118 protein-coding genes and 5 pseudogenes (2 of these 123 cut by a window edge) are annotated in these 115343 nt (G+C 43.4%); 31 read left to right on the top strand and 92 right to left on the bottom strand.

Features of this window, described 5'->3' with window-relative positions; translation table 11 throughout:
* The 11 genes from ABLT31_RS05550 to ABLT31_RS05500 form a co-directional block, all read right to left on the bottom strand.
* On the bottom strand, positions 1-572 hold the beginning of the coding sequence (locus ABLT31_RS05550; RefSeq protein ID WP_367749550.1) for a pectate lyase family protein. The gene continues 760 nt to the left of window position 1, outside the view; only the first 572 of its 1332 coding nucleotides appear in the window; it begins with the start codon at positions 570-572; its stop codon lies beyond the left edge, outside the window.
* A 99-nt stretch (positions 573-671) separates the two neighbouring features.
* Positions 672-1451: a carbohydrate ABC transporter permease gene (locus tag ABLT31_RS05545; RefSeq protein ID WP_367750227.1), complete on the bottom strand. Its 780-nt coding sequence runs from the start codon at positions 1449-1451 to the stop codon at positions 672-674.
* 61 nt (positions 1452-1512) lie between these two features.
* Complete coding sequence (locus ABLT31_RS05540; protein ID WP_367749548.1) at positions 1513-2469, bottom strand: carbohydrate ABC transporter permease; 957 nt, start codon at positions 2467-2469, stop codon at positions 1513-1515.
* Between the two features lie 85 nt (positions 2470-2554).
* Positions 2555-3904, bottom strand: a complete 1350-nt coding sequence (locus tag ABLT31_RS05535) for an ABC transporter substrate-binding protein (RefSeq protein WP_367749546.1) — start codon at positions 3902-3904, stop codon at positions 2555-2557.
* 486 nt (positions 3905-4390) lie between these two features.
* On the bottom strand, positions 4391-5464 hold the full coding sequence (locus ABLT31_RS05530; protein ID WP_367749543.1) for a Gfo/Idh/MocA family protein: 1074 nt from the start codon (positions 5462-5464) through the stop codon (positions 4391-4393).
* A gap of 16 nt (positions 5465-5480) precedes the next feature.
* A complete protein-coding gene (locus tag ABLT31_RS05525; protein WP_367749542.1) occupies positions 5481-6554 on the bottom strand; it encodes a Gfo/Idh/MocA family protein in 1074 nt (357 codons plus the stop codon).
* A gap of 72 nt (positions 6555-6626) precedes the next feature.
* Positions 6627-7700: a M24 family metallopeptidase gene (locus ABLT31_RS05520; protein WP_367749540.1), complete on the bottom strand. Its 1074-nt coding sequence runs from the start codon at positions 7698-7700 to the stop codon at positions 6627-6629.
* An 80-nt stretch (positions 7701-7780) separates the two neighbouring features.
* Positions 7781-8581: a 5-deoxy-glucuronate isomerase gene (gene iolB / locus ABLT31_RS05515; protein WP_367749538.1), complete on the bottom strand. Its 801-nt coding sequence runs from the start codon at positions 8579-8581 to the stop codon at positions 7781-7783.
* 124 nt (positions 8582-8705) lie between these two features.
* The gene (locus tag ABLT31_RS05510; RefSeq protein WP_367749536.1) at positions 8706-9464 is read right to left on the bottom strand and encodes an SDR family NAD(P)-dependent oxidoreductase; all 759 of its coding nucleotides are present in this window, start codon (positions 9462-9464) and stop codon (positions 8706-8708) included.
* Between the two features lie 141 nt (positions 9465-9605).
* Entirely contained in the window at positions 9606-10280 is a 675-nt protein-coding gene (locus tag ABLT31_RS05505; protein ID WP_367749534.1) for a YesL family protein, read from the bottom strand.
* Positions 10270-10677, bottom strand: a complete 408-nt coding sequence (locus ABLT31_RS05500) for a VOC family protein (protein ID WP_367749532.1) — start codon at positions 10675-10677, stop codon at positions 10270-10272. Before ABLT31_RS05500 ends, ABLT31_RS05505 begins: the two co-directional genes overlap by 11 nt.
* Before the next feature lie 197 nt (positions 10678-10874).
* Here ABLT31_RS05500 and ABLT31_RS05495 point away from each other — a divergent pair, with 197 nt between their 5' ends.
* A complete protein-coding gene (locus ABLT31_RS05495) occupies positions 10875-11873 on the top strand; it encodes a LacI family DNA-binding transcriptional regulator (protein ID WP_367749530.1) in 999 nt (332 codons plus the stop codon).
* Positions 11874-12193: 320 nt separating this feature from the next.
* Positions 12194-13318, top strand: coding sequence for a glycoside hydrolase family 88/105 protein (locus tag ABLT31_RS05490; protein WP_367749528.1), 1125 nt, complete (start codon positions 12194-12196; stop codon positions 13316-13318).
* Positions 13319-13368: 50 nt separating this feature from the next.
* Here ABLT31_RS05490 and ABLT31_RS05485 read toward each other — a convergent pair whose 3' ends face one another.
* The 5 genes from ABLT31_RS05485 to ABLT31_RS05465 all read right to left on the bottom strand — a co-directional run bounded on the left by ABLT31_RS05485 (position 13369) and on the right by ABLT31_RS05465 (position 18566).
* Positions 13369-13572 (bottom strand): alpha/beta hydrolase, encoded by a 204-nt coding sequence (locus tag ABLT31_RS05485; RefSeq protein ID WP_367750225.1) that lies wholly within the window; start codon positions 13570-13572, stop codon positions 13369-13371.
* A gap of 112 nt (positions 13573-13684) precedes the next feature.
* Positions 13685-14581, bottom strand: a complete 897-nt coding sequence (locus tag ABLT31_RS05480; protein ID WP_367749526.1) for an alpha/beta hydrolase — start codon at positions 14579-14581, stop codon at positions 13685-13687.
* A 23-nt stretch (positions 14582-14604) separates the two neighbouring features.
* Entirely contained in the window at positions 14605-15426 is an 822-nt protein-coding gene (locus ABLT31_RS05475; RefSeq protein WP_367749524.1) for a sugar phosphate isomerase/epimerase family protein, read from the bottom strand.
* A 538-nt stretch (positions 15427-15964) separates the two neighbouring features.
* Positions 15965-16666: an ABC transporter ATP-binding protein gene (locus ABLT31_RS05470; RefSeq protein ID WP_367750222.1), complete on the bottom strand. Its 702-nt coding sequence runs from the start codon at positions 16664-16666 to the stop codon at positions 15965-15967.
* A 262-nt stretch (positions 16667-16928) separates the two neighbouring features.
* Positions 16929-18566 (bottom strand): alkaline phosphatase D family protein, encoded by a 1638-nt coding sequence (locus ABLT31_RS05465; protein ID WP_462976465.1) that lies wholly within the window; start codon positions 18564-18566, stop codon positions 16929-16931.
* Between the two features lie 426 nt (positions 18567-18992).
* Between ABLT31_RS05465 and ABLT31_RS05460 the strand changes: the two genes are divergently transcribed.
* Entirely contained in the window at positions 18993-20417 is a 1425-nt protein-coding gene (locus ABLT31_RS05460; protein WP_367749522.1) for an amidase, read from the top strand.
* Positions 20418-20444: 27 nt separating this feature from the next.
* On the opposite strand, the gene ABLT31_RS05455 is transcribed toward ABLT31_RS05460, so the two are convergent.
* The 9 genes and pseudogenes from ABLT31_RS05455 to ABLT31_RS05415 form a co-directional block, all read right to left on the bottom strand.
* Positions 20445-21281: an alpha/beta fold hydrolase gene (locus ABLT31_RS05455; RefSeq protein ID WP_367749520.1), complete on the bottom strand. Its 837-nt coding sequence runs from the start codon at positions 21279-21281 to the stop codon at positions 20445-20447.
* Between the two features lie 292 nt (positions 21282-21573).
* Complete coding sequence (locus tag ABLT31_RS05450) at positions 21574-21765, bottom strand: hypothetical protein (RefSeq protein ID WP_367749518.1); 192 nt, start codon at positions 21763-21765, stop codon at positions 21574-21576.
* A gap of 124 nt (positions 21766-21889) precedes the next feature.
* The gene (locus tag ABLT31_RS05445) at positions 21890-22183 is read right to left on the bottom strand and encodes a hypothetical protein (RefSeq protein WP_367749516.1); all 294 of its coding nucleotides are present in this window, start codon (positions 22181-22183) and stop codon (positions 21890-21892) included.
* 222 nt (positions 22184-22405) lie between these two features.
* Positions 22406-22609, bottom strand: a pseudogene (locus ABLT31_RS05440) (ATP-binding protein); the annotation flags it as partial.
* Positions 22599-22883, bottom strand: coding sequence for a PAS domain S-box protein (locus ABLT31_RS05435; RefSeq protein WP_367749514.1), 285 nt, complete (start codon positions 22881-22883; stop codon positions 22599-22601). The pseudogene ABLT31_RS05440 and the gene ABLT31_RS05435, both read right to left, overlap by 11 nt.
* 68 nt (positions 22884-22951) lie before the next feature.
* Positions 22952-23137, bottom strand: a complete 186-nt coding sequence (locus ABLT31_RS05430) for a hypothetical protein (protein WP_367749512.1) — start codon at positions 23135-23137, stop codon at positions 22952-22954.
* Positions 23138-23276: 139 nt separating this feature from the next.
* Positions 23277-23999 carry an SAM-dependent methyltransferase gene (locus ABLT31_RS05425; protein WP_367749510.1) on the bottom strand — a complete coding sequence of 241 codons (723 nt, stop codon included), beginning with the start codon at positions 23997-23999 and terminating at the stop codon, positions 23277-23279.
* Between the two features lie 300 nt (positions 24000-24299).
* Positions 24300-26228, bottom strand: a complete 1929-nt coding sequence (locus tag ABLT31_RS05420) for a primary-amine oxidase (protein ID WP_367749508.1) — start codon at positions 26226-26228, stop codon at positions 24300-24302.
* A 137-nt stretch (positions 26229-26365) separates the two neighbouring features.
* Positions 26366-26587, bottom strand: coding sequence for a YdbC family protein (locus ABLT31_RS05415; protein WP_367749506.1), 222 nt, complete (start codon positions 26585-26587; stop codon positions 26366-26368).
* A 189-nt stretch (positions 26588-26776) separates the two neighbouring features.
* On the opposite strand from ABLT31_RS05415, the gene ABLT31_RS05410 reads away from it, so the two are divergent.
* Complete coding sequence (locus ABLT31_RS05410) at positions 26777-27505, top strand: ZIP family metal transporter (RefSeq protein ID WP_367749505.1); 729 nt, start codon at positions 26777-26779, stop codon at positions 27503-27505.
* A 93-nt stretch (positions 27506-27598) separates the two neighbouring features.
* Here ABLT31_RS05410 and ABLT31_RS05405 read toward each other — a convergent pair whose 3' ends face one another.
* Together ABLT31_RS05405 and ABLT31_RS05400 are read right to left on the bottom strand one after the other, a co-directional pair.
* Positions 27599-28309, bottom strand: coding sequence for a phosphoadenylyl-sulfate reductase (locus ABLT31_RS05405; RefSeq protein WP_367749503.1), 711 nt, complete (start codon positions 28307-28309; stop codon positions 27599-27601).
* The gene (locus ABLT31_RS05400; RefSeq protein WP_367749501.1) at positions 28296-29513 is read right to left on the bottom strand and encodes a threonine synthase; all 1218 of its coding nucleotides are present in this window, start codon (positions 29511-29513) and stop codon (positions 28296-28298) included. Before ABLT31_RS05400 ends, ABLT31_RS05405 begins: the two co-directional genes overlap by 14 nt.
* Between ABLT31_RS05400 and ABLT31_RS05395 the strand changes: the two genes are divergently transcribed.
* Positions 29461-30444 (top strand): YheC/YheD family protein, encoded by a 984-nt coding sequence (locus ABLT31_RS05395; RefSeq protein WP_367749499.1) that lies wholly within the window; start codon positions 29461-29463, stop codon positions 30442-30444. The genes ABLT31_RS05400 and ABLT31_RS05395 overlap by 53 nt on opposite strands.
* A gap of 184 nt (positions 30445-30628) precedes the next feature.
* Here the strand turns inward: ABLT31_RS05395 and ABLT31_RS05390 are convergent, their stop codons facing one another.
* Positions 30629-30832 (bottom strand): hypothetical protein, encoded by a 204-nt coding sequence (locus ABLT31_RS05390; RefSeq protein WP_367749497.1) that lies wholly within the window; start codon positions 30830-30832, stop codon positions 30629-30631.
* On the opposite strand from ABLT31_RS05390, the gene ABLT31_RS05385 reads away from it, so the two are divergent.
* Positions 30756-31070 (top strand): DUF3147 family protein, encoded by a 315-nt coding sequence (locus tag ABLT31_RS05385; protein ID WP_367750218.1) that lies wholly within the window; start codon positions 30756-30758, stop codon positions 31068-31070. The genes ABLT31_RS05390 and ABLT31_RS05385 overlap by 77 nt on opposite strands.
* A gap of 96 nt (positions 31071-31166) precedes the next feature.
* Here ABLT31_RS05385 and ABLT31_RS05380 read toward each other — a convergent pair whose 3' ends face one another.
* From ABLT31_RS05380 to ABLT31_RS05330, 11 genes and pseudogenes are all read right to left on the bottom strand, one after another.
* On the bottom strand, positions 31167-32213 hold the full coding sequence (locus tag ABLT31_RS05380) for a glycoside hydrolase family 15 protein (RefSeq protein ID WP_367749496.1): 1047 nt from the start codon (positions 32211-32213) through the stop codon (positions 31167-31169).
* A gap of 127 nt (positions 32214-32340) precedes the next feature.
* Positions 32341-33462 carry a sugar phosphate nucleotidyltransferase gene (locus tag ABLT31_RS05375; protein ID WP_367749494.1) on the bottom strand — a complete coding sequence of 374 codons (1122 nt, stop codon included), beginning with the start codon at positions 33460-33462 and terminating at the stop codon, positions 32341-32343.
* 30 nt (positions 33463-33492) lie between these two features.
* Complete coding sequence (locus tag ABLT31_RS05370; protein ID WP_367749492.1) at positions 33493-36333, bottom strand: 1,4-alpha-glucan branching protein domain-containing protein; 2841 nt, start codon at positions 36331-36333, stop codon at positions 33493-33495.
* Between the two features lie 63 nt (positions 36334-36396).
* Positions 36397-37059, bottom strand: a complete 663-nt coding sequence (locus ABLT31_RS05365) for a DUF4912 domain-containing protein (protein WP_367749490.1) — start codon at positions 37057-37059, stop codon at positions 36397-36399.
* Positions 37060-37386: 327 nt separating this feature from the next.
* Positions 37387-38277 carry a DMT family transporter gene (locus ABLT31_RS05360; protein ID WP_367749488.1) on the bottom strand — a complete coding sequence of 297 codons (891 nt, stop codon included), beginning with the start codon at positions 38275-38277 and terminating at the stop codon, positions 37387-37389.
* 191 nt (positions 38278-38468) lie between these two features.
* Positions 38469-38606, bottom strand: coding sequence for a hypothetical protein (locus ABLT31_RS05355; protein ID WP_367749486.1), 138 nt, complete (start codon positions 38604-38606; stop codon positions 38469-38471).
* A 311-nt stretch (positions 38607-38917) separates the two neighbouring features.
* Positions 38918-39199, bottom strand: coding sequence for a DUF421 domain-containing protein (locus ABLT31_RS05350; RefSeq protein ID WP_367749484.1), 282 nt, complete (start codon positions 39197-39199; stop codon positions 38918-38920).
* A 70-nt stretch (positions 39200-39269) separates the two neighbouring features.
* A complete protein-coding gene (locus tag ABLT31_RS05345; protein WP_367749482.1) occupies positions 39270-39695 on the bottom strand; it encodes a hypothetical protein in 426 nt (141 codons plus the stop codon).
* 148 nt (positions 39696-39843) lie between these two features.
* Entirely contained in the window at positions 39844-41271 is a 1428-nt protein-coding gene (locus ABLT31_RS05340; RefSeq protein ID WP_367749480.1) for a PAS domain S-box protein, read from the bottom strand.
* 60 nt (positions 41272-41331) lie between these two features.
* Positions 41332-41574: pseudogene (locus ABLT31_RS05335) on the bottom strand (PAS domain S-box protein); the annotation flags it as partial.
* The gene (locus ABLT31_RS05330) at positions 41565-42029 is read right to left on the bottom strand and encodes a PAS domain S-box protein (protein WP_367749478.1); all 465 of its coding nucleotides are present in this window, start codon (positions 42027-42029) and stop codon (positions 41565-41567) included. The gene ABLT31_RS05330 and the pseudogene ABLT31_RS05335, both read right to left, overlap by 10 nt.
* A gap of 606 nt (positions 42030-42635) precedes the next feature.
* On the opposite strand from ABLT31_RS05330, the gene ABLT31_RS05325 reads away from it, so the two are divergent.
* Positions 42636-42854: a hypothetical protein gene (locus ABLT31_RS05325; RefSeq protein WP_367749476.1), complete on the top strand. Its 219-nt coding sequence runs from the start codon at positions 42636-42638 to the stop codon at positions 42852-42854.
* Positions 42855-43060: 206 nt separating this feature from the next.
* Here the strand turns inward: ABLT31_RS05325 and ABLT31_RS05320 are convergent, their stop codons facing one another.
* Together ABLT31_RS05320 and ABLT31_RS05315 are read right to left on the bottom strand one after the other, a co-directional pair.
* Complete coding sequence (locus ABLT31_RS05320; RefSeq protein WP_367749475.1) at positions 43061-43441, bottom strand: hypothetical protein; 381 nt, start codon at positions 43439-43441, stop codon at positions 43061-43063.
* Positions 43442-43584: 143 nt separating this feature from the next.
* Positions 43585-43872, bottom strand: coding sequence for a hypothetical protein (locus ABLT31_RS05315; protein WP_367749474.1), 288 nt, complete (start codon positions 43870-43872; stop codon positions 43585-43587).
* Positions 43873-44000: 128 nt separating this feature from the next.
* Here ABLT31_RS05315 and ABLT31_RS05310 point away from each other — a divergent pair, with 128 nt between their 5' ends.
* Both ABLT31_RS05310 and ABLT31_RS05305 read left to right on the top strand, forming a co-directional pair.
* Entirely contained in the window at positions 44001-44333 is a 333-nt protein-coding gene (locus tag ABLT31_RS05310) for a DUF3889 domain-containing protein (protein ID WP_367749473.1), read from the top strand.
* A gap of 193 nt (positions 44334-44526) precedes the next feature.
* Positions 44527-45213: a C40 family peptidase gene (locus tag ABLT31_RS05305; protein ID WP_367749472.1), complete on the top strand. Its 687-nt coding sequence runs from the start codon at positions 44527-44529 to the stop codon at positions 45211-45213.
* Positions 45214-45271: 58 nt separating this feature from the next.
* On the opposite strand, the gene ABLT31_RS05300 is transcribed toward ABLT31_RS05305, so the two are convergent.
* The 3 genes from ABLT31_RS05300 to ABLT31_RS05290 form a co-directional block, all read right to left on the bottom strand.
* Entirely contained in the window at positions 45272-45823 is a 552-nt protein-coding gene (locus ABLT31_RS05300) for a hypothetical protein (RefSeq protein WP_367749471.1), read from the bottom strand.
* Positions 45824-46039: 216 nt separating this feature from the next.
* Positions 46040-47014 (bottom strand): C40 family peptidase, encoded by a 975-nt coding sequence (locus ABLT31_RS05295; protein WP_367749470.1) that lies wholly within the window; start codon positions 47012-47014, stop codon positions 46040-46042.
* A gap of 153 nt (positions 47015-47167) precedes the next feature.
* The gene (locus tag ABLT31_RS05290; protein WP_367749469.1) at positions 47168-47692 is read right to left on the bottom strand and encodes a CBO0543 family protein; all 525 of its coding nucleotides are present in this window, start codon (positions 47690-47692) and stop codon (positions 47168-47170) included.
* Positions 47693-47735: 43 nt separating this feature from the next.
* Between ABLT31_RS05290 and ABLT31_RS05285 the strand changes: the two genes are divergently transcribed.
* Together ABLT31_RS05285 and abc-f are read left to right on the top strand one after the other, a co-directional pair.
* Complete coding sequence (locus ABLT31_RS05285; protein WP_367749468.1) at positions 47736-47912, top strand: hypothetical protein; 177 nt, start codon at positions 47736-47738, stop codon at positions 47910-47912.
* Positions 47913-48218: 306 nt separating this feature from the next.
* Positions 48219-49928, top strand: coding sequence for a ribosomal protection-like ABC-F family protein (abc-f, locus tag ABLT31_RS05280; RefSeq protein WP_367749467.1), 1710 nt, complete (start codon positions 48219-48221; stop codon positions 49926-49928).
* A gap of 61 nt (positions 49929-49989) precedes the next feature.
* On the opposite strand, the gene ABLT31_RS05275 is transcribed toward abc-f, so the two are convergent.
* Entirely contained in the window at positions 49990-50697 is a 708-nt protein-coding gene (locus ABLT31_RS05275; RefSeq protein WP_367749466.1) for a YetF domain-containing protein, read from the bottom strand.
* A gap of 168 nt (positions 50698-50865) precedes the next feature.
* Between ABLT31_RS05275 and ABLT31_RS05270 the strand changes: the two genes are divergently transcribed.
* A complete protein-coding gene (locus ABLT31_RS05270) occupies positions 50866-51255 on the top strand; it encodes a hypothetical protein (protein ID WP_367749465.1) in 390 nt (129 codons plus the stop codon).
* A 72-nt stretch (positions 51256-51327) separates the two neighbouring features.
* Here ABLT31_RS05270 and ABLT31_RS05265 read toward each other — a convergent pair whose 3' ends face one another.
* The 5 genes and pseudogenes from ABLT31_RS05265 to ABLT31_RS05245 all read right to left on the bottom strand — a co-directional run bounded on the left by ABLT31_RS05265 (position 51328) and on the right by ABLT31_RS05245 (position 53267).
* Positions 51328-51642, bottom strand: coding sequence for a hypothetical protein (locus ABLT31_RS05265; protein ID WP_367749464.1), 315 nt, complete (start codon positions 51640-51642; stop codon positions 51328-51330).
* Between the two features lie 330 nt (positions 51643-51972).
* Positions 51973-52209: pseudogene (locus ABLT31_RS05260) on the bottom strand (P-type ATPase actuator domain-containing protein); the annotation flags it as partial.
* Between the two features lie 97 nt (positions 52210-52306).
* Complete coding sequence (locus tag ABLT31_RS05255) at positions 52307-52492, bottom strand: hypothetical protein (protein WP_367749463.1); 186 nt, start codon at positions 52490-52492, stop codon at positions 52307-52309.
* Between the two features lie 77 nt (positions 52493-52569).
* On the bottom strand, positions 52570-52836 hold the full coding sequence (locus tag ABLT31_RS05250) for a LysE family translocator (protein ID WP_367749462.1): 267 nt from the start codon (positions 52834-52836) through the stop codon (positions 52570-52572).
* A gap of 200 nt (positions 52837-53036) precedes the next feature.
* Positions 53037-53267: a ferredoxin gene (locus tag ABLT31_RS05245; protein WP_367749461.1), complete on the bottom strand. Its 231-nt coding sequence runs from the start codon at positions 53265-53267 to the stop codon at positions 53037-53039.
* 223 nt (positions 53268-53490) lie between these two features.
* Between ABLT31_RS05245 and ABLT31_RS05240 the strand changes: the two are divergent.
* Positions 53491-53645 (top strand): annotated as a pseudogene (locus ABLT31_RS05240) (DUF1540 domain-containing protein).
* Between the two features lie 252 nt (positions 53646-53897).
* Here ABLT31_RS05240 and ABLT31_RS05235 read toward each other — a convergent pair.
* Both ABLT31_RS05235 and ABLT31_RS05230 read right to left on the bottom strand, forming a co-directional pair.
* Positions 53898-54416, bottom strand: coding sequence for a hypothetical protein (locus ABLT31_RS05235; RefSeq protein ID WP_367749460.1), 519 nt, complete (start codon positions 54414-54416; stop codon positions 53898-53900).
* A gap of 253 nt (positions 54417-54669) precedes the next feature.
* Entirely contained in the window at positions 54670-58596 is a 3927-nt protein-coding gene (locus tag ABLT31_RS05230) for a 5'-nucleotidase C-terminal domain-containing protein (protein ID WP_367749459.1), read from the bottom strand.
* A gap of 288 nt (positions 58597-58884) precedes the next feature.
* Between ABLT31_RS05230 and ABLT31_RS05225 the strand changes: the two genes are divergently transcribed.
* A complete protein-coding gene (locus ABLT31_RS05225) occupies positions 58885-59139 on the top strand; it encodes a glycerophosphodiester phosphodiesterase family protein (protein ID WP_367749458.1) in 255 nt (84 codons plus the stop codon).
* A 169-nt stretch (positions 59140-59308) separates the two neighbouring features.
* Here the strand turns inward: ABLT31_RS05225 and ABLT31_RS05220 are convergent, their stop codons facing one another.
* Positions 59309-59998 (bottom strand): DNA-3-methyladenine glycosylase family protein, encoded by a 690-nt coding sequence (locus ABLT31_RS05220; RefSeq protein WP_367749457.1) that lies wholly within the window; start codon positions 59996-59998, stop codon positions 59309-59311.
* Positions 59999-60227: 229 nt separating this feature from the next.
* Here ABLT31_RS05220 and ABLT31_RS05215 point away from each other — a divergent pair, with 229 nt between their 5' ends.
* Entirely contained in the window at positions 60228-60866 is a 639-nt protein-coding gene (locus ABLT31_RS05215) for a cation:proton antiporter (RefSeq protein ID WP_367749456.1), read from the top strand.
* A 48-nt stretch (positions 60867-60914) separates the two neighbouring features.
* The gene (locus tag ABLT31_RS05210) at positions 60915-61178 is read left to right on the top strand and encodes an ATP-binding protein (protein WP_367749455.1); all 264 of its coding nucleotides are present in this window, start codon (positions 60915-60917) and stop codon (positions 61176-61178) included.
* Positions 61179-61293: 115 nt separating this feature from the next.
* Here the strand turns inward: ABLT31_RS05210 and ABLT31_RS05205 are convergent, their stop codons facing one another.
* Entirely contained in the window at positions 61294-61830 is a 537-nt protein-coding gene (locus ABLT31_RS05205) for a DinB family protein (RefSeq protein ID WP_367750216.1), read from the bottom strand.
* Between the two features lie 323 nt (positions 61831-62153).
* Here ABLT31_RS05205 and ABLT31_RS05200 point away from each other — a divergent pair, with 323 nt between their 5' ends.
* Positions 62154-63125, top strand: coding sequence for a D-2-hydroxyacid dehydrogenase (locus ABLT31_RS05200; protein WP_367749454.1), 972 nt, complete (start codon positions 62154-62156; stop codon positions 63123-63125).
* Positions 63126-63385: 260 nt separating this feature from the next.
* Positions 63386-63637 (top strand): hypothetical protein, encoded by a 252-nt coding sequence (locus ABLT31_RS05195; RefSeq protein WP_367749453.1) that lies wholly within the window; start codon positions 63386-63388, stop codon positions 63635-63637.
* Positions 63638-64002: 365 nt separating this feature from the next.
* On the opposite strand, the gene ABLT31_RS05190 is transcribed toward ABLT31_RS05195, so the two are convergent.
* The 7 genes from ABLT31_RS05190 to ABLT31_RS05160 all read right to left on the bottom strand — a co-directional run bounded on the left by ABLT31_RS05190 (position 64003) and on the right by ABLT31_RS05160 (position 72369).
* Positions 64003-64938, bottom strand: a complete 936-nt coding sequence (locus tag ABLT31_RS05190) for a stalk domain-containing protein (RefSeq protein WP_367749452.1) — start codon at positions 64936-64938, stop codon at positions 64003-64005.
* 432 nt (positions 64939-65370) lie between these two features.
* On the bottom strand, positions 65371-66666 hold the full coding sequence (locus ABLT31_RS05185; protein WP_367749451.1) for an ATP-binding protein: 1296 nt from the start codon (positions 66664-66666) through the stop codon (positions 65371-65373).
* Between the two features lie 262 nt (positions 66667-66928).
* On the bottom strand, positions 66929-67591 hold the full coding sequence (locus ABLT31_RS05180; protein WP_367749450.1) for a YwaF family protein: 663 nt from the start codon (positions 67589-67591) through the stop codon (positions 66929-66931).
* Positions 67592-67748: 157 nt separating this feature from the next.
* Positions 67749-68825, bottom strand: a complete 1077-nt coding sequence (locus ABLT31_RS05175) for an NAD/NADP octopine/nopaline dehydrogenase family protein (RefSeq protein ID WP_367749449.1) — start codon at positions 68823-68825, stop codon at positions 67749-67751.
* A gap of 11 nt (positions 68826-68836) precedes the next feature.
* Positions 68837-70804, bottom strand: a complete 1968-nt coding sequence (locus ABLT31_RS05170) for a TRAP transporter permease (RefSeq protein WP_367749448.1) — start codon at positions 70802-70804, stop codon at positions 68837-68839.
* A 41-nt stretch (positions 70805-70845) separates the two neighbouring features.
* Positions 70846-71898: a TAXI family TRAP transporter solute-binding subunit gene (locus ABLT31_RS05165; RefSeq protein WP_367749447.1), complete on the bottom strand. Its 1053-nt coding sequence runs from the start codon at positions 71896-71898 to the stop codon at positions 70846-70848.
* A 24-nt stretch (positions 71899-71922) separates the two neighbouring features.
* Positions 71923-72369 carry a GntR family transcriptional regulator gene (locus ABLT31_RS05160; protein WP_367749446.1) on the bottom strand — a complete coding sequence of 149 codons (447 nt, stop codon included), beginning with the start codon at positions 72367-72369 and terminating at the stop codon, positions 71923-71925.
* 309 nt (positions 72370-72678) lie between these two features.
* Between ABLT31_RS05160 and ABLT31_RS05155 the strand changes: the two genes are divergently transcribed.
* The 3 genes from ABLT31_RS05155 to ABLT31_RS05145 all read left to right on the top strand — a co-directional run bounded on the left by ABLT31_RS05155 (position 72679) and on the right by ABLT31_RS05145 (position 76057).
* A complete protein-coding gene (locus ABLT31_RS05155) occupies positions 72679-73776 on the top strand; it encodes a glycosyltransferase family 4 protein (RefSeq protein ID WP_367749445.1) in 1098 nt (365 codons plus the stop codon).
* An 81-nt stretch (positions 73777-73857) separates the two neighbouring features.
* The gene (locus ABLT31_RS05150) at positions 73858-74610 is read left to right on the top strand and encodes a glycosyltransferase family 2 protein (protein WP_367749444.1); all 753 of its coding nucleotides are present in this window, start codon (positions 73858-73860) and stop codon (positions 74608-74610) included.
* Positions 74611-74770: 160 nt separating this feature from the next.
* Positions 74771-76057: a purple acid phosphatase family protein gene (locus tag ABLT31_RS05145; RefSeq protein ID WP_367749443.1), complete on the top strand. Its 1287-nt coding sequence runs from the start codon at positions 74771-74773 to the stop codon at positions 76055-76057.
* 48 nt (positions 76058-76105) lie between these two features.
* Here the strand turns inward: ABLT31_RS05145 and ABLT31_RS05140 are convergent, their stop codons facing one another.
* Entirely contained in the window at positions 76106-76813 is a 708-nt protein-coding gene (locus ABLT31_RS05140) for a glycosyltransferase (RefSeq protein WP_367749442.1), read from the bottom strand.
* Positions 76814-76976: 163 nt separating this feature from the next.
* Here ABLT31_RS05140 and ABLT31_RS05135 point away from each other — a divergent pair, with 163 nt between their 5' ends.
* Entirely contained in the window at positions 76977-77897 is a 921-nt protein-coding gene (locus ABLT31_RS05135) for a reverse transcriptase domain-containing protein (RefSeq protein ID WP_367749441.1), read from the top strand.
* A gap of 47 nt (positions 77898-77944) precedes the next feature.
* Here ABLT31_RS05135 and ABLT31_RS05130 read toward each other — a convergent pair whose 3' ends face one another.
* From ABLT31_RS05130 to ABLT31_RS05105, 6 genes are all read right to left on the bottom strand, one after another.
* On the bottom strand, positions 77945-79729 hold the full coding sequence (locus ABLT31_RS05130) for a bifunctional metallophosphatase/5'-nucleotidase (RefSeq protein ID WP_367749440.1): 1785 nt from the start codon (positions 79727-79729) through the stop codon (positions 77945-77947).
* A 125-nt stretch (positions 79730-79854) separates the two neighbouring features.
* Positions 79855-80586 (bottom strand): exonuclease domain-containing protein, encoded by a 732-nt coding sequence (locus ABLT31_RS05125; protein ID WP_367749439.1) that lies wholly within the window; start codon positions 80584-80586, stop codon positions 79855-79857.
* A 3-nt stretch (positions 80587-80589) separates the two neighbouring features.
* Positions 80590-81567 carry a DUF294 nucleotidyltransferase-like domain-containing protein gene (locus tag ABLT31_RS05120; protein WP_367749438.1) on the bottom strand — a complete coding sequence of 326 codons (978 nt, stop codon included), beginning with the start codon at positions 81565-81567 and terminating at the stop codon, positions 80590-80592.
* 35 nt (positions 81568-81602) lie between these two features.
* Positions 81603-82874, bottom strand: a complete 1272-nt coding sequence (locus tag ABLT31_RS05115) for an ammonium transporter (RefSeq protein WP_367749437.1) — start codon at positions 82872-82874, stop codon at positions 81603-81605.
* A gap of 142 nt (positions 82875-83016) precedes the next feature.
* Positions 83017-83187, bottom strand: a complete 171-nt coding sequence (locus ABLT31_RS05110; protein WP_367749436.1) for a hypothetical protein — start codon at positions 83185-83187, stop codon at positions 83017-83019.
* 13 nt (positions 83188-83200) lie between these two features.
* On the bottom strand, positions 83201-83335 hold the full coding sequence (locus ABLT31_RS05105; protein WP_367749435.1) for a hypothetical protein: 135 nt from the start codon (positions 83333-83335) through the stop codon (positions 83201-83203).
* A 78-nt stretch (positions 83336-83413) separates the two neighbouring features.
* On the opposite strand from ABLT31_RS05105, the gene ABLT31_RS05100 reads away from it, so the two are divergent.
* The 3 genes from ABLT31_RS05100 (at position 83414) to ABLT31_RS05090 (ending at position 84434) form a co-directional block, all read left to right on the top strand.
* On the top strand, positions 83414-83971 hold the full coding sequence (locus ABLT31_RS05100; protein WP_367749434.1) for a YhcN/YlaJ family sporulation lipoprotein: 558 nt from the start codon (positions 83414-83416) through the stop codon (positions 83969-83971).
* Positions 83972-84088: 117 nt separating this feature from the next.
* Complete coding sequence (locus ABLT31_RS05095; RefSeq protein WP_367749433.1) at positions 84089-84274, top strand: hypothetical protein; 186 nt, start codon at positions 84089-84091, stop codon at positions 84272-84274.
* On the top strand, positions 84243-84434 hold the full coding sequence (locus tag ABLT31_RS05090) for a hypothetical protein (RefSeq protein ID WP_367749432.1): 192 nt from the start codon (positions 84243-84245) through the stop codon (positions 84432-84434). The genes ABLT31_RS05095 and ABLT31_RS05090 overlap by 32 nt, the downstream gene beginning before the upstream one ends.
* A gap of 442 nt (positions 84435-84876) precedes the next feature.
* Here the strand turns inward: ABLT31_RS05090 and ABLT31_RS05085 are convergent, their stop codons facing one another.
* Together ABLT31_RS05085 and ABLT31_RS05080 are read right to left on the bottom strand one after the other, a co-directional pair.
* Positions 84877-86757, bottom strand: coding sequence for a sigma-54-dependent Fis family transcriptional regulator (locus tag ABLT31_RS05085; RefSeq protein WP_462976464.1), 1881 nt, complete (start codon positions 86755-86757; stop codon positions 84877-84879).
* 192 nt (positions 86758-86949) lie between these two features.
* Positions 86950-87162 carry an HPr family phosphocarrier protein gene (locus ABLT31_RS05080; protein WP_367749431.1) on the bottom strand — a complete coding sequence of 71 codons (213 nt, stop codon included), beginning with the start codon at positions 87160-87162 and terminating at the stop codon, positions 86950-86952.
* A gap of 146 nt (positions 87163-87308) precedes the next feature.
* Between ABLT31_RS05080 and ABLT31_RS05075 the strand changes: the two genes are divergently transcribed.
* Complete coding sequence (locus ABLT31_RS05075; protein ID WP_367749430.1) at positions 87309-87509, top strand: hypothetical protein; 201 nt, start codon at positions 87309-87311, stop codon at positions 87507-87509.
* Between the two features lie 160 nt (positions 87510-87669).
* Here ABLT31_RS05075 and ABLT31_RS05070 read toward each other — a convergent pair whose 3' ends face one another.
* The 12 genes from ABLT31_RS05070 to ABLT31_RS05015 all read right to left on the bottom strand — a co-directional run bounded on the left by ABLT31_RS05070 (position 87670) and on the right by ABLT31_RS05015 (position 102779).
* Positions 87670-88317, bottom strand: a complete 648-nt coding sequence (locus tag ABLT31_RS05070; protein ID WP_367749429.1) for a nitroreductase family protein — start codon at positions 88315-88317, stop codon at positions 87670-87672.
* 765 nt (positions 88318-89082) lie between these two features.
* A complete protein-coding gene (locus ABLT31_RS05065; RefSeq protein ID WP_367749428.1) occupies positions 89083-89322 on the bottom strand; it encodes a hypothetical protein in 240 nt (79 codons plus the stop codon).
* 524 nt (positions 89323-89846) lie between these two features.
* The gene (locus ABLT31_RS05060; protein ID WP_367749427.1) at positions 89847-90581 is read right to left on the bottom strand and encodes a methyl-accepting chemotaxis protein; all 735 of its coding nucleotides are present in this window, start codon (positions 90579-90581) and stop codon (positions 89847-89849) included.
* Between the two features lie 66 nt (positions 90582-90647).
* Positions 90648-91802 (bottom strand): EAL domain-containing protein, encoded by a 1155-nt coding sequence (locus ABLT31_RS05055; RefSeq protein WP_367749426.1) that lies wholly within the window; start codon positions 91800-91802, stop codon positions 90648-90650.
* A 185-nt stretch (positions 91803-91987) separates the two neighbouring features.
* The gene (locus ABLT31_RS05050) at positions 91988-93436 is read right to left on the bottom strand and encodes a glycoside hydrolase family 32 protein (RefSeq protein WP_367749425.1); all 1449 of its coding nucleotides are present in this window, start codon (positions 93434-93436) and stop codon (positions 91988-91990) included.
* Between the two features lie 24 nt (positions 93437-93460).
* On the bottom strand, positions 93461-94408 hold the full coding sequence (locus tag ABLT31_RS05045; RefSeq protein ID WP_367749424.1) for an aminoimidazole riboside kinase: 948 nt from the start codon (positions 94406-94408) through the stop codon (positions 93461-93463).
* A 63-nt stretch (positions 94409-94471) separates the two neighbouring features.
* Entirely contained in the window at positions 94472-95854 is a 1383-nt protein-coding gene (locus ABLT31_RS05040) for a sucrose-specific PTS transporter subunit IIBC (RefSeq protein WP_367749423.1), read from the bottom strand.
* 175 nt (positions 95855-96029) lie between these two features.
* Positions 96030-96884: a PRD domain-containing protein gene (locus ABLT31_RS05035; protein WP_367750212.1), complete on the bottom strand. Its 855-nt coding sequence runs from the start codon at positions 96882-96884 to the stop codon at positions 96030-96032.
* 108 nt (positions 96885-96992) lie between these two features.
* Positions 96993-97490 carry a PTS sugar transporter subunit IIA gene (locus tag ABLT31_RS05030; protein ID WP_462976463.1) on the bottom strand — a complete coding sequence of 166 codons (498 nt, stop codon included), beginning with the start codon at positions 97488-97490 and terminating at the stop codon, positions 96993-96995.
* Positions 97491-97784: 294 nt separating this feature from the next.
* Positions 97785-98015: a hypothetical protein gene (locus ABLT31_RS05025; RefSeq protein ID WP_367749422.1), complete on the bottom strand. Its 231-nt coding sequence runs from the start codon at positions 98013-98015 to the stop codon at positions 97785-97787.
* Between the two features lie 12 nt (positions 98016-98027).
* Positions 98028-98276, bottom strand: coding sequence for a DUF5132 domain-containing protein (locus ABLT31_RS05020; RefSeq protein WP_367749421.1), 249 nt, complete (start codon positions 98274-98276; stop codon positions 98028-98030).
* Between the two features lie 15 nt (positions 98277-98291).
* A complete protein-coding gene (locus ABLT31_RS05015; protein ID WP_367749420.1) occupies positions 98292-102779 on the bottom strand; it encodes an HAD-IC family P-type ATPase in 4488 nt (1495 codons plus the stop codon).
* 191 nt (positions 102780-102970) lie between these two features.
* Here ABLT31_RS05015 and ABLT31_RS05010 point away from each other — a divergent pair, with 191 nt between their 5' ends.
* The gene (locus ABLT31_RS05010) at positions 102971-103333 is read left to right on the top strand and encodes a hypothetical protein (protein ID WP_367749419.1); all 363 of its coding nucleotides are present in this window, start codon (positions 102971-102973) and stop codon (positions 103331-103333) included.
* Here the strand turns inward: ABLT31_RS05010 and ABLT31_RS05005 are convergent.
* Together ABLT31_RS05005 and ABLT31_RS05000 are read right to left on the bottom strand one after the other, a co-directional pair.
* Positions 103317-103913: an ABC transporter substrate-binding protein gene (locus ABLT31_RS05005; RefSeq protein ID WP_367749418.1), complete on the bottom strand. Its 597-nt coding sequence runs from the start codon at positions 103911-103913 to the stop codon at positions 103317-103319. The genes ABLT31_RS05010 and ABLT31_RS05005 overlap by 17 nt on opposite strands.
* Positions 103895-104710 carry an ABC transporter ATP-binding protein gene (locus ABLT31_RS05000; RefSeq protein WP_367749417.1) on the bottom strand — a complete coding sequence of 272 codons (816 nt, stop codon included), beginning with the start codon at positions 104708-104710 and terminating at the stop codon, positions 103895-103897. The genes ABLT31_RS05005 and ABLT31_RS05000 overlap by 19 nt, the downstream gene beginning before the upstream one ends.
* 280 nt (positions 104711-104990) lie before the next feature.
* Between ABLT31_RS05000 and ABLT31_RS04995 the strand changes: the two genes are divergently transcribed.
* The 3 genes from ABLT31_RS04995 to ABLT31_RS04985 are packed head-to-tail and all read left to right on the top strand — an operon-like array spanning position 104991 to position 108416.
* On the top strand, positions 104991-106133 hold the full coding sequence (locus ABLT31_RS04995) for a glycosyltransferase family 4 protein (protein ID WP_367749416.1): 1143 nt from the start codon (positions 104991-104993) through the stop codon (positions 106131-106133).
* 22 nt (positions 106134-106155) lie between these two features.
* The gene (gene galU / locus ABLT31_RS04990; RefSeq protein ID WP_367749415.1) at positions 106156-107073 is read left to right on the top strand and encodes a UTP--glucose-1-phosphate uridylyltransferase GalU; all 918 of its coding nucleotides are present in this window, start codon (positions 106156-106158) and stop codon (positions 107071-107073) included.
* On the top strand, positions 107070-108416 hold the full coding sequence (locus tag ABLT31_RS04985) for a UDP-glucose dehydrogenase family protein (protein ID WP_367749414.1): 1347 nt from the start codon (positions 107070-107072) through the stop codon (positions 108414-108416). Before galU ends, ABLT31_RS04985 begins: the two co-directional genes overlap by 4 nt.
* 57 nt (positions 108417-108473) lie before the next feature.
* On the opposite strand, the gene ABLT31_RS04980 is transcribed toward ABLT31_RS04985, so the two are convergent.
* Both ABLT31_RS04980 and ABLT31_RS04975 read right to left on the bottom strand, forming a co-directional pair.
* Positions 108474-109439 carry a metal-dependent hydrolase gene (locus tag ABLT31_RS04980; protein ID WP_367749413.1) on the bottom strand — a complete coding sequence of 322 codons (966 nt, stop codon included), beginning with the start codon at positions 109437-109439 and terminating at the stop codon, positions 108474-108476.
* 35 nt (positions 109440-109474) lie between these two features.
* Positions 109475-109990 carry a phosphatase PAP2 family protein gene (locus tag ABLT31_RS04975; RefSeq protein WP_367749412.1) on the bottom strand — a complete coding sequence of 172 codons (516 nt, stop codon included), beginning with the start codon at positions 109988-109990 and terminating at the stop codon, positions 109475-109477.
* 335 nt (positions 109991-110325) lie between these two features.
* On the opposite strand from ABLT31_RS04975, the gene ABLT31_RS04970 reads away from it, so the two are divergent.
* Positions 110326-110571: a hypothetical protein gene (locus ABLT31_RS04970; protein WP_367749411.1), complete on the top strand. Its 246-nt coding sequence runs from the start codon at positions 110326-110328 to the stop codon at positions 110569-110571.
* Between the two features lie 277 nt (positions 110572-110848).
* On the opposite strand, the gene ABLT31_RS04965 is transcribed toward ABLT31_RS04970, so the two are convergent.
* The 6 genes and pseudogenes from ABLT31_RS04965 to ABLT31_RS04930 all read right to left on the bottom strand — a co-directional run.
* A complete protein-coding gene (locus tag ABLT31_RS04965; RefSeq protein ID WP_367749410.1) occupies positions 110849-111199 on the bottom strand; it encodes a hypothetical protein in 351 nt (116 codons plus the stop codon).
* A 99-nt stretch (positions 111200-111298) separates the two neighbouring features.
* Complete coding sequence (locus ABLT31_RS04960; RefSeq protein WP_367750210.1) at positions 111299-111955, bottom strand: site-2 protease family protein; 657 nt, start codon at positions 111953-111955, stop codon at positions 111299-111301.
* Between the two features lie 313 nt (positions 111956-112268).
* Complete coding sequence (locus ABLT31_RS04955) at positions 112269-113006, bottom strand: MerR family transcriptional regulator (RefSeq protein WP_367749409.1); 738 nt, start codon at positions 113004-113006, stop codon at positions 112269-112271.
* A 65-nt stretch (positions 113007-113071) separates the two neighbouring features.
* On the bottom strand, positions 113072-113575 hold the full coding sequence (locus tag ABLT31_RS04950; RefSeq protein WP_367749408.1) for a hypothetical protein: 504 nt from the start codon (positions 113573-113575) through the stop codon (positions 113072-113074).
* Positions 113572-114955 (bottom strand): annotated as a pseudogene (locus ABLT31_RS38985) (DJ-1/PfpI family protein). Before ABLT31_RS38985 ends, ABLT31_RS04950 begins: the two are co-directional and overlap by 4 nt.
* A 143-nt stretch (positions 114956-115098) precedes the next feature.
* Positions 115099-115343, bottom strand: the 3' portion of a protein-coding gene (locus ABLT31_RS04930) for a hypothetical protein (protein WP_367749404.1). Its footprint extends 70 nt past the window's final position; the window shows 245 of its 315 coding nt (coding positions 71-315); its start codon lies off the right edge, out of view — the gene reads right to left on this strand; its stop codon occupies positions 115099-115101.

The following is a 115343-nucleotide window of genomic DNA, read 5'->3' as shown; positions in this document are numbered from 1 at the left end:
TTTCGTATAATGACATTTTTCACCCCGTCCATGACTAAGCCGCCACCCACGATTTTTGCGTCATTTCCTACGCCTATGATCGTGGTGTTCGATCCGACATTAATCAGTATTCTTTTACCTTGATTCTGTTGAGCTTTCTTCCTTTCCTTATCTAATTCATGATCTGAAACCTTCTTGTCTATTGGCCAAATTTCAGGAGAAAATGTTTCCAGATACTGATCAAAATCATACGCCGTGCCATCACTATAGAAACTATCATCTTCTATTGGCTGATTATTGTCATCCACATTCAAATTGATAGTGCCTTTGATATAAATAATTTTTGGGGTGCTAATGGTTTTATTTTTCGTGTTATCGCCACCTAAAGCCTGAATTAGTTCAGTTCGATTGGTGACCGTAAAAATATGGTCTGCATCGGCTGCAGCTCCTCCAGTCGTTCCGTTTGCATAAGCCGCCCAACCGTCGTTCGGACCTAAGACCTCATGTCCTAAATCCTTTGCACTTACTGGAACCGCTGAAAGAGATAGTGCTAATAATGAAGCCCCTAAACATGCTTTTAATAATTTTTTCATATAAAGATTCTCTCCCTACATATTTTTATAAATAAATTCCAATCAAAATAACAACGTTTTCAAATATAAACCTGCCTTAACACATCATTTATGAAAGAATCATCCCTTTAACCCCGTTGTAGAAATCCCCTCAACTAAATATTTTTGGAAAAAGAGGAAGACGAGTAATTGCGGAAGCAAGGAAAGGGCCGACATGGCAAATAATGGTCCCCAAGCAGATACGGAAGATGGGTCAGCAAACATTTTCAAACCGAGAGATAAGGTATAGAGATTGATGTCATTCAAGTAAATGAGCGGTGTCAGGAAATCATCCCATGTCCACATAAAGGCAAAAATGGCTACGGTGACTAGGGCCGGCATACACAGCGGAAGGATAATCCTCCAAAAGATACCGAATTTGCTGCAGCCGTCGATCACCGCCGCTTCATCTAATTCACGCGGGATACCGCGGATAAATTGAATCAGAAGAAAGATGAAGAATGGGGTTCCTCCTAAAAAGGCCGGAACGATCAGCGGCAAGAAGGTGTTTACCCACCCCAGTTTATCAAAAAGGATATATTGCGGGATTAAGGTCACTTGAGACGGCAGCATGATCGTTGCCATTAAGCAGGCAAACATCAGCTTTTTAAATCTGAACTGCACTCGGGCAAACCCGAAAGCAACGACAGTAGAAGAAAGGATTGAACCAATCACAACCATGATGGTAATGATAGCGGAATTCTTAAAGAACACATCAAATCCAACGGATCCGAAGCCCTTCCACCCGGCAGCATAATTCTCCCAGATAAATTCGGAAGGAATCAAGGAGGAAGCTTTGCGGAAAATCTCCGCCTCCGGCTTGACCGAGCTTACAATCGTCCATACGATAGGGTAGATCATAAGCAGCGCAACAGCAGCGATGAAAAAATGAAAAGTAAATCTCCTAATTGTTGGACTCACTTTATTTTCCTCCCTCCGACTCATAATAGACCCAAGCAGAAGATGATTTGAAGATCAGGGCTGTGAATGCGCCGACAATGATAAGAAGGATCCAGGCCATGGCAGAAGCGTAGCCCATTTTGAAGTTACCAAAAGCTTGTTCATACAGGTACACGGCATAGAACAAGGTACGATCAAGCGGACCTCCTCCAGTGACCATGAAGCTTTGGGTAAATGTCATAAAACCATTGATCATTTGCATGACCAGATTAAAGAAAATAACTGGCGTTAGCATCGGTATCGTAATCTTGAAAAATTGATGAACACGGTTGGCTCCGTCAACAGATGCCGCTTCGTATAATTCCCTAGGGATTTGCTTTAATCCGGCCAAAAAAATGAGCATTGGCGATCCGAATTGCCAAACGACCAAGATGACTAGCGTAGAAAGCGCGGTGTCCGGATTGGCTATCCAATTGGAACCTTGAATTCCAAATAGGCCAAGCAGCCCATTAATCGGTCCGTTTTGCCCAAAGAGCTCTCTCCACATGACCGCCACGGCAACGCTTCCGCCAATAATAGAGGGAATATAGTATAATGTCCGGTAAACCCCAACACTACGGAAATTCCGATTAAACAGCATGGCGACAAATAGGGCGAAAGCCAATTTCATGGGTACGGAGACAAAAACGAAAGTAAATGTCACTTTTAAAGCTGTCCAAAAACGTTCATCCGAGGTAAACAAATTGATATAATTATCGAACCCAATCCAAGTAGGGCTCGACAATAAATCGTAATTCGTAAAAGAGAGGTAGAGAGAAGCGATCATCGGACCAATGATATATCCTAAAAACCCGATGAGCCACGGGGAAATGAAGGCAAATCCGACCAAGTCATTCTTCAAATCGCTCTGCCAAGCCCTTGTCTTGCCCTGTTGCTGGACTGATGCCCTGCCTGAAATCACTGGGCTTTCTCCATTCATACTGAACACCTCCTATTGTTAATCACGAGGGTGTCTCAAAAGTGCCTGGCACTCTTTGAGACACCCTCGTCCTCTTGTTTGTAAATTATTTAGCGTTGGCTTCCTTCAGGATTTTAGTAGCCTCATCACGGAATTTCTTTGCGGCAGCTTCAGGAGTGGATTGCTTGTAATGGACCTCCTGATTGATTCTTTTGAAAAGGTTCTCAATTTCGCTTGCGCCTTTTGGATCTGGAGGATCAATTTCGCGGGAATGCTGGGCCGCTACTTCGAGATAGTCGAACATAATCTTACCCGACTCATCCATTTGTGGCTTCAAGTGATCACGAACCTTCTTGGAAATCGGAACACCACGCTCTGCCGCAAGAATTTCATTCGCCTCTAGATCATTGGTGAAGAAGTTAATGAATTTGGCTGCTTCTTCCGGGTGTTTGGTTGTAGCCGCAATGGAGAAGAATTGAGACGGCTTTAAGAATTGGGCCTTTTGATCTCCAGGTCCGGCCGGATAAGTCGTCACGCCCATTGTCCGTCCCGCACCCTTCATGAGACCTTTAATTTGGTTGCTGTGTACGCTTCCAGATGCCGCTTTTTGATGCACCATCATTCGGTTCTCAAGCTGATTGGCTGTTTGCACCCAATCTTCGATCGGAGCAGCCGCACCCTCATCGACTAAACCTCTCCAGAAGGAGAAATAATCGACCAAATATTTGTCATCATCATAACCAAGGCCATCGCCTGTTTTGCTGTAAACATTTAAACCGTGGGAACGAAGATGCTGTTGGAATCCTTTCATATCTTCAAAAGGCTCAACACCGTAAATCCCTAATTTCTCCTTAATCTGGCGAGATACCTTGGCTAAGTCATCCCAGGTGTAACCCGGTGGGAGTTCGACGCCGGCTTTTTCAAACAATTCCGGATCATAACCAAGCGAAGTCGTATTGGAACCTAAATTCAGTGCGTATAATTTTCCGTCTACTTTTCCCCCGTCCACGGCATTGGCATCCGAATCACTGAGATCGATGAGTCCTTTTTCCACCAACGGGTTCATATCAAGCAGGGTGCCGCGGGAAACATAGTCATTCAGGAATTTATAGTCCATTTGCACAACGTCAGGCATTTTTTTGCCCGCAACCTGTGTAGTCAGCTTTTCCCAATATCCGTCGAAGCTCAGAAACTCCGGCTTGATCGTGACATGAGGATTTTCTTGCTGATACATTTCAATTACTTTCAGCGTTCGGTCATGCCGATCCTGGGAACCCCACCACATCAGACGGAGTTCAACGGGTTCCTTGCCCTTATCTTCCGCCTTTCCGGCCGTTTCACCGCCTTGAGCTGGAGCTGGCTGGCTTGTTTCAGTCGAGCCGCCGCAACCGGTCGCTATGCTGACAAGAATCGCTGCTGAAGTCAGTACGGATAACCACTTTTTGCTTTTTATCATCTACTTGCCCCCCAATTCGTAAATTTAAGAATGATCACACAGCCTATCTGTTAACGCTTTCAATTAACTCATGTTGTCGGAGACTTGAACAACAATTCTTCTATAGTCACCGCCTTCCATATGGTATTTATCAAACGTTTGTTTTGCTTTGTTTATGTAAAAGTCATGAACAGAATCTCTGATCTGACGATTACGCTATTATTAGGAACCGCTTTCATTCACACAAACCGGTTTGACTCGTACCCTAACTTTTGGCTAGTTGTCACTTCCTTTTCAATTTAAATTCAATCTCAAATATTTATAACAACGTTGTTATATTTATATTATATTGTAGATTGCGAATCTTTTCAATACACTTTTACCAAATTTTTAAAACATTTTAAAATGATTGCAATATCGGTTATTTCGGTTTGTGTTGTTCCATTCTCCACAAAAGCTCCCCTTGTGGTTAGAACTTTTAATAACGTTTGAAAGATGACAACCATTCTATTTCGTAAGAAAAACAGGGTGGCCTGTTTCTGCCGATTTATAAATCGCTAAGACAATCTCCAACGGCTTCAAGCCTTTTTCACCATTGATAAAAGGTTCACGATCCTCATGGATGGCGTTGATCATATCCAAAATCTGCATGCGGTGAGAGAATCCGCTGATCGCTGCCGGTTCTGATGACGCTCCTGCGCTTTCCGATGCACTTGAAATGTCCGCCAGGTTTTCCGCGGGTCCCCTTCCATACATAGCCCCCTGTTCCCCTTCTTTCCGAATGTACAAGTGCGTTAGTATATCATTATTGATGATGGCCGAACCGTTTGTCCCGAACAACTCGAGGCGTGCCGAAAATCCAGGGAAAGCACTTGTGGTGCCTACGATCGTTCCTAATGCCCCATTTTGGAACTTGAGGGTGGCAACGGCAACATCTTCCACTTCAATCCGTTCGTGCGCAAGCGTAGCGGTGTGAGCATGGACACTTTCTACTGGGCCCATTAAATGCTGGAGAATATCAATGGTATGTATCCCTTGATTCATTAAGACGCCTCCTCCATCAAGCTTCCACGTACCTCTCCAATCCCCGCTGTCATAATACTCCTGTGAGCGATACCAATGGATGGCTGCTTGGCCCAAAACCATATTTCCTAAGCTTCCTTGTTCGATTTCTTCTTTTACGCGAATCGTAGAACGGTCAAAAAGGTGCTGCGAAATAATCGACAATTTCACTCCTGCATCACGGCAGGCCTGTACCATGGCCTTTGCCTTATCGAGATGAATATCCATCGGCTTCTCGACAACGACGTGCTTGCCGGCTCGGGCAGCATCGATAGCCATTTCTGCATGCATGCCGCTTGGAGTCAATATATTTACCACATCGACATCATCCCGTTTCAGCATTTCCTGGTAATCCACATACCAATCCACACTGAAGCGGGCAGACAAGGCCTTCGCCTTATCCCTGTCCACATCGGCAACAGCAACTAATTCCGCTCCTTCAATAGCTGCAATTTCTTCCGCATGTCTAGTGCTGATAACGCCACAGCCGATTAACGCAAATCCGATGTTCCTGGACATTCGCCTTCCTCCTTATTCACTCTATTCGAATCGCCTGTTTTTGGGTAAGCAAGGCTAATTCAGCCGCCTTGAAGGCATGTTTCTGGGTCATGGCATTCTCCGTGCGGTTTATGCAATCCAGGATAAGCAGTCCAAAGTATGGATAGCCCACTTGACCATTCAGGTTGAAATGATATTCACCTTCATGATTCACCAGATACAGTTGATTGCCTAGGCGTTCACGGGCAATATCCACATATTTACGGATTTCAATGGTTCCTTCCGTGCCAAGAATAAACATCCGGCCATCCCCCCAAGTACTGAGACCATCAGGAGTGAACCAGTCTACACGGAAATAACCGCTTGCCCCATTGTCTGTGATAAGCGCCGCGTCACCAAAATCCTCCAATTCCGGATAGTTCTTATGGTTATAGTTGGCCACCTTGCTGTGCAAAACGGTTGCATTCTCAGTGCCCGAGTAATAGAGGAACTGCTCAACCTGATGGCTGCCGATATCACATAGAATTCCGCCGTAGTTTTCCTTTTTGAAAAACCATTCCGGTCGGCTTGATGCCCTCAGCCGATGCGGACCCATCCCCAGTACCTGAAGAACGCGTCCGATGGCTCCATCTTTGATTAATTGGCCGGCAAAAACAGCGCTTTCCACATGCAATCTTTCGCTGTAGTAAACAGCATATTTACGCCCTGTTTCCTCTGTTTTGGCTCTAGCCCTGTCTAACTGTTCCAAGCTAATCAAAGGGGCCTTATCGGTAAAATAATCCTTTCCATGCTCCATGATCCGTATGCCCAAATCACACCGTTCGGATGGAATGGCGGCTGCGGCAATTAATCGAATCTCCGGATCCTGAAGAATCTCCTCCTTAGATCTGGCCGCTTTCACATGCGGAAAGGCTTTACAAAAGGCATCTACTTTTGCCGGATCCGGATCATATACCCACTTCAAATCCGCTCCCGCCTCGGTCAATCCATGGCACATGCCGTAGATATGTCCGTGATCCAGAGCCATGGCGGCAAAAGGAAACTCCCCTTTTGATACAACTGGACTCGACTTCCCCTTTGGCGCATAATTCATTCCGTCTCGAATTTGCATGAAGCTCTCCTTTCTTCTAGCTCACTGTTTTTTTGGTATACTTCGTTTCTTGTCCGACGTCATTCGCCATCCCTAACGGATGAGAATGCCTGGCCGTTCGATTCTTTGGCCATTCCATTCCACCTCAACCATCGGATATTGCCCTGTAAAGGTCAAGACCTCAGTCCCCTGTTCCGTAATCATGATCGTATCTTCCGATTTAACCCCAGCAATGCTTGGATTCCAAGCATACACTTGATCCCGCTGAACCTGTTGGGAGATATCCGGAAGCAGAAGCTGTTCCCTGGACAAGTAGCCGCTTAGGCCCCCTTGATGATGATATTTCCATTCATCAGCAAACCCGACTGCTTGATACGCTTCTTTCATGTGGACGAACAAATCGGAAAAATGTGTACCGGGCACGGTATGGGAAATCATGGCCGCATCCACCGTAGCCACCGCTTTCTGTCGATATAGAAGGTCATCAGACGGTCGGCCGAAATGAACCAATCGGGAGGCCGAAACGATCTGTCCCTGACGGCGCCCGCCTATCACGAGCATGGCGTAATTATCTAGCGGCTTAGAGGTAGGCAGCGGATGTCTTCTGCTAAATACGCGCAAATCAGCGGCAACCAGGTTAACGATCGGTTCAATTCCTCTTTTGATGCAATGAGCAGCCAGGCGGGAAGCGATTTGAAATTCCGTTTCCCCTGTCTGAATGTCAAAAGCGGTTTGTTCCAATGCTTGGGCTGTATCCTGAGCCAAGCGGCGGATACGCTCTTTCTCCCGGCTCGTTAGCACCGATCGCAGGGCTATGAAATCCGTCTCTAGCTCGGTATCCCATGCAACTCTTTCATCCCCAACTAAACGGGAAATGATTTCATTCAATCGGGTTGGTTCATGCCAAGCAAAGACTTCCACTTGGTCAAATTCAGCCTGGACTTCTTCTTCCATAAGCCGGACAGCTTCAATGTTATTTGCGATTAAACATGTCGAGTCGAGAGTGACCAAAATGGTTCCCACAGCTCTTTCCGTCGCTTGGTTGACGAACCCTCTTCCCGAAGTGAGCCAAGAAAAATTCTTTTGCTGGGAAATGAGCAACCCATATATTTGCCTTTTCTTCATTAGTACCCGAATATGTTCCAGTTTCCTTTGGAATTCTTGCATTCTTTCACCGCCTTATCCGCCATGTATAAAAAGATAGACATAGCTGGAACAATAAAAGGCTATGTCTACCCACTATTTAATTAGTTGTTGTTAAGCCATCTGTGATCCGGATCTTCGTAGGGTTTTAATGTTCTGCCGGTATCCCCCGCCATGAACCATAAATAATAGACTTGATAGCCTCCACCTGCCACAACCGGATGGTATCCCTTATCGATAGCAAAGCTGTCTCCATGTCTGATGATATGCGCATCATCAATGGATAAATCTTTCGTATAGTGCAGTTGGACACCAAAACCTTGCTCCGGGTTCACTTGGTAATAATAGATTTCTTCTAAATTTGGTTCTTCCGGCGCGAATTCCCCATCATGCTTATGAGGCGGATAGCCGGACCATTGTCCGGGGTCGCTGAAGGTTTCTCCTAATACTGTGCGCTGTACGCGGTTGTCTGCATTGTCTGCAATAATGTCATGAACTTGGCGACTCCATTGGGCTTTCCCGCGATAATGAACGGTTACTTCTTCTGGGGTGATGACGAAAGGAGCAAATTTCTCTTCTGCTTTTACCTTGCATACGGCGATTTCCACATCTGTCGCGGCAATGATCTGATAAGCGGACTGGCAAGGAACAAAAACAGTGGTCGCCCTTCCTTCAAATACGCTGCTTCTGCCGCCCAAGTTATCCCACTTCTGACCTTCGGCAGCTATCGTCGCTTTACCGGTTAAGATGACCAAAGACGTTTCATATCCATTGGTTTGGGATTCATAAGTTTGACCCTGTTTGAGGGATAGTTTGCCGAAAGCGAGGTACTTCAACACTTGGTCCTCTTCGCGAATGATTTCTTGATAGCCTTCTGCCTGTTGTGCTTTATAGTATCGTTGCATAATGAACACCCTTTCAAATGAATAGTATATAGCTAATAATATAACAACGTTGTTATTTATTCTTAAAAAATGTATGACTTTCTGTAAAAAGCTTATCTCCCCCTATCTGATTATTCATGGGCGTTTAGTCCATTAATTGCCCGCCATTCACTTCAATAATTTCACCTGTTAGAAAATTAGCATAGCTTGATGCCAGGAACAGGGCCGCCCCAATCGTTTCTTCAGGTGTACCTTCACGTCCCATAGGAATCGTTGCGGCTACACGCTTTCTCAAATCAGGCGTTGAAAAACGATCATGGAAGGGAGTGCTGATGGTTCCCGGAGAAAGGCCGTTAACCAAAATGTTGTATTCTACTAAATCTTTCGCCATTCCCCGAGTCAATGTGCTTACCGCTCCTTTAGCCGCGGCATAGGCCATCGACCCCATCCCTCCCCCGTTGCGGGCAGCAATCGAGGTCACATTTATGATCCTTCCTTTCCCTTGCTTCTTCATGAGAGGAAGTACGGCCTTACTCACCAAGTAAACCGATTTTAAATTCACATTTATCACTTGATCCCATAACTCCTCATCCAGCTCTTCCAATCTTGCTCTTTTAATCAAAGAGCCAGCATTGTTCATGAGGACATCCACTCTTCCGAAAACGCTCTCAATTCGATCTGCCATTTGAAGAACTTGCTTGCTGTCCGAAACATCTCCTTGGAGCAACAAACTTCTTCTTCCTAGTCTTTCGATTTCGGCAACCACTTCATCTGCTTCCTTGCGGCTATTTTGGTAGTGAACGATCACATCTGCTCCATGTTCGGCAAATCCGATTGCAGCTGCCCGGCCAATCCCCGTACTGCTTCCGGTAACCCAAACTACCTGTCCTTCAAATTGGTACATCATATCTTCCTTTCTGTTATCACGTTGAAGTGATTTGCAATTATTTTTACAACGTTGTTATTTTTATTATAAATACAACTTACACTATTTTCAATATATTATCAATAATTTTATGCAATATTTTTTATTGTCGCAAATCTCTTAATTAGGAAGTACCGTGCGCTGTTCTAACCTCTTTTCCAAGTCCCTTTCTGGCTTAGACTTCAGCTGTTCCACTCTTTCAAAAGAAAGATAAGCCGACTTCATGATGAGCAGACTAAGAAGGCTTCCGCTAAAAAAAAGAAGGAGTTTTGGAAAATAGAGAATGGTAAAGATCAAACCTAGGCATCCCACCCCCATCGCTATGGTTCGGGCGGGCAGGGCGACTGCGATTAAAATGGAATTTTTAATATGTTGCAGCATCTTCGCTTCGTAATGAACAAAAACAGGAAAAATATAAAGCGCAGAGACCATATACCCAGCAGAGAGAGTCAGTATGGCAATGGTAATCGCCTGATAGATAAGTCCTTGTTGCGAAGAAAAATATTTAAGATCCAAAAGCAGGATTATCCCTAGAATGAAATAAATGAAGCCTATCATATTGGACTTCATAAATTCCTTTTTGAATGTCGTCCAAAACACTCCAAAAACAGCAACATCCGGTTCCCCTGCTACCCATTTTCGCGTGACGGAAAACATACCCGCGGTTGAAGGAAATAAACCGAAAATCACAAATCCGGCTAACGAAAATCCTATCCACAATATGTTCAAGTAGGCCAATCGCGTGATCCATAGGCAGAGCCAATAGAACCCTCCTGTCAAACCTCTAGCTTCCATTGCTTTCCCCCTCAATCAAATGATCGACATTGAATTCGATGACATTTCCATCCGGGTCACAGCAATAGATTTGTGAGAAACCGGCGGTACTGTTGGGCTTTAGAACCATCTCGACCGCCATATTTTTAAGCCATTCTACTGTTCGATGATAATCCTTCACTCGCAAGGCGAAATGGCCATCCTTCGTATCGATTCCTCCCTTCGTTCTCAGCGTTTGTGCCGCCGGATGAACAATCAGGTGCAGCTGTTGGCTGCCTATCTGATACCAAGCCCCTGGAAAGTTGAAGTCGGGACGCGGGATTTCCTGCAAGGCTAGCACCTGGCTGTAAAAAGCTTTTGCCTTCTCCAAATCCGTTACTATCAAACTTACATGATGAATGTTTTCATACTGTATCACATCGTTCCCCTCCTTTATCTAATTTTGATTACAACGTTGTTAATTTGTGATAAGATAAACTATATATGATTAATTTCCAATTTTCAATATAATTTAGCTGGAAAGCTTTTAATTCAACCAAATTTATACTTTTTTATTCTAATCACAAATGAAATCGTTTAAACTATTAGATAATAACCGTTATCGGAGGATCACCCATGAGTGTTACCATCAAAGACATTGCTCGTGTAGCTAACGTAAGCTACTCTACTGTATCAAAAGCTTTAAATGATAGTCCCTTAGTTAAGAAAAAAACTAAGGATAAAATTCTTGAAGTAGCCAAACAACTGGGATACCAACCCAACATGGTTGCCAAAAGCCTCGTTTCGAAGAAAAGCCATGTTATTGGCATCGTTTGGCCGACAGTGGAACGCCCTGCCTGGTCTACGTTGGTTACCAAGATCAACGATATATTGGAAAATTATGATTACCATACACTTTTATCTATCAACCCCTTTGATTCGGCGGTTACCCTTTTCAATCTGTTTCAAGTGGACGCCATCCTTATTTTTAAAGAGGAAAACCAAATGCAGAAAAAGTCCGATTTGCTTTCTTCCAACGTTCCCATCCTCTGTTACGGCAAACCGGGAGCATCACCTTTTCCTGCAATAGATGTCAATCGAAGAAAAGCGATCTTTGAGGCTGTTCGATACCTATCCGAAAAGAAGCACCAAAAGATTTCCTATATCGGTGATTTATCCCAACAAGAAATGACGCAGCAGGAAAAGTTCTTAGGTTTTTCTGAAGGGATTATCCATTTCGGGTTGCCTACACACCCAGAAATGACCGTCAATACAGGCGGGAATAGTTCGGAGGGGGGATACAGATCCACCAAACAACTTCTCAAGTCCAATTTTAAACCAACAGCTATCATCAGCGGAAGCTACGACATCACGGTCGGAATTATGAGGGCATTAAAGGAAGAAGGAATCAAGGTCCCGCAAGATCTCTCGATTCTAAGCTATGACAACATCCCACAAATGGATAATTTCGAAATCCCGATAACGGCAGTGGGAGCACCTATCGATTCCATTGCAGAAAACATTGCCCGATCCCTCTTAACCATCACGAAAGGAACAGATCAACTCCCCTTCTTTACCGAAATTGATGTGGAACTCGCAGAGAGAAAGTCATGCCAGGAACCTCAAACTGAATAATCGATGCTCTGCTCTTTGTAAAAAAAGAATAAGAGGCTACCCCCTAAGATCCGATAAATCGAACCTTTTGGGATTAGCCTCTTTTTATGTAATTCTGAAATGCAAATTATTTAAATAAAAAGATTTATTTCTATACAAAACAGCTCTCTTTTTGTATAATAATCCTTGTAATGAAAACGTTGTTAAAAATTAGTTTTATGGTTTTGACTAGACAATTCAATTTAACGAACTGCTTTACTTCATGCTAGCGATGGATGAAAACATATTAAATTTTAAACGTTTTCATCTTATTAATTTTACTATTTTGGAGGTGTATTGTTTTGGCATATGAACTAGTTGATAAGTTAAGAGAACAGTATATGGTGGGCGATAAGTGGTATTCAGCAAGATGGCACTATATTGAAAGCTGTATTCTTAAATCTTATTTGGACAGCTATGAACAAACCGAAAAAAATGAATATTACTCTTTTGTGAAGGATTTTATTGACAATCTCTATGATAATGAAGGCAATATTCCTGAGATTGATCTCAATTACTATAGCATTGATCAGATCAGAATGGCATCCATCCTCTTCACCCTTTACAAAAAAGAGGAAGATCTAAAATACAAAAAAGTTCTTGATCAGATATACGGGCAGCTTAAGTCCACCTATCCACGAACACAATCAGGGAGCTTTTGGCACAAGGAAAACTATCCGAACCAAATTTGGCTCGATGGGCTTTATATGGGCCAACCCTTCTATGTACAATATGTTAAAGAATTTGAAGAGAATAAGAACTACGATGATACATTGAACCAATTTAGAAATGTACGAAAATTCATTTACAATCAAGAAAAGAATTTGTATCATCACGCCTATGACGAGAGTCGTGAAATGTTCTGGTGTGACAAGGAAACGGGTCTTTCCCCTCATGTGTGGGGCCGCGCTATTGGCTGGTTTGCTATGGCACTAGTGGATGTCCTTGAATTACTAGAGGGCCAAGAGGTTGATTCGGGAGATTTACAGGTGCTCTTAAAGGAAACGGTGAATGACATGATAGCTTATCAGCATAGTACAGGTATGTGGTATCAGGTGGTAGATATGGGCAGCCATCCAGAAAATTACTTGGAATCTAGTGGAACGCTGATGCTCGCTTATGCCATTTTAAAAGGCGTGCGACTCGGGTATCTGCCTAAAGAATATGCAGAGACCGGCAAAAAAGCATTTGATGGCACATTACAGCAGTATCTCCGAGAAGTAAACGGGGAAGTTCTGCTCGGTGGCATTTGTAAGAGTGCAGGGCTCGGTACCCATCCTGAAACGGGCGTTGTACGCGATGGAAGCTTTGACTATTATATCCACGGTGAAGCTGTTGTGGACAACAACGGACACGGTGTGGCCCCCCTTCTCATGGCCTACAATGAGATCAAGCTTTTTGAGCGAACGATGCAGCAAGTAGAATAATTAAGACGACCAAATCACTCAGGAAAAGAGGGAGTCCCCAAAGATAGGCTTTAGGGACTCCCTCTCCATTTTACTCTATTGAATAAGTGGAGAATTCTCACCTCATTGAGCGCTGCCGGAAACGGATGTTCTGGGGCCAGACGATAATCTAGGGAAATTACCTTGTACCCTGACTCCATAGCCAAAGGACGGACCTTTTCATCATGCCCCTCCACGCTTCCCATGATAAAACCTCCCCCATGAAAGAAAACCAGCAGTGGGAATGCTGTTATATGTCAAGTTGAGCGTTTCAGATACTTTCAGAGGAAAAAGGCTGGCCCTAAAAATGCCGGTTCTTTTAGCTCTTTTTAGGGACAGCCTCTTCAGTTAGTTTATAAAACCCATCTCTGTTAACCAATCCTCGGCGAGTTGCGTCCATCGAGCAACAGATCCTTCAGCGAGTCGAATGGCAAATCCATGACCGCCTTTGCGAAATATGTGCATTTCTGTATCCACTTTGGACTCTCTTAATGCTTCATAAAACAAGATGCTATTTTTGCTTGTCACGCTTGTATCGTCATTAGCATGAACGACAAAGGTAGGAGGAGTATTTGCATCAACATGCTGATGATTGGAGAACATCCGGATCATATCCTGACTTGGGTTGTTTCCAAGTAAATTCATTCGTGATCCTGGATGTGTGATTCCTTCATCCATGGAAATAACAGGGTAGTTGAGAAGCATGAAATCGGGCTTCGCACTCAGAAGATCGACGTCCTGGAAGGCTTCATATGCCTCGGCTGCATATTTGGTGCCGAGGGTAGATGCCAAATGTCCGCCTGCAGATAAGCCTAAAACTCCTACTCGATTGACATCGATCCCCCAGTTGTCGGCATTCTGCCTAATTAATCTCATGGCCCGCTGGGCATCCTGCAGAGGAACTAGATGTCGATGTCGATGCCCTTCTCCTGGTAAGCGGTATTTTAATATAAAAGCCGTCACTCCCTTGGAATTTAACCATTCGGCTAGATCATATCCTTCTTTGTCAACGACCAGCCGTTCATATCCGCCACCTGGCATGATGAGTAGAGCAGCTCCGTTCTCCTTCTCTTTAATTGGGAAGAATGGAATGATACTGGGTTTCGTAATGCCGATAATCGCTCGGTCCATCACATTGGGATCACTACTTCTTTCGATGATTTGCTCCGGAATGTTTACTTTCTCTGAACCGGGAGCCGATCCTGGCCATAGAAATATTTCATTATCAGAAATCTGTAATGCCATTTCTCCTAAAGTCCCTTTCTCCGCTATGTATTTAACAATTCTTCAATATACTTTCTTCTGTCTGAAAGTTGATGTATCTTTACCCATTCTAGAATAATGGGTGCTTTCGGTTGGTATTGTTTCAGGAGATTTATAAATAGCGGATAGTTCATTTGCCCCTCTCCTGGTGCCACACTTTGGAGTTCACCATTCGGCAGAGCCAATCGATCTTTTGCATGACAGGCTAGGATCCGATCTCCTAACAAAACGAAAGCTTCTTTTAGAACATGATCATGGTTGGCAATATTATCACGGGTTAATAGATTTCCGGGATCCAGCAAGACACCGAGATGGTCTGATGGGATTTCTTCTAGCCATTGCCGCATCACTTGCGGCGTATCAATGAGATGTTCATGAGCAGGCTCAATGGCAATGAACACTCCCCGCTTTTCCGCTTCTTCAAGCAGCTCCTCTATTGTCCCCCTTAAATTTGCCCAATCCAAATTATTGAATGGTCCCCATAGGTTTTTCCCGGTTTCAGCTGCAACCATGGATGCACCAAATGAACGAGCATATCGGAGCAGTTCTTTGAAACGCTCGACATTTTCGCGCCTTTGCTCTTCATTACGATCAAATAAATGCAAGTAACAACCAAGGATGGGAATTGAGACTCCATGCTTATTGAACTCTTCCGCTATAGACTCCGCCAATCCTGCGCTCAATCTGCCGGGCTTAGTGAAATCCTGATCGCTGAAAGCTTTCCATAAAGCCAATTGTACTTGACGAAATCCGAGCGCACCAATTTTCTCAGCCGACTCCTTATATGGAAGAGTCCCTGCTAAATGAGCCAACATACCAACGGGCATTTCATTGCCTCCTTTATTTCTGTCTAACGGGCCTTATCCGGCCTCTAGTCAGCCTTCTTTAATTACGCAGCATCGCAGTCAAAATAACGCCAGCGATCATGGATAAAAAACAGGAATACCTCAAGGAGGTAATTCTCCACCCCCTGCCCAGGCTGACGCTCGTAACGGCAAAACCACTGATTCTGGTGCGTATCGATAACGAATGCATGATTTCCAGTTTGGTTTAGAACGATTTGTTGAATATAATTCAGTATCTTGTCCTCCCTCCACACCCTATTGAAAGCGCTTCTTAGAAAGTATGGGTGAATGCTTCCCTTTCTCCGATAAGGTTTATATGAATCTATGTATAGGATAAAATATAACTTTTCAATATTGAATTAAAAATCTTTAGAAAAATGTTTGATATTAATAAAAAAAGCTTCATTAAGCTGTTTATGCGTTTAAGAAAGTTTGTTCACTTAAGCGCTTTAGTGAACTCGAACTTTCTTAAACAGTAAAAAAGTGCTTCTGCCATCCCATGGTCAAAAGCACTTTTGTCTCAGTTCATTAACTCTAAAAATACTTCTTCTCCCATCCGAAAGGGTTTATGGGCTGAACCATGAACCTCCAATTGTTGTGAACGGGTGTCTACCGTATAATACACTTCTTTCCCTTGGTACTGCAGGTTGGTTATTACTCCTTGAATACCCTGTCCCTCTCGATTCATTGAAAATTGTTCAGGTCGTACAGGATACAGCTGCTGCTCACGAAACGCATCAGGAATACCTGGATGCACCCATTCGACTCCGCCATTTGATCTTTCTGGGCGAAAGCGGATCCCTGCCCATTGGCCTGCAATGAGATTGGCTTTGCCAACAAAGGTTGATACAAAGAGCGTTTGAGGATTCTCATAAATTTCTTGCGGCGTACCGACCTGCTCTACGCTCCCATCCTTCATTACAACGATCCGATCGGCCATAGCCAACGCTTCTCCTTGGTCATGGGTAACATAGATAATACCCGCTTTGGTCAAACGATGCAGCTCTTGGATTTCCCTCCTCATCTCCAGTCGCAGCTCCACATCCAGACTGCTCAATGGCTCATCCATTAACAACATGGAAGGCTTAGCTGAAATCGCTCTGGCAAGAGAAACCCGCTGTTTCTGCCTTCCGGAAAGCTCGCTTGGCATGCGGTTTGCCAGATGGTTCAATCCGACCATTTCGAGTACTTCCGCTACCCGTTCTTCCTTGCGGGCCTTCAGCTCTTGCGGGACATCCTTATGATGAAGCAGAGGAAATTCTACTTGCTCCTTCTAAAATCCATAATTTAGAGGGCTATGAATGGCTTGAAACTAGATTGATAGTAGGATTCATAGATAAAGGAGGAGCATAGGGCCGAATGGGAAATATGAATGGGGTGTAAACTTTTAACATTCTGTTTACAATTTTTTCATTTCAAAATGCCTATTCCCTCATATGAAAAAGAAGTAGACGAGTGGTCTACTTCTTTTTAGAATGCCGTTACTAGGCAGTAACTAGGGCATCATAGGTCTTCTGCAATTCTTGTTTTCCGCTTTCTACTACAAAAGTTGCCCGCGTTGCGATTGGTGCATCAGGACGACTGACGTACGGAACCACCCGGTAATCGGCAGTCCAGTTATCAGGAGTTACCGTACAGCGTACATAACCGCGCTGGTTGTTAAAAAACTTAATATGAGAGTTTTCGGCAAGGATGGAAGGAGCGGCATTGTTGCTATCGGCACCGTCTCCACCGGATGAGATCGACGTTCCCACAAACTCAACCCCGATATTTGCCGAGGAAGGATCCTGAAAATCCGCTTTAATTTCATTGGCCCAGCTTTGGTGTACATCACCTGTTAGCACAACAAAATTGGAAATCCCCTTCTCTTTAATGAAATTCAGAATGCGCTCCCGGTTAGCGGGATATCCGTCCCAAGCATCCATGCTGAATTCCTCGCCGAGTCCGGACTTGAAATCCCGATGGGCAAAGAATACCTGTTGGGCAAGAACATTCCATTTCGCTTTGGAATTTCCGAGACCATCAAGGATCCACCGCTCCTGATCGGCCCCCGTAAGAGATCGGTTCGGATCCTTCGATTCGGTACTAGGCGCCTTTCGGCCGTCCCCATTCGCTTGGTCATCTCTATATTGACGGGTATCAAGAACATGGAAATCTATTAAATTACCGAAAGAAAGCCGTCTGTACAATTGCATGCTGGCCCCATGCGGCAAGGAAGACCGTCTTAAAGGCATATGTTCATAATAGGCTTGATAAGCTGCTGCACGACGCTGGATAAACGGTTCCACTGGTTGCCCTTTTTCCGGAATCAAGCCAGCAAAGTTGTTTTCCACTTCATGGTCATCCATGGTAACCATCCACGGAAATGCCGCATGGGCTGCCTGCAGATTTTCGTCACTGCGGTAGAGGGAGTGGCGGTTGCGGTAATCTTCCAATGTCATGATCTCGTCGCTGTTATGAGGACGAACAGCTGTGGCACTGATCCCGCCTTCATAGATATAGTCTCCCAGATGGAATACCAAATCTAAATCTTCCTTGGCCATATGCTTATAGGCGGTATAGTATCCAACCTGCCAATTCTGACAGGAAGCGAAGGCAAAAGACATGCTAGCCACTTGACTTCCAAAGGCAGGCAAAGTCTTCGTCCGACCTACAGGGCTGGTTTCATTCCCTACTTTAAATTGATAGTAGTAAACCTGATTCGGGTGTAATCCATCTACCTCAACATGGACCGAGTGTGCAAGTTGATGTCTCGCAAATTCAACCCCATGGCGTACCACGTTGCTGAATGCCTTATCTGTAGCGACTTCCCATCTTACGGGCACATCATAGCTAGGCATTCCCCCACCATTCAACGGATCAGGTGCCAATCGCGTCCATAACACAACGCCATCCGGCAGAGGATCTCCTGATGCCACCCCAAGTGAAAACGGATAAGTTTCAAAAAAAGGCTCAGCCCCTATTACTCTCGGTCCCTGCAATGTACCGGCAAGGGTTAATCCTAACGAAAGGGCAGCAAATTTGCCTGTCGCACGAAGAAAGCCTCGGCGATCCATATCTCCTGATTTCCAGTCATTCAGGTTCATCATATTCTGTAAAAGATTCAGTTTTTCTTGATCCATGTTCGTTTGCTCTCCTTTTCCAATGATTTCTTGTACTCTATTACTATTACCTCCTAAAATATTAAAGATGAAATGTTAAATGAGAATAAAATCTTTTTATTTATTTTGTAATCGCTAGAGATCAGTCCTTAAGATTCAGAAAAAATTACGGAATATATGATTATTGGATTATAAATACATGCAAAGGATGATTTTCACAGCCCTTTATTCCTGGAAAGCAGTGGAATCCGGTTCGTTTTTTTCATTTAAAAGAGAAACAAGTCCTAGGCTGAATATAAAATTTTTGTAAATATATCTAACGATGGATTAACTTTTCAGATGTGGATGGGCTGAACATCCAGCTGTTCGACATATATTGGTGAAGGGTAAAAATGAAAAGATTTATAACAAGTATTTTTTGGCTATAACATAAAGTGAGGTGATCCAATGAATTCAGCGGTGCTTGACTGGGATGCAACAGAATTATCCGCCAAAATCATGTCAGGTGAAGTTTCTTCGCTAGAGGCAACGGAGACCTACATTCAGCATTTAAAGCATATCAATCCCCAGCTAAATGGCCTGGTTGAAGACCGTTTTGAGGCAGCAAGGCAAGAAGCGATGCTGTGCGACAGCTTGTACAAAGAGGGAAAAGCGAAAGGAAAGCTTTTTGGAGTGCCGATTAGTGTGAAAGAATCCTTCCATATAAAAGGGATGAAAACGACAGGGGGATTAATCCACCGAATCCATCAGATTGAACAGATAGATGCCTATATTGTACGAAGACTAAAGGAAGAAGGAGCAATCATTTTAGGCAAAAGCAATACGCCAACCCTATGCTTTTGCCAAGAATCGGAAAACAAGCTATACGGAAGAACGAATAATCCTTGGGATTTGTCCCGTACGGCTGGAGGTTCAAGCGGTGGGGAAGCGGCTTTGATTGGGGCCGGGGGAGCGGCCGTCGGAGTGGGGTCAGACATCGGAGGTTCGATTCGTTTTCCCTCCCATTTTAATGGCGTCATTGGTTTTAAATCTGGAAATTCACAGGTATCCCAGGAAGGGCATTTTCCCTTTGTTACTCATCCGCTTCAGGAATCCATGCTGGGGATAGGAGCCATCGCCAAATCCGTGCAGGACGCCAAGTTAATCAATGATATCATCACCTATCATCCTTTACCTGATTGTCATTTGACCCATTTCGAGATTTGTATTCCAGATATTCCATCTATTCCTTTAGGTGAGGATACCCAACATCTCTTGCAAAGGATTTCGATAGATTTGCAGAAAGATTTTTCAGTCAAAAAATCCTTTCCCTTTGACCTAAAGCAAATCATGTCCATCGATGCAGGAAAAGGGATTGCCGATCTTGCCTTTGAAAAGGATGGGAGCAGATTTGTTCGGGAATATGTAAAGGAAGTCCTGTTTGGCTCCTCCGCTTACCATCGTTACTTAACATGGGCGTTAATTGGCGCTAGCTTGTTTAAGCCTTCCAAAAAGCAAGGTGAAAAAGTCACTGCTGCCGTGTTGGAAATGCATAAGCGCAGCGAGGAAGAGCTGAAAAATCAAATTGTTGTCCTGCCTGTCTATCACCGGGGGGCCCCGCATCATGGCAAACTATACAAGGAGATTTTTTCCATACAAAAAAGCTTCTTAAAATATATGCCCTATACAGCCTTTGCCAATGTATTAGGCCTCCCCTCATTAACTATCCCTGTAGGGGAAGATCGGTTTCACATGCCGATTGGCGTTCAGCTGATTAGCAAGGTGGGGAATGAAAAGGCATTGTTCGATCTTGGCAGGATAATCGAAAGGAAGTACAGGGGCTATATCCGATGCGCCACTTACGATTGTAAGAACGGAGGCTCCCAAAACTAGAGAAACTTGGAAGCCCCCCTTTCCAGCTTAACCGTCCGTTTGGAGTACCCGGTCCAAATGCTGATCTACCAGCTGCTGTACTTGCACAGGTATCTCCAGCTGGATGAAATGGCCTGCATTGGGTATAACATGGACTTTGGCATGAGGAATATGTTCATCGCGAAGCTTTATGGCATGTTGGACTGAGATATAGGGATCCTTCTCTCCCCAAACGATTGTCACCGGACCACTGAAATTCAACAATTTGCCAGAATAAGCCCGCAATTTTTCCGTATCTCCTGATCGGTACAGCTGGAGTGCTGTTTGATGATCTTCCTCCGAGGAGAATACACGATAAAAATCATTCATTATCCTTTCATCCGCATTCGGAAGCAAAGAGCCGAAACGCTTTTTCCAAACCTTGGGATGGGACATGGCACGCAGAACTCTTTCACCTACTTCATCCGTCTGAAAATTTTTCGCTAATTCATGCCAGGAGTAGTCAGGCGAAATGGTCGAATTGCTAACCAAGATTGATGAAACACGATGAAGCTGCTCCATTCCCCACCTGAGGCCTATTAATCCTCCCCAGTCATGTACAAAAAGATGAACCTTATTTATTTGTAAAGCCTCAAGAAAATCAGAGATAAATTCCACGTACCGTTCCCAAACCGCAGGTTCCTGAAACCGTTCACTTTGTCCGAATCCTGGAAGATCTGGTGCTATGGCTCGAAAGCCTTTCCTGCTTACGGTACTGATCACATCCTGCCAAATTAAGCTTGATTCCGGAAAACCATGGATCATCAGCACGCACGGATCCGACGTCTTCCCTTCATCCATATATTTAATATGTATATTTTGGATGACGATTTCTTTTTTCTCCAAGGAAACACTACCTTTCACATGAATCGTTTATACTTTATTTTACATTTTGTCAGGTTGCGAAGGAAGTCATATTTAATAATCACCAGGCAAACAAGAAAGCGGTGGACAGGAAATTCCCTGCCCTCCGCCTTTTGGGAGTTCACTTCACCGGTTCCTCCCACCAGCCGAAGGCAATTCGGCCTGATGCTTGCATCCGCAATCCATTGATATCGATTTTTAGGCCTCGCGACATTTCGGTAGATTATAATCGTTCTGACTTTTCCCGTTTGCATGAGATGTACGAGGATAAATACTATTCCATTTTTCTACTTGTAATGGCGATTATTTCTGTCAAATCAAGATGAAGCGGGACAGGGTAATCATCTGGTATATTCTCCCAGGCCAAATCTGTTACTTGACCAAAATGATTACGTTTGATTGTAAGTTTATCAGTCACCGTTTCGATCATGTTTCCGTTTCTTAAATAAATTTTAATTTGGTTCATAGATTATCCCTCCATTTGTAATAACTTATTTAATCAAAAAAAGGGCCATAGAAAGGTGCTTTCGCAACCTTATTATGGTCCTTTTTGCTTTCCTTTTAATATTATTTAACCTTATAACTTTCCTCTATTGAAGATGTCCGGATTCATAGGATTCCCTTAGTTGATCGATTGCGCTCAATCCGTTCTCAATGCAAGTTAGTTTTGCTTCCTTATCGACATTGCTCAGAGGATCAGTAACCCACCGTACATGTCCTTTAAATATTTCGTCTAGTTTGAAGATGAATAGACGGTCATCGTTCTGATAAACACGATATAAAGCCTGCTCGAAACGCTCTTTGCACCATTCAACGGAGTATAGTTCTTCTCGCTGGTTGTCTTGGCTCACACTAAAGATTGAGATTACCTTTTCTTCCGGCAATTTGAATCCCTCCTATTGTCTTGCATTTTCTTGGTTACATAAATTTTACCATTCAATTGGAATTCAACCAAACCTCAGTATCCCTGTCCTCCAGGGATACTGCTTCATATACCTAGAATATTCTGGTTTAGCCTAGTCTTAATTCCATTACCACCGAATAAGAGCAGGATGCTCCGGATAAAGTCATTTTGGGGTGAAAGCGTTAGTTCCGTCCACAAGTAATTAAGAACCGATTGGTAGAATGACTTCTACCATTGTACCTTTACCCTCTTCACTTTCAATTCGCAGTATTCCTTGATGGTTTTGGATAATCCGATGTGAAACCATTAATCCTAGCCCCGTTCCTGTATCTTTTGTCGTGTAGAAGGGGTTTCCGATCATTGCCAATTGATCTTGCGGAATGCCACAGCCTTGATCAAGCAATTCCTGCAGCCAATTCGCCAACCATGGAAAGCTTCTCTGATTTTTTTAACAGCTCTTCCGTTTGTTTTTGTTCGGTCATATCCTGACAGATGATATACACACCCACGATTTTGTCATTAAGAATGATCGATGAACTCCAAGCAATAGTAATAATTTTGGAGCCGTCCTTTTTGCGAATTGGAATGCCTTCAAAAAAATAATCTCTTTGCAAGGAAGAACTGAAATGCTCTTCCACTTGATTAACATATTCAGGGGAGATTAACTCTCTAAAAATCATCGAAAATAAGGCTTGAGATTACATAGAGAAAGACTGCAATCCAAGGGACTGCAGTCTGATGAGTAAACCTATTCTGCATAATAGCGTTTCCCGCGTCCGGGAATATCAAATGGAATTCCATTAGCATGCTTATTGTCGTGTACGCAAGATGAACAGACGATGTTTCCGCAATTGGCACACCATATTAACCACTCCCATTTGGTTTCAGTGCATGTTGGACAGATTTCTGTCGTATAAAGGCAAGTATTTTTCATAGGATGCTCCTTGATGTATATTATTTCAAATGTCAATTTCAGAAAACTATACTATAAATTGACTATTATTTCAATTTAATTAATTTTTTTATGAACAGAAAAAAAAAACTCCCACTACAAAGGGGTTTTCACTTAGACCCTATGCTTCTTTTGAGACAATGACGGCGTACCGGAACAGAGGTCTCCAGTAATAGCTTAAGGTTTCTAACCCAGGGGTTTGCTTTAACTGTTCCCAGTCCTCATCGCGGAATCCTTTCGCTATAGACAAGGGACCATCATTCTGAATATATCGATTCCGTGAGATCAGCCGGGTTACGATCCAAACCGCTGTCCAAGCCACCCAGTGGCGATGAATATCATTGATGACCATGCCCATTCGAGAAGCCTTCAGCATACAACTTGTCACCTGAGACAACTCCTCATTCGTAAAATGATGGAGAAATTGCGTGGATGTAACGATATCGGCAGATGCTTCCGGCAATTGGAATACATCCTTCTGAAGCACTTGAATACGGGGTTCATTCAGAAAAATGTGCTTAGCTTCTTTACAGGCCTCCTCGGTGATATCGACGAGTGTCACGGTGAGATCTATCTGCTCCTGATCCGCCCAGCGAAGAAGGCGTTGGTTAACATCACCCGAGCCGGCTCCGACATCCAAAATGGACAGCTGTTTGGGCTTATCCATTTGTTCCCACAAGCGTCGTACTCCGTACAGTGTAGGACCGGACGCTCCGAAAATCCGATTGATGAGCCGCAAGTGGCGCAAGGCTTCCGTCAGCTCAGCTCCTCCGATTGAAAAATCATCCATAAGCTCAAGCTTCGTCGTCCGCTGTCTGAGCCAGTTGAAATTCGTCTCAAGCATTACTTTGATATACTCACTTTAGTATTAGAATATTTCATTTTCCGTTCCCCGTTTCCCTTTTCTGTTACTAAATTGTATTTCTCTTTGATGACGACTATTACAGGGTGTTAAAGCTAGTGTATGTCGTCTAAACTTTATACGTCAATAGATATCCTATTTCCAGCCTGACTAGGGAGAAGGCGTTTGAGAGATTTATACCGCGTTTCGAAAGATACGTTAGATGAAAAAACAAAGAAAAGGGCTTCTAAAAAGTTGAGAAACTTTTTAGAAGCCCTTTTCATCCAAATTGGACCAAATGCCTTACGGGCAACAGTCTGTATGCTTAGGTTTAGACGGTGGAACATCAAGGGCAGGATTGCGGTCGAAAAATCCGACGGGTTTCATGCAAAAACCGGCATAGGCAGCTGGCATGACCGGCCAATCTTCCGGGCGGACCACATGATGACTGCCGATGGTGTACCAGACGACGATATTCGTATTCTCGATGGAGCGATTGGATGCCGTCCACTTCGGCAGGCCGTCCCTTCCTGGATGTTGATTGGGGTAATCTCCGGCCGCATATTTTTCCTTTTCATCATAAGGGGTTACCCACAGCTGTTTGTCGAGGAATCCCGCGCGTTTCATCAAGCTTGACTCCTTATGGGCAAATGGAGGCACGGTTTCTCCTTGAACAATCTTATACCCTACAGGCTCTCCGACTGCATTCAAGACAGACGGATTGACTATTTTCCAAAAGCGGGCTGTAAAAGGATCAATATTTTGCTGCGCTTCTGCTTCTGTTTTCAAAAGGGTTGATTTCGCAAAAAAAGCATTTCCCAACGGATTCTGCGGGCCTAAAGGTTCAGCTTCCGTGTGTACCTCATAGATCGAGTTATTGGTCCCGTCTATCATCATATCCAAGCGAAGATTAAAAAAATGCTGATGAATCGGCCCATAGAGCTGTGGAGCGACCAGGGTTCCATACTTGGGCTTCTGCCCAGGAGGAAGGGCGCCCGTACTGATGATCCCCGTGAGCTTGGCTTCAAACTCGATATTTCCATCCTGATAAAAATACCAAAAGAATCCATACTCATAATTTTCAACAGTACAGATAAAAGACAGCACCAAGCGTCTGGAACGCCTCACTTCCACATGGCCGGTCCGCCAATCGGTATGCTTCCAGAGAATGCCGTAATCTTCTTCATGGAGGCAAACCGCATTGGGAATCACCGCTACATTTCCCCTACTATCTGTCATCACCGCATCAAAGTACCGGATTTCCCCTAAACAATCGCATCCGAGACGCAGCGAGTTCGCCAGAATCCCAATTCCGTATTCACCCGAATCGAAAGCATTTTTCCGGTTATGCATGGGACTCGGATCCCCATAGGGTACAACCATTTCTGACACAGAAGCCCGGTAGAGAACCGGTCGAAGACGGCCTTGATCCTCATAATGAACCGTATGCAAAACCAACCCTTCTCTAGGGGTAAAACCAAACCGAATATGCCACTTCTGCCACATGATTTTATGCCCTTCGATGACAAAGCTGGGACCCTCGGGCTGGTTGATTTCCAGCGGCTTTAAGTCACTCCTCAATCTTCCTACTTCATCGGGGGTATAATTACCCGGCAAAGGCGGCAGGGGCACTGCACCGTGATCCTCGATTCGAATGACCTCTTTTCGGCTGGCGTCTACCACTGCGATGAGTCCTTCAATGGGACGGGCATAACCATTGTCTAAAGGGCTCGTCCGATAAAAGCACAGCCCGCGGATAATCCTTTGGCCTTCCTCTTCTGAACCATAGAAGCCAGCTGACCAAGGATCCACCATTACCCCGTCAACATCCGTTATCCCACGCTTTTTTAATGCCACCTGAAATTCCGGATGGCTTCTCACTGCCTCCTCGCATTCCGCAAACTCGTCCGGCATAATAGCGGGCTGAACACCCGGTATGTGGTTCCAGGAAACGACTTTTTCTTCCGTTAGAGAAACGATCGCTTCATAGGTTATCCCCTCTGCATTGTCCAGCAGGACAAAAAAGGCTTCCCGTTGTATGCTGTCCCCCTCTTTAAAGCTTAGCACGGTTTCCTTTGAAGGCTCATGGAGACTGGATGAAACAAATCGAAATGATTCCCCTAATTCACGCTCAGAACGCAAAATGCTGACCGCTTGGGCCATTTCCGCAACTGTTAGCGGCTCGAGTGGGTGTTGGATCGTTGGATTAGTCTGAGTTCTTTGCTTTGACATGATAGGCCTCCCATGGAATGGACTACCTCAATTAAGGGTTATTCATAAATATTCATTGGAAGAAACTTTCATGTCATGATTTTATAACAGCAAAAAGGAGCCTCACCTGAATCGGTTAGCGCTCCCTTTTTTGACACTTAGTCATTTATGCCCTTAAGTATTTCCTTTAGCTGAGTTAGCTCTTCCTTACTTAATGTAACCCCTTTGCCCATTTTAGTATGATCTTCTGACCAATCCCGAATATCGTACTTGGGTTCTCGCCCATTCCAGCTAATGAGATTGAGTTCCTTTTTCCAGCCCTTTGCCGATTCGGAAAGAGTGCCGATCGTTTGGATGATTTCGTATTTGATGTCTGCCATATTTTCTCCCTATTGGTCAATTTTTTAATGTTGCCGGTCAGCTATATTATAAACAAAAATAGACTCCCTCTCGAGAGGATCATAGCCGAAATGCGCTAATAAAAAATTTGTAATCAAACCAATTATATAGGTAACTGCATTTAAGCATAATAGCTTTAGATAACCATATGCGGAGGTTGAGTTGAAAAAGTGTGGTATGCTGCTTTATGGGGTGGTATTGCTGGGTCAGCCGTGTTTATGGGTGCATTAGCGGGAATTTTATTTCAGATCAAAAAGAAATGGATCGGCACGATCATGGCATTTGGTACGGGGGTCCTAATCGGAGCAGCTTCCTTTGAGCTTCTTAGCGATTCGATTGAAGAAAGTGGTATTATGGCTACATCACTCGGGTTTCTTGGCGGAGCAGCATTATTTACGTTTGTCGAGTATATGATCTCACGAAAAGGCGGGCATGAGCGAAAACGCTCAAGAGCAAATCCCCAAGGATCATCAGGTTTAGCCATTTTTATAGGAACTCTAATTGATGCAATTCCCGAATCCGTCATCGTTGGGGTAAGTTTACTCGAAAATGGTAAGGTAAGCTCGCTTTTAGTCATTGCCATATTCATCAGTAATTTTCCTGAGGGCCTATCAAGCAGTGTCGGATTAAAAAAAGACGGATATTCCAATACCAAGATTCTTTGTTTATGGTTATTTGTGCTTATTCTTTCAGCGTTAGGTTCCCTAATAGGATTTGTTTTTTTAGAGAATACAACCCCCACTTTAATAGGGGTTATCGGGGCATTTGCTGCAGGAGGGGTGGTATCTATGGTGGCTGCAGCTATGATGCCTGAAGCTTATGAAGAGGGAGGAGCCATCGTAGGTCTCATTACTTCCTTAGGGTTATTATGTTCATTGCTTCTCACTCAATTTGATTAATCGTATGGCATAGCACTTTCAAGCTTTGTTCTACTGGGGGATTGTCTCCCCGGGAGTGAAAGCGCGAAAGTCCTTTATTTTTATTGTTATTTTTCAGTCGCGACTTTCTTTATGAGGATGCAGCCCACATTCTGTCTTTTCTGCACCTGCCCATCTTCCTGACCTCGGATCCTGTCCGGGTTTTACCGGATTAGTGCAATAGGAGCAGCCGATACTGGGATAATCCTGATCATGCAAAGGATTATAGATCACATTATTCCTGCGAATATATTGCCATACATCATTTGTTTTCCAATCAGCCAATGGATTCAATTTGATTAGTCCGAATTTATGATCATACTCTACTTTCTTCGCATTCGCTCTGGTAGTTGCTTGGTCTCTTCTAATCCCTGTAATCCATGCATCATATTTTTGCAGTATTTCACCCAGAGGATCTACTTTGCGCAACTCGCAGCATAGGTCAGGATTTCTTTTCCATAAGGCGTCTCCATACTGGGAAGCTTGCTGTGCTGGCGTTAGTTTCGGTCGGACTTGGATGAACTTTTTTCCATAACGTTCACTTAACCGATCCCGGGTTTGATAGGTCTCTTTAAAATGAAAATCCGTATCCAAATAGAAGATATCTGTGCTCCGATCGAATTGCTGCAGCATATCTACAAGAACTACATCCTCAGCACCAAAGCTGCAGGCAAAGCAAAGCTGAGGAAATTGGGTTTGTGCCCATTCCAATAGCTTCATCGCCGATTGGTTTTCAAACTCAACACTTTTCACTTTCGCCAGCTCTATCTTTTCAGATAAATTCATTGCGGCATTTCACCCATTCCTGATAGGTTTTCACCACAGGGGTTGTATGAGGATGCTCCCAAGGCAAATATTTCATGGCATGAGAGGTATTGAACAACACCACTTCCTCTTCCGGCCGAATCCAGCCTTGGTCCAACAGCTGCATCAATCCTGCCCAGGTTGCCGCCCCTTCCGGCGATGAAGAAATTCCCTGTTTGCCTAATGATTGCTGTGCCTGTTTAATTTCATCTTTAGAAACAGCAACTGCCGTCCCCCCTGATTCACGCAACACAGATAAAATCAACTCGCCATCCGGCGGGTTGGGTACTCTCATGCCGGTTGGGGCTGAGATGACTTTTTCAGTTTGTGACTTGAATTTCGCATGGCTCATGATAGCATCGACGATCGGCTGACAGCCCATTTCTTGTACGCTGACCATCCGTGGAAGCTCTCCCTGCATAAAGCCCAATGCTTTCAATTGCTTGAATGCATTCCACATGCCAATGACTCCGGAGCCACCACCCGTGGGATAAATAATGACATCCGGAAATCTCCAATCGAGCTGCTCAGCGACTTCCAGCCCCATGGTCTTTTTGCCTTCTACCCTTCCAGGCTCTTGCAGTGTTCCGACGTTATACCACCCCTGTTCTTCTTGTCCTTCTTTGATGATTCTGCCAGCATCGTGGATCAGCCCATCTACCAGATACGTATAAGCACCGTAACCTATGCATTCTTGCGCAATTAGGCCTGGGCAGTCCTTTGGAAGAAATACATACGCTTCCATTCCGGCATGGGCTGCATAAGCAGATAAGGCGGAGGCAGCGTTTCCGTTAGAATTCACAGCCACCTTTGAAATTCCGTTTTCATTTGCAATGGAAAGAGCGGCAGAAAAACCTCTTGCTTTAAAGCTTCCTGTCGGGTTCTGCTCTTCTCTTTTTACCCATAGCTTCCTGACCGGCAGAATTGATTCAGCCTTGCGAAGACGGATCAGCGGCGTCCAGCCTTCCCCCAATGAAACAATGTTCGCATTATTTTCAACTGGCAGGAGTTCAAAATATCTCCACATCGAAGCAGGCCGATCGATTAGATTTTCCTTCGTAAACGTATGAGCCACTTTTTCTAAATCATATTCTACAAACCAACTTCCCCCGCAGCTGCACAATGTAGCATCCATGGAAAAAAGAGATTGCTTGCCGCAGGTCTTACACTTAAATGAAAATCTCATGCTGCACCTCCTTCATGTTCAACCGTTTTATGGAATAGTGTTGTTCGTTTTCAACTTAAACTATGATTTCTTTTGGTCTTGTGCTTGTGCCATGGCCCTCGTTTTGTACAATAAATGGTTAAATCCATCAAAACTTTACAGTCATCGTCCACATATAGTATCAAATAGTGTCTTTTATAAAAGAGGGGAAGGGTGGAAGGAAGTGACAAGTCGGAGCAAGTTAACCAAACATCATATCATGAATAAAAATGTTCAACTGAGAAATTCACTGCCATATACCGCTAATTTTTCAAAAGATCATTTATATGAGCTTCTCAGGCGTTATCGGAACGTCATCGTCAAGCCTTCCTTCGGCAGTGGCGGTGCCGGAGTAATGCTGGTGAAAACAAAACCGAATTCTATTTATAAGATCCAGGATGGGTCTAACAAAAAAGAGATTAAAGGGAAAGACAATCTCTATCATTTCCTTAAAAAGAAAATAGGGTCAAAGAGCCATATTGTACAACAATATATTCCCTTAACCAGGGTCAATGATCGCCCTATCGATATACGCGTAATTGTGCAAAAGACCCCAAAAGGATGGAAAGTGACAGGGAAGTTAACCAAGGTGGCCGGTCCTGGGCATTTCATTACCAATCTCGCCAGGAGCAAGGGAAAAGTTCTTACGATTGAGTCAGCCATTGCCCAATCCCCTTTAAACGTATCCAGCGACGCGATCCATTCCCAATTAAATCAAATCAGCTTAGAGGCAGCTAAATCTTTAGCCAAATCCTACCCATGGATTCGGATTGTCGGTTTTGACATGGGAATAGATAAAACAGGAAATATCTGGATTATTGAACCGAATTTTCGTCCCAACCTGTTTATGTTTTTAAAACTGAAAGATAAGAGTATGTATAAAGAAATTATGGACTATAAGAAGATAGGTTGAAGATAGCATATTCGCGTTTCATTCTCCTAAGTTTGAACGTTCCCTTTCATAATAAAAAAAGCTTTATTAAAGCGTTCCAGGGAAGCCCGACCACCTTTAGAGGAAGCTTTACTTTAATGCTTTAGTGAGCTCAAACTTTCTTAAACAGTAAAAAAGACTGCCGATTCTTTCTCGGCAGTCTGAATTATCCAATTTGCCTCTCCCTAAAAACATTTATCCTTGGTAGGCTTGACGGTAAATGAGCGGCCAATTCAGATACAAGCGGCGAGCGCGGATTTCTGTTAGGAGGAACGGCCGTTTTAGCCTCTTCCCTGATTTCCAAAAAGATCGGCGGTAAAATGGGGGGAATCTTTGCTGCCTTTCCTGCAGTGATGGTGGTTACGGTCATGATGACAGGGATCACCTACGGATCTAAAAAAGCAGCGCAACTGGCCCAAGGTTCAATATTTGGAATGATCGGCTGTGCAATTTGTGTGGCATCTGTCCTTTTCCTCCTTCAACTTACCCATGGCTGGTGGATCAGCATTGCTCTTGGACTATTGCTGTGGTATGAAAGTGCCATTTTAATATATAGAATACTAGAGAAGTTGAGGGCTTCATATGATTCTGATAGTTCGTATTATTAAAACAGGACTCTTTATATGATTCATTTATAATGTGGGTATCTAATAAGTTGCTCATCATGGAAAAAACGGTTCCATACGGAACCGCCTCTGCCCTATTTAATTCAATTTTTCCAGAGCTTCCTTAGCTAAAATGTACATGGCGCAGCTCCAACCGAGGGGTGTATTGTTATTGGGAATGGACGTGCTACTATAATAGAGCTCCGGAAGAGTGCCGGGCTCCACCATGACAGTTTCGGCTTTCTTCAGGTAATCCAATGCTTTCTGCCGATTGCCTACCTGCAAATGGCAGAGAGACAGCCATGGTAAACCAAAGGTCCATTCCGCCTCGGTTCCATAATACTGTTCGCGGGGAAGGCCCCTTCCATATTTCTCCTCCAGGGTGCTAAAATAGCTGTCTCCTTCGTAGCGGATGACTCCCCGCTCTCGGACTAGCCACTTTTCTATACGCTGGATCAAATATTCGGCCAGTGCGCCATGCAACAAGCGATAGGGATAAATCAGGCTCAATTGGGCCAAATCTACCCTTTTATCCTGGCTTTCCCTTGGTAGCATCCTGAACAGCTGATCAATACCCTTTCGAATGAGCTCATCCGGCACTTCCATATGGGGACGGAGGGAAGCCAATCCGGCCACGCAGGCTCCCACAGAGGACGAGTGAATCTCTTTCCATTCTTCCCACATGCCATTATCCGGATCATGCCAATATTCCACCGTTTTCAGGTAGCCGACAAGCTTTTGGATGATTTCCTTATCCTTGGCATCCCGAAACATCTTTTTCTTCTTCTTCAAACCTTCTCCTAAGCCAAAGAGAAAGGCTCCAATCATGTCATGCTGGACATGCCCCCAGGGTTCATCATGAATTTCCCTGATGTCCCTCGACGAATACCTGGCATGGATATACTCCCATTCAAAACGAGGCTTCTGCCGAGTATGAATATCGAGCTTCCACTCATACTCGCGAAACAAATCAAGCATGCGGTAGTAAGCCTTTTCATAATGCCCGTTGTCTTTGTCCAAGAAAGGGAGAGAGATATAGAAGCAATCCCTTATCCATATATACTGATAGGTGGAAGACGGGCTGGCTATATACAAGCCGTGGGGCATCCTCAGACTGTCTAGGATTTCATAGCTTCTTGCTAACATCCGATATTTCACCTCAATAACAATTCAATGTTACCCATTCTCTCCGGATTGGGACGGTAAAAACCGTTGCAGCAAAAAAATCTAACCTCCTATTACTGAGTTATGCAGCTTTTCCCGTTCTGGTTCCCTAAATAGCGGAAGCGGCCGATTCTTTCCACTCATGCTTTCCCTGAGGCTCCATTTTCACCCCTGGATGGACGTGACCTCTAGGCTCTACCCTGCATTCATTGCCAAGGACCGCCCCACGGTCGATTAAGGCTCCTTCGCCAATTCGGCAGCGGTGATTTAGGGTACTTGCCGTCAATACGGCATTTTTTCCGATCACATTATGATCCCATAGGATAGCTTCCTCCGTAGAAGCCCCAGGCTGAATCCAATTATGGCTGCCAATAATCGTATAGGTACCTACCCTAGCTTGACCAGCCACAACCGAATGGGAGCCAATGAAGGCAGGGGCTTCTATATGGGCCCCTTTTTCAATGATGGCTTGGCTTTCCGCATAAATTCCCGGAGCGATCTGTTCGGCTTCGATCTCCACCTTGACATTGCCGGTCAGCATATCGAACTGGGTGCTGCGGTACATTTCCAGATTTCCAATATCGGACCAGTAACCGTCAAGGCTTACTCCATATAAGGACTGACCAGATTTCATCAGCAAGGGGAACAGATCCTTGGCAAAATCAAACGCGACATTCCGTTCATAATAGGTAAAAATCTCCGGTTCAAAAATGTAAATCCCGGTATTGACCGTATGGCTAAACACTTCACTCCAAGAAGGCTTTTCCTGAAATCGGATAATTTTCCCCTCATCATCCGTGATGATCACGCCATATTGGGTAGGATCCTCTACCTCTTTCATGATCATCGTAGCGATCGATTGCTTCTCCTGATGAAAGCGGATGGCTAGCGAGAGGTCAAAATCGGTAAGCGCATCGCCGCTGATGACGACAAAGCGCTCATCCAAGAAGTCTTCCGCATTTTTTACCCCTCCTGCCGTTCCCAGCGGAATCGTTTCATCGAAATATTCGATGTTCACGCCCCATTGGGATCCATCTCCGAAATATTCCTTGATGGCACCCGACAAGTATTGGACCGTAATACCGATGTCCGTGATTCCATGCTGCTTGAGCAGCTTGATGCTGTACTCCATGCATGGGCGATTCAGCAAGGGAACCATCGGCTTAGGCAAATGGGTAGTCAAAGGTCTCAATCTGGTTCCTTTTCCGCCGGCTAATATAATCGCTTTCATTGACTATCATCCTCCCCTGAAAATGGATCCCTATTTTTCTTGCGCAGCAGCAGCTTCCACATGAATCGGTTCGAGTGCGGGTTGACGCTTCCCTAAAATGTTCAGATAGACCCCAATGGTCTGTTGGGCAATAAGATCCCATTGATATAGCTGCTCAATTTTTTGAACAGCTTTTTTCTTGATCCTCTCGGACAGTTCTTCATTGTTCAGGCACGCTGCGATTTGAACTGCAAGCGAATGGCTGTCCCCTGGGATCACCTTTAACCCGTCCACGCCATGTTCCACGATCTCGCTCATGCCCCCGACATCCGACACGATGACCGGAGTTCCCGCTGCCATCGCTTCCAGTGCCACAATCCCAAAGGGCTCATAGAGCGACGGAAACACGGTAGCAGAAGCCATATGGAGCAGTTGATTACGCGTTTCATCCGGAATAAAACCGGCAAAAAGGACTTTATGGGAGAGTCCCATTTCATCTGATTGCCGCCTCAGCTCATCCAGCATCGGTCCTTTCCCCCCGATGACAAATTTCGCTTCCGGACAATGGCTTAGAATTTCCGGAACGCTTTCTAACAGAAGTTGAACCCCTTTTTCCCGCACCAAACGCCCGACAAAGAAAACGATTTTCTCCTCTGGGCTCGCGAAACGGCTCCGCAACTCCCCATCCGGCGCTCCTATCTGAACCAAAGCGGGGTCAACGCCATTTGGGATAATGTCCAGCTTATCCGCCGGCAGCTCAAACAGCTCCCGGATCTCCTTTTCCATGTAGCGGCTGCAGCCGATTACCCTCCAGGATTCATAGGTCAGCTGCCATTCCAAATGGTGGATTTTTCGCTGCAAATCCGTATAAATCCCCTGATTCCTGCCGTGTTCCGTGGCATGGATCGTGGAAACGAGCGGGATGCCGAAATGATGCTTCAACGTTTTAGACGCCTGGCATACCAGCCAGTCATGGGCATGGATCAGATCAAAACGGACATATTTGTTGATCAAAGTTTTGGCATAATCGATCATGGCTAGGTTGAGCTGGAAGATCCATCCCATAAAATCGACCTCTTTGGCCTGGTAAGTCCGAACCCGGTGAACATGTACCCCCTGATTCACCTCGTAAGACGGATAGCCTTCCACATGGCTGGTCAGGACATGAACTTCCACGCCCAGCTCTACCATCTTTCTGGATAAATCATAGACAGCCCGGGACAAGCCGCCAACCATCATTGGAGGATATTCCCACGACAGCATCAGAATTTTAAGGTGCCCGTCACTTGTCGAAAGGTGCCTGTCACTCGTCGAAGTGGAGTACGTCCGGTAATTGATATGCGGGAATAAGGCATCCCGCTTTTCGATTTCCTTCAGCCACTGCTTATCCAAGGTTTGCTGAAGGAGATCTTCATAAATACGCGTGAATCGGCCGATATGGTTTTTGGTGCGCTTGATGGCGTACTCGACCATGGTTTTCGCATCCATGATGAACGCCCAGTCGCTGCTCTGCGCCAGCAATAATTCACGGGCAGCCTGATTTAAAGCTTTCTCTTCGAGCAGAGTCGGCTTCACGAAACGATCCGCCAATTCCGCCATTCGCTTTTCCATGAGATGGAGGTGGCGGTAAATCCATTCATTGGATGAGCCCAGCCATACCTCTCCATACCCGCCGCGCCCCCAGCTTGACATGGATAGGCGGGAGATTTCATTTTCCCGATATTCCTCCAAATAATCGGCGGGAGTTGCGAGTTTAATCGTTTGCTGGTCAAAATGGATCTTGCGGCAGAGATATTCCAGCCACTTTGGCCCTTCATACCACCAATGGCCGAACAGCTCCGCATCATAAGAAGCCACCACCATCGGCTTTCGATCCATAAACGCGGATAAATGCTCGACTTGCTTTTCTCGGTTGAACATAAAATTGCCTGCGTGCTGGGCTGCCTTCTCACGGGCCCATTCCGTGTTGTACAACTCCTTATGGTCTCCCTCGCCTGTGATCCGGTGATATTTGATTCCAGTATTGAGGCGGATCCCGCTCTTGTGCAGATGAGGCTTGATGTATTCATAGTCCAGGTCATAGCCGATATCCCGGTAATACTCCCGGTAATCGTAATCGCCCGGATAGCCTTCCTTTGAACTCCACACCTGCTTGGATGATTCATGGTCTCTAGCAAACGCCGCGATCCTCCCTGGGGTGACGATGGGAGCATATTGGTCGAACGAAGGCTTAGGGTCCGCATGCAAGAGCGCATGCGTATCCGTAAAAAAGTATTCGATCCCATATTCTCGCAAAACAGCATCCAATTCTCGCTTATAGCCGCATTCCGGCAGCCAGATTCCCTTGGGAGCCCTTCCCAGATGTTCAAAATGGACCTTTACTGCGTTCTCAATTTGCGCACGAATGGCCTGTTCTGTTTTGACATAAGGCAAAAATGCGTGCGTAGCCGAACTAGTGATCAGCTCCAAATAGCCCGCATCCTGCATTTTCTTAAAGCCTTGAATCACATTTCGTTGATAGGTAACATGAAAGGCTTGATGTATCGCCTTAAATTTTTTACAGTACATCACTGCCAGCTCATTGAGCTTGGAATCGTCTGCTGTTCTGATCACTTCCTTTTCAGCCAGCATGACCAAGTTGTCAATGTACCCCGCATACCGATCTTGGAGCAATGAGTCCGACAGCATCGTTAGCAGTGTCGGCGTCAAGGACATCGTCAGGCGAAACGTCACCCCGTCCCGATGCAAATCCTCAAATACTTGTAGCAGTGGAATATACGTTTCCGTGATCGCTTCAAACAGCCATCTCTCTTCTATGTAATGTTCACTTTCCGGATGCCTAACATAAGGCAAGTGCGCATGCAGCACGATAGCCAAGTAACCTTTTTCCACGATGACAACTCCCTTTGAATGCTCATTTCATTTAATTGAAAGCTCATGACCCGTTCGATGGGATCATGCCTTTTGAATCGAATAGCCCGTAAACTCCTCGGCCCACGCCGGCTCTTCAGTTTCCGTTTTCTCCTTGGTCCACTTCTCATGCTCTCTCCATGGCTGTCCCTCTGAAGGAGGGAGGTGTACAGCGTCGGAACGCAAAATGCTAAAATACCTTCCATCCCATGTGAAGGTTCCGTAGTCCACACAGTAGTTCCGGTTATCATTCAAAGAAGGGATAAACCAATTGTTAGCGTAATCATTCACCTGTATATCAATGAATCGATGGGAATTATCTCCATTAAAAAGGATGTCTGTCACATCATAAACGCGGAGGATTTTCGGCAGAACGTCCCATCCGCATCCAAAATGCTCTTCAACTAAGCGCTTTCGTTCATACGTTATCTCCCAATAGACATACAAAATCTCAGGGCTATGGGGCAAAATGACGAGCCTGTCTTCCCCATGCCATGGATGCACTTCACAATCTTCAATTTCAGCTCGGACCTGCACTGCTGGCTGTTCCGAATGAATCGGACGAAGGTCCTGTTTCGTCTCCTGCTGTCTCTTCTTATACAATTGATAACGCACCTTTCCCACTGTGGTTTGAAGTTTCTTAGCAATTTGCTGATGTGTCATCCCTTGCTCGATCAGCTTCATTATTTGTTGCAATTCAAAGCTCAAAGTTCACACCACCCAATCAGTGTGTTTTAATTCGACATAAATTTACAATAAATGAATGCATTTTAAATTTATGGTAAAAAATATAAATTCAGTATATTACAGAGGACGTTGTTTGTAAATAATGGACACATATCGTCCACATCAACTTACATTCTTTGTGGCCAAATTCATAATTTCATTGCTGGAAGCCAGGAAAAGAAAAAGAGGCTCTCCTAAAAGATCGGTCAAGACCGACATTATGGATCAACCTCTTCTTTTATTCAATATAAAAGAAAAAACCTATCTAGTTACCATCAGATAGGTTTCTTCTTCGGAGATCAATTCTTCTTAGCTTGCTTTTGAAATTTTTCCGAATCTCCCATTTCTAACCTGCATAGTAGCCATAACGACACCGCCAATAATGAGGACAGATCCAAGAAGTTGGGATAAGGTCACCTCTGTTCCAAGTAAGAGAAAACCAGCAACCATAGCGGCAAAAGGCTGGAGATTGAGGAAGATAGAGGCTTTCCCCGCTCCGACTTTGCCTAACTGTCCATTCCAAATCAGAGCACAGATCCCTTGCATTACAATAGCCGAAGCGATGAGTAAGGCCCATGCCCACAGGTGATCGCTTCCGCCCGTGAGAGGCTCGCTGAGGAATGCGACAGGAATGAGCATGGCTGACCCCGTTGCGGTAGCATAAACGGTAATGGTAAAAGAGTCAAGTCGCTCAGTCAGTCTCCGAACGATGATGATCGAGCACGAAAAGGTCAGCATGGCGATCAAAATAAAGAACACTCCAGTAGAAAGTTGGAACCCGCTTCCTTTTCCAATCACAAAAAATACGCCTACTATGGCCACTAGGGAGCCAAAGAACATTCGTTTCGTCACCGTTTCACCCAGGAAAACGGAGGCAAGAAAAGACGTTGTAATCGGTGTAAGAGACAGGATTAAAGCCGCTGTTGTCGCATCTGTCGTCTTTAGTCCGTTAAAAAAGGCGACCTGATTCAATAAGGTGCCAATCAGACCTAATAATAGTAAAAGCTTCAGTTCACCCTTCGTAATTTTTACGAATCGATCCGTAATATACGCATATCCCAACAAAAAGGTACTGGTAAAGATAAGCCTAAAAGCTGCGAGCAGCAGAGGTGGAAACTCCCGCACAAGGATCGAACCAAAAACAAAGTTGCTGCCCCACAAGGAAACACAAAGAAAAAGCCATAAATAAGAACGAAGCATCGTTGCGCCTTCTTCCGAATGAAATGAATGTCAAACTTATCTTACATCCGGAAAAGCACAGGAGTCCATATACATTTGTTCAAGGACCAATCGACAGGGCACCTGTCGAAATCATTTCAAAAAGGGAAACGTACGATCTGAATTAATAGAAAAAAGAACCGGTCATCACCAAACCGGTTCTTTTTCGGACTTTACGATCCATTTTTTAGGTTCCTTAGTACCATTGGCATCTTCTCTTCTTCTTCCTTTAACTTCTTCTCTCTATCTTTATTATTAGGATCTTGACCTGCCCTAAAGCGTGCAGAATGCATTCCATCCATAATGTTCATCATTTCACCTCCTTTGTTAACAGTATTCCCTATTTAAAGAATCCGGTTGAACCATACTCGTATGAGCCAAAAATAATGCCTATCCACGTCGATCTACTCTAGCTACTGGTTGAGGACAAAAATAAGAGAGCGTTCGGAATTGTACGCTCTCTCCAATTTTGATACCTTAGGGAAAAAACCTATTTTGGATAGGGCGCCAAGGCACCATACCCTGATTTTTATAATAAATATACACTAGTCTTTTGTTGATAACTGCAACTCCCTAAAACAAGGACGTAACTATCTTTAATGTGTTTGAGGTTTATAATCAGTTATATCCGCCTCATCATAAGCTTCTTTAAATCAAGGCGGCGTAACAACACAATACCTATAATAAGTAAAGTTCCTGCGTAAATGGCTTGCCATTCGTCTTTCAATGCTAGAGGTTGAATTAGAATAGCACCTAACGAAATCCTTAACACAGCTTCTGATACAGTCGTTTCTGCGAGCGATCTCTTTCCAGTAATTCGAAGAAGGATAACCCCAGCAGATAAAATTAACAATGCTTTTAATGGATAAGGTAGGGATGGTAGTCGCTCAAAAAATTCCATCATTTTTCTCAGTCCCTTTTATTTTTTATTGCTATTGGTAAGCTTAAAATCAAATATGTAATTATTTAACAGGCTAGGTAAGTAATTCACTCTCCAACCTCTTTAGCAATTTTTCCTTTTCGCGCTCGCTCTCCCATTCCTCCTCCATAGCTTGGTAGAAACGGTCATATTCTTCGTCTGTTATGATTTGCTCCTGAAGCAGACGGTCAAAGCACATCAGCTTTTCTTGCGTTTTTTTCACAATAGTGTCATATTCGGTCCCTTCTTTCATTTTACGTTTGTTATAAAGGACATGTCCTGCTTCATGGGTCAATATCTCCAGAAAGGATTTCGCCGAGATCTTTTCTTTATTCCCGATAACATAGATGATATGCCCACCATTCCGGTATTCGGCAAAACCGTTGGTTTTCTCTTCGTTATGGATGAAATAAACCTCGCAGCCCACCTCCTTTTCCAACCACCGAATGCATTGATCCATCATTTTTTCATTCGATTCCATTTTTGTTGACTCCTTCGCAAGTAAGTCCTCTTCAATAAAAACTAAGTTCTATTATGAGTTACCAGGAGAGAGTCTATGCTCTTCAACGGAATTCCTTATTGCTTTGCGCCTTGCGCTCACTGAAATTGGGTTTCACCTTGTTTTTGTTTTATTGAGCTCTTCGAATAGGAAGTCTTACTTCAATTGTGGTTCCCTTATTGACCAGGCTCGTTATCTTTATATTCCCATCATGATTTTCAATGATTTTTCGGCTAATCATAAACCCTAAACCTGTTCCCTCTTCTTTTGTCGTGAAAAAAGGTTGCCCTAGCCTACTCAAAGCCTCTTCGGGGATGCCACACCCCTGATCAACAAATCGGACCGTTATATAATCTTGATCTTCCTTTAATACCTCAATATTAATCTCTCCGCCATTTGGCATGGCTTCCATGGCATTCTTGAGAAAATTGATGAATACTTGTTTTAGTTGGTTCTCATCGCAGAAAATGGAAGGAATATCAGGTTCAATCTTTGTAATTAATTGAATATTACTCATGTTTGCTTCACTCTCTAATAGCATCGTAACTTGAGATAATATAACCCTAACGTCTTTAGGTTCAAATTTGGTTTCCTGTGGTTTCGCAAGAAGCAACAATTCACTTAAAATAAGTTCAATTCGATTAATTTCCGAGTTAATGATATTATAGAAATCTTTTTTCATATTAAACTCATCTTGCATCAACTGAAGAAAGCCTTTAATGGCCGTAATGGGGTTTCGAATTTCATGGGCGATCCCTGCTGCCAATTGTCCAGCGACAGAAAGCTTTTCTGATTGCAGCATGATTTCCTCTGCTTTTTTTCTTTCAGAAATATCCCTTGAAATCGATAACAGCTCGATTGGTTCCTGAGTTTCTGGATCACGGATAGCCGTTAATACTGTTTCAAACCAAGTAAAAGTGCCATCCTTCCGACGTTTTCGACAGATATAGGAATGAACATCATTCAATGAAGGCATTTGGGATGTGGATAGTTTTTTCAATTCAGCATAATCTTCTGGATGTATGTATTCGAAATAAGGAGTACCTATCAATTCTTCCGGCTCATATCCAAGCAGGGTGCGACAAGCTGGTGAACAATAGGTATATACGCCGTCTAGGTTCCTTTTTGCAATCATGTCAAGCGAAGTTTCCGCAAGTCTTCGGTATTTTTCCTCGCTTTTTTCTATGGTTTCTTCCGCTTTTTTTCGCTCTGTAATATCACGCCCGACACCCAAAATTTTATCTACTTCTCCTTTTTCATTCCTAATCACCTTAACTGTCGTTTCATACCAAATGTAATGCCCATTTTTATGTTTTACACGGCACTGAAAGATATCCTCGTCGCAATTCTGAAGGATGTTAGAGTTAGATAATTTAGCCACATCCTCTGGATGCCAGAAATGACTTGTTACTTTGCCGATCACTTCCTCTGGCTCATATCCAAGTGCAGTCCGTATGGATAGAGAAACATACCTACAAATACCATCAGGGGTAGAATAGGATATGATATCTTTCAGGTTTTGCGAAATCAATTGGTATAACTCTTGGGTTTCGCGCAATTTTTGACTCTTCTTTCTAAATTCGGTGATATCCTTAGCTATACCATAAACTCCTACAATCTCATTTTCTACAATGATTGGTACATTAGTTACTCTTAATAGAACAACGTGTCCTCTTTTGTGTACAATAGCCACCTCATAATTTTGGGGGAGACCTTGGGCAGTTAGCTTAAAATATTCCGATATCTTTTCTATATCTTCCGGAATGACAATTGGCGCTACTTGAAAAAGTTCTTCGAATGAATATCCTGTTATCTTTTCCCATGAAGAATTTTCACTTAGTAGTTTGCCATCTAAAGAAAGTGAAAAAACAAGGTCGGGGTGTTGTTCAAAAAGTGATTTGTACCTCTGTTCACTTTCTTTAAGTTGTCTTTCTGCTTTTTTCCATCTGAAATATCTTTGATCTGTGCAATAAAGTATAACGGCTGTCCTTGTTCATCGCGGATCAGCGAACCACTCAACAAGGCCCATACAAGATGTCCTGATTTATGTATATATCTCTTCTCCATTTGATAAGAATCAATTTGTCCATCTAACAATTTAGAAGCATATTCGAGGTCAATGTCCAAATCATCCCGATATGTTATATCTTGGAAGGTTTTGGCGAGCAATTCCTCGTTAGAATAACCTAAGACCTTACATAATGAGGAGTTTACTTTTAACCATCGCCCATCTAATCCCACTATAGCCATGCCTATTGGTGCATGGTTAAAGGCATGTACAAATAAAGAATCTTTATCAAATTTTAGATTATTCATAAAGCATCCTCTTTATCTCTTTATTTTCAGTATAAAAAAGCATCATTGAAGAAACACAGTGTAGCCAGACCACCTTAGAGGAAGCTTCTTATGCTTCTGCAAAAGTTGCTTCACTTTAATACTTTAGCCACCAAACTTTTCCATCCATTAAAAAAGCCGAAACAGCGGCCTATCAGCTACTATTTCGGCTCATGTCTAGCGCTATCGTCCAGATCATTACCACCGCATTATTTGGTTATCTAAATCGAAATCCCAATCAACAAAAGCATCGATAACTTTCGCATTGAGAATGGATGCTAAATGGTTGGTGTTATGTAAAAGTTTTTTTTAAAAATCTCTTCGCGATCTTCAGCATTACAAACCTACCTTCTTAGGCAAAAGCGCTATCTCCTTCACCCTAAATTTAGTTTAAATGAGAATTAACTTTTGATCAATATTTAAAATAATTATTCCAATGGTTATCATGTAAAACTTGCAGCGAAAAAGAACATAAATACAGTTATGGATGAACAGAAGCGAGTTTAAGCCTAAATTTGGATAAAGCATAAAGCAAAGAAGCAAACTATAGCTTGTTAATGACAGAAAACAGCTATAGGAGATGAAAAAATGGCCAATCAAATTGACACAGAAAAACTGAAACAAGCTGAAGCGGCTTCATCACTTGCAAAAGATATGATTACATCAGCCATTGAACAATCTGCAGCAAATCAAACTATGGCTCAAGAAGCATTGAACCAAGCATCTCAAGAAATAGCAAAAGCTCAGACAATGGTTAGTCAAGTTCAATCACAATTTCAAACTCAATCTTCACAACAAACGAAGTAACACAGAAAAACGAATTATCTCTCAAAGTGGGGTAATTCGTTTTTTCTTTTCTGATAAAATGTTCAGTAGGATCGGAGAAAATTTCACCTACTCATCTTTTAACTTTTTGAATTGATTCATCATGGATTCTTTATTCGATTGCGAAAGAAAAAACCCATCACGGCAAGCCATGATGGGCTTGTATATCTGAGGATTGTACCATTCACTTATGAGCCTGTCTTACTTGAAGAAGTATCGGTTCCTTCCGTTTCTTCAGATGGCGTATCTACTTCTCCCACTCCACCTGTTTCAGCTTCGCTACCGCCGTTTTCCGTTTCATTGCTTAATGAAGGATCCGTGGTTGATTCGCTTGAACCTCCTAGCGAAGGATCAGTTGTTCCACTATCCATGCCATCATCGGACATAGGGGCATTTTCACTTTCCGTTTCAGATCCCCCTTCCTCCGGTGCAGGAACATCGTTTACTCCCTGTGGTTGAGTTGATGAGGGCACCAGCGGCTCTGGCCCTTCTTCTCCAGAAGAGCAAGCAACTAACGCTCCTAAAATCAACAAGGCTGATATTGGAACTGCGATTAACTTCTTGTTCATTTTCATTCCCCTTCCAACTGGTGTTTTCCTTTACATACTCAATATATCCAGAAAATGTAACCTTTCTTTGTCCAAAAGGAGTGTTTTCTTTTAAGCGTTTATGAAAGGTTTATGTCCAGGTTGAAGGAGTCACTTGACTTTCGTTACATAATTTCTATGATTTTGTTTTTCTCAAGATTAATCTGCTTGTCCATCAATTCAATCATCTCAATTTTACCGGATCGTACCCCTTTTTCGATTCCAAGATGATACGCTTCTGCAATAGCAATCACTATGGCATTTGCTGCCCCGTTCTCTTTTGTTATTTCACAGCCTCTTTCTTGGAGTGTTATGATTAGTCTTGAAGAAATGTCGTCAATGTCCGCCATAAGTAATTCCTTTCCACACATTAATCCCTTTTTTGTAGTTTCTCCCACCTTTCCTTTTGTCATCAAATCCTATACATTGACCCTCCCCATATAACCGATCAAATACCTTAGATTTTAATTATTTGATACAAATATTTATCCATTTATTGCAAAAGATAAGTTATGAGAATAACACAGCGAGGAGGTCCAATATGAAAACATTAACAAAAGTCTTTTCGATAATGCTTCTATTATCATTCTTTTTGATGTCAAGCTTAGTCCAAGAATCACATGCACAACAAGAACCGGATTATGCAAAGTGGGGGAAAATTGCAATTGAAGAGGTTATAAAAAAATACCCTGGCAGTAAAGAAACTGATTACGAATATCTGGGCAGGAAAAACCTTTCAGGTACAGAATCACAAGATACCTTTGAATTTAGAGTAACCGAAGATGCGAAAAAGAGATTAGTACGGGCTTATGTTATATTCAACCCTCAGACCAATAAATTAGTAAGAACCAAAATTGTTGAGATACAGATTTAAGTCATATGTGCTAAACCTTTATGGGCCTTCTGGGAGAAGGCTCTTTTTATGCTTGATTACTAACCAAGCCTTTTTTTATTTTATATGGGTAACTATAAAAGCCATTCTATTTTTTTGTCATATTATAATCCGTAACAGTTGTTACTTAAATCTACTTATTCTTGTTTTTACAACCTGAAAGGAGAGATTCTTCATGGATCAGTTTGAAAGATATGTCATAACATTGACAGGTGTGAATTTTAGAACAGCCCCAACCATAGCAGATAATGTGATTTCACTTTTACCTAAGGATTCAGTTCTGAGAGTTTTGCAAGAAGTAGAGGGGACTATCTGGTATCAGGCGCAGTTAGTTTCAAGCGGTCAAATCGGTTACATTACTAGTAAATCTATTTATGTCGCTGACTTTGAACCACCTTGGTTAACTCAAGTCAAATCGATTATTAATTTCTTAGACACCTACTTGGGCACTCCTTATGTATTCGGTTCGAGCAGAAATACCGATCAGTCTTTTGATTGCTCTGACTTTATTCGTTGGGGATATTTAAAACAAGCAGGCCTGGACATTCCTACGAACAGTCGCGATCAAGCTCAAGTCGGCAGAGTCGTTTCACTTGAACAGTTAAGAACGGGTGACATCTTATTCTATGACACCAATAACGACGGTGTAATCAACCATTGCTCTTTATTTGTATATCCAAATAAAATTCTACACACGTATAGTACAACGAGCGATGTATACGACAAAGATCTTGTAAAAATTAAAGATAACAGTGGCGGTGTAACTTATAATCTATATAATGGCAGTGGAGAAGCATTATATAGCAGCAGACCCCTATTTGTAAAACGGTATATTGATGATGAGGGGAATTCGTGTTTATAGCAAATCTGCCTAAAATCCTCGGCGTGAGCATTCACGCCGTTTTTGTTGGGAACTAAAATTATTCCATTTCATCGATATCATATCGAATCTGCTGAACGTTACCATTCCAATGCCAAAATTCAATGGTTCGGTGATTCTGTTTATCAACATAACCCCTTATATCTATCCCTTGCTCTACCCTTTCGTAATAGTTCTTCCCATACTTTTTCTCCACCACTTCAATAGAATCTCCTGGGAATATTCCTTTTGCTGTAGCTAAGGATGGGTTGCTGTTTAATCCAATAGAAATACGTATGATCTTATCATCTTGAAGTTGTGTTGCGACTACGATTCCATCTTCAAGTTGATAGTAATCAAAGAGTGAATTATTACGATCATTACGTCCGCTCCCATATTTTTGAATGAATGAATCGTTATGAATATTCTGATACAAGGAGATTCCTGCAAGGCTCTCATCACTTAAATCCGTACTTTGAGTCAAGTAGAAATGGTCGGAACGCGGACCGATATTCAAAGCAATCGAAATCCCAAAGAATACGATACGAACGATTAAAGATAAAAGCAGGGTATACAATATTACTCTAAAATAAGTATTCCGCACTATAGACAATCCTTTCACCACCTTTATATCACAATTGATCTCTTTGATAAAAAAAGAGGAGTATACGTAACAGCCACTCCTCTCCCATCCCTTAATTCAAGAATTTAGCTAAAATAAAAAAAGCAATCGGCAGGATGCTTAAAATAAACCCGTATTTTTTCAATTTATTTTTAATGAAGAGCACTACACAGAAAAGCTCTGTTTACGTATTTGGTTCTAACTAGATTACATCCCCTCCTTTAACCCTACTTTCTGCATAGTTACATCTTTTGCTTCTGTTCCGTCATCGGCAATGATTCGTTTTCCGTATAAGAACATTTTGGACATGAAATTCTTCTGCTCGGCATCCATCGTTTGCACCGTAACACCAATTCCCGGCTTGTAGGTGTGCAGTACATCTATGCTTCCATCGTCATGAACTTCTTTCACTATTCCAACATGTCCGTTTCTGCGGTAATCTCCTTCATCGTATTTCTCATAATTGCCCATTGTCATGAAGAAAACAAGATCCCCCTTTCTTAGCTCAGAACGCGTAACCTGCTTGTTTCCATCGTATAAAAATTGAGGCCGTGAGGTTCGATATAAACTGAATCCCGCACCTTCTTCAAACATATGCTCCGTAAATGAGCTGCAGTCAAACATCATAGAGCCATCCCGGTCATAGTCAGCCCCCAGCTTGTAGTCTGTCCCTAAATGGTGCATTCCGTGTGCAATAACTTTATCCGCTGTTACTTCCCATGCTGGCTTGGGAGGAGCCGGAGGCGTGATCCGCTTGGCCCCCAGATAATATTTTTGCGCAACACTAGAACTCAAGTCCATTTCCTTGATCCGATCATAGGGCTTGTAAGCGACTATGAACTTTCCCTCCCCGGTATAGATCCCTGCTGTGATTAGGCTCGTACGGCTAGTCCCAAAAAATAAAACATCACCGATTTGTAAGTCTTTTTCACCCAGGATTAATGTTCCTTCCTTGCTCAAATCCGATAAATTAGCAGGGAGTTCCACACCTTCCTTCTTAAATACATAGGATACAAAATCTACCGAATTAAAATCCGTGATCTTATACCCGATGTATCTCTCTGCTCTTTCTGCAATATCGCCGCCAAAGGATGAAGCCCATACCGAGGAACTCATCCCAAAGAAAGCGCTTAAAGCAATAGAACCCGTAAGTACAAAATGGAATAGTTTTTTCTTTGTCATCTCATAATCCTTTCTTTTAAGCAAAGATCTTGTATAAATTTGGATTAGTAGATGATTATGTACACTCGAAATCAATCATGTTATGACAAAATATCTAATTTAGTAGGGGGTAAATTGAGATATTGTGAAATTTTTGCAGGCAAAAGGTCTACTTTATCTTTTGAACACAGGGATTTCCCAAACCACAATAATGGCAATCATTTTCATAAAGAACAACAACCAACCTATTAGCGGATAGGCATAATAAACCCTTAGAGTTAAAAACAGGATCAGATTTATTAAAACCGAGCTCCAAATATTCCAACCATTGTAATGAGAAATAAGCCCTAAAGGCAAATTGATGTACTCAATAATGGAATATAAAAATACCCATAAAAGGAAATGGAAAATAAAGGGTTTCCATCCTCTTAATGCATACTTTAAATAAATAAGTACAGTTGCTGGATAGGCCATAAAATTGATTAATAAATTAATTAGCAGATGATTGGGCGGAATAGTCCCATGATACCTCCACAACGGGTAATTTACAAATGAAGTAGTAAAGTTTTGAATCAAATCACCCGCAATAAAGAATATAATGGTTGAGTAATACCTTCTCCAATTTTTCCAGTCACCAAATATCCACCCGGCAACAAAGAAAGCGATATTATATGCTATATGCAAATAAGGAATCAGCATACTTTCATCCTCTAAAAGGTTTTATTTACATATTGTTCTCTTAATGGCCAGAATTAAACCAAAAGTGCAGTTGTTTGGTTTTGAACAAGCTCTCAGTGAATACATTGGTATAAGACGCTTAGGAGGAAAAAATATGAGTGATAGACAAATTACCTTTTGGTTTGTATTGGGTATAGGATTTGCTTATTTCATTGGAACTTTTATGGGACAGCTGATTTAGAAGTATTACAATATCTTTACAGAAACATTCTAATCGGAATTGACATCTTTTCTGCGCTTTTCATATACTAATAAAGACTACATTAGGAAGGGTGAAATAAGGAGCAATGAAGTTCTAATCCATTTTTCTTAGGAATTTATGAATTCAAAATTCAAACCTAGAGAAATTGGATTAGTATGCCCTTTATTTCATACATCCCTATTTGCGTAAAATTGCTGTTCATCGCCATGAACGGTTATTTGCTTATTTGGATTGTGTCTACATACTGGGAAATCCGCCTCTCTAGGTTAACTAGGAGGTTTTTTTATGCTTATACAGGCAAAAAATCTATCGAAAAGCTTCGGGGATCAAACTGTCTTAAAGGAGGTTTCCTTTGATATTCAGCAGCAGGATCGAATTGGCCTCGTTGGAGGCAATGGATCCGGAAAAACAACGTTAGCCAACCTGATCTTCGGAAAGTTGATGCCAGATCAAGGAACAATCAGTAAATCTCCGACTTCTTCTTTGAGAATTGGGTATTTGCTTCAGTCGGTTAACTATACTGTCCAGGATTTTGAACAGGGGTACCTGTCTTCCGATTTTCTAGAGTCGGCAAGCGAGCTCGGCTTACAGAAGGTTCATGCTTGGGTACCTGAACGACTCGATCATGTTAGCGAAGGGGAAAAACTAAAGATTGCCCTATCCCATATCTGGTCCTCCAAGCCAGATGTGCTCTTGCTGGATGAACCAACCAATCATTTGGATGTTCAAGGGGTAAACTGGCTAGTGAAGCAGCTCGAGGATTTCAAAGGGGCAGTCATCCTCATCTCTCATGACCGCTATTTCCTGGATCAAACCGTGACCGAAATATTTGAGCTGGCAAGCGGACAACTGACAAGATACAAGGGGAACTACTCCGCTTATCGGATTGAAAAGAAAAAGCGGGTGCAAGAGCAGCAGCACCAGTATGAAGTTCAACAGAAGTACAGAGCCCGGGTGGAAGGACAAATCGCACAATTGCAGCAATGGGCCAATAAAGCGCACCGAACGATGCGAGATCAAGAAGGATTTAAGGAATACCATGGAGTCAAAGCTAAAAAAAGAGATAAAGCGATCAAATCCAAACTAAAACGACTAAACATGGAGCTGGAAAAAAACAAAGTTGAAAAGCCGATCCACGACAGCGCCCTTCACTTTCACTTTGAAGCGGGAGAAAAGCGTGGGAAACGAGTGATAGAAGCTCGTAATTTGACCAAAAGCTTCGGTCCGAGAACCCTCTTTAGGGACAGCAGCTTCTATATCAATTATGGAGAACGTATTGGCCTCATCGGGCCGAACGGGACAGGCAAAACCACTTTCCTTCGGATGCTTTTGGGACAGGAACCCATCTCTGACGGGAAGCTTTGGAAAAGTGATTCCGCCAGGCTTGCTTTTTTAAGCCAAGATGCTACAGACATGACAGCGTCACAGACTGCGATGGAAGTTTTAGGCCTGTCTCATCGGGAGGACATTTTCCATGCGAGAACCCTGCTGGCTAGAATGGGACTAAAAGCCGAAAAGCTGGGTCAACCCATCCAGGCCTTCAGTTTTGGGGAACGCATTCGACTTAAATTGACGGCCATGCTGCTCTCAAAACATGATCTTTTAATCTTGGATGAACCGACCAATCATCTGGATCTTCCCAGTCGCGAACAGCTGCAAGAGACACTCATGGATTTTCCGGGCTCCATCCTGCTCGTTTCCCATGACTATTATTTTCTTAATCAAGTGTGCGACAAATTGCTTGTCATCGAAAACCAGACGATCAAGCGCTTAGAAATGAATCTTGAACAATATGAGATCCATAAAAAGCAGAACCCGCATCTAAAGCACCAAGGAGTGAAGGAAGAGCTTTTGCGATTAGAAACAGAGATGACGGCCATCTTAGGCCAATTATGCTTAGTGGATCCGGCAACCGACCAGTTTAAAGATCTCGATGCCAAGTACTTAAAGTTATTGAAGAGAATACGGGAATTGAAAACGAATTTTTCCGGTTAAAAAAATGCAGACCGTCCGAGTAAATCGGCGGTCTGTTTAAGCTACCAATGTCTGGCACATATTAGTTGAACAAGTTAAGCGGTTGGTCTGTCTTCCTATCCACATATACACTTCCATCACTCTGCAGCTCAGCAAAAAAAACTTCCTCAACTGATTGTACTCCCGATAACTTGAGTTGATTTTCCAGCCAATCTTGACTTAAACTTAATTCTTTAAGATTTCTAGTTACAATCTTACCATCAACAACAAGTTCCGTTGGAATATATAGACGTTGATTTAACGGGATTTGCAAATCCTTTTTCGTTACATTTTCTTCCTCCTGCTTTTTAAGGACACTTATCTTCCCATTGGGCTCTAAGATAGCATATTCGACCTCTCGTACGGAAAAAACGTTTTTATCCCGAAGAAGCATGCTTAGATCATCCATATTTAATTTATTTGAAGCCATTGCTTTTTCGAGAATTTTTCCATTTTTGATAACAATTGTTGGTTCCCCATCTAATAATACTCTTGCTTTGGACGACTTCAGGCTTAATTGTTCAATGCCTAGTGTTAAGAGCGCCCAAAGTGTCAGTCCTGTCACTCCATCAATTAATTTAATATCCCGGTGTACCACCATATCCCCTGCAATGTTTCCGAGAGCAATCCCAGTGATATAAGTAAAAATTGTCATTTGACTTAATTGTTTCTTTCCTAGTACACGTGTTAAGAGCAAAAGGATAAAAAATCCGATTAAAGTTCTAAGTGAGGTTTGCCAAACGGTTTCCATTAATCCTCCCATAACATGATAAATATTGCTTTACTTATTTTTGGCACGAGATCATAAAATATCCTCTCATCCGTTAAGCATTTCATCGCCACGAAATCACCATAAATGGACAACTTTCGAATGAAGAAACTCACATTGGAAATAATTACATACTGGAGGTGTTTCTACATGGCGATTTGTATGACGGTACACATAAAAGGGACAATAAAAGTTCTGAAGGATAGCGAAGTAAAATTTGTATTAGTGGCGGCCTTGGGAGATAAGGAAGCAGATGGGTTTGCACCTGATATCTCAAAAAAATTTGATCAAGATACGGTTATTAACATTGATCATACATTCGGTGATTGCAGAAATTTTAAAAAGACGGATACAATGTACTTTAAAATTAAGGGATCTAAAGAAAGATTAAACATTGAAAAAGATCTTAATATCAAAATACCAAGTTTAAAGGTAATTTGGGACAAACTGCCTGATGTCACCATTAACATAAAGGAAATTAAGCTAATTGATTTCTGTGCGGATTATGATATTGAAGTTGAGGTAAATGTTTACAACTAAAATAAAACGAGCTTGAAATCAGCTCGTTTTTTTCAGAACTCTTCGAATGTAAAAAGCGCCATATGTAAGCTCCTACTCTCTATTTGGTTTCTTATAGCGATAAAGGGAATGATCAGCACGAACCTTGCGAATGGCCAGTGATACAGGTAAACCTCGAGCAAACCAGCGAAGCGCAGATAAAATGTTAGCTTCGTCATCGAATTGTTCAACTACAATCACGGTCTCTTCATTGATATATCGTTGGAGTTCCTCCCACCCCATATTCGAATACTTATCATTTCCATAAGTCTTAAGGGCAACGAAATCAGGAAATTTAGGGTCCTTCAATTGAATGAGTCGAGCAATTGCCTCTGCACATTCAGGGTGAATATTCGGGTTAGAATTCATATGATTTGCACATACTCCTCGATGATCTTAGAGAAAGAATTAAGTCCTGTTTTTGTTCTATATTTCTGCCTTAGCAAGTTTAACACTAATTAATGGCATGTTGAATACTTTAATTAATTCTCCCGAATTCTCCATTATCCTCTTGGTTAGGATCACTGTACGTTCCATCCCTAGCCGTCCCCAACTTTCGAATCCTGTCAGCTAAACAAATATCGGGATGCAGCAAGCGATATCCATCCTAAAACTAGGATCCATACCATGACAATCAGACTGCCAACAAACCAATTTTTCGGTTTCCCCTTTGTCATTAATTCAATGGACACCACCTTAGATTAGCATCCCATTCTTTTCCGCGTTGCCAATGGCAGTCACGATGGATACAGGTGTTGAAATGACTAAGGCACTAGGGCACCCTCAACGAGAACGGCTAATCCACGGTAAATCCACTCTCCCCAATTCGCATTCAGAAAAAGAGGAGGCACGACTGCAATGAATAAAGCAATGAACATAATTGCCATGAGTGTAATGCTTGGCGAATCGATCAACGAAGGCTTGGGAAGGAGCACGCAACGGTAGCCCCTTCACCCCACTCACCAATGCAAAAGGGTGGCCAGGAACGGAAAAAAACTGCGCCATATGACGCAGTTTCTTAGACACTTGATTATTATTTTTCATCCTGTTCACTTGGTTCTCTCAAGGGAATAGCCTGGCCTCTTACTCCAGCAACTGATGCACTATGCCCTTCAGGAAAGTCTCCTTCATCTAATCTATCGTTTTCCGGGTTACTTCGAACACTGATCCTCCATTTTCCTTGCTGATAAGACTCAACTTCCCAAGAATTGCCGCTCATTGAATATCAACCTCCTCTCGTTTTAAGTTACTTTCTCCTATATGGTTTTCCCAAAACCAATACGCTTAACAAGCTCGTTATATTTTTGTCGTGATGAGTTTTACTCCCAATGCAAGAAAGATGCCTGCCGCTGTGATGTTCATATATTCACTGTAAAGTTTATGCAAAAGCCGATCACGAAAAATTCTTGAAAAATATCCCAACACACCAAATATGATCGCCGTCATAATAATAAAAATCAGACCCAAAATGCACATCTGCAAAGGTACATTTGTCTTATAATTTACGAATTGAGGCAGAAAAGTCAGGAAAAATATGGCCACTTTTGGATTTAGAATATTCATTAAAAATCCCCGCAGAAAAAGACCTTTTGAATCCTGGATTCTTTGGAGTTGATATGGAGCTGTTCCTTTCTATGTTTTATAGCGTGAAAAGCGAGATAAAACAAATAAATAGATCCGCTAATCCGAATACGACCAACTCCGTCCGATTCTCCTACCCAAAAATCAAAGGAGCGAATGTTTCGCTCCTTTGATTTTTTTTCTTATTTATTAAAGGGTTCATCTTGAATTTTAATCGAATCCGTAGGACATCCTTCCGCTGCATCATTCATGTCATCGTATAGAATATCAGGCACTTCAGCGATACCATGGTTGTCGTCCAAGGTCACATAAGCTAAGCCCTCATCGTCATAATCATAGATGTCAGGTGCTGTTGCCCCGCAAGCGCCACAAGCAATGCACGTTTCCTTATCCACCCAAGTATACTTTGCCATATTCCTCTCCTCCACATTGAGCATTTGGCTTACACTTCCATTATAATAAGATACCCAACTTTTGTGAAGAAATGAACATGAAGAAATAAAAAGATTCTGCTTGAAATGGGTCTGTCATCTAACTAATAATCACTCCCTATTGAACTGATTTTTTAGAGTTCATAAAAAATAATGGTTAGTTACCGCTATATCTGTCTATCCTAGCATATAGGAGGTGAGAAAAATGGCAAAAGATGTGAAATGTGAAGTAAATAGCTGTACACACTGGGCTGCTGGCAATCTATGCAATGCTTTTCCATTTACGTGGTAAATCGGACTGGTGAGCATGCTAGAAGCTCTTCAGAAACAGACTGCAAAACCTTTGAACCAAAGATTTAATGATTTACGACCGGCAACTCCACGATGGGTTGTCTTTTTCATCTCTAATCTAATTATACCCAATACTGATAATTATTATCACGTAAATTGAAATTATTTTTGATTCATTTCAATGAACAAAGATAAAGTCACACCGCCATCACATCATTGGCATTTTTGAGGTAATTTGGCCTGAAGTTAATGGCAGGTCTGACATATAGGCCAGAACTAATGTTTAGCGAAGAGGCTTGGTGTTGCCTTGTTACACTTAGACTATTTTCTAAAATTACCATAATCAATTACTACAATCTTTCCTCTCTTTAAGCCAATGTTCTTCCATTTCGCTTTTTTTCTTTTCTTCTCTTTGATGATATCACTGGGCTCCAGTCCCTTTTTCCTAAATTTCTTATGCAGCTTGATCACTTTTTTTTCATACTTTTTGGTTTCAGGTACTTTCTCCTCAATTTTCTCCATGACCACCCAGCCATCACCATGGTCCCTAATCTTAGCTAAATGCTTGCGCAATGATTTTGGGGCTGACTTGTACGTTTTTATTTCACGCTTGTTATCTTCCAATCCCTTTTCGGATATTCCGATTTTTAAAACGGAGGATTTTTCTATATCGTATACGATCCTGTTCTTTCCGGCATTCATATATTGATGATGTAGTTTAAGTTTTTTTCTCGCTTTGGATTCGGCGTTTTTTACGTATTGATGCTTTTCTACATACGATACCCATTTTTTAATCGCCTTAAGTGTTCTGGAATCCAGATATTTTGATTCTTTGCCCATAAGAGTCCCTTCCTTTCCTATTAATATGAAAAACAAATTAATAGAATTTGTATTATATTCTATGAAACGCTTACAAAATTGCTATGGTTAATAGAGTTAATCCGCGCAAACGTACAAAAAGGAAAAGAGATGATATCCGATAGAAAACTATCAGAGATCATCTCTTTTTTTGATATATTCATTAGAATCACTTGAGAATATACGGTCCATTTCAAAAAGGCTGACTCCACCCTGAGTCAGCCTTCCGCTTAAATTATAATCTCGTTTTGTACTCAACGATAAAATCAAGCATGGCAGTTATTTCTTTTTTATCTACTTCACTCATTTGATCATTTTGGTATTGCTTAATCTGGGTACTCAATTTCCGAAGGGTTTCGTATGCTTCCTCTTCCTGATGATCCTTTTCTTTGTCAAAATCCTTCTTTACTTTGTTTAAATGGGCAATAAGGGATGTCTTCATACCCTGATTGGCATTTGCCGCCTCCACTAGCTTCAGGGTATTTTCTATTGTTGCCGATTGAATCGTTATCTCGACTGTCTTAGCGTCTGATACGTTATGAACCTTATCGACAGCCCGGTATTGAATTCTGTTTATTCCCTCTTTCTTCACCGTAATACTGTCTTTATACGGAATCCATGTGGCACCGTGATCTAAGCTATACTCTATGCGCGATACACCAATACCCGCATCTGTGGCCTCTAGGGCAAAGGTTACTTCATGTAAGTAAGCGCCATCTCTAAAGTCTGGTTCCGGCAGAACAACATCTTTTACTATTGGGGCCTGGTAGTCTTCCGAAATTCTTCCCTCTGCAGCATACGTAATGGGACCATTAAAGCTTTTCACAAATTGAACGGTTGCGGCGAGGTCTTCAGGGCCTTGTACGGGGTTTTCGCCATACTGGCGCACTTTATACTTATCTGACGCATGTTCATACATATAGTTGTTCACAGTAAGCGTATAGGTAGCATTTTTATCAATCAGTGTTCCATCTGCAAGATAGATATTGACCACTTTATTCGTAGAACTGTCCCATGTATAAGAGAAACCGCCGATCGACACGTCCGGGCCATAGGATGAAAATTGGGCATTTAAGATCGGTTCAAGCTCTGCCCCTGTGATCGTTACCGTGACAAGTGTGTTATTAAATGGTTGAATGTTAAACAATTCCTCCCAGGTGATATCCCCTTGTTCCAGAACGTCACGGATTCCGCCACCATTCATTAAGGCGAAGTCGGATTGCATCTGAGCATTCATTCCGTCAGCAATCAGGTTTCCAAGCACATTGTCTCCTATGATCCCTTTTTTGGCATAGCCCCCCTCCATAGGAATCGCAGCTACTCCCACTACCTGGTTCAAAGTTGGACCGACCATTTCTTTATACTTAGCTAAAATCGCACCAACCTTCGCGTCAGGCGTAATGCCTTGTTGAACGACATCGACGATTTCTGCTGTTTTTTCAACAATGTCACCTGTATTCGGATCGATTTCCAAATCAATGTCTGCGAAGCTTTTTCCATATTCCCAAGCCTGTACAATGAGCTTGTTATCCACTACGGCATCAACTTTCACATGATTATGAGCGGCTACAATCACATCGACCTCATCATCGATACTTGTTGCTAAATGAGCGATTTCGCCTGTTGCCGCATCTCCGCTTTGATTCCCAGGCACATGAGCTAACACCACGATCGCTTCCACACCTTGAGCTTTCAATTCTTCTGTATATTTATTGACGGCTGTCGCCTCGTCGGTGAAGCGAATATCCTGAATGCCCGTTGCCATGACCATATTGGGCGTTTCAACGGTAGCTACCCCTATGAATCCGATTTTTTGTCCAGCAACTTCTTGAATGGCATAAGGATCCAAAACTAGTTCACCAGTGGCTTTGTATTCTATGTTAGCTGCAACGTTATGGAAATTCATTCCATCGTAACCTTGGGTTCCGTTCGGATGATCTCCACCTTTAATCATACGGAGGAGTTCTTCCGTCCCTTCATCGAATTCATGGTTTCCTACCGTCCCTACATCAAATCCGATGGATTCCATGATTTCGACCGTCGGCTCATCTTGAACTAATGCAGAAACTGGAGAGCTTCCACCAATCATATCTCCGGAATGAACGATTAGCGTGTTGGGATTGGCTGCTTCCCGAGCTCGCAAATAGGCTGCTAAATAATCCGCTCGTCCATAATCCACTCCATTTACGGTTCCCGTTACATCGATTTTGCCGTGCAAATCATTCACAGTCAGTAATTGAACCGATACGGTTCCATCTTGGGCTTCAGCTTTCCGGTAGCCACTGCTCTCGGCTTCTTGAACACTGGCAAAGAACACACGGTTTTCAACAGGCACATCTGCCCAAAGATCAGGAGAAACATAGGTTTTGGTTGCATAATCTCCTACGTAGCGAGCAAATCCTTTTCCTTGCTCTCTCGCCCGGAATGCAAAAGGCAGCTCCATTAACGGATTAGCCGGATCCCAGATTCCGCGGCCTTCCTCTTTGGCTTCTTTTACCGCCGCTTGAAATTGTTCATACGTGCCCGTATCTCCGATAGGCCAAATGAAGTAGGTAGCAGCATAGCCTTGTTTTACCATTTCCAGGTTGATGTTGACATCATCTGATTTACGAACGATTTGCGCCAAGAGACGGCCATAGTCGTCTTTCGCTTCCTCGCCAATGATAATCCTTACTTCATCGCCCGCTTGCAAAAGCGAGTTCAGATACGCTTTTGCTGCCTCTCCATATTCTTTTTGGTTTTGATCTGATTCCGTGACAATCTGATGATACGTTTCTGGCGTATCTATGTTTACAAAACGAACTTTCGTAGATCCAAGAACCGGTGTCGTCAGATGTACGGTATCTCCATCGACTACACTTGCGATCGTTGAGTCAAATTCTCCGGAAGATTGCGGAGCTTCCGGTTGCGGCTCTATCAATTGCAAGTCTTCCGCCTTGCGCGGCAGGAGCTGGTATTCGTTGTATTGGCTTAAGATAGCCTTTACTTCATACCATTTCCCAGATTGTAATTGTGCCACATCCAATGAACCTTCCATCACGCGCAACGTGGTAGATTGGAAGTTTTCATCGATCAAACTGATATTATATCCACCGCCCGCAGGTGTGGAGGGTATGCTTTCAATAAATCCAGTTACCTTAACCAGTTGGCCTTCATGGGGTTCCGCTGTGGCGCTGCTTTGAAGGTCAGCTATAGTCATAGCTTTAGGCTCTGGGAGTTCGACATTCACCTCTAGAACCTCAATCTGAGTCGGTTTAATTTCTGTCAAACTTCTATAAGATGTGATAGAACCCGTAATTTTGACTCGATATCCTTCCTTCAATTCTGGAAAGACGGAAGGATCCATTTCAAACACATTGATTCCAGCCGAACCGTCTTGTATAAAAGTGGATAGCTTTCCGCCGCCGATAGCCGAATTGTCAGCTGTGACAACCCCTTCGATCGTAACGTTTTGTCCACTCAATAACTTGGCATCTGCAATCGATATTACCCCAGTACCTGGGTCCGTTCCTGGATCGGTTCCTGGATCGACTTCAACTCCATTGAATGTGTGCTTTCCTAGATCAAAAATGGAGTCTTTCGGATAAGAAACCCATTCTAAAGTTGGATCAAAGCTATCATTGGCCATTCCATCCCCTGAGCTAATGGTTTCTTTTCTCACTAAAGTATGGTCGACAGTCGTATGATCACCTGATCCCCAACTTGTACCCGGGTCACCCCCTACTTGTCCAAAACTATCAATAATGATGCCATTCTTTTTTAGAACAATTGCATCGTTGCCATTAAAATTAATGACGGATCCATTTAGGAGATCGGCTTGTACTTTGATAGCTTCAATGGCACTAGAATGGGCTAAAACCAATACATCCCCATTGGCAAGAGTACCTGATAGAGTTACGGTGCTGGATGCTGTTTCAGCCCCATTCGAATACAACTCTAAGCTGTACTGTGATAAATCTACCGTCTGTCCTGTTCCATTAAATAATTCAATCGCCTTATTATAGGAGCCACCCTCTATGTATTCGGAAATGAATAGATCTTCCGCCACGATCCCCGTTTCTTCGGCCTGTACACGAATGGGGTAAACGCTAGTAAAATTCGATACCACTAACCCACTAATGACTAGTGAACTAAGAATCTTCCTATAATTTCGGTTTCGCATGGTCACACTCCTTTATCATTCTTCAACACAATAACTATCATAAATGGAGAGTGTAGATTTGATATTAAACGTTTGTAAATATTAAATAGATTTTCTACCTGTTTAGAAAAATGATTATCCAATAGAGATCAAGAACCTAAAAACGTAAATTTGTCCCCATGAAATGATAAATTATTGGTTAAGGATAAATTTAGTATGTAAGACTTACTATAGATGAGAACTCCTTCCATATACCATCCGCCTGTTGACCCTATTTTGGGACTAATCTTAGGGCATTCTTAAAATCAGTTGGGCTACGCGTTTGCCGATACGGATGAAGAATTGGCAGAAGTAAAAAATTACGCGATTGGCGTTGGACCGAGCTTTAAGTCCATCGATAAGGAATACGTCCAAAAGGTAAGAGAGCTTGGCTTGACGATTCATCCCTATACTGTCAATGAAAAGGAAGATATGAGGCGTTTGCTGGAATGGGGCGTAAACGGGATGTTTACCAACTATCCGGATCGGCTGAATGAGGTGATTAAGGATTTTAAGAGGAATTAATAAGAGACAAAAAGCCTCTTGGAGGAAACTCCTTGAGGCTGATTCCAATCCTTTCAAATACTTTACCCAAAATCCAGCCTTGAGTTGCTTGGGCTCGTATGAGATCACAAACAAACGCTTTAGGCACACCGTTTTGAATGAACTCCAAGAGCCTGCGTTCATTGCCTAGCTAAGTCCGGGGAGGTCCGGAGGCCGCCTTATGCAATTCTAACTCTTCCAATGACCCGAATGAGTCGACATACCCCTTATTGACCGCTTCCCATAAGTACAGGGAAGCAATGGTATGATATGGGAACCAGAGGGATGATTTTTCCTTTAAACACTTTTTTCCATCCTCGTTTTTACCAAGGTTGTATAGCCATTTTGCTGAGCGCTGCAGCCCGACATCCCCCAGCGAAAGAACATCCATTCGTCCTAAGGTAAAAATTAAGAACATTTCAGCCGTCCATTTTCCAATGCCTTTAATATGGGTTAAAAGGATGATGACGGTATCATTTCCGAATTGCCTTAAGCCGTGGAAATCCATTTCTTTTGACAATACTTTTTCAGACAGGTCCTTTAAATAAGTTATTTTCGGCATGGATACTCCTGCCTTCCTAAGTTCCGTGTCTTCAATGGATAAAATCGATTCCGGAGTTATATCATGGCAAAGCGCTTCGACTCTGTCGTAAATCGTCCCTGCCGCTTTTACGGAAAGTTGCTGTCCTATTATGGACTTAGTTAGAGCCTTGAAGGAATTATCCCTTAAAAGGATGGTTATATCTCCAATGATAGGGATAAGTTTCCCTAATCTTGGATCAGCTTGGGCTAATTTTTGTACGTTTGTATCATGTACTTGCAATTCGATTGCTCTATCCATTGGTTCACCGTTTCTTTTTCAATGAAATGAAAACTAATGAGACTAACTTATCATATACGATGATGTTTACCAAGATTCAATAAGTTGACGGATTTATAGTCGAGTCCAGATCTATGTTCAGCGGGAAAGACGAAAATATATCCAATATCACCATTGGGTGATAAATACAGGAACTTTCAAATAAAATGAACTTATGTAAAACAATTGATACATGAAAGGGGTTTATGCGATGTTTGAACTGCCGCTAGAGCATCCTGTCATGGTTTTTGCTTTAGCCATGTCGATCTTCCTTTTTACCCCTATGCTTATGAGGCTTCTTAGAATACCTGGGATTATTGGGCCCATTCTTGCCGGGATCCTTATAGGTCCGCACGGGTTTGGGATTCTTCAGCGGGGCCAAACGATTGAACTGCTTGGAACCGTTGGGCTTCTCTTTATCATTTTTCTTGCCGGCGTAGAGATGGACATCGATGGATTCAAAAGATATCACAGCCAGAGTATCTGGTTTGGCTTCATGTCTTTAGTCTTCCCTCTCTTGATAGGCACAGGGATAGGATTGTCGCAGGATTACAGTATGACTGCCTCCATTTTGCTCGGCTCTATTCTCGGATCCCACACCCTGCTTGGTTATCCCATTGCGAGTCGATTAGGCATATCAAAAAATAAAGCAGTCACAACGGCAGTCGGCGGAACGATCCTTACCGATACATTAGCGCTGATCATCCTAGCCATCTGTACAGGAGGTGCAACGGGCCATTTAACCTGGGGCTTCTTCATCACACTCTTGGGTTCCCTTTGTTTATTCCCCCTTTTGATTCTGTTCGGGGTTCCTTACGCAGCAAGATGGTTCTTTCGAAATATCTCCTGATTATCTGGGATTTAGTTTCTTGTATATTACCATTCAGTTGATAGGCATGTGGATGACCGCTTATTTCATAGAAACGATCAAGAAAAATTTACTGCACAAGTGAAAAGATTAGGCAATCCATATTATTCAACTAAGGAAAAAGGTACGGGACTCGGGACAATGGTCGCGTTCAGCATTATAAAGTCCATGGGCGGAAGAATCGCTGTCCAAAGTAAACTAGGAAAAGGAACCACAATCAAAATGATTTTTCCTCAATTGAAGGATGCGCAGCTTTCATTTGCGGAGGTTGGCGAAAACGGATCTGATCACTGATACGTTCTGCTATTAGACAGTTCATATGAGGTGGAGCGAATAGAATAGTTGGAAAATCTCGTCCGGAATAGACCGAATTTTTGGGTAATCTCCTATGTTACGTTGCCATCCCATTTCACAATGCATCCGAAGGCGAGCCATATGGGTACACAACCTCCGGAGCATCCATGCCAAGCTGACTCCATTCTTCTTTGGCTGGACCATATACTCCTGGGACAATCAAATCTGCTTGACGCATGAGGACGGTCATTTGACCGCGGTGATGGATCTGGTGATTCACCAAAGTAGCAAGAGCCTGCCCTTTTGGCCATTCAAACTGACCAAACATGTTACACGTTTCCATTAGATTTTGGTCTGTCCATTGGTTTTGGAGCGCTTGAATGAATGCTCCGCTTGTCTTGCGGTAGGCATCCGCAACCTCTCGCGCACCAGGGACAGGTGCACCCACAGCCGGAGCCTCAAAATCTAAACCGGTTTGGCCCATAATACTTTGAATAGCTCCCACAATGTGCCAAGCGAGGCCGCCTAAGGTGCGGTCATTGGGTTTGACCGCTTGATGAAGTGAAGCATCCGTTAATCGATCCATCATTTTCTGAGTAGCAGCACTTTCAAACTCCCAAGTCTTCACAAATCCATCAATTGATAGAAACATGATTGATCCCTCCATAGAATAATGGCCTACTTGCTGATTGTACGATGAATTTCTATTATTTTCCATACTTTTTTTGGCAGCAGGTCCCCCTATCACTACAAAACGTTCACTCATTCTGTCCCTTCTAGCCTATTTAGAAAAAGAAAAGGAACTTCGGAGCCTAGTCAAACAGCTAGAGCATGTGATTACACATTAATCTTTGTATTATAAAAATCGAAAAAAGGAGTATTCAGATATGATCTGAATGCTCCTTTTTAGCATCTATTTCATTTTTTGTTCGTTGTTGCTTAAATCAGGTATAATGATGACACATAAAAACGATCATGGAGGAAGGCATCCGCATGCTATTATCTAAGCCTAAAATACTAGTTTATTCACCAGATCCAGGTGAATCAGAAATCTATGCCGACTTTATTAGAAAAAGTGGGTATCTATCCGTCCACGCGGCCTCTACTGCTGATAAAGCAGGCCGCTTATTAGAGGATACAGAGGTATTGCTCTGCTGGAAGTTCCCTATCCACGAGTTGGAGATCCCCTCTTCGCTTAAATGGATCCAATCGATGGGAGCAGGAGTCAATGATTGGGTCACTTTTTCTAATCTACCAGAAAATATACAATTAACGAGAATCGTTGGACAATTTGGAAGCGCGATTTCAGAGTATGTCTTCTCTTACCTCCTTTACTTGGCCAAAGACATGCCTCGGCTCATCCGTTCCCAAGAGCAGCACGCATGGGCGCCGTTTCTTACTGATTTTTTGAAGAATAAGACGATCGGTATAGCCGGTATTGGATCGATTGGCCAGGACATTATCCGAAAAGCACGAGCCTTTGATATGAAAATATATGGTCTAAGCTACACGGGGAAATCAGCGGATCTAGTTGATTGTCATTTCAATTCAAGCGAATGGAAAGCATTCGTAAAAGAATTAGATTATTTGATTCTCACCCTCCCCTTGACAGCACAAACGAAGGGAATCATTAACCGCGATCTATTGCTTGGGATGAAATCGGATGCTTGCCTGGTTAACGTGGGCAGAGGGCAACTAATTCAGGAGCAGGACCTTCTTGACGTGTTAAGGGATGGTCATCTACGCGCAGCCGTACTTGACGTTTTCGAGCAAGAACCGTTAGTTGAATCTCATGCATTTTGGGACACCCCTAATGTTTACGTTACTCCTCATCTATCAGGTCCGAGTATCCCTGAGGATGTTTGTCGTTTTTTTCTCGAGAATCTTCGCAAGTATTTGGCTGGTGACCCATTAGAAGGAAGGGTTAATTTAAAAAACGGATATTAGACCTCTTTTATATTTTTCTTTCTTAAATAAAAAATCAGTCCCATATTATTTGAGGGATTGACTTTTTGCATTTCGGATTTCATCTTTCACGGAACCAACAACCCAAAGGATCTAGCCACGAGGTTTCCCATAAATTTATTAGGTTAATTTTTCCGCTTCTCTTCTATAAGGAAGTGAGGGTTGTGCCCCTAAGCGGTTAACCGTAATGGATGCTACTTTTTGCGCGAAATAAAGGGAGTCCCGTTTCAGGAAGTCCCCTGATGATTCCCATCAAGCTCGAATTCTTATTGCAAATGATTATTCCATTCCAAACCGACAATAATAATATTATGGAAAATATACAACGTGATTCAGAAATATTGCTGACTGAGAAAAAGCATTTGATGGAAAAACGTTCTGCCCTTCTCAAGGAATCACCCCCCTCAGAATGGGGAGATAGCACGCCCAAAGAACTGATTGCACTCAACCAACGGATTAAACAAATTGACGCTGAAATTGAAGGATTGCATTAATACGGAAAGGAGAAAAGAAAAATCGACAGGTGCCTGTCGATTTTTTTACTTTTGGATTCCCGCAAACTTTTCATTTTTCTTGTTCAGCCAGAACGATCGCCGGGTCTACAAATTCGATGGGTACATCCTTTAATGGGGTTTCAATTTTGGTGCTTGCGGGTACAAAATTGAGATCTGACAGGATCTTCTGACCCTCATTACCATAAAGTCAAGCAATAAAACAGCAGCATGGGGTTAAACTCAGATTATGGATGGAAATACGAAATTTAAGATTGAAGCCGATATCTATTCCCCCTAAGTGTCCCTCCTTAAATAATTATAGCAAAAAGAGGAGTAGCACCTAAGCCACCCCTCCCTATGAAAATTTAATTTATCGACAACATCTTAACGAACTCAACAGGTATGTAGGATCTCCCATTTATCATCTCGGGTGCAACATCAAAATATCTTATACTGCGATTATAACCATAGGCGTTCTCACCAATGGCGATGGTAAACGATTGGTTTTGTTTCCTAAGGAATATGCTTAGCGATTCTTGATTCCATTCAACGCTATACCCTAAGTACTCTGCCACTTTTCGAATCGGAATCATCTTTGTTCCTTCTTTCATATAATGGTCCTCATTAATAAGCTGTTCTACTTTCATTGGCAGCTCATATTCGTTGTTTAAAGCGATAATTTTCTTAGGTGTGGTTTGGGCTGGAATGCTTTTCTTAGTAAAAGTATAAAATACGATCAATTCCTTCCCATGCAAATCTTCTTTATTTATTTGTTCCCCCTGCTTATTTAGGAGAACTGTATCCTCAGAAATATTAAGTTTGAGTTCATGATCAAGACTTTGGAATTGCTCATCAAACTTTGAAACCTTCACTAGACCCATATCTTTGTCTTTAGCTATGATCACTTCTGGCGAAATGGTTGCTGGATAGATCAAAGGCATCGGTTTGGTTTTATCATAATAAACATCTACTTGTAGTCCTTTTTCCATCGAATGCTTTTCAAGCTTTTCAGTTGTGCTGCTATTTAATAAGAGCACCTCATCGGATATAGGAAAAATCATTTGCAGAGAATTTTCCTCATTTTCAACTATGAGCGTTAGCGATTGATCATTCTGTTTTATTTCTGAAATCACCCCAGAAAATTTTATGTAATCTGATGAATCATCCCGTTGAACAGCTTGTTCAGATCTTTCAAGCGGGGCTGCTGATGCTGCACTTGATGCCATTACTGTATTCCCCATCCATAATGAACCTGTTGCCAAAGTTGCGATGATCAATGCTGTTCTTGCTTTCTTGTTCATCTTTTCACTCCTATTCCTCACCTTTGTTTTTTCTTACAGAGGAATTGACGCACAAGCTTTTAAAAAGGTTGCATGCATTGTCATAGCGGGAGAAACATGAAATGTAATCTCTAGCTGTATCAATCGTAGTTTCCTTTCGAGCGCTGGAATGGTGATTTAAATAAGAATCTTTTATTTTGGATAAAAAATATATTATTATATACAGAGAAGTAGTTTATCTATTATGTTATTTGAGACCGCAACAGAAAAATCACCATAATAAAGCACCTTACCGCGGAAAAAGGTAAAGGTGCTTTTCCTGCATCTACATTAAATTAGTAACTAACTTGAAAAGCATAGAGTTTAGATATCTGAATTTTTAGATTACTTTTGTTTTCCACCAAATAATATTCATTTAGATAATTTCGTACCGTTAAGTCTATATGCTAAATGCTAATGATTGATTTTTATAGGTAAAATGATATCAACGGTTGTTCCTTCATTTTCTTCACTTTTTATGTTTATTTGCCCTTGATGGGATTCAATAATTTTATAGCTAACCATTAATCCTAAACCTGTTCCCTTTTCTTTTGTAGTATAAAAGGGTTCACCTAGCTTTATCTTACGTTCCGCAGGAATTCCATATCCTTGATCAATGAATTGGACCAAAACGCTGTCATGTCCTTGCATTTGAACTCTGATTAGAATAGTACCCTCATTTGGTGTTGCTTCAATAGCATTTTTGAGTATGTTGATAAACACTTGTTTTATCTGATTCTCTTCACACTCAATCATGGGAATGGAGGATTGAAAATCAATCGAGATTTGAACATTGTTTAAAATGGCTTGGGATTCAAGCAATCCAATGACATTTTGTAATATGATACTAAGATCTTTACGCTGGAACTTAGCGACCTGTGGCTTTGCAAGGAGCAAAAATTCACTAACAATAAAATTGATTCGATTTAATTCGGATAGCATGATATCGTAATACCTTTGATTTTCATGATCTTTCGTTTGTAGTAATTGAACAAAGCCTTTTAGGGAAGTTAATGGATTTCTGATCTCATGGGCAACACCTGCTGCTAACTCACCTACAACTGCAAGCTTATCTGATTTTCGCAACAGTTCTTCAGTCTTTATCCGTTCGGTTATGTCAAGGAGTGTACCAATGATGGCAGGCTTTCCATTGTAAATGGTTACCGTCCCATGGACTTCCAAGTCAATCACACTATTATTTTTCATGATTCCCCGGTAACAGTAACGTTGGTTTTTGATTTCACCAGAAATGCGTTTGCGTATATTTTCAGATAGAAGAGGTCTATCTTCTGGATACACTAAATTCATAATATCGGTTTTTAATATTTCCTCTTGTGTATAGCCAAAGATTTGGGCATAACGGGGGTTTACATAAGAGAACCGACCATCTTGATATAAATATACGCCAACCAATGCTTCTTCTACCAAGCTGCGGTACTTAGTTTCAGCTTCTATTAAAGATACCTCTACTCGTTTGAGTTCGTTGATGTGACGGGCAATAAGAGAGTAAAGTATCCAAGCCGTTACAATAATAAATAGTAAACCTTTAATCACACCAACTTTATAAAATTTTTCAAGGTCTTTAACTAAAGTAAACAAGATCCTATCCGATAGAATGATCCATATTCCAGCAAGAAGTAAATAGATCAAAATAATCCTAAAAACAGGCCATTTTTCTTTTAATTTCTGAATATTAAAAGCGTTACTCATAACACTTTTGCACCTCTGAACTTCTATTTGCATTGATAAATTGCATATCTAACATTATCTGATAAAACACTAAACCATTCCACCACCATTTCCTACCATATAAAAGCCCTTTGTATCACGAATATGTAGCTATTGTATATAAATGTTGCAGTAAGCTGCCTAATACTTTAACAACCAAAAATAAATAAGGAGCAACAATACGGATGCCCCTCAAGAATAGATCTCCATTAAAACAAGCACTATAGTGGCATAACTGAACTGTCTAGGCCTTTCTCCTGGGATGGGGCAAATAGAGAAGGTGAAACAATAGAATCGTAACCCCCTCCAAACTCAAGATGTACCAAGGATGGGGGCCCATCACATCCAATAAGCTTCCTGCTGCAGGTTTTTCGATTAAAAATAGATAGTTTCCGCCCACTAGCATATTTAGGCCGTAAATTAAAATCATATAGATATTTAAATAACCTATTGTTTTCCAAAGGGAGCGATAGGTTGGCCGGTAGCCCTTTGTCCAGGTGAAATAAAAAATCGTCCAGAGGATCGCTGCATGGTTGATAAAGAAGTGAAAAAAGCGAAAATGCGGGAAGTCATAAAATAAATCAGGTGTGATCAAAGCCATGCTCGCTCCGCCTAATCCCGTAAAATACACAATTTCATAAGCCCACCGGGCCTCCGTAAAAATCAGAATAAGACAAAGCATGATACTCATGCTGCATAATTGAAAGGGTAAGCTGTAGGCTATGCTCCACTGCCCCATCAACACTGCCCATGCATGATATCCCAGCTCCAAGCTCAACATCAGGAAGCCCAAAAAGTAGCGAAACCGTTCATCTAATTGATATCGAAAACGGAAAATGAAGACTGAAATAAAAACAATGAGTCCTAACGTACCCAGATGTGTCATGGAAAATATCGTAAAGTCCATTCTCCTACCTCCTAACAAGAAATAACTTATCAATACGGCGCTATTGTCTATATTTCCTTCTTCCGCTCTCATTATCCTTTATGCTGTAGGAGCGACAAGCCTGCAAAATGAAAAAAACCTGAACTCCATAGATTGGAAATTCAGGGTTTAGTTCATGCTACGCTAAATACTGCTTGATATCAGAAGGGGTCATTCCCTCCAAACCAATTTCCCTTAGGCCTGCTCCTTTACTTCTTAAATTTTGCTTCACTATCATGCAAGCTAAGTCAATTAACAAATCGATGCAAGGCGTTTTCACTTCAAGCGCCTTCCCAAGAGCAGACATGGGAATGAGGCCATAAGGAATATCCTCATAAATATAGCGATAGTTTAATGTCGTCGGTGCTTTTCCTATCTTATAGGCCGGATTATTTTGAAATCCTTCATAAAGTGTATCGGCTTCGACCTGATAAAACCTTCGAAGGAGATCTAGCGAGGAGTCCAACTCGATACCGAGTGCTTTCCCAAGATTTATGCGCTCCTGATCCAGCTGTTCAATCACATGAACGACCGACTTAGAAGCTCCCTCCGGATAGAAATAGAAGTCTCCTGGCGACTCAACCCGACCCGTATTCAGCAACAAAATAGGAACGTGGAATACGGGGTTCACGTTATTTAAGGTCGTACGAATCACACTTGAAGCAGGCATAAGCTGGGGGTACACGCCCCCTAAGGTTTGCATCACCCTACCTGAATAATGAGACGGGAGGGCAGCAAACTCCAGTCCTTCCTTAATCTTCCTAATGTTGACATGCCCCGGAGCAATTGCTCGGCAGGTATAGATTAACGATTCTGTTTCAGCTACGACCACATCTTTTGTCATGCCCAAATCCTTAAATGTACTGACGAATTCCATCGCTCCCCAATAACCTGGGAATATTAAAATCACCTGTCCATCTAAAAGATAAGGAGCGATCGACTGGGCAACAGGCTTATGGGCAGTTGCCGTTGTCGTAATCATAATGGCATCCGCATCTTTTACCGCTTCTGCCAGATTACTTGTAGCTCGAAGCGGGGCAAAGCCCTCCAACACCCCTTCGACATGGATTCCACCTGCCCTATTAATGGCCTCAATCAGCGAATCCTGAATATCATATAGTCCTACCTCATGACCCAGAAGGGTCATATGCGCAGCCATGGATTGTCCGCCGTTTCCGGCACCGATAATGGCAAATTTCATCTTTTGATCCTTCAAGATAGACCTCCTCAAGTGGCTTTTTCCATCTGAGCGTCATGAGCTGTCGTTACTTCTGTTTGCTTTTTGAAAATAAAGACCCGTAAAGCAATGGCGACAAGCAAAAGACCTATCCCCAGGTAATCGGTTAGGGATCCTGGCTTGATCAGCATTAAGGAAGACAAGCCTAGAATCAAGCGCAAGAAGAGGTTAGCTGTTCCTCCAAAAAACCATCCCTGTATGGCGCAAGCTAAAGAATAGGTACCGATCAGGGCCGTAATGGCCGTCAGGATTATCTTAAGCATGCTTCCTTCCCATAAGAGGGTAGGACCATAGACGAACATGAAAGGAACAATAAAGGCGACGATCCCAAGCTTGACTGAGGTAACAGCCACTTCCATAGGTTTGGCTTTGGCAATTCCCGCACCCGCGAAGGCAGCCAAGGCTACAGGCGGCGTAATCGCAGACAAGCAGGCAAAAAAGAAGACAAACATATGCGCTGCCATCGGGGAGACCCCCATCTGCACAAGAGCTGGAGCGACAACTGCCGCCGTAATCAAATAAGCAGCTGTCGTGGGAAGACCCATTCCCAAAATAATACTGGCAAGCATGGTCAGTACGAGTGCGATTGGCAACGAGTCTCCCGAAAGGGAGATGACCACACTTGCAAATTTCAAACCAGAACCCGTAAGATTCAAGACCCCTATAATAATTCCTGCTGTCGCGCACGCGGCTATCATCCCGAGTGCGGATTCCGCCCCCTTAGACAAACTCTGCAGAATATCCTTCCAGCCCATCCGCGATTCTTTCCGAAAAGCGGACACGATCAAAGTCGTGGCAATGGCCCAGATGGCTGCCTTGATCGGGCTGGCATTCATGATCGCCAACACATAAATCAAGACAAGCAAGGGGATCATCAAGTGCCCACTTTTCTTTAGCGCTTCAATCGGCTGGGGCAAGCTTGATTTCGGTAGACCCTTCAAACCCAATCTTGCCGCTTCCAAGTCAATCATTATAAAAACCGCAGCAAAATAAAGCAAAGCTGGAATAATCGAAGCCTTTACGATATCCATGTAGGGAACACCAATCAGCTGGGCCATAATGAAGGCCGCAGAGCCTAAGATCGGAGGCATGATTTGTCCCCCTGTCGACGCTACTGATTCCACTGCACCGGAGAATCTGGGCGAGTATCCGATTTTTTTCATCAGCGGGATCGTAAAGGCGCCGGTCGAAACTACATTGGCCGTAGAATTACCCGATACCGTCCCGAATAAGGCACTGGCTACAACCGCTGTCTTCGCCGGGCCCCCTCTGGCGCTTCCCGTGGCTCCCAAGGAGAAATCAATGAAGAATTTTCCTGCACCTGAGGCATTCAAAAAAGCACTGAATAGGATAAACAAGAATACGAAGCTTGCCGAGGCCCCTAATGGAACGCTGAAAATAGCATCCATACCCGTCGTATAGCTAATGAGCCGCTCCCAGCTATATCCCCTGTGACCAATAGCTCCTGACAAATAATTCCCGTATTTGGCATAGAGAAGAAAAATAATGGCCAGGACAGGAAGAGTCTTGCCCGATGTTCTTCTTGTCGTTTCCAAAACAAGCAGGATCAAGATCACGCCAACGAGTAAATCCGGACCTGTTGGGGAAATGCCCACGCGATATATCAACTCTTCCATTTCCAGGATGATATAGATTCCTGATACGAGCATCAGACAGGCTAGAATATAATCTAGTGTTTTAATTGAAGCGGTTTTCTCCTTATTTCGCCCCGGGTAAAGAAATAGAATCAATATGGTGGCCAATCCCAAATGGACCGTGTAGAGAATCCAAGGGGTGACTGGGAAAAAACCCAATACATAAATATGGTAGAGAGACATGGCAACCGCAATCGCGGTTACCACCCTCCCTTGAAATCCGGTTAGACGTCGTGCCGTACTTCCTTCGTCACTTATTTCACAGTATTCCGTGTAGACCTCCAATTCTTTTGTCTTTGTCATGTAGACTCCCCTTTCTATCCGATGCTATTGGTTCGATCTGCTTACTTCATTTCAGGCAGAAGCAAGTTTTCAGGAATCTCGATTCCCTGCTCCTTGTAATAACGGACGGCACCAGGATGCAAAGGGATACTGCTCTTCGTCACATTTTCGATGACAGTTTGTTTGGCGCTTGGGTCGACAGCCAGTAAATCCTGCTGCTTCTCAAATGTCGTTTTTACGAGTTCATATACAAAATCTTCTGATAAATCACTCGAGCCAATGGCATAGTTCCAAAACTCTACGACTTTCGTGTCCTCTGTCTGATGCTTATACGTTCCCTTCGGAATCACGCCTGTCAACCAGTATGGAAACTTATCGGTAATTTTCTTTAATTCTTCATCCGTTAACCCGATATGCTGAACTTCGTGGGTTGTCTCCAAATCCAGCATAAAAGGACCTGGAACTCCTGTGACCGCAAAGCCGGCATCCACAGTACCGTCTCTTAAGTTCCCCACCGCGGTATTGGTTGGCAACCCGCTGATTTTAGAAGGGGTGATACCCAAAATATTCAACACTTCCCGGCCTGCTACGTCACTGGTGCTGCCTGGTGCCCCGACACTGATATGCTTGCCGGAAAAGTCCTGAATGGTCTTTACGGGACCATCCTTTAAGCTGTAGGTATGAAGCACACTAGAGTACATGGGGAACAATCCGCGTATTTTATCATATTTTTTGTCGGCCCATCCCACCCCGTTGTAAGCTTCACCTGCCAGCCAAGTAGTTGCAAATCCAAGTTCCATCTGTCCTTCTTGAATCAACTGGATATTGGTGTTCGGTCCGACTGTGACCTCGACGGAGATATCGGTATTCGCTACACTCTCATTCATGATCTTGGCCCAGCCGCCACCCCAGACATAGTAGGTGCCGCCTTGACTCGAGGTACCCAGCAATAGCCTTTGTATCTCCCAGCCTCCCGCAGACTTTTGCTCTGCGGGAGCCTTTGGAGTGACTGAATCCTGGGGCTGAGGCGCACTCGTTTCACTCGAGCCGCACCCCGCCAAAACAGCTAAGCTCAAACCCAAACTCACTAAAGCTCCTGACCAATATTTCTTCATCCCTCTTCCCCCTTAAGTGGATGTTTAGCGATCCTCAGAATAAAACAAAAGCTTGCAACGGTCTCCTCGGAAGATACTCTTATTTAAAATAATCGGGCGGCCTTGTGTATCCATCCCCAGCTTGGTCAATTTCAATGCAGGCTGTCCTTCCACTACCTCCAGCACTTGGGCTTCATAGGCAGAAAGCAGTACTGGCTCAATAAAGGTTTTTGTTTTGCTAATGTGCACATTATATTTCTCAGCCAGTAGATCAAACACTCGACCTTCGAAGTTATGGCTAAGAAAGTCAGGAAAAGGCTGCGCTTTTAGGTAAGACTTTTCAAGTACGGAAGGCTCGTTTTCATCCTTAAAATAGCGTAAGCGAAGAATCTCATAGACCTTTTCATCCGGCGCGATATCCAGGGCTGCGGCTATAGATGGAGAACAACGGATTTCCTTCAAGCTAAGAGGAACGTGCTTTGTCCCCCACATCAACTTAAAATATTCAAAAAATTCAATTCAGTCCTTCCTCTTTTGCTCTTGCTTATTGCAGTCATACGGAAAAGTAAAAAGGCGGTCAGGGACTGACCACCTTCTTTCCTTTATTTTTCCACTTTTGCTTCTGTTATATTCTCTAATATCCGCTATTCCATTATCACAAACTACCAATTAATTCGTATAGATGAAGTGAATAAGTAAAAAGCTTCATTAGATATATCAGGGTTACCAAACCCCCTTTTGAAGAAACAAAGCAGTCATAAATTTATTTTGATACATTCCTTATACAAGGATGTGAATCAGATGAGGATTTTGATGGTCGCTCCCCCTTCCTTCCCCGTATCTGCAAGTACAGGCAGTTCTGTTGAAATCTGCATGCTTGAAATCGGCAGACGGTTATCCAAGCACCACCAGGTCACAATTATCAGCCGCGCGTCAGCGGGGCTTCCCTCTCAATCCCGTTTCAATAAACTTCGCATTATCCGAATTCCTGTTCGAGGTTATTGGCAGAAGGTGATCCATTATGCCAAAATCCGAACATTTGATTTCATCCAAGTGGATAACCGCCCTGAGGCTGTTTCTTTGTTAAAGTCCCATTTACCTTCTGCACGCATTGTCCTCAATCTTCATTCCCTTACGTTTATGCGCAAATTAAGCGCTCAACGACAACGGAGAGTCATGAAGGATGCTCAAGCGATCCTATGCAACAGCCATTATATTAAAAATCACTATCGCAAGCTTTTCCCCCCTTACACCACAAAGATCCATGCCATTCAGCTTGGAACTGATACTAGTCGCTTTAAACCCCCAACCCTAGCAGAAAAATACCGCCTGCGTGCCCGTTTTTCGGTTGAAGACACGTTCAATATCTTGTACTGCGGACGCATCATCCCGCAAAAAGGAGTAGAGCTGCTTATTCAAGCGGCAGCCATAACGAAAAAGAAATATCCTTTTATCCGTGTGGTCCTTGTTGGGCCATCAAGCCAAACCTACCTGAGAAAGATCATTTCCTTGGCCAAAAGACTCCATGTTCCTCTGAGCATTGCCGGGAAGATGAAGCCTTCCCTCACGCATCGTGCCTATTGGCTCGGAGACTGCTTGGTTTTCCCCACCCAGTTTAAGGAGGCTTTTGGCTTAGTCAATGTGGAAGCCATGGCCAGCGGACTCCCCGTTATCGCTTCGCACCGAGGAGGGATTCCAGAAATTCTAAAAGGAGGAAATGGAATCACCGTTCGCGATTATCGAAATCCACAGGCATTTTCTCGGGCAATCATACAGCTGATATCCTCTCCTTCCCAAAAAAGAAAACTGGCAGCCACTGGTCAACGGACAGCCCTTCAGCGTTATAGCTGGAAAAGAGTGGCAGCTGATTATCATCGTTTTTATTCGAGGCTCTTATAAGGTACCTGACCAAGGGGGTGGGCTTCCAGCCCGCTCCCAACCCAGACTATGAGCATAGGAATGAATAAGGAGGCAAAACCCATGAGAAAAACAAAAGAAGGTGTTTCGATTATAACCTGTACCAATAAGACAAAATTCAAGAAAAACATCTTCACCAATTACCGCAATCAAGCCTTAAAAAACAAAGAACTGATCATCATTCTTAATAATGATAAATTAAGGCTGAACAAATGGAGGGCGAAAGCAAGAAATTTCCAGCATGTTTCCGTATACCAAATTCCTGAAAAAGTTTCTCTCGGCAGCTGTTTAAATTTTGCGGTGAAAAAGGCAAAGTACAACTATATCGCTAAATTTGACGATGATGATTTTTACGCCCCCGCCTACTTGTCCAACTCCCTGCTTGCTCTAAAAATCTCCAAAGCCGATATAGTAGGAAAAAAAACGCACTTCTTGTATATGCCTGACAGCCAGCTGTTGGTCATTCGCAATCCCTTTGCGGAAAATCGCTTGGTCAGACGCGTGGAGGGCGGTACAATCCTCGCTAAGCGGAGCGTATTTAACCGGGTGAAATTCCGCGACGTTTCTTTAGGGGAAGATAATCGATTCTATGAGGATTGCCGGGCTAAAGGCTTCAAAATCTTTGCTACCAATCGTTTTTTCTACACGTACATGAGAAGAAACAACAACAGGGACCATACCTGGAGAACTGACAAGAAATTCCTGCTTCGGAATAGTATTAAAGTTGCTAAAACGAAGAACTACCGCTTCTATGTGAATCCACGTAATGCTGCTTCAAGTGCAACGAAGCTCACAAGATTTTACCGTAAATTATAAAAGGGCAATAAGACTGTCGAAGTACTTGTACAGTCTTACTGCCCTTTATTCTTGCCCTGGCCTTCCAGATTAACAAATGATTAACAATTTGTTTCACATAGGATAAAAACTTTTACAAATAATACGACTGTCTGTACTTGCAATACATGGGAGGTAAATGATGAATAAGCTTTGGAAAATGTCTGCCGCTCTCATCCTGCTCATCTATCCGATTGGATGCGGCATGCAGAACCGTCCTGAAGAAAACTCTCAACACCATCGCAATATCCAAAACGTTCAAGAGATGCCTATACAGCGTAGGTCATCCTCCCCTATCCAAGATTTTAGGGATCCGGGCACCGGAGAGAAGGAAAGCATCATTTCCGATGATCCCCTCCATCCTAATGCAGAAATCCGAGCATTTGATGATTTGGCACTTGAAAGGGGGCCTTATCTGCAAAATGGAACGGGCAACAGTGTTTGGGTCATCTGGAAAGCGAAACAGGCACATCGGGGCAAATTGGAATACGGCACTTCTGAGTCAAACAAGAAAACGATCATTCCAAAGGAATACAAATCAGAGCAACGCGTCCGGATTACGGGCCTGACACCGGGAAAAAAATATTACTATCGCATTTCCATCAATGGGAAATCTACTCAACTGTATTCATTTATGACCAATAAGAAAGAAGGGGACCATTTCCGAATGCTCGTGATGGGCGATTCGGGCATTGGAACAACAGCTCAGTTTAAGATGGCTAACCTGATTTCCCGCTATCCTTACGATCTGGCGATCCATCTTGGAGATATCATCTACTACAAAGGGGAGCCCCAATATTACGATTCACGGTTCTTCAACCCTTACCAAAGGATTTTAAGCTCTGCCGTCATGTATACGACGCCTGGAAATCATGATCGCGCTCAAGCCTATTATGATAATTTTGTTCTCCCCGAAAACGGGCCGGCACAAGTGAAAAAAGAAAGCGTATATTCCTTCGACTACGCGAATGCTCATTTCATCAGCTTAAATTCCAACTTAAGATCAGAAGATTTAACCCGCTTTGTGGTACCTTGGCTGAACAAGGATCTGGCTGCCAATAAAAAACGCTGGACATTTGTTTTCTTTCACCACCCTCCCTTCACAGCCGGAAAGTACTCCGGCACCTATGAAGTGGAAAACATGAAAAAAATCATTGTTCCTGTACTCGAAAAGTACAAGGTAGACCTTGTCATGAGCGGACATGAGCATTTTTATCAGCGCACCAAGCCGATTAACGGAATTACCTATCTCATTAACGGCAGCGCGGGGATGGAATTGGGCCAAAAAAGACATAACTATGCTTATGTAGACAAGATTTACAACAGCCAGCATAATTTTACGGCTATAGACGTGAAAGGAAGCGCTGTTTTAATCCGCACTATGAACACAAACGGCGAAATTGTAGACTCTCACTGGATAAGAAAATAGCGATAAGAGCAAACTCCCGTGCCATCGTTGGTACGGGACTTATTTCATTCATGGCAAGCCTGGATGTTTGCGGTTAACAAAATTCAAGATATGAGACGTCTTCGCGACTTTTTTTGATGTCTTTATTAAATACTCACGATCGGCTTTCCAGGTGTGAAGCTGATCCTTGCGCCTGATATAACAATAATTGAATCTGCTAGTAGAATAAATCCGATAACCCCTCAACCGGCAATCCCGAAGAAAGCGCTGATCTTCCCCAAGAGAACGGTCGGCAAAGGGTACTGCTTGCATGACGTTTTTTTTCGCAATAATCGTTCCCCCATGAACCAGTCTCGATGGGCGATTTTCCTGGCCTGGAAATCGAATCCTTAGCTGCTTGGTGCCTTTCCAGAATATATAATAGGAACGCTTCCCTATGACATCTGCATTTGTTTTCCGAATGTATTTCATAGAATCGGTTAAATAATACGGACCATAGTAATCATCATCATCACACTTCGCAATCCATCCATATTTCGCTTTTTGGACTGCAAAATTAAGACATTGACCAAGGGAAATGCGTGCCGGAAGCAGGAAAACCGAAACGTTCTTATAGTTCCTTGCAGCGTTCTTCCACTTTGCTAAATTCATCTTTTCACTGTTTATAACAATAATGAGTTCCTTCTTCTTCCACTTTTGGCGAGTAAAATTCGAAAAAATATTCTTCATAAACTTGGGTTTATTTGTACAGGTGATGACCGAAATACCCCTGCTCAATGAATTGCACTCCTTCCTCTGTTCCTTACAAGCTCTATTATTCTAGTATTCTATGTAAAAGATTAGCAAATGGGAACAGTTCCAAAGCCCTTTTCATGATCACAATTTCCAACGAAAACATATAGATAGAATGGTAAACAAAATGACTAAAAGGGGTAGGATAATGTCCAAAAACAGATTATTTCGTATACCCAAGAAAGTCGTTTGGGATGCAGTCAAGCAAGCCAAAAAAGGATGGGTTATAGGTATAAATCGCCGAAGCATCCGATCTTTCGGATTGCAGCCAAAGCGATTGCATGAATTGTGGGAACAGATGTCATCCGGCAAATATGTTCCTGCTCCTGTTCGCAGAGCCTATAGGCGCAAACCGACCGGCGGGTGGAGACCTCTAGGAATTCCTACCGTGAGAGATCATGTCGTGCAGACGTTATTAAGAGATCATTTGTCATCTAGATTCAATGGGCGTTGGCATCCCAACTCTTTTTTGCATTTGCGTGGCAAAAAAGCAAGAAGAGCGGTTCTTGAAACCGCCCGTAAGCGCTGTTTGCGTTATAATTGGGCCCTTATTCTAGACATTAAAAAGTATGGGGACAACATAGACCATCGGATCCTCATGAATATGCTAAAAAAACATTTCGATAATCCATGGGTACTGCTCTATACCCATCGAATGCTGAAGGTACCTGCACAATTGAAAAATGGAACGTTAGAAAGACGGAACAAAGGGCTGCCGCATGATAACAGTCTTAGCTTTTTCCTGGCAGACTTCTACTTGCACGATATTTTTGACCAGTGGATGAAAAAGAATCATCCTCATCTTCCTTTCGAGCGCTATGTTGACGATATAATTATTCATTGCCGCAGTGAAGCCCAAGCCAAAGCCCTATTGTCCCAGGTTACAAAACGATTCAAGCGATTTAAGCTGGAAAAAAACAAGAAGAAAACAAAAATCGTATACTGCAAGGATGGAAATCGAAAAGGCAGCTATAAGAACATTGCCTTTAACTTTCTGGAATACACCTTCCGTTCACGTACTAAGAAATTGAGATCCGGAAAACGAATCGCTCTCTTCGGTCCGCGATGATACAGGAAAAAGCTGTCGAAGTTATTTATTCGACAGCTTTTCCACATCTAATAAAAGAGCTTCCTGATTCGTCCTTCAATCTGATACGTAAACGGCTTTGGAAGCTTTTGAACATAGTTCACCAAGGCGTCAAGATCCACTATGCCCGTTTCACGGTTTTTTCCCTGGCGGAAGATCGTAAAGTTATCCCCTCCTTCAGCAAGGAAGTTGTTGACGGTAACTGAATACGTTTTACTTGCATCGATTTCCGATCCATCCTTTAAGTAAACGTTGACAAGCTTGTCGCCTATCGGCCGATTGGCATCCCACGTGTATTTCAGCCCGGAGATTTGGAGCATATTGGAACCTGTATCTCTCCACTGCTGATTGAGCAGATCGCGGATTTGCTTACCCGTCAAATCCATTTTCACGAGTATGTTATTAAAGGGAAGTACGGTATAGAGTTCGCCCCAATTAATCATTCCTCGCCCAATATCCGCTCGAATACCTCCAGCATTCATGAAAGAGAAATCCGTCTTCATAGCCGCTCTTTGAGCATCCGCGATTAAGTTGCCTAATGCGGATTCCCCTTCTTCACTCTTGATGGACGTGATGTTTGATGTGGTATATCCGATCACCCTGTTCACCGATGCGGCTACCTTCTTTTCATACTTTGTAACCATAGACCGGATTTTTGGATCCGGTTGAATTCCTTCCTGGAAGGTTATGACAATTTGCGCTTTTTTCTGCACAATGTCTTTGGTTTTCGGATCTATCCAAAGGTCTACATCTGAAAAAGCCGTCCCATAAGAATACGATTGAACTATAAGCTTATTGTCCACCACCGCATTCATATAGGCATGATTATGACCGCCAAAGATGATATCTACTTCGTCATCGATATTTTTAGCGATTCTCACCAATTCCCCGGACGGGTTTTTCCCATTAATGCTCGATGACCCTGGGTTATGTGCAAGGACGACAATAGCACGCACCCCTTGCTTTTTCAATTTCGCAACGGAATCATTGATGGCTTGAACCTCATCCGTAAAACGCAATCCGGCCACTGCGCTTTCAACCACGATATTAGGGGTATTGGACAGGCATACACCAATAAACCCAATCGGCATCCCATCGACCGTGATCACTTTGTGAGGGGGAAGAGATTTCCCTGTTTTCTTATCAAAGACATTGGCAACGACCCAAGGATAGGAGGACCCCGCAAAGTACCCGGTGTTTTGGTGGGTGCCTCCTCGAATCAGACGGAGAAGTTCCCTTACTCCCTCATCAAACTCATGATTGCCGACGGTTCCGATGTCAAAATCTAATTGATTGAGGATTTCCATGGTCGGCTCATCCTGCAGGAGAGCCGAAACAGGCGGACTCGCTCCGATCATATCGCCCGCATGCACAAGCAATGTGTTCTTATTCTTAGCCTCCCGCTGCTTTAAATAAGCCGCCAAATAATCCACCCGGCCTGCCGGTTTCCCATTTACCCTCCGGGTTACGTTCAGCTGTCCATGAAGATCATTGATACCCAGCAATTGTATGGATTTATATCCCTTCTGGGCCGCTAAGCTTTGGAAGGATTCCTCCGACTGAATGTCTGCCCGTGGGCTAATAGGACGATCCTGGATATGTCCATGGTATTCCTCGGAAAGTCCGCTCTCTTTTCCTCCGGTGTTCGGATTAATCCCAACCGGATCTTTTCCTCCCTGCTCTTGAATAGAGGAATGGTACTGAAGCGGAGTTTGTTCCACCTGGTAGTTCTCTTGAGGCCGATTGTTCATCCCGCAACCAATCGTATGGATGAGCAGAATGAAACCGGCAGAGACTCGCCAAAATTTTTCCATCAAGTTATCCTCCAGTTTTAGCTATGTAAATCCCTCCTTTTATTATCTGTAGAACTTTAATCACTATGTCCTAATAAATGTAATTAATATATGAATTCTGGAACGTATCTCGCCGAACCCGTCAGCTAGGACTTAGCCAGTCGCTCATATACATCCTGCAGCGTATGAAGCCCAAGGCTTCCGATTTTCTGAAGGGAGGTGCTCCACAATTGAGCGGCCAAAAGGGCATCTCCTAAAGCATGGTGTCGATTTTTCACAGGAATTTGACAGTGAGTACACCAGTCCTCTAGATGATGCCAAGACTCCTTGGGCTCCGCAATGCGCAACAGAAAAGAAGTATCGACAATCCGATGCTGAAACGGCGTACGAAACACCTTCCTTGTGGCAGCGTCCATAAACTTTTTCTCGTGAGCGGCATGGTGAGCGACAAGGATATGATTTCCAGCGAATTTAAAAAATTGAACCAGTACTTCTTCCAAAAGTGGCGCTTTCCGTACCTCTTCCTCCGAAAGTCCAGTCAGTTCTTGAATGTGTGCCTCTAATTTCTGATCATAGCGAACCATCGAATAAAAAGTATCACTCTCCAAGAGGGTTTCCCCTTGAACCTTCACACCGCCGATGGATAGAATCTGATCGCCTTGCTCCGGGAAGAAACCGGTCGTTTCGAGATCAAAGACAACAACAACTAATTCCTGTAGCGGAATCATCAATTCTTCCTTAGCTCTCAGCTCTTTTTGCAGCTGTCTAATGAACGCCGCATGCTGCGGATTTGTATGCGATTGCAAAGGGGCGTAAAGGGCCGAACCCAGCTTCCCCTGCATTTGCTTCATGAATCGGATTAACGGCTCGTATCCCATCCTCTAACATCCTTTTTCAATAACGCGCTGGGTAAATTGATGAAGCTTCACTCCATCCTTCAGCACCTGCTTTAGCGCGCTTTTCTCAGCGGGGGTCAACCCCTGTACGTTAAGAAAATGCATTTGTTCGTAATCTATTTGATGGTTCACCTGCTTTAGCTTATAGTCTAACAGCAAGCGGAAATGGGCTTGAAATCGCCCGAAGTCTTGAAGATAGGCAGGGAGCTCGCCCAGCAGTCCCAAGCGGGAAAGAGTAGACGTCTCGCTAATTTTCTCCTTCATCGCCAGGAGACGGGCGGCATTGATATATGGAAATAAGCCCATTTCCTTTAGGTTTATGGAGCCCATATAGGGTCCATGAGTCTCTGTTAAAAATTGTTGAAAAAGGCCTACTCCTTTTCTGATTCTCTTCGTATTCTCCAGCAGCCTGAACAAAAAAGCAGGATGCTTCTCAATAAACCGATCCATGAGATTTTTCAGGTGGCGAAGGGGCTCCACGCTTCCAACCAGCACCCTTGCATCATAGAAAATGAGCAAATGCCGAATCGAATTCCAGCTTTCTTCTTCCAGCCATTTGGCGAGCTGACGCTCCCAACCGGCACTCGATTGACACCATACCCTATTGCTGCTCATGACCTTTCCTTCGCACAGAGGGTAACCGATCTGGAACAATCCGTTCGTAATTTCCACGCCAAGCGCTTCAAAATATTCCTTAAACTCCTCGCCTTCATACACCAGCCCGTGATCCTGGTCCGCCGCCCTCCCCTGCTCACTTCGGCCTGCGCTACCCATGACAAACCAGGAGAACGGTGCAGGCAGCGGCCCTTTTTCTTTCTGCAGCTGTACTTGGGCAATTCCGCAGGCTTTTTTCATGACCCAATCATGAAAAGCGTTGAGTGATTCCATCGTTGATGCGTGATTCACCATATGAAGATCTCGATATTGCTTCAGTGCCTGATAGGAATCCAGCTGTTCGCCCATACGTCCCCCCTCCCCCCAATGGCTGGCACCTTGTTTCATTCCACCCGTTGCTCAGGGTTAAACTGTTCAGGATAGCCGTAGCCTCCATGCTCACTTAGATCCAAACCAATAATCTCCTCTTCTTCGGTCACGCGAAGACCGTTCATCATCTTCTTCATAATCCATAAGATCAAGTAGGAAACAGCAAAAGAGTATAGACCGCAAGTCGCGATACCCATCGCCTGCACCCCGAGCTGGGTCCACCCGCCACCATAAAACAAGCCAGGCAACCCGGTAATCTTTGCGGCTAGTTCAGGAGTAGCAAATAAGCCCGTGGACAGGGTTCCCCATACGCCTGCCAAGCCGTGAACAGATAGCGCATAGATGGGGTCATCGATTCCTATCTTATCAAAAAATTTCATGCTGTAGAAAACAAGTATCCCGGCAATAAAGCCAATCAGAACGGAGACCCAGGGGGTAACGAAGGCACAGGATGCCGTAATTGCCACTAAACCGGCCAGTGCGCCATTGAGCATGATGGGCACATCCGATTTTCCAATCGCGATCCAGGAAAGCAGCAAGGCGCTAATCGCTCCAGCGGCGGCAGCCAAATTGGTATTCATTGCTACGTAGCCAAAGAAGCCCTCCTCAACCGATAGCGTACTGCCTGCGTTAAAACCAAACCATCCGACCCATAGCAAAAGCACGCCCAGCGCGGTGAAAACCTGATTATGACCCTGAATCACATTCGGCGTACCGTTCTTGTTAAACTTCCCAATCCTTGGCTTCAACAGCATCGTGGCAGCTAAGGCCCCCATAGCTCCAGTCAAGTGAACCACGGTAGAACCCGCGAAATCCTGTTTCCCATGATCTGAAAGCCATCCGCCGCCCCAAATCCAGTGAGCAATCACGGGATAAACCAGGGCACTGTATAATAGGGAGAACAGAAGGTAAGTGGACAGCTTTGCCCGTTCGGCAAATCCTCCAAAAGCAATGGTCAAGGAAATGCCGGCAAAGGCAAGCTGAAACAAGAAGAATACTGCAGTATTCAGCTCTAGGCCAGCCATTTCATATCCGTTATAAAACATGTTACCCAGACCGGAAAAAAAGCTTCCCGCTCCGCCAAAAATGAGGCCAAACCCTATGGCCCAAAAGACAACAGAGGAAATTCCGAACGTAAAAATCGTTTTTCCGGCTATATGGCCCGCATTTTTCATGCGAGTCGACCCTACCTCAAGCAAAATAAAACCGCCGACCATCAGGATTACCAAGACGGCCGACAACATCACCCACAGGCTATTCAGGGTATAAAGGATTTGGTCATTCATATGTGATTTACCTCTCTATAGTTAAGGGTTATTTACCCTTAAGGTGCATTAGTTAAGCAATAAAATACACCCCTTAAGTAAATTGGACATTTCCCTACGGTTTTTATCCAATGTCTACTTTAAGGGGTGGACTATTTTCAATCTAGACATCTAATTCTTGATCGATGGCTGTGCGGAATTGATGCTCAATTTCTTGGATTCGTTGGTGAATTTCCCGCTGTTCTTGATTATCATAAATGCCTGAACCCAATTGTTGATATAGCCATTCCAATTCACATGATAAAGCATTTAATTGATTTTTAAGCTCGTCCATTGCAAATGAACCTTTAACGGTCTTTTCCGTCAATAACGGGAGGAGCCTGTTCAAAATCTTGTTGGACATGGGCATTGGGTTGCTGTGCTCTTTTGATTGCTTTTCTTTGCTCCGCTTTGCTGCGTTGCTGTTCGTTTCTCTGATCCATATTTAACCCTCCAATACATTCTCTTCCATAGTTTATTATTGTTCGAAGAAAAACAAACTATTCAAAGGGAGGTGCCTGATGAAAGCATATATCAAAACCCTTTTTTTGTCTGGCTTAATGGCGGGCTTATGTGCCTGTACAGGAAATATCGATGGCATGGAGCCGCAAATGCATAACAGATTAGGCGCAGATATTGAAGAGAACGGTATGCTTAGTGCCAGGGACCAAGCTTTAGACCTTGGGCATGGACATGTAGGCCACAGGCCAACTTCTTATGACGCCAATGATGCACATGCTCTGCGGATCGCAGATTTGGCTGATGATACTCCTGGTGTAGCCCGTTCCAGCAGCATCGTATATGGGGAAGATATTGTTGTGGGCATTCAGGTTAGAAATTTTTCGGAATCGACATACTTGGAACAAAAAGTGAAACGCTTGATTCAGGAAAGGGAACCTGGTTACAACATATATGTCACATCGAATAACCAAATGAATGAACGCATCCGCGCTATCACGGAAAATGCAGCGAATTCTTATGCCCAATCTGAGCGACACCATCAACCGCAACGCGATATCGAAACCGAAATCAGCAACATTAAAAACGTTATAAACAAAATGAATACAGATACGCGATAACCCTATTGGATTCAACTAAACAGCTAGGAAGCAGAGATGAATTTCCCTGCTTTTAGCTGTTGCCAAAATTAATCTTTCATGAAAGGGAGCCAAACTATATCAAAAGGAGTGAAATGTATGAATGGATTTTTAAGGAAATTAGTCCTCAATTCGATTGTTATTGTTCCCTTCCTGATGTGGTTTTCCGATTCTGCATTCCTGGTTTCCTTGGTCACGGCCTTAACCTTTTCTGTTTTGACGTATCTTGTGGGGGATCAATTGCTATTAAAGAATGACAAACAATACGGTGTCTACGATAGCTGATGCTGGTCTGGCATTCGGATTTTTTTGGATTGCAGCCTGGGTAACAAATTGGACATTAGACTTTATCGAAATCTTATCCCTCTCCATTCTAATAGGAAGCGTTGAATGGGCGTATCATCGTTTCCTCAGAAAAGTAGATAATCCAAATCGGATTTTTTAATCATCAAGTATCTAGCTCTACACACATGATTTCAGCAATGAGGTTAAAAAAATGTCTTCCTTCCTTTGTAAACATTTGACATTGCATCCACGAATCCAGAGTATAAATATCTATTTTTCTTGCCTGGGGTGACTCCCACAGGACTTCTACGGGCAGAGCCTTGACTGTATCTTCGATATGACTCTTTAGCCGAAGGTAATTCAGAACCCCTGCAAGGAAAGCGTAGGGAGATCCCCTCTTTTTCTCCTCTGCTTTCCTCTGAAGTTGCACGTTGTTTTACCCTTAGTGTAGGTATCAACAGGTAAGCTTTTTTTCATCTCATCTAGCCAATGTGCGAAGATTAATCCATATTAGCATGGTAAAGGAAAAAAGCTGTCCTAAAAGGTCTGTCAAAAACGACTTTTGGGGAGCAGCCTCTTCGTTCTTTGCTACGTTGATCATGCTAGAGTTGAAACTTTTGTATCTTCTTGTAAAAAGTGCTTCTTGGCATCCCCAGCAATTTAGCCGCTAACGTTACGTTTCCTTTCGACTTTTGCAACGCATCGATCATAAGCTCTTTCTGGATTTTTTCGCGTGCTGAAAGGGCTGCGGCAGGATCGGCCGCACTCTCCGGGATTTCCTTTGTTGTAGTCACGGCTAAAGCAGGTTCGACTCGATTCTGCGAAGCCAGCCATTGAAGGACTTGGGATGGTTCCTTCATCTCTCCTTGAGAGAGAATGTACAATCGTTCCAGCACATTCAATAATTCTCTGATATTCCCGGGCCAATGATAGGTATGCAGCCAATCTATAACTTCAGGGGCAAAGGTCATATCCCATTGGTTTTTTTCACAAAAAAATTGAATGATATGGGGGATATCTTCCTTCCGTTCTCTTAACGGCGGGACATAGATAGGATACACATGGAGTCGATAAAACAAGTCCTCCCGAAACTTCCCCTCATTCACCAGTTGGCGAAGATCTCGATGGGTTGCCGTTATTATTCGGATATCCAAGGGGATTTCTTTATGACTTCCAATCGGAGTGACCTTTCGCTCCTGCAGCACTCTTAGGAGCGCAACCTGCATAGGAGGGGGGATTTCACCTATTTCATCAAGAAAAAGGGTACCGCGGTTGGCCTGTTCAAATTTCCCCTTGTAGCCTTGGCGGCGTGCTCCTGTAAAAGCCCCTTCCACATAGCCAAAAAGCTCGCTTTCCATCAGCTCTTTCGGGATCGCGCCACAATTCACCGCTATAAATGGACCATTTTTTCGTGGGCTGTTTTCATGGATGGATTGAGCAATGACCTCTTTGCCTGTGCCTGTTTCTCCCAAAATATAAACGCTCGCATCCGTCGGCGCCACAGGTTTTAATTCATCTAGTGTCCTCTGAAACGATAAGCTGACGCCAGCCTCCCCTTTGAATTCAAACTCCTTTCGTTTGGACACATAAACCGAATCTGCATTTTTGCCTTTGTCATTGTTTAAATGAATACAATAACCTAATAAAAATCCGTTGGTTTTGGAGAATACCGGTATTCTTAGTTGTGAATGGTACCCATAGGCAGGAAAATGGCCCTCTTTCATACACGACCAGTTTGGAACTTGGAGGCGAATCGGTTTACTGGCCCCCACTACATCTCCTGCAGTATTACAGATCAGCAATGGTTGAATCGACTCCATGAAGTCTATCGTCTGGTTTATAAGTTCCTTATCAAAATTTCGCAGGCAAAGACTGATCTCTTGCTCTATGATGTAAGCAGCGGATACGACCATGCCGAGCATATACGGATGGGCCCGCTCAACGGGACATGAAAGATCCAGAACCCCAAGGAGCTTGCCGCTCTGATCACGAATCGGGGCCGCAGCACAACTCCATTGGTGGGAGGCGATAGAATAATGTTCCGTACCGGTAACCAGGATCGCTTCTTCGGCCTGAAGCGCGGTGCCAATGGCATTCGTTCCTACTTCGCCCTCGCTCCAGCGTACGCCTTCCACAAAATTGATTTCCTTAGCCTGATTTAAGACATCCTCTCTTCCTTTTATGGACAGGACATATCCCTCAGGATCAATCACAAGAGCCATCATTCCCATATCTCTAGCAAATTGTCCAATCTTAGACAAATGAGGTCCGGCACTATTCATTAATAGGAAGTTTTTCTCCTTTTGGGCCAAAAAAAATTCATCTGTCAAAATCTGTTTCCCTTTTTCTAAGTAAGGATTCACATCCGCTGTCCTTGAACGATACCAGGATTCAACAATTCTTTGATTCAGTCGGGATAGATCAAATGCACCTTCACTCATGAATTGCTTCCATGCTTGAAATGAAAGTGTAGTCTCGGTCAATTTACCCTCTCCCTATGTTTGGATTTTTTTCTCTTAATCTACTGAAATGTCCTGTCACTTGAAGGAGAAAGCGTGGATAGATGAAGGTTAATCGAGGATTTTTTGCAGCGCTTTCATCATTTATGATAAACCGAATTATTGATATAATCAATCTATTTTCACTATTACATAAAAAAAATCTAAAAGTCTGCTTTACAAGGCTACGTTATCCAACTTGTTGAAGAAACAAGATAGACTTCGAATGGCTTCTAAAGCATCCGGTCCCTCGGCGCGTATCAGTAAGTTTTTGGAGTTTACAACCGCAAGCGAAAAACTCATCAAACTCTTGGCATTGGCATTTAGGCTTATCGCCTCCACTTTAATATTGCTTTCATAACGACTCGCTTCATTGACAAATTCAATCATGCTCTATGGAAAGTTTTTTAGGGATCTTTATCCTTTAGTGATAGTGAGGTCGATAACTTTGAAACTCATGGACGAGCTTATTGATGCTTATCTCGACAACAACCTAGAACATCCCTATTATTTGGACATGCAAACGGGTTCCTGACATGAAGTTGTTTAATGCTCTTGACGGACAAAGACCATTTAGAAGATTTAAGGATACTCTTTATGAGTTGGATCTTTGGGACGAGTGGAATAAATTTGAACGGCAAAAAGCTGAGGAAGAAATACAGTTTTGGATAGATCGCTACGAGCTCCCTTTTGACCAGCTTGCCGAATTGTATAAGAGCAATAACCCTTACCTTTAGGAAGCGTAATCGATGAAGGCCATTCAAATGGGATAAAAAAATCAGACCACATCTTCGAAATGTGGTCTTTTTGCTGTGTGATTTTACCTCATTCTGTTCAACGAGCAGTAAAATTTCAACTTTCTATTATTAAGTTAAAATATATCTAGAATTAGTCCTATTAATATACGTAACGAGTGATTTCATTTACCGGTTTGCGCGGCAGTTTTTTAGGAGTATCTTTCGGGTAACCAAGAGCAATCACCATATTAATTTGTTTCTCTGCTTCAATGTTTAGATATTCACGTAACTTTTCTGATGCCAAAAGTACAGGCCCAGTCATAGGGCATGTACCTAATCCTTTTGCATAGGCTGCTAACATTAAATTTTGAGTAGCTAAACAACTGCTTTTAATTCCCTCTTCTTCCCAGACTGAATCAGGAACCAATTGTATAGGCTCAAAAATTTTCTCCCTAAACTTAGATTGATAAGGGGTAGCCAAAGAAACAATGAGCACGGGGGCATCAGAAAATGCGGTTGCGTAAGGACCGAAAGAACGAGTAAGGAGCTTTCCTTCCTTTTCAAATCCTTTGCTTGTTGCTTCTGCTGCTTTTTCGTACAGGGCATCCCATGTAATTTTCTCAATTTCCTTTATTTTATCCTTGTTTTTTATAACGATAAATTCCCATGTTTGTGAATTCGTATCACTAGGGGCGTACCTAGCACAATCAATAATCTCTTCTATATCTTGAATAGAGACATCTTGTTCCGTAAAGTTGCGAACACTCCGTCGCCCATGAATAACATCTTTTAGTGCATAATAATCCATATAAAACTCCTTTTGACTGTTAGATAATTATTATTATAACTTCAGATCCCGATCAATACTACTAAACTATTCTATCCTAATCCAGCAGCAAAAAGAGGAGCGGCCATGACAGCCACTCCTCTGCAAGGCAGGACGCTTCCCCCTTTGAAAAATGATAATGACTCAAACTCCTTTTAATCGTCTGAACTCGCACAACAACTTGATTGGGTTTGTTTTCACATAAAAAGAAAAAACCTGAAAATCAGTATGTATATATAAAAAACCTGCTTCACCTGATATCACTTTAAACGACATGTCTCGTATATCCTTAAGCATAAAATCGCGCGAGTTTATAGTGATCAGATCCTTGTACAAACGAAGAAGCATTTCCGTTTCAACCGACTCTTGACGATTGCTCTGAATTACTCGAACAGTTTCAAAATAGGATTGTTGGCAGATCAAATTCATGGTCGTCCTCCAATAGCTGAATATCACATCAACACTTATCCCCCTATACGATACTTTTCAAACAAGGTTTCAAACCTTCACACGGCCTAAACTGGAAATTCGCTAACCAGGAAGGTCGTGCGAAGATTTTTAGCCGACATCCAGAAAAAAAGGACAGAGGGAACAGTCGCCTAACGGACACAAAGAAAACTAGAATTCTCCGACGTTCTACTCATTCTCTTCCTGTTGATTTCGTAATCTGCATTTTAAAACCTACTCCCTTCTCATGTTATATACAAAATAATATTTGTTATAACACAATAGATTCTCTTGCCCCATTCATGCTGTCTTTGGTGATCTCTCAAATATATATTGGATGTATTCCTGATAATTGATCTGCATGTCGCCCCACAATGAGGAATGGGATTCAACCTCAATATCGAGTTCCTCAAATATTTCCATAAGCATGCTGCACAACTCATACTTTGCATCCAAATCTGACACCCCCTTAATCCTATATAAGAGATGGGCGGCTTCAGTCGTTAGTTGATCTCTAAAGTCATTTCTATTAATGGCCATACATATCCACTCCTATCTTTTCTGTAATCATAGCCTTTTACCCTATACCCTTTTATAAGCAAGTACTGTGCCAAAAAGAAACTTCTCAATATATCAACAGGATCCTTGATTTCATGGGCCATCTTTACCTCTAAAAAAGGTATTTCCATATAGACAAATAAGAAAATGTCTCATTCTGTTCCACTCTGTTACATACTGTTCCGTTCTGTCCACTTAAGCAGAAATCAGTGGAGAGAATTACCTTTTGGATAGTAAAAAAGGCCGCCCTAGAGCTTTTCAGCCCTGATGGACAGCCTTTTTATAAATTGAATTTCTGAAGTCTCTTATAAAACGTACTTGGGAACGCCTAATGATTGAGCCGCCATGGGAAGCTATGCTTTAGAAAATTACACAGAAGTCAAAAATGTAAGGATTAATTTAGATTAATAAATATCGTCTGATTATAATTTCTGTACGATGAAGGAGCTCAGCAGTAGTTGCTGAACTTCATCATTGGGTTCGAAGAACAATGGTCAAATAATAATCTACACCTTAAAATTCCTTACTAAATTTTTCAGTTCATCCGCCATTCTTGCCAGTTCAAAGGAAGAAGCAGTGATTTCTTCCATCGAAGCTGTTTGTTCCTCCGCTGCTGCCGCTACATGCTGCGTATTCCCGAAAGTTTGTTCCGAGATGTTCGCCATCATCTCCATCGTTTCAACCATACTATGAGAACTGGCGTTGACCTCTTGGACGATCGCAGACACTTCTTGGGACTGACTGGAAATCTCTTGAACCATCCTCACAATACTATGGAAGGATTCTCCTGTTTCCTTGACCATGTCAATTCCTTGCTTCACCACTACAGTACCATGATTCATGACTTCTGCGGCTTTATTCGATTCCGCTTGAATCTCTCCGATCAGTTTGCGTATCTGCTCCGTTGATTTCCTCGATTCTTCTGCCAGTTTGCGGACTTCATCCGCTACAATGGCAAAGCCTCTTCCGTGTTCTCCTGCTCGCGCTGCTTCAATCGCTGCATTTAGGGCCAACAAATTGGTCTGGCTGGAGATTTGGGTTATTAGTCCAATGATCTGATCGATTTCTTTTGTTTTCTGTCCAAGTGTTGAGACGACTTGGGAAATTCGGTTTACCGTTTCCTGTACTGCGTTCATCTGTTCCATCGTTTGGTCAACCAATCTAGTCCCGTTGGAGGCATTTTCATTAGCGGTCACTGCAGAATCAGCTACCATCTGGATAGAAGAAGCGGTCTGCTCCATTCCGCATGATATTTCCGATACGGCCCGATTGGCTTCTGTAATACAGCGTTATGAAAGAGGCTTCTCTCAATGAAGGTTATGAGCAGGGATGTCGAGAAAAAGAAACAAATCATGATACACGGGACAAGAAAATGTCTGGATCATCAGATCAAACTCCCTATCTATATAGGACTCTGACAGTATACCTCTACCGTAGTTATTCATCTTGACAATATTTTGCATGAAATAGGGGCGAAAGTTCCAATTCATGCCTTTATATTCCATTTTCTTTGCCCAAGACCCATCTTCATCTTTGACATAGTTTGAAGAATACTGATTCCCTTGTGAATCACAGAGATACAAACGCAGAAATGGCTCGCCAACAACTCGCGTGAACTGCTGGGTATACTCGTCTAAATTAGGGAGTGGAGCAATCTCTTGGAGACATTGCCCCATTTTTTGATTAAGCTTCAACTCGTAGTTAAAATGATCATTCCAAAACGAGAACTCTTGCTTTACCAGGCTGTCCATTTGCTGTTGGAGGAGAGTTTGGCAGTGTTCTTTCGTTAGAAATTCAGCATGCGGTTTAGCCAATAAATATCCCTGATAAAATTGTCCCCCATTGCGCCATGCATTGGCAAATTGATCAGGTTCCTCAATTCCCTCGTAAATAAGAGCGGAGCCTAGTTTTTGCGATAGAAGAGATAAGGCGGAAAGAACAGAGCGATACGAGCGGGATTGGGTGCTTTTTTGTACTAGATGCAGGTCCACTTTGATAAAGTCAGGTTTCAAGCAGGCCACGCGATCAAGATTGCTAAATCCTTTCCCTAAATCATCCACTGCTATTTTGCATCCTAACTCTCGAAAGGGAGCTAAAATCTGAGAAAGCTCATCTACATTCCCTTCAAAGTCCCTTTCATTTATTTCTAGTACAATGTTCTCCGGGATAACATGATCGTCTAAAAGCCAATTCAAGTCATCCGTGATCCAATTCGGATCTATGTTAATAAACAAATGGACATCCATTGTCTGTTCACAGAATTTAGCCAATGCCATTTTTCGAACGGTTTTATCTACTTCTTTTCGTACACTCTCCTCAACGCTCATATCTGAAAAGAAAGCCCCTAAGGAAGAGCATGTTCCAGCAGAACTCCGAATTCTGCCTAATACCTCATACCCCCAAATCATCTGATTATCTAGGCTGAAAATAGGCTGGAAGTACGGCATGACTTGATGTAGCATGTTTTTTCACTCACTTTACCTATTAATTATGTATCTGAATACCTCTATCACATCTTAATGTCTATTTTTGTTATTATCTGTGGTATTGTCATATTTTCTGACGAGCAAAGTCGAAATGATGCGTTCTGAAATATGAACAAATAAAAAGACACTCACCATGGAGTGCCGCTTGCGTATGATTTTCTTTAGTACATCAGATCCCACTTCTTCACGTGAAATTGAAATAACCCTTTCGTTGAAAAGGATACAGACTCGTTTTCCGGATAGGCAAAGATCCTCGACGTAAACACTTCCTCCCCGCCATTCACAAAGATTTCAATGGATGACGCATCAAGATAAATTTGCAAGCTTGATAAATCGTCCAGCCTGCAATGTCTCGCCTCCGTTAACCCGTTAACAAAGCTTTTCCTTTCCAGTGTGGCCAGCTTTTCTTTCGGATGATAAATGAAGCGGACCTCATTTCGGAAACAAACCTCGACAGAACGCTCCTCATAGCCAATATCTTGTATCCATAATTCGATGCTCTTTCCGCGAACTTGGTCCAACTCTAGCTCTTGGCTATTTAACCTTACCTTATCATAAGCCACTTCATTCTTGCGAAGCTGGTTTAATTCTTCAATCGGCTGCTGATACAATTTGCCTTCCATAAGCGATAACTGCCTCGGGATCGTCATCGCATGGACCCACTTATGCGCAATGGTCGGCTGTTGATCCTCTTGTTGCTCTGGAACGCCCATCCACGCCACAAGCAGTCTGCGTCCCTTTGCATCTAACATTGTTTGCGGAGCATAAAATTCAAACCCGCGGTCCAGCTCGGTAAAATCGCCATGGCTATATTCCGCTTTTTCAGAGTCGAGCTTTCCGACAAAATAGCCAGCTTGATATACATTTTGGTATAACATGCCTTCTGGTTTTAATCCTTGCGGACAAACAATCAGTACATCCCGACCATTCAGCTCGAACAAATCCGGGCATTCCCACATATAACCAAAATACCCTAAGCGCTTGGAATTCCCTCCGGCTATGTCTCCCAGATGCTCCCACTCCATTAGGTCTCGCGATCGAAACAGTACGGCTTTTCCGTCTAACTGAAGGCTTTGTGCGCCGACAATCATATACCAGCTATTTTCCTTTTTCCAAACCTTAGGATCGCGAAAATGAGCTGTATACCCCTCCGGAAGGGTGGCTACCACACCTTTTTTCTCAAAATGAAGACCATCCTCTGAAACCGCCATGCATTGATAGGTTTCCCGGTTATTTTGTTCATCTTTGACGTTTCCCGTATAGAATACATAGAGCTTTCCGCTGTCCTCGATCGCACTGCCGGAATAACAGCCGTTTTTATCAAACCAGTCGCTTGGCGCAAGGGCAATTTCTTCATGCGTCCAATTCACTAGGTCAGGTGACGAGTAATGCCCCCAAAATTTCGCCCCATGACCGGTTTTAAACGGCATCCATTGATAAAATAAATGATAGGTTCCTTTCCAATGAATAAAACCATTGGGGTCATTCAGCAGGCCCACCGGCGGCATGATGTGATAGTGTAATCGATAAGGATCGCTGTCCACCAGGCCTTTATGTTTCTCGATTTCCGCATAGGCTTGTTCCTTTAATTCCTTATCTAATGCATTCATATCCAAACACAACCTTTTCCCTTCTTATTTCTCCAAATATCCGGAAACTTCACTCAACGTGGGCAAAGCGGTCATTGCTCCTTTGGTCGAGGCAGCCAAGGCTCCCGATACACTTGCAAATCGGGCGATTTGTTTCGCTTCTTCCAACGTTATGCTCTCCAATGCCCCATCATATTGATGCAGGGAATAGAGCACGCCTGACACAAAGGCATCCCCTGCTCCCGTCGTATCCACGGCTTCCACCTGAAGGGCTGGAACTTGAACCTTTCCTTGACGCGTAAATACAACACTTCCTTGTTCCCCTAAGGTGACAAGCACAAGAGGGATCTGATAAGCCTTCAAAGCTTGTACCCCTGTTTCGATCTCCTTTTCCCCTGTGATGAACGCGAGCTCCTCTTCCGAGATTTTTAGGATGTCAGCCTCCGGGAGCATCGATCGGATCGTTTCCCTTGCTTGTTCCTCATGATCCCACAGCCCCAGCCGCAGGTTCGGATCGTAAGAGATCAACATCCCATTGTCTCTGGCGAATTGAACCGCTCTCTTGGTTGCGCCTCTTGAAGGTTCTCTGATGAGAGAAATCGAACCGAAATGAAAGATTTTGTGACTTTCAAATAATTCTTCCTTCATATCCTTTTCGCTTAAAAAGGAATCCGCACTCGGATTGATATAAAAATCGAAGCTGCGCTCCCCATTCTTCCCCAGTGTGACAAAAACAGCTCCGGTACGAGCCTCGTCAGTCAATAGCATATAATCCGTATTCACGCCGTATGCTTTCAATGTTTCTTGCAAAAAGCGCCCGAGTACATCATCTCCGACTTTACCCAGGAATGTCGATGGAACACCTAAACGGGAAATCCCGACGGCAACGTTGGCCGGAGCCCCTCCTGGACTTTTCCGGTATACGCTGTTGCTTTCATCCAGCGGAATAAAATCAATCAGGGCTTCCCCTAAACTAATGACACCTGTTTTCATGATTCTTGCCTCCCTTATAAAAACATCAGGTAAGTCGCTCCATACCTGATGTCATTATCCCTCTTAATTCTCTTCCTCTTTGAAGCCCAGAACATAGGTCGCAATAAAAGCGGAACCAACGGCAATGGCAAAGCCGATTAAATAATGGAAGACTTTTTCCGTACCGAAAGGAGCTACTATGGCCAGCATCGGGATTCCGGTCAACCCATAAGCATTTGCCACCACGTTCATCATGACGACGTAAGCCGCTCCGAGTCCCCCACCTAAGGCTGCCGCAATAAAGGGCTTGCCCAGCTTTAAGTTTACCCCGAAAATGGCCGGTTCGGTAATTCCCAGGAAGGCAGAAAAGGCACCCGGCAGCGCAATGCTCTTTAATTTTTTGTTTCTGGCTTTAAAGTAAACCGCCAATGCCGCTCCACCTTGCGCTACATTCGCCATCGACCAAATCGGCAATAAGAAATTGACGCCGATCTCCTTACTAGCCAAAAGGCCTGCCTCGATGGCATGAAAGCTGTGGTGAACTCCGGTAATTACGATGGTGGAATACAATCCTCCAAATACAAGTCCAGCCACAGGGCCTGCCGCGTTATATAGGGATTGCAGCGTGACCGAGATCATGTCTCCCACCCATCGTCCGAACGGACCAATGACGATAAAGGCAAAGAATCCTGTTACGATGACGGTTATAAACGGTGTAACCAATAAATCAATGGAATTCGGGACCACTTTACGCAAGGATTTTTCGATTTTGCTCATGAAGTAAACGGCGATTAAAATAGGAACGACTGTTCCTTGATATCCGATGAGGGCCAAATCAAAGCCGAGTAGATTCATATATTCAGGCGTCGCATTCGATAAGGTCCATGGATTCAATAACGCCGGGTGAGTCAATATGCCACCCATAACGGCCCCAAGAAACGGATTAGCCCCAAATTCCTTCGCAGCGGAAAAACCGATGAGAATAGGCAAAATAATGAATGCCGCGCTGGAGAACATGTCCAGCAAACGATAAACGGCATGATCCGGGCTCACCCAGGCAAATGCTTTCATCATCCCGAGCAGCCCCATCAATAAACCGCTGGCCACGATAGCCGGGATAATCGGTACGAAGATGTTAGACAGGGCTTTGGCAAACCGGGCCACCGGATTCATTTTTTGCTTCACGGCTTCCTGATGGGAATCATCGCCCGCCTGCTGCAACCCCGTCTCGCCGACAAGCGCCTCATACACTTTATTCACCGTACCCGTTCCGAAAATCACTTGATACTGACCCGAACTGGAAAACGCCCCTTTTACGCCATCCACATTTTCTATCGCCTTTTGATCTACTTTTTGTTCGTCCTTCAGCACTAGGCGAAGGCGAGTGGCACAATGGATGGCACTTACAATATTCTCGCGGCCGCCTAATAAAGGAACAAGTTGCTTGGCAATGTATTGATAATTCATCTCTTTTCTCCTCCCATTTTGAAAATAAAAAAGACCTAAAACGCAGAAAGGATTGCCATATAGGATAGAATCCTATACTTCCTTTGCACATTTTAGGTCTTGCCTGCTTTACCAGTCACAATCCTCAATATGGATTTTTTATACGCTTTCATCATAGTTCACTCTATATTTTTTGTCAATCCTCTTTTTGCGGATTCCTTCCTGTCTCCCGAAGCCTTTGGATATGCAGGGTAATATAGGCCAGCTCGGAATCCGAAAATTGAAGCTGGTACTCGCGCTGGGCATATTCAGCCATTTTTCCGGCACACTGAAACTCCTTCGTAAACTTGGTTCGAACCAGCTCGAGCATGTCCTCATCCATGAGGGGGGACGTCTCTTGGTCTTCCATGCGAATCAAGGCAAAGCGAAGATGAGTGACCAAGCGCTGATAAGACATTCCCTCCTCATCGATATCCACCTGCAGCTCTTTTTTCAGTACCTCAATCATTTCCCGGATCAGGGTAGTTTGCTTCAACGCCTTGCCCATACTGGCTGTATCCATCTTTGCTGTATGGATATGGAGGGCAATGTGGCCGGCTTCGTCATCAGGTAAATCGATACCCAGTCTCTCTTTAATGAGCTGTTTTCCCCAAAGGCCAATCTGATATTCTTTTTTATATAGCGCTTTAATTTCATTTAATAGCCGATTTTGAATTTGATAGCCTTGATGAAGGCGTTCAATGGCAAAAGACAAGTGATCCGTCAGGCCAATATGAATATGATTGTTGAGAGGAGCCTGCAATACCCCTTCCGCATAGCTAATAATCTCTTCAGCGATATCGATATGTTCTTCAGGAAGCGTACGCAATAATTCTTGAAACTTCTCGTTTTCCTCTTCCATTATAAAAATCTTTTCGATTTTGTCGTTCGGAATCACATCATTTTTCTTTTTTTGAAAGGCAATGCCGGGACCCATGACAATTTTTTCTCTTCCTTCATCCAATACGACCGCGACGTTGTTATTTAAAATTCTATGAATTCGATAAGCCATATGGTTCCCTTCGTCTACCATTTAATGATCTCATGATGGAAATTTTACAAAAGAATAACTGAATTAGCAAAACCGAAAGTGACATCTACGGTCGCATTTTCCCAACACTTATTTTGTTTTGATGGTCATGACGTGATGACTACCCTTTTCAACCGTTTTACCCGTCACTATTTCCGTGCCTTCGACGGCTTCCCCATTAGTGATGACAATCGGCGTAATGGTGCTTTTCGCTTTTTCCCCGATTAAGTTTAAGTCGAAGGAAATGAGCAAATCGCCGGCTTTGACTTTATCCCCGACTTGAACATGTCCCTCGAACCCTTCACCTTTCATGTTAACCGTTTCAAGTCCTACATGTATAAGAATCTCCACCCCAGCTTCAGACTTCAAACCGATGGCATGCTTCGTAGGGAAAAATTGAATAATCTCTCCATTGACCGGTGAAACCACCTTTCCCTCTGTGGGTACAATGGCCAGCCCATCCCCCATCATTCGCTCTGAAAAAACAGGATCCGGAACTTCCTCCATATTCACCACATTCCCTGTCAGAGGAGCCACAAGCACCTCTTCTCTTTTCTTTTCCTTCAACCCGAATAATTTGCCAAACATTATTCTTCCCTCCTCCAATAAATCAAAAAAGACCAAAAAGAAATGAAGGGAAGAAAAATTTTTCACCCTATCATACCCTCTTGGTCTTGCCTGCCTTACCAGTCACAATCCAGATTATTGAATTTATTTTAGATTAAAGGAGTTCTTTATTTCTGTCAATTGTTATTTGGTGTGGTCCACTTACGTCAAACCACCCTCACAAGCGGGACTAAAGTCAAGTGGGTAGGGCCGATATTTATTAAAACTAGCTTTTAGAGGAGCAGAAATCGAGTTACTCTGCCCCTTGTTGATCATTTACCATTTCCAAAGTTTTGGAAATGAAATCCAGGATAATAGATTGAGTTTATTTTCTTTCCCTTTCGTCTTTACCATATTGAAAAACTCCCCTAGGAAAGCTTCCCATTTCTTTCCTATTACGCCTTTTTCGGTTGGATTATTTAAAACCAGCCCAACGCTGGCATTAAGGGCTTCTCTCAAATGGGCAAATGCTTGCTGCAGATGATGGTCTACCTTGTGTCCTTCCATAGCGTCCTCCTTCTATGGTTCCATCATTTCATGATCAATTTTTCGCTTCATCCGCTCAAACTGCGCTTCAGCCACCATATCCGCCAGTTCTTCCTTGGCAAAAGCCATACCCGATCGGGTGCTTCTCACGGCGGAGGAAACCGTGCTGCCGCCGATTTGGGCCGCCGCTCTGATGGTGGTTTTAGCGACAGGCCAAAGCACCTTTGCTGTTAATACTAATACGGTTCCAACCAAAACTCGTTCTGCACTTCTCTGAATCATATTTTCTCCGTCCTCCTACGCGGCCATTCTCATTACGGGTTGATCCGCAGATGCCTTCCTATCCAGCAGGCCCAGAATAGGTCTGGTGAGCAGGCTAACGGATCCTCCTACTATTAAAACCTGTACAAGCTGCATGATCCCTAATGGCGCTGTATGGAAAATTTGAGCTAGTGATGGGACATAGATCACCGACATCAGGGCAAGCCACGAAATCCCTAATGCCCCGATCAAAAACTTATCTTTTATCCAATGGGAGAATTTCTGGCCGTTCTCTTGTCTCCAAGAAAAGGTTTGCGTGAGTTGCCCTGCTACTAATGAAGCAAAAGCCATCGTTCTGGCAACAGGCAGAGACGCTCCCATTCGAAGGGCCGATCCGAATAATCCGAGTGAAGCCATTCCAAGAATGAATCCTCTCACAGCTACCTTCTTATATAGGGACGAATCCACAATCTCTTGGCGCTCGGTTACCAGCTCCTTGTTTCCGGGATTGACTGCCAGAATCGTGGCTGGCAACGCGTCCGTCAACAAATTCATGGCCAGAATTTGAACAGGCACAAGTGGGATCGGCATTCCCAATAGAACTGCTGTACTGGAAACTAAAATTTCAGCTAGATTTCCGGTAAGCAAGCATCCAATAGCTTTTCGAATATTGCTTATGATCGTCCGGCCTTCTTTTACTCCATCCACGATGGAGCCAAAATGGTCTTCTTTCAACACCATATCCGCCGTTTCCTTGGTCACATCGGTTCCCGTTTTCCCCATGGCGATTCCCACATCAGCTCTTTTTATGGCTGGAGCGTCGTTCACCCCATCGCCTGTCATCGCCACAACAAATCCCTGCTTCTGATAAGTTTCTACAATTCTCAATTTGTGCTCTGGGGATACACGAGCGAAAATAGACGTTTTCCTGACCATCTTCTGCAGCTGGTCGTCGGTTAATTCGTTCAGTTCTGCACCTGTGATGACACGTTCCCCTTCATGATACATTCCCAACTGCTTCGCAATGGCAATGGCTGTAATCGGATGATCTCCCGTAATCATAACCGGCTTGACACCTAAGCGGTACGCATACGCGATCGCCTCTTCCACCTCTGGCTTAGGCGGATCCATCATACCGACCATGCCAACATAGATTAATCCTTCTTCTTTCACATCTTCCATTGTTTCATTTGACTCGACGCTTTTATAAGCAAACCCTAATACACGCAGGGCCTGTCCTGCATATTCATTGTTTTGGTTTAAAATCTTTTGTCGAATATCATCCGTTAAATCAAGGATACTTCCATCTTCCTGATAATGGCTGCAACGCTTCAGAATCGCTTCAACGGATCCCTTGGAAAATAGGTAACAAGGATTCTCCGCCATCCCGTCATGGCAGACGACACTCATCGACCCATTAAAGGAATCAAAGGGAATCTCATATTTTCGACTCCATTGGGATATATGCTCCCGATTCATCCCGGCCTTATAGCCAAGCGTGAGCAAGGCCCCTTCGGTGGGGTCGCCTTTTAAACTCCACTGTCGATTGTCTAGTTGGCTATTATTGCACAGCATCGCAATGTGAAGCAGTTTCTTCCCTTCCTCGTCTCGCTGGATCTGTCTCTGCTGAACATGCTGGAGTTCCCCTTTAGGCTCATATCCCTCGCCGGTTATGGTCCATTCGTGCTGTGTGGTTTGGATCTTGGTAACCGTCATTTCATTTTTAGTTAGGGTTCCTGTCTTATCTGAACAAATCACATTCACGCGGCCAAGTGCTTCAATGGCAGATAGTTTCCTTACTACCGCATTCCTCCGCGACATGCGAAGAATTCCGGCGCTGAGGGCTATTGTGATGGTGACGGGCAAGCCTTCCGGTATAGCTGAAGCGATCAATGCCACCGAAGTTGGAACCATTTGCAGCAGCGTATTTCCGCGCAGCAGGCCGACGGCCAAGACAACGACGCCAGCCAACACAGCCCCTTTTACAAAGTTCTTGCTGATGGACGTGACCTTTTCTTGCAGGGGGGTGACTTCCTTCTCTTGGTCTTTGAGCAAGGAGGTTAAGTACCCTATTTCCGTGTTCATACCGGTTTGGACAACCGCACCGGTTACTTTCCCCCGCGTAATATTGGTGCCCATATACAGCATATTGGTTCGGTCTGATAATCCCGTTTCCGCAGGGGATATCCCTGCCCTCTTTTGGACCGCTGCGGATTCGCCTGTCAGCGGAGCTTCATTTACTTCCAGATTCCAATCCGTCAAAATACGAAGGTCTGCTGGAACCCGATCCCCTGCTTCCAAAGGAACAATATCGCCCGGTACCAAATCAACGGCAGACACTTCCCTTATTTCTCCATTTCTGATCACGTTGCACAAAGGCGGCTGATAATAATTCAGCGCTTCCACCATTTTTTCCGCTTTACCTTCCTGAACAGTACTGATGCAGGAGTTAATAAGCAACACGGCCGTCATTGCCAAGCCGTCAAATACATCCCCTGAAAGAACGGAGATGACCGCGGTACCTAATAAAATGACTGTTGTAAATTCAGTAAATTGCTTTGCAAAGGAGAGATACCACGGCGTTCTTTCTGCAGGTTCTATCCGGTTGCTCCCCACTCGGTGCCGGATGGATTGAACGGCTTCATCGGTTAACCCTCTTTGAGGATCTGTCCGTAAAGTTTCCCAAAGTTCCTGCTTCGTTAGGCTGTGCCAATTCGATGCCCTGCTTGCCTGGCCAGTGCAGGCGGCTGAGCCGTTCGTTTGGTTGTAGTTTTTATGGGATTTAGCCAACAATAACAGCTTTAATCCGTCTGCAATCAAGTTGACGACCGGAGCCGCCAGCCTGCCGGAAAAAGCGAAACCCGATCCCACCGTATTCCAGATCATCGTCCAAATCCGGTGTTGTGTCGTCATGGTGCGAATGTCTTTCGCTTTTTGAAGCAGTGCCGGTAGATCTCTGAGCTGCTGCATGCTAATTTGAGGTTGATCTGGATCGTTCGATGCCATCGGATCATCATCGCCTACCATCAAATAGGCTCTGCCTTGCTTTTGCAGCTCGCGGAGATGGTTGGATTTTAAAAGGTGCCATTTTTCTTGAATGAAATGTTTCCGAACGTTCAATGAATCCTGAAGAAAATGGATCTGGAGTCCTGGATGTTCTTGCTGCAGTTTTTGAACGTATTGATATTCTGGACTTGGCACCGGATGGGCTTCATCCACAATTAACCCAATGCATTCCTCTTGAAGACCTACAAAATAAACCGTTTTTCCATTTCTTTGCAACCGTTTCGCTTCGAGTTCATATTGGTCTACACGAACGCCATGTCTCAGTAAATAGCTTTTACTGCCCAAATATACGGAGTGACCATTTATTTTTCCATGAATTCCTTCTTCGTCTTGTTTTACCTCAAAAGCTGTCCGCTTCGTTTTATGCATGTGCAGGAAGACTTTTTCGATTTCCTCTTTGAAGGGGTGCTCCCTCTTATCTACTAAACTTCTGGCAATGGACCAGATTTCATCCTCCTTTGAGCTTATGCAGCGCAATTTGGGGGACGATTTCTTAAATACATAGGAAGTATCTGCCAAAATGACGTGCTCGAGTTCGGATATTTGGCAGAGCGTACAATTCTTCGGAAGCCATTGCCCCCGTTTCTTTTCTTCGTGCTCGGCCAGTTTCCAGGCATATTCTTCCGATGCGAAGATAGGCCTTGGATTCGCAGCCAGCAATACGCCTAGGGCGGCCCAGGGGCTTCTGGTCCACAGCCAACTTAGGCCGGCTAATCCAAATCCCCATTTTGTCGCTTGTTTCGCATAGGATTTGGTTTTCTTCGTGACATATAGCGAAGGATCTAAATTGGGTTCTTCGTTTTTCTTTTTTTGCCAATGCAAATATTGAATGAGAGCCGCAGCGCCTAATGCTAATAAATTTTCCCTTAAGAGAGCTAAAGCTACAGCCGCTGTTCCTAATACAAGATCGGCATTTAACTTTCCCTGTTTCGAAAGGGTTTCAAAGCCTTGTTTCAGTATCGGATAACCGGTCAGCACCGCTAGTCCCGCCGAAGCGGTAAATAAGCCGGGACTTCTCGCCATGGCTGTCTTTCCTAACCAAATCTGCTTCATTCCCAAAGCCCCCAGCCCCAGAACCGATGCCGTTAAAAGCGGGGATGGTCCCTCCTGTGGCCGAGGCGACTCTTCTGTCACGACAGCTTGAAATGAAGCGGGTATTCCTCCATCGAGGGACTGCTCGGCTATCCCGGCCGTAGCGGCTACTTCAGCCAAGATCTCTGTATTTTCATTGCTTGGTTTACAAAAAACTGGATTGCTGTACGCAAAAATCTTTTCTTCCATTTGGTGAATCCAATGACATATTTGTCCGGCAGAAAGTTGCGATTCATCATATAAGACTAACACTCTGCCTGTTAAAGGGCAGGCCTTTACAACGTTAATACCAGGCACCATTAAAGTGTTTTCGATTTGCCTGCAAAAGGTGGCATTCCCCTTTAATCCATAAACATCACATCGCAACCTTCCGGGTATAAAACGAATGTTACGTTCTTTAAACCCTATTTCCTGCAAAGTCCATCACCACACTTTTACGGAATAATGATGTAAAATAGCCTGCTCACGATTCTTATTTCTTATGTATGGGAGAATATTTTTGGGAGGAAGAGGAAACTGTATAAGTAACTTAGCACCATATTGGAGGAAAACGGATTATGCTAAATAAGTTACTTCCCAAGACCCCATTAGGATTTGCCATTACGGCAGCGACTGTTCTTCTATCGGTATCTCCTGAAGCTAGGCAGTTTACGCGAAAGATGGCAGTCAAAGGGATCGGCGCTGTACTCGGAGCTGCCGACGGAATAAAGGAATTGACTGCTGGGGCAAGATCTCAAATGGCAGGCTTGGTGGCAGAAGCCAGGTCCGAAGAACCAAAGGAGGTTTCTCCTTTGACATTTGACATGGATCTTGAACCCGAACCCTTCTTTGAATCTGCTCAAGATCAACCTCTCCCTTTTAATGTGATGAGTGACCAAAGCATTCAGGAAAAAATGCAAAACCCTAATCCTCATCACTAAGAAAAGCGGGCAATTCATCGTCGAACGAAAAACGGGCTGACTTCACTTGAGCCAGCCCGATCATGCTGCGCATATCGTCCGGAACAACTAGCGCATTGTTGAACTCCGATTTCCACAAATCCTTATAGCCGCTAATCGGCGTGTTCACTTTCTCCGTATTGACAGCGATGACGACGCCTCCCCACATATAAGGAACAAAATATTGACCCGTTGGGTCATGCGTCTTTACTAGCATCTCAGGGGCTACATTCTCCAGATTGGTGATGTTCTCTTTGTCAATGGGCTCCAATAGCTCCTGCTTCATCATTATATCCACCATATAATCTGTCGCTACAGTCAGGTCGTATTGGGAAGAGCCAACCGACAGCTTTGCCAGCATTTCCTCATTGGAGGAAAAGGTATCATAGTTTACTTTGATCCCATATTCCTCTTCGAATTGATCGATCACCGTTTGCGGCAGGTACTCCGACCAGTTCAAGATATTTAATGTTTGTTCATCGTTCTCTGCAGGGGTTCCTCCACAAGCCGCGAGCCATGTGCTTGCCAGCAGGAAAAGACAGACTAGAGCGAGCTTTCGCATTTTACTGCAAATGGGTAATCCAGCCACTTCACCTGCATGCTTTCCTTGGAAAAGTCCATGATCCGGGCTTCTAAAAGGTTCGCTTCCCCAATAAAGGTTGCGACAAAACGCGATCTCGGGTGGTTATAAATGTCTTCAGGTGTTCCGATCTGTTCGATCTTTCCGTTGTTCATGACCGCAATCCGATCCGAAATGGATAAAGCCTCTTCCTGATCATGCGTGACGTAGATGAAGGTAATGCCTAATTTTTGCTGCAAGTGCTTTAATTCCCCTTGCATTTGCTTGCGCAGCTTCAGATCCAGGGCACCCAGCGGCTCATCGAGGAGTAGAATCTGCGGCTGATTGACCAAGGCTCTTGCTATGGCAACTCGCTGTTTCTGGCCGCCGCTTAATTGATCTGGCTTGCGCTTGGCAAAATCGCTCATTTGAATTAGCGTCAGCATCTCGGCTACGCGTTGTTCCAAAACCGCTTTAGGCACTTTCTTCATCCGTAAGCCGAAGGCGATGTTATCAAATATATTCATATGGGGAAAGAGGGCATAGCTTTGGAAAACGGTGTTCACATCCCGTCTGTATGGAGGGAGAGAAGTAATATCCGTGCCATCCATTCGAATCTCTCCTTCATCAGGCTGCTCAAACCCAGCCAGGAGACGCAGAGTGGTTGTTTTGCCACAGCCTGATGGGCCCAACAGGGTAAGGAATTCCACCGAACCGACCTGGAGGTTGATGCTGCGGATCACCGGTTGGTCTTCATAGGATTTACTCAAGTTTAAGAGTTGTAGGATGTAAGGTTCCAATTCGATCCGCCTCCTTTTCTCAAATCTATTTATCCATATTTTGCTAAGGTTTCATATGTGTATTTCCTCCCGAGATGAAGTGAACTTTCACCCTTCCAATCAGATGTTTACTTCTATCTTATTGGAGTTCATTGATGATACTTAAAGCTTATGTAAAGAAACGAGGCAAAACTACACACAGGCTTAACTAAACATTTATAATGTTCTGTTAAATTTCTAGATAAATAATATAAAGGGGTTGTTTGAAAGCCACTTTTATTCCATTACGAGGAGGGAGAACATGCAAATTGCTCTTTTTACGGACACTTTCCCCCCGCAAGTGAACGGGGTTTCACAGACATTAAAAAAGCTGGTGGAACACCTGGAACACCGAAAAATTCGCCATGAGGTTTTCGTGCCGGAGTTCTCCAAGCAAGATTTGTATGAAAGCAATATTCACCGCTTTGCTAGTTTGCCTTTTTACCTGTATCCGGAGTGCCGCATCGCCCTGCCCAACCCGCTCTCGATCCGGAATCACCTGCGCGCATTCCAGCCGGATCTGATTCATGTTGCTACTCCATTCAACATGGGACTCTGCGGGCTGCACTACGGGAAAAAATTAGGCATCCCCATTGCCTCTTCGTATCATACCCATTTTGACCGTTACCTTGAATATTATCGCTTGCAGCTAGCCTCCAATTGGATATGGCGCTATCTGAGATGGTTTCATGATTCTTGCGAAACGACCCTGGTCCCCTCCCAGGAAACGAAGGATCAGCTATTGAAACGCGGATTTTCACGAGTCAATCTCTGGACGAGAGGCGTCGATTGCGATCTCTTTCATCCGGCCAAGAAAAATTACAAACTGCGCGATAAGCTCCGATGCGGCCGTTCCTTCATTTTTCTTTATGTGGGCAGAATGGCTCCTGAGAAGGATTTAGACATCCTGCTGGAAATCATGGCCAGACTCCCCCAGCCTTTAAAGGATCACGTTCAGTGGGTGATGGTTGGCGATGGACCGATCCTCTCCGAGCTTCAAGAGCAGGTTCCTTCCAACGTCACTTTTACAGGCAGTCTAAGAGGGGAAGAGTTGGCTGAAGTTTATGCTTCAGCTGATCTGTTCGTTTTTCCCTCTACGACTGAAACCTTCGGAAATGTCGTTTTGGAAGCTCTGGCATCCGGAATTCCTGCTATCGGTGCCCATGCCGGAGGCGTAAAGGAAATTATTCATCATGGAGAATCCGGATTTTTATGCCAGCCTCGCAGCTCAGAAGCCTTCGTCCAGGCCATTACGCAACTCATGGAAAAAAAATCCATCTTGCGCACCATGGGACAACAAGGTCGCCGCTATGCCTTAACCCGATCCTGGGAAGCGATCTTCGATAACCTGCTGGCTCAATATGAACAGATGATCCCTTATGCAAGAAAGCATTCAAGCGCCTAAAGACGAAAGAGGAGGTTTTTTCATGAGAGGCATTCGAAAAGCCGTCATTCCTGCAGCGGGAATGGGCACCCGCTTTCTTCCTGCGACCAAAGCCTTGCCGAAGGAAATGCTTCCCATCGTGGATAAGCCAGTCATCCAATATGTGGTGGAAGAAGCGGCAGCATCAGGAATCGAAGATATTTTGATTATTTCCGGCCGGCACAAAAGAGCAATTGAAGACCATTTTGACCAGTCCTATGAACTGGAGGCGTTACTGAAGAAAAAAGGAAAAGATGGACTCCTAAAACAAGTAAAGGAAGTATCCAATCTGGCCAATATCCATTATATCCGGCAAAAAGAACCGAATGGATTGGGAGATGCCTTGCTTCAAGCCCGACATTTTATCGGCTCCGAGCCCTTTGCCCTAATGTTAGGAGACGATATCGTGGAAACGCCGGGCTCAATCCCTTCTTGCACCCAGCAGCTGATAAAGCAGTACGAAACCTATCATCACCCGATTATCGGGGTACAGACGGTAGCCCTTCATGACGTAGATCGATATGGAATTATCCGGACGGATCGAACTTCTATCCTTCCTGGCGAAACCGTTGCCATACATGATCTGGTCGAAAAGCCGAACCTGGCAGATTCTCCTTCCCGCATTGCCATAATGGGACGTTATATCTTAAATGCCGACATTTTCGATTTTCTCTCCAAAGTCCCGCCTGGGTTTGATGGGGAAATCCAGCTTACGGACGCCTTAAGGCTTTATAACCAATATAGTGAGATGAGAGCTTATGGCATCATCGGCATTCGCCATGATATAGGAAACCCGCTTGGCTTCTTCAAAGCCAATTTGTCCTTAGCTTCCAAAGACCCCTACTACCGTTCGATACTCCGCCCCCTTGTGGAGGACTGGCTGGAAAACCATTACAACCTGAAAAATGAGGAGGCTTTATGAACATAACCATCATCGGATGCGGGTATGTGGGTTTGGTGACAGGATTGGGACTTTCCCGCATGGGGCATCAGGTCCTTTGCGCCGATATCTCCATAGAGAAAATCAGCATGTTGAAGGACGGTCGTCTCCCTATCTGGGAAACCGGATTAGACGAGCTGCTGATATATGCTCAGAACAACAATTCGATCCGATTTACCGAGGATTTGCCCTATGCGATTACGCAATCGGATATCCTGTTCATTTGTGTAGGGACTCCATCAAGATGGGATGGGGAAGCTGACTTGTCTCAAATCTGGTCGGTTGTGAAGCAGATCGCTACATATGGAAAAAAGAATCAATTGATTGTGATAAAAAGCACCGTACCCGTCGGGACAAGTGACGCGATCTTCGATTTTCTGCTTCACACAGCAGGGGATCGCTTTCTGGATGTTGTTCATAATCCGGAATTTCTTCGCCAGGGCAGTGCCATACATGACTTCTTCCATCCCGATCGAATGGTCATCGGCTGTCCATCCAAAAAAGCTATGGATCTGATGAATCAATTGTATCAAGAATTCCATGCCCCCCTTATCTTTACCGATCGGCGAAGTGCAGAATTAATGAAATACGCCTCCAACGCCTTTCTGGCTATGAAGATATCCTATATCAATATGATAGCGGGCTTGTGTGAAAAAACGGGCGCTAATGTCGTTGATATCGCGGTAGGAATGGGCAGCGACCGAAGGATCGGCTCCGCTTTCCTCAAGGCGGGTGCAGGCTATGGCGGTTCCTGTTTTCCCAAAGACATCAAAGCCCTCATGGCGGTTGGAACGCGCTCTGGCTGTGAGATGTCCCTGCTTGAACAGACAGAAAAAATTAACCAAGAGCAGCCTATGGCGATCATGCAGAAATTAACAAGTGCGCTGGGAACCCTTCAAGGCAAGAACATTGCACTCTTAGGCTTATCCTTCAAGCCCATGACCGATGATATCCGCGAGGCCCCTTCTTTAAGCATAAGCAGGCTCTGTCTGGAGGAAGGAGCCACCGTACACGGTTATGATCCAGTGGTCAAGGATTACCCTGTTCCAGAAGTCTCCCTTCACCAAGATCTTTATCATACGGTGGATTCCTGCGATGCCGTGCTGATCCTTACGGAATGGGAGGAATTCCTTCAGCTGGACTGGAATCGGATGAGACATCTGCTTCGCCAGCCCCTGATTGTCGATGGAAGAAATCTTTTTTCTCTGGAGGAAATGCAGGGGATCTCAGATACCTATGGCATGACCTACATTTCCGTTGGCAGGCCGACGATTTACAGCCCGAGCTGGAAGCGGGTAAAAAACTTGGCTGACGCTAAGCTTTAGTTTAGCCTACGGAAAGGGTGGAGACATGAGTCTCCACCCTTTCCTGTTGGTATCGGTTTAGACATAAGGAGGATCTACAGCTCTCTTCCGCCATCCAAACTTATGGCTGACCACCCTTAAATCCTGATCCAGCCGCACGTCTACGCCAAACGTCAATTGATTGTCATACCAAAAGCGAACGTCACTCCACTTGACTTCATATCCGTCCTGCAGCTTGGCATAACTCACATGGATGCGCTGGGCAAATTGCAGAAACACATGGACATCAGGCACCGACTCCGCAGCCTGAATGATCGGATTTTTCCCCTCTTTGGAATATGTCTCCTTGTTTTTCACCTTTCCATATTCCATGGTTCCCGTATAAAAACCATCTATTGTTTCGGCGACGTATCTCCAATGAAACCAGTGAAGGCTGGGAAAGACATGGTAGCTTCCTTCCTCGTTAAGCGTTCGCCGCAGGATCCGCAGCAGATGGGCATGCTGCAGGAAACGAACGCCTAAGTAGAGAAAGCTTATCGCATACACCCAAGGAAAAACCGCAACCGGGTCCAGCTCTCCGACGATCCAAAGCATGCCTCCCGCTAAATGAAGAAAGAACAAAAACGGCTCAAACAGATGAAGGATATCCAGATGCACCCATTTCTTACTGAACGGGCGAAGAGACTGGACTCCATATTGATTAAACATATCAAGAAACACATGAAAAAAGACAGAAAGAAAAGTCCAGAAATAAAGCAATCCCCAGTAATCCCATAGCTTAAGTGTCATCGCCAACGGCACCGTAATCACGAGCGGCCATAGGAAGAGAGCCGGAATGGAATGCGAAATTCCGCGGTGATGGCGAATGTAGGCGGAGTATCCACGCAAGCGGGTTAAGGTATCGAAGTCCGGTGCATGCGCACCAATCACGGTTCCCATCATGACAGCCTGTTCCAAACCTGGAACCCGAGCCAACGTCGGATCAAGATGCGCCAAACCGGCCAGCGTAAATCCAAACAGCAAATGACTTCCCGTATCCACCATGAATCCCTCCATTTACGTAAAAAAGTTAATCTTTCTTACCAAAAATGAACGGCTATCGAACAAGACATCCCCAAAACGGCTCCGACTAATACATCCAATGGATAATGAAGCCCAAGATACATTCGAGATATCCCCACAAAAATGGCTAGGGTAAATAGAAATGGAGCTAACCAAGGAATGGCAAAAGCAATGGCTGTACACCAAGCAAAAACCGCAGCGCTGTGCCCTGACGGAAAAGAATAATCCTTGAGCGGGCGATCTACCACGTGGACCAAGCCTTCTTTCAGATAGGGCCTGCGCCTGCTGCAGCTTCTTTTTCCAACCTGTACGAGCATGTGGCTGACGATCAGGGCGTTGAGAGCTTCAAACATCACGTCTTCATCTTCCATCAAGAAAAACAAGGCCAAAAGCAAACCCATGGAAAACGTGAATCCACCGAGGTAAGTAATCTTTGGCATCCAGCGATTGAACACGGGACACCTCATTTGATGATTTACGAGCTGAAAGATCCGCCGATCACCGCTCTCGATCCATGAAAGGAGCTGATCCATGCCGATTCCCCCTCTTCTGCGCTGTATTCCCTTCCAGTCTAACAGCTTCGGATGAATTTCATTTAAACCTGATATGAAGCTTCAACGCGAATCTTAACAATGGATTAACACCATTTTTATAATAATTTGTTAATTTCATAATATAAATTAATAGAATCAAGGCGTTCCAAAGCCTGATTCCCCTTTCTACGAAGGAGTGAACGAGTCACGCTTCTAATCCACTATCTTTATGGAGCGACCGCACAACAACTGTCAGCGAAAAAAGCGAAACGTCTTGCCAAAGCATTGAACTGGAGCAAATCTCTAAAGAAACCCTATTTCCAGGAGGTAAATCCATGAACTCGGATATGTGGTGGAATAATCCGCAAATCCTGCACCAAATCCTCAGTCAGGGCAGCACCCCTGCAGAGTTAGATTCGCTCTACGAAATGGTGTTAATTCACATTTTAGAATGGGAGAATGCCAGCTATGATCATAAAACAAAATGGATTCGTCAGGCCCGGGAATTAACCTATGACATTCATAGGAATTTCAAGACAAGTGACAAAAAAAGCCCATTTTTCCATACCCGTGTTGAATAAGCGGAGAACCACCAATTAAAATCAAAATCAAACCATATAAAGTCGAAATAGTGGGAAAATCATCATCTAATTCAGCTTAGGTTCCATCATGTTGGTCGTTTCTCTACTTTTGTGGGGATTTTTCCACTTAAACACAAGGGTGAGAGCATGATCTGGGCGTTTAATTGAGGAATTTCCACTTACACTTTATACCACCCCCACCTAATCTTCCAATCGAATAAAAAAGGTTCTTACCAGGGATTAAATCTCTGGTAAGAACCTTTTTTATTAATATCAATCACCCAAACTCCTCTGAAAACTCTTCATTAAACATCCTGTGGCCAGCTGGATGAGGCTGTGTAGGGATCGGCGTTTCTCCTTGAAACGAAGAAATGCCTTTGCATTCATATTTTAAATTTACTGAAGAAGCTTGTTGAACGTTCTGAACTTCCCTGGCTAAGGTTTGGATAGATTCTTTTAGTTGCTCATATTCTTCCTTATTCGTAAGATAGGTCATCGTGATGTGAGCTTGGATAGATAGAGATCCTCCCGAAGACTGAACCGTAGCCGTTGCTGCCCAAGGTTCATGATAATTCTCCATGTGCTGAAATCCATACGTATCTTCTGTAATTGGAACGGCTTGCCACATAGGTCTCCCTTCTTTCTACTAGGCTATGATTTCAATATCCCCATAAAGTATGAATTTAAGCCTTAGATACGGAAGACATTTGTGATTAGGCTAAGAGACTTAGGCAAAGAAAGAACTCATGGTCTCCAATACGTACGGGACGGCTACCTGAAAGATGGGGGGAAAAATATAACTTCCCAACGGAGTGATGGCTAAGATCAGAAAAATCACAACGCCATAATTTTCATATTGGGTTAGCTTTGCCCTAACACCTGGCGGTACAACGTCCTCGATGATCCGATACCCGTCTAATGGAGGGAAAGGCAAGAGGTTGAAGATGAACAATACCACATTTAAGTAGATGATCGTGTTAAACAGCTGATAAGTCATGGTATAGTTTGCCTCGGAAAACCAAGCGATCCAGCCCATGCTCTTCAGGAAATACCAACCCATCATAAACAAAAAGGCTAATGCCAAGTTGCTGAGCGGACCTGCGACGGAAACTAGAACCCCGGCCAGACGCGGGTTGCGGAAATAAAACCGATTGACCGGTACCGGGCGGGCCCATCCGAAGCCTAACAGAAATATCATAATGAGACCGACGGGTTCTACATGTTTTGCTGGATTAAGGGTGAGTCGGCCTTGATTTTTGGCAGTGGGATCCCCAAAGCGGTAAGCGACATAAGCATGTGCCCATTCATGGAGGGAAAAGGCAAGAATCAAGGCCACTAATACATAAGGAATCTGTTCAAGGGGATAGGCTAAAAAAGAATCCAAGTTCATGGGTTTGCTCCTTTCCAATTTAAATTACACACCATCGCAGAACGTCCACCCTGTGAGGCCATAAAACCATCTCCTTAAAATTGAATTCATAGATTCCGAAATCAATTAAAATGGAGGGAGAACATTAAGAAGGGAAATGGATGTGAAATAACAAGTAGAATGAGACATAAGGAGAAAACTGAAGGAAAGAAATGGGAGCACGTCTATATTTTATGTTTATTTTTGGCTTTGTCAAGCAATTTCAATAAGAATACTCAAAAATAAAAACGAAGCCTTCGTTCAAAAAAGGCTCCGTTCCCCTAAAGCTTTATTTATTGTGATGATCGGCAAAATACGCCATAGCCTTACACATGAATTGTGCTAATCCTTCCCCATACTGGTCTATATTTTGCGTAAAGCGTTCATCATCCACATACAAATGACCTAGTCCTTTAAAGGCATCAAGCGAGTAATTCCCAAAGTTTTGGTTTAAACAGTCAAACCAGTCCTTAATTGCTGCTTGTGCTTCATCTGATTCTGGAGAAGTATGCCGAAGGGTTGCTAGCTTAGCATAGATTTTGGTTACCTCTTCTTGAACCTCTTTTCTCATATTGGCTATCTTCGCTTTCGATTGGTCGACTGCTTCGTCCCCCCAACGTTCACGTGCCTCTTTTTCATAGGGATTATGACTAAAATCGAATCCTTCAAATTTTTCTTTGTCTGTCATTATGATTTCACCTCTCATATGTCTAATGGATCGATCAACCGTCTGAATTAGCTTATCGAGTTTATCGCGTTTTTCAAGAAGCATTTTTTGATGCTGAATGAGCGCTTCTTGTTTATCAAAGGAAGAGCTTGTTATCATCTTTTTTATTTCCTTTAAGGGAAAATCGAGCTCCCTATAAAATAAGATTTGCTGCAACATCTCTAGATTGTCAGTTGAGTAAAGCCGATAACCGGAATCCGTGATCTCCTCGGGCGACAATAAACCAATCTCATCATAATAATGCAGAGTTCGAATACTGATGCCAACTAAATCTGCCAGTTCTTTTACTCTTAATGCCACTGCCATTCCCTCCCTTCAAAAATTACTGTAAGGCATAACGCAACGTGAGAGTCAATATCGTCAAATCAAGAGCGAATGGATGATTCCGTCGGCTTGATCTCTCTTCTTTGGTAGTTGAAGATGAAAAACAGTCCTAACAATACAAAGGCTAAAAGCAATAGTTTCATGAACCCAGGCAAGATGTACCAGGCGATGACCAACCAGGCAAAGAGCAAGGAGGCCGGGCTTGTTGTTTTGAGCAGACGATAGAAGACTGAACCGATCCCTGAACGGTGCAAAGGGGTAGCTTCCAATAAAAATATAAGCGGATTCCCTATCGTTCCGAAAATGAGCGGTATCACGACATAGATCGGAAACTCAGCCTCCATAGCCAACTCCAACACATAGACAAACCCTATAGCAAAAGCCTGCATGAAAAAATCTAAATGAGCTGATTTCAGCTTGCGAGGATTCGTAAATATTTTTGTCCATTGGGGTGATTTTTGGTAAAATACGGCTGCAAGAGGCAATGATAAGATCAATCCCAACATAAAAGAAAATAGTCCCCATTGCAAAAGTTGAATGTTCATCTTCTTCCCTCCTTAGATAGGGAGCGCTTCTTCTTCGTGATAAATCGTCTATCCATATAGAAAGCTGCCAACACAGCTAGTAAACCGGTCAGAAATAGATGGCTGTATGTTTCAAGGGGAAACACTTTGCCTTCGAGCTGGACTTCATCCGCACGATACTCCAGTCGCTTGACCGCATGTTTGGCTGTAAGAAGGTCTTCTTGCTTCGCTAAATCCTCAAGTTAAACTTCAAATAGGAAGCGATCGAGGAAATCACTGTGTACAAACTGAACGTCCTTGGTATTTCCCGTTTCGTTCCAGTTATGGATCTCCTCTGCTGCCAGCGATTTGGCTTGGAGGCCTGGAACGATCAACTTATCCAATTCTGGCGTATCCGCTATGGGATGTCTGGCAATTAAGTTTAACCCGTGTTTCGTTACAATGGGCTCAACGGAACTTGATATAGAATGGACTCGCGTTGTACCCGAGGAGGAATAGATATCAAATACGGAAGCTAGAGCCATTTCCTCTACACCGTCATAGAGCAGCACCCCTGCTTTTTCCTTGTTCCACTGGAAAGCATAATTCAATACATAGGTAGAATACCGCCAATCGATGAAAAAGGGCTCTACCTTGGGATCGTGTACAAAGTGGTACGTATGATAATTCATTTCCTTGGCTATCTTGTCTGCCATAGGTTCACCTAGTTTTTCTGAAATCACATAAAGGACAGCATCGATTCCGGATGTAATCCCTGCAGACGACACCATGTTCTGGTCAGGAAGAACATAACGCTGATCCCACTTCCAGTCCACTTGAGGATATTTATTTGTTCTAGCCCACTTGGTTTGCCAATGGGGATGTCGCTGTCTTTCCATTCAACAATCCCGTAGAGGCTAGATTTCCCGCACCGCCGCAAATGCTTACTAAGGTTGTTTCTTGATGTTGAAGAATCCATTGTTTAACAGTCTCAAAGGTCTTTCCCTGATCCGTCATGTAAGGAATGGCAATAATATCGGGGCTTTTCCCCAGCAATTTATCGATTTCCTTCAAAGAGTAGTGCGGTACGACATCCAATCCGCCCGAAAGCAGCTTAACACCCGTATCTGCAGCAACAGCATATACGTTGAAGGCCCTTGTTCTTGAAAATAATTCGTAGGGAATCATGAAATCCAATCCTTCCGTAGCTTCACTCCCTAACAGAACGGCTACCGTAGGCTTAGCCGGATTGTGCTACGGTATCTCTATTCCTTGCAAAGAAGGAATCATCTCTTGGCGAACCGCACCGTAAAAATCTTTCTGGGATTCAACAAAGCCGAACGCCGCAACACCTCCAACCAACACAGTAAAAATACAGACATAAACAACCAAACGCAGGAAAAACTTCCTGCTCAGATGCATGAAAATCAAAAAATATTTGCATGGACAAAAAAGAAAAGACCATCCCGAGCATTCCGTTAGATGGTCTGTTAAAAATGGTTTACATAAGATTAGATTACGTTTACCAGATAATAAGGCACACAACAATGATGACACTGCATAACCTAGTTATTGTTCTTCTTTTTCTCAAAAAATGCTTGAATTTTTTCGTTAAGTTTCCACCTCCTACTTAATAGAGTAGGTATCGTTATTAAAGCAATTAGAGTTATAGTATATAATGTTTTTTTAGCAATAGATGGGTCTGCATCATAGGGTAACCAAAATAAAATGATACCTATGGCTAATCCAAATAATAATGTTGAGGCAGCGATAAAAAGCAGTCTGTAATTTTTATCTTTTGTAAAAATGG

Source organism: Ammoniphilus soli (assembly GCF_040813775.1).
This window is presented reverse-complemented; position numbering and strand designations above follow the sequence as displayed.

Bases quoted from the DNA above. Each gene is read 5' to 3' on its own strand.
- ABLT31_RS05005 (WP_367749418.1), bottom strand. From the start codon at position 103,913: ATGCGAAAGCTCGCTCTAGTCTGTCTTTTCCTGCTGGCAAGCACATGG.
- ABLT31_RS05355 (WP_367749486.1), bottom strand. From the start codon at position 38,606: ATGAACATTATGGATGGAATGCATTCTGCACGCTTTAGGGCAGGTCAA.
- ABLT31_RS05170 (WP_367749448.1), bottom strand. From the start codon at position 70,804: ATGACAAAGACAAAAGAATTGGAGGTCTACACGGAATACTGTGAAATA.
- ABLT31_RS05090 (WP_367749432.1), top strand. From the start codon at position 84,243: ATGACAAACAATACGGTGTCTACGATAGCTGATGCTGGTCTGGCATTC.
- ABLT31_RS05530 (WP_367749543.1), bottom strand. From the start codon at position 5,464: ATGTCCAGGAACATCGGATTTGCGTTAATCGGCTGTGGCGTTATCAGC.
- ABLT31_RS05195 (WP_367749453.1), top strand. From the start codon at position 63,386: ATGATTCCCATCAAGCTCGAATTCTTATTGCAAATGATTATTCCATTC.
- ABLT31_RS05230 (WP_367749459.1), bottom strand. From the start codon at position 58,596: ATGCGAAACCGAAATTATAGGAAGATTCTTAGTTCACTAGTCATTAGT.
- ABLT31_RS05255 (WP_367749463.1), bottom strand. From the start codon at position 52,492: ATGAGCGGCAATTCTTGGGAAGTTGAGTCTTATCAGCAAGGAAAATGG.
- ABLT31_RS05510 (WP_367749536.1), bottom strand. From the start codon at position 9,464: ATGTACCAATTTGAAGGACAGGTAGTTTGGGTTACCGGAAGCAGTACG.
- ABLT31_RS05180 (WP_367749450.1), bottom strand. From the start codon at position 67,591: ATGGACTTTACGATATTTTCCATGACACATCTGGGTACGTTAGGACTC.
- iolB (WP_367749538.1), bottom strand. From the start codon at position 8,581: ATGCAACGATACTATAAAGCACAACAGGCAGAAGGCTATCAAGAAATC.
- ABLT31_RS05480 (WP_367749526.1), bottom strand. From the start codon at position 14,581: ATGGCATTACAGATTTCTGATAATGAAATATTTCTATGGCCAGGATCG.
- ABLT31_RS04965 (WP_367749410.1), bottom strand. From the start codon at position 111,199: ATGTGGCAAGCCGTTCCAATTACAGAAGATACGTATGGATTTCAGCAC.
- ABLT31_RS05395 (WP_367749499.1), top strand. From the start codon at position 29,461: ATGGAAAAAAGAGATTGCTTGCCGCAGGTCTTACACTTAAATGAAAAT.
- ABLT31_RS05270 (WP_367749465.1), top strand. From the start codon at position 50,866: ATGGCGATTTGTATGACGGTACACATAAAAGGGACAATAAAAGTTCTG.
- ABLT31_RS05135 (WP_367749441.1), top strand. From the start codon at position 76,977: ATGTCCAAAAACAGATTATTTCGTATACCCAAGAAAGTCGTTTGGGAT.
- ABLT31_RS05405 (WP_367749503.1), bottom strand. From the start codon at position 28,309: ATGAATTTATCTGAAAAGATAGAGCTGGCGAAAGTGAAAAGTGTTGAG.
- ABLT31_RS05200 (WP_367749454.1), top strand. From the start codon at position 62,154: ATGGAGGAAGGCATCCGCATGCTATTATCTAAGCCTAAAATACTAGTT.
- ABLT31_RS05290 (WP_367749469.1), bottom strand. From the start codon at position 47,692: ATGCTGATTCCTTATTTGCATATAGCATATAATATCGCTTTCTTTGTT.
- ABLT31_RS04970 (WP_367749411.1), top strand. From the start codon at position 110,326: ATGAACTCGGATATGTGGTGGAATAATCCGCAAATCCTGCACCAAATC.
- ABLT31_RS05360 (WP_367749488.1), bottom strand. From the start codon at position 38,277: ATGCTTCGTTCTTATTTATGGCTTTTTCTTTGTGTTTCCTTGTGGGGC.
- ABLT31_RS05050 (WP_367749425.1), bottom strand. From the start codon at position 93,436: ATGAATGCATTAGATAAGGAATTAAAGGAACAAGCCTATGCGGAAATC.
- ABLT31_RS05525 (WP_367749542.1), bottom strand. From the start codon at position 6,554: ATGCAAATTCGAGACGGAATGAATTATGCGCCAAAGGGGAAGTCGAGT.
- ABLT31_RS05020 (WP_367749421.1), bottom strand. From the start codon at position 98,276: ATGATTCAGAGAAGTGCAGAACGAGTTTTGGTTGGAACCGTATTAGTA.
- ABLT31_RS05505 (WP_367749534.1), bottom strand. From the start codon at position 10,280: ATGGAAGCTAGAGGTTTGACAGGAGGGTTCTATTGGCTCTGCCTATGG.
- ABLT31_RS05040 (WP_367749423.1), bottom strand. From the start codon at position 95,854: ATGAATTATCAATACATTGCCAAGCAACTTGTTCCTTTATTAGGCGGC.
- ABLT31_RS05035 (WP_367750212.1), bottom strand. From the start codon at position 96,884: ATGGCTTATCGAATTCATAGAATTTTAAATAACAACGTCGCGGTCGTA.
- ABLT31_RS05080 (WP_367749431.1), bottom strand. From the start codon at position 87,162: ATGATTGAATTTGTCAATGAAGCGAGTCGTTATGAAAGCAATATTAAA.
- ABLT31_RS05155 (WP_367749445.1), top strand. From the start codon at position 72,679: ATGAGGATTTTGATGGTCGCTCCCCCTTCCTTCCCCGTATCTGCAAGT.
- ABLT31_RS05185 (WP_367749451.1), bottom strand. From the start codon at position 66,666: ATGAGTAACGCTTTTAATATTCAGAAATTAAAAGAAAAATGGCCTGTT.
- ABLT31_RS05310 (WP_367749473.1), top strand. From the start codon at position 44,001: ATGAAAACATTAACAAAAGTCTTTTCGATAATGCTTCTATTATCATTC.
- ABLT31_RS05425 (WP_367749510.1), bottom strand. From the start codon at position 23,999: ATGCTTGAGACGAATTTCAACTGGCTCAGACAGCGGACGACGAAGCTT.
- ABLT31_RS05535 (WP_367749546.1), bottom strand. From the start codon at position 3,904: ATGATAAAAAGCAAAAAGTGGTTATCCGTACTGACTTCAGCAGCGATT.
- ABLT31_RS05345 (WP_367749482.1), bottom strand. From the start codon at position 39,695: ATGGAATCGAATGAAAAAATGATGGATCAATGCATTCGGTGGTTGGAA.
- ABLT31_RS05190 (WP_367749452.1), bottom strand. From the start codon at position 64,938: ATGAACAAGAAAGCAAGAACAGCATTGATCATCGCAACTTTGGCAACA.
- abc-f (WP_367749467.1), top strand. From the start codon at position 48,219: ATGCTTATACAGGCAAAAAATCTATCGAAAAGCTTCGGGGATCAAACT.
- ABLT31_RS05400 (WP_367749501.1), bottom strand. From the start codon at position 29,513: ATGAGATTTTCATTTAAGTGTAAGACCTGCGGCAAGCAATCTCTTTTT.
- ABLT31_RS05435 (WP_367749514.1), bottom strand. From the start codon at position 22,883: ATGATTTTTAGAGAGTTAATCTCCCCTGAATATGTTAATCAAGTGGAA.
- ABLT31_RS04980 (WP_367749413.1), bottom strand. From the start codon at position 109,439: ATGGTGGATACGGGAAGTCATTTGCTGTTTGGATTTACGCTGGCCGGT.
- ABLT31_RS05025 (WP_367749422.1), bottom strand. From the start codon at position 98,015: ATGGAAGGACACAAGGTAGACCATCATCTGCAGCAAGCATTTGCCCAT.
- ABLT31_RS05420 (WP_367749508.1), bottom strand. From the start codon at position 26,228: ATGTCAAAGCAAAGAACTCAGACTAATCCAACGATCCAACACCCACTC.
- ABLT31_RS05105 (WP_367749435.1), bottom strand. From the start codon at position 83,335: ATGGATCAGAGAAACGAACAGCAACGCAGCAAAGCGGAGCAAAGAAAA.
- ABLT31_RS05235 (WP_367749460.1), bottom strand. From the start codon at position 54,416: ATGGGCAAAGAATCAAAATATCTGGATTCCAGAACACTTAAGGCGATT.
- ABLT31_RS05540 (WP_367749548.1), bottom strand. From the start codon at position 2,469: ATGAATGGAGAAAGCCCAGTGATTTCAGGCAGGGCATCAGTCCAGCAA.
- ABLT31_RS05095 (WP_367749433.1), top strand. From the start codon at position 84,089: ATGAATGGATTTTTAAGGAAATTAGTCCTCAATTCGATTGTTATTGTT.
- ABLT31_RS05475 (WP_367749524.1), bottom strand. From the start codon at position 15,426: ATGCCCGTTGGTATGTTGGCTCATTTAGCAGGGACTCTTCCATATAAG.
- ABLT31_RS05320 (WP_367749475.1), bottom strand. From the start codon at position 43,441: ATGAACAAGAAGTTAATCGCAGTTCCAATATCAGCCTTGTTGATTTTA.
- ABLT31_RS05010 (WP_367749419.1), top strand. From the start codon at position 102,971: ATGCTAAATAAGTTACTTCCCAAGACCCCATTAGGATTTGCCATTACG.
- ABLT31_RS05160 (WP_367749446.1), bottom strand. From the start codon at position 72,369: ATGTGGGGGACAAAGCACGTTCCTCTTAGCTTGAAGGAAATCCGTTGT.
- ABLT31_RS05125 (WP_367749439.1), bottom strand. From the start codon at position 80,586: ATGGGATACGAGCCGTTAATCCGATTCATGAAGCAAATGCAGGGGAAG.
- ABLT31_RS05115 (WP_367749437.1), bottom strand. From the start codon at position 82,874: ATGAATGACCAAATCCTTTATACCCTGAATAGCCTGTGGGTGATGTTG.
- ABLT31_RS05150 (WP_367749444.1), top strand. From the start codon at position 73,858: ATGAGAAAAACAAAAGAAGGTGTTTCGATTATAACCTGTACCAATAAG.
- ABLT31_RS05110 (WP_367749436.1), bottom strand. From the start codon at position 83,187: ATGGACGAGCTTAAAAATCAATTAAATGCTTTATCATGTGAATTGGAA.
- ABLT31_RS05220 (WP_367749457.1), bottom strand. From the start codon at position 59,998: ATGGATAGAGCAATCGAATTGCAAGTACATGATACAAACGTACAAAAA.
- ABLT31_RS05430 (WP_367749512.1), bottom strand. From the start codon at position 23,137: ATGAAAAATACTTGCCTTTATACGACAGAAATCTGTCCAACATGCACT.
- ABLT31_RS05065 (WP_367749428.1), bottom strand. From the start codon at position 89,322: ATGGCCATTAATAGAAATGACTTTAGAGATCAACTAACGACTGAAGCC.
- ABLT31_RS05450 (WP_367749518.1), bottom strand. From the start codon at position 21,765: ATGAACCAAATTAAAATTTATTTAAGAAACGGAAACATGATCGAAACG.
- ABLT31_RS05045 (WP_367749424.1), bottom strand. From the start codon at position 94,408: ATGAAAACAGGTGTCATTAGTTTAGGGGAAGCCCTGATTGATTTTATT.
- ABLT31_RS05375 (WP_367749494.1), bottom strand. From the start codon at position 33,462: ATGAAAGCGATTATATTAGCCGGCGGAAAAGGAACCAGATTGAGACCT.
- ABLT31_RS04985 (WP_367749414.1), top strand. From the start codon at position 107,070: ATGAACATAACCATCATCGGATGCGGGTATGTGGGTTTGGTGACAGGA.
- ABLT31_RS05285 (WP_367749468.1), top strand. From the start codon at position 47,736: ATGGCCAGAATTAAACCAAAAGTGCAGTTGTTTGGTTTTGAACAAGCT.
- ABLT31_RS05100 (WP_367749434.1), top strand. From the start codon at position 83,414: ATGAAAGCATATATCAAAACCCTTTTTTTGTCTGGCTTAATGGCGGGC.
- ABLT31_RS05465 (WP_462976465.1), bottom strand. From the start codon at position 18,566: ATGGATCAAGAAAAACTGAATCTTTTACAGAATATGATGAACCTGAAT.
- ABLT31_RS05460 (WP_367749522.1), top strand. From the start codon at position 18,993: ATGAATTCAGCGGTGCTTGACTGGGATGCAACAGAATTATCCGCCAAA.
- ABLT31_RS04975 (WP_367749412.1), bottom strand. From the start codon at position 109,990: ATGGATCAGCTCCTTTCATGGATCGAGAGCGGTGATCGGCGGATCTTT.
- ABLT31_RS05205 (WP_367750216.1), bottom strand. From the start codon at position 61,830: ATGTTTCTATCAATTGATGGATTTGTGAAGACTTGGGAGTTTGAAAGT.
- ABLT31_RS05495 (WP_367749530.1), top strand. From the start codon at position 10,875: ATGAGTGTTACCATCAAAGACATTGCTCGTGTAGCTAACGTAAGCTAC.
- ABLT31_RS05330 (WP_367749478.1), bottom strand. From the start codon at position 42,029: ATGAATAATCTAAAATTTGATAAAGATTCTTTATTTGTACATGCCTTT.
- ABLT31_RS05245 (WP_367749461.1), bottom strand. From the start codon at position 53,267: ATGGCAAAGTATACTTGGGTGGATAAGGAAACGTGCATTGCTTGTGGC.
- ABLT31_RS05120 (WP_367749438.1), bottom strand. From the start codon at position 81,567: ATGGGCGAACAGCTGGATTCCTATCAGGCACTGAAGCAATATCGAGAT.
- ABLT31_RS05305 (WP_367749472.1), top strand. From the start codon at position 44,527: ATGGATCAGTTTGAAAGATATGTCATAACATTGACAGGTGTGAATTTT.
- ABLT31_RS05030 (WP_462976463.1), bottom strand. From the start codon at position 97,490: ATGTTTGGCAAATTATTCGGGTTGAAGGAAAAGAAAAGAGAAGAGGTG.
- ABLT31_RS05130 (WP_367749440.1), bottom strand. From the start codon at position 79,729: ATGGAAAAATTTTGGCGAGTCTCTGCCGGTTTCATTCTGCTCATCCAT.
- ABLT31_RS05325 (WP_367749476.1), top strand. From the start codon at position 42,636: ATGGCCAATCAAATTGACACAGAAAAACTGAAACAAGCTGAAGCGGCT.
- ABLT31_RS05545 (WP_367750227.1), bottom strand. From the start codon at position 1,451: ATGATCTACCCTATCGTATGGACGATTGTAAGCTCGGTCAAGCCGGAG.
- ABLT31_RS05390 (WP_367749497.1), bottom strand. From the start codon at position 30,832: ATGACCGTAACCACCATCACTGCAGGAAAGGCAGCAAAGATTCCCCCC.
- ABLT31_RS05415 (WP_367749506.1), bottom strand. From the start codon at position 26,587: ATGGCAGACATCAAATACGAAATCATCCAAACGATCGGCACTCTTTCC.
- ABLT31_RS05055 (WP_367749426.1), bottom strand. From the start codon at position 91,802: ATGCTACATCAAGTCATGCCGTACTTCCAGCCTATTTTCAGCCTAGAT.
- ABLT31_RS05520 (WP_367749540.1), bottom strand. From the start codon at position 7,700: ATGCAAGAATTCCAAAGGAAACTGGAACATATTCGGGTACTAATGAAG.
- galU (WP_367749415.1), top strand. From the start codon at position 106,156: ATGAGAGGCATTCGAAAAGCCGTCATTCCTGCAGCGGGAATGGGCACC.
- ABLT31_RS05295 (WP_367749470.1), bottom strand. From the start codon at position 47,014: ATGACAAAGAAAAAACTATTCCATTTTGTACTTACGGGTTCTATTGCT.
- ABLT31_RS05145 (WP_367749443.1), top strand. From the start codon at position 74,771: ATGAATAAGCTTTGGAAAATGTCTGCCGCTCTCATCCTGCTCATCTAT.
- ABLT31_RS04950 (WP_367749408.1), bottom strand. From the start codon at position 113,575: ATGAACATTCAACTTTTGCAATGGGGACTATTTTCTTTTATGTTGGGA.
- ABLT31_RS05165 (WP_367749447.1), bottom strand. From the start codon at position 71,898: ATGAAGAAATATTGGTCAGGAGCTTTAGTGAGTTTGGGTTTGAGCTTA.
- ABLT31_RS05380 (WP_367749496.1), bottom strand. From the start codon at position 32,213: ATGTTAGCAAGAAGCTATGAAATCCTAGACAGTCTGAGGATGCCCCAC.
- ABLT31_RS05315 (WP_367749474.1), bottom strand. From the start codon at position 43,872: ATGACAAAAGGAAAGGTGGGAGAAACTACAAAAAAGGGATTAATGTGT.
- ABLT31_RS05215 (WP_367749456.1), top strand. From the start codon at position 60,228: ATGTTTGAACTGCCGCTAGAGCATCCTGTCATGGTTTTTGCTTTAGCC.
- ABLT31_RS05275 (WP_367749466.1), bottom strand. From the start codon at position 50,697: ATGGAAACCGTTTGGCAAACCTCACTTAGAACTTTAATCGGATTTTTT.
- ABLT31_RS04995 (WP_367749416.1), top strand. From the start codon at position 104,991: ATGCAAATTGCTCTTTTTACGGACACTTTCCCCCCGCAAGTGAACGGG.
- ABLT31_RS05250 (WP_367749462.1), bottom strand. From the start codon at position 52,836: ATGAATATTCTAAATCCAAAAGTGGCCATATTTTTCCTGACTTTTCTG.
- ABLT31_RS05350 (WP_367749484.1), bottom strand. From the start codon at position 39,199: ATGATGGAATTTTTTGAGCGACTACCATCCCTACCTTATCCATTAAAA.
- ABLT31_RS05075 (WP_367749430.1), top strand. From the start codon at position 87,309: ATGAAGTTGTTTAATGCTCTTGACGGACAAAGACCATTTAGAAGATTT.
- ABLT31_RS05060 (WP_367749427.1), bottom strand. From the start codon at position 90,581: ATGGAGCAGACCGCTTCTTCTATCCAGATGGTAGCTGATTCTGCAGTG.
- ABLT31_RS05070 (WP_367749429.1), bottom strand. From the start codon at position 88,317: ATGGATTATTATGCACTAAAAGATGTTATTCATGGGCGACGGAGTGTT.
- ABLT31_RS05265 (WP_367749464.1), bottom strand. From the start codon at position 51,642: ATGAATTCTAACCCGAATATTCACCCTGAATGTGCAGAGGCAATTGCT.